Raw genomic sequence first — 115,343 nt, forward strand, 5'->3', positions numbered from 1 at the left:
CGGTCCTCGAACCCGGCATGACGTTTCACTTCATGCCGGGCCTGTGGCTCGACGACTGGGGCCTCGAAATCACCGAAAGCATTCTGATAACCGAAACCGGCGTCGAGACCCTCTGCAACACGCCGCGCAAACTGTTCGTGAAGGAGTAGAGACGATGCGTGCGTCACCGATTACACCGACTGTCGATTACGACGCCGATGGCGTACAACACGGTTTTCTCAGGCTGCCTTATTCGCGCGACGATTCCGCGTGGGGCGCGATCATGATCCCGCTGACGGTGGTCAAGCATGGTGAAGGACCGACCGTGCTGCTCACCGGGGGCAATCATGGCGACGAATACGAAGGCCCGGTCGCGCTCGCGAAGCTGGCGGGCTCGCTGCAGGCCGCCGAGGTGAATGGCCGCGTGATCATCGTGCCGTATATGAACTATCCCGCGTTTCGCGCGGGCACGCGCACCTCGCCGATCGACGCAGGCAATCTGAATCGCAGCTTCCCTGGGCGGCCCGACGGCGGCGTGACCGAAAAGATCGCCGATTATTTCCAGCGGCATCTGCTCGCGCGCGCCGACTATGTGCTCGACATTCACGCGGGCGGGCGCACGCTTGACTTCGTGCCGTTCGCCGCGATTCACGTGCTGCCCGACGGCGAGCAGCAGGCGCGTTGCGAGCGTGCAATGCGCGCGTTCGGCGCACCGTACTCCATGCGCATGCTCGAACTCGACAGCGTGGGCCTCTTCGACAGCGCGGTGGAAGAGGCGGGCAAGGTGTTCGTCTCCACGGAGCTGGGCGGCGGCGGCACCTCGACGGCGGCGAGCGTGGCGATTGCCGATCGCGGCGTGCGCGGCTTTCTCGCCCACGCCGGCGTAATCGAACGCAAGGCGAGCGAGCAAGAGCGCCGGGCCGCGCCGCGCACGACGACGCTGCTCGACATGCCCGACGGCACCTGCTACACGACGAGCGAACATCGCGGGCTGCTGGAGATGTGCCGCGATCTCGGCGAGACCGTGGAGGCGGGCGAGTTGCTCGCGCGCGTGCACGACATCGACCGCACCGGCGCGGCGCCCGTCGAATATCGCGCGCAACGCGGCGGGCTGCTCGCGGCGCGTCATTTCCCCGGCCTCGTGCAGGCGGGCGACACCGTGGCGGTGGTTGCCGACGTGGTCGAACGCAACCTGCCCGTGACGGCATGAGCGCGCCGTGATCAAGCTCGACCGCTACGACCTCGCCATCCTGCGCATTCTGGAGCGCGACGGCCGCATCACGAAGTCGAAGCTCGCCGAAGAAGTCAATCTCTCGATTTCGCCGGCGTGGGAGCGTGTGCGCAAGCTCGAAGAGAGCGGCGTGATACGCGGCTACCACGCCGAGGTGGACTGGGTGGGCGCGCTGCGCGGCAGCCGCATCGTCGTGGAAGTGACGCTCTCGCGGCACACCGCGCACGACATGCGCCGCTTCGAAGCGCGCGTGAGCGCGGCCGAAGAAGTCATGCAGTGCTACGCGACGGGCGGCGGCGTCGACTACGTGCTGCACGTGCTGGCGCGCGATATCGACCATTACCAGCGCTTCATCGACGCGCTGCTGATGGAGGATCTCGGCATCGAACGCTACTTCACCTACATCGTGACGAAGGTGGTGAAGTGCGCGCCGAATCAGGCGCCCGCGTGGGCCGTGGAAAGCGCGTGAATTTTTCGTGCCCGCCGGCATGGCTTTAAGAAAAAACCGCAAGCGCGCGGGACCGAAACAAAAAATTTCTGTGCGCTGCGGGGACCAGAATGGTTTGCATATCGACAACGGATAAGGAGTAGACGAGATGCTGCCCGGACACCCCATCTTGTTCAAATCGCTGTGCTACGTAGACGGCCGCTGGGTGCACAGCGACAGCGCGGCCACCGTGGCCGTGCAGAATCCCGCGGACCAGTCCGTGATCGGCCACGTGCCCATGCTCGATCGCGCGCAGATCACCGGTGCGGTCGACGCCGCGCAGCGTGCGTTCGAATCGTGGCGCTGGGTCGCGCAAACGCAGCGCAGCGCGGCGCTGCTGCGCTGGCACGAGCGCATCGTGCGTCATCAGGAAGATCTCGCCGCGCTGCTGTCGCTCGAACAGGGCAAGCCGCTCGCCGAGTCGCGCGGCGAAATCCGCTATGCGGCGAGCTTCGTCGAATGGTATGCGCATGAGGCGAAGCGTCTTGCGGGCCGCACGATTCCCACGCATATCGACGGCGCGCATCTGGGCACCGTGATGGAGCCGGTCGGGGTGGCGGCGCTCATTACGCCGTGGAATTTCCCCGTGGCGATGATTACCCGTAAGGCCGCCGCGGCGCTCGCGGCGGGCTGCACCGTGGTCGTGAAGCCCGCGCACGAAACACCGTATTCGGCGCTCGCGCTCGCGCAACTCGCGGAGGAAGCAGGCTTTCCCGCAGGCGTCTACAACGTGGTGCTGGGCGAGCCGCAGATGGCGATGGAAACGCTCGTGAGCGACACGCGCGTGCGCGCCGTGAGCTTTACCGGATCGACGCGCGTGGGCGCGCTCGTCACCCAGGCGGCCGCGCGCGCGGGCATCAAGAAGGTCGCGCTGGAACTGGGCGGCAACGCGCCGTTCATCGTGACGGAGGACGCCGATATCGAGCAGTCCGTAAAGATTGCCGTGGGCGCGAAGTTCCAGACTTCAGGGCAGGACTGCTGCGCGGCGAATCGCATTTTCGTGGCGCGGCCGCTTTACGAAGCATTCGTCGAGCGCTACGCGGCAGCCGTGCGCGCGCTCAAGACCGGCCCCGCGTTCGAGCCGGGCGTGGACGTGGGCCCGCTCATGCATCAGGCCGCCTTTGACGGCACGGTGGCGCGCGTGGCCGACGCCCGCGAAAAGGGCGCGCGCATCGTGGCGGGCGGCGAGCCGCACGCGCTGGGCGGCTGGTACTACGCGCCCACCGTCATAGCGGATGCCGCGCCCGGCATGCGCGTGTACGACGAGGAGAACTTCGCGCCGATATCGGCCGTCTGCGCGTTCGACACGCTCGACGAAGTCGTCGCGAAGGCGAACGACACCGAGTACGGCCTCGCGGCCTATGTGTGCGCCACGCGCATGGACACGATCTTCCAGCTCGTGCGCCGGCTCGAGTTCGCGATGGTGTCGGTCAACGGCGTGAAGTTCACGGGCGCACCGATTCCGTTCGGCGGCATGAAGGCCTCGGGCCTTGGCCGCGAGGGCGGCGCGGAAGGTTTCGAGCCCTTCGTGGAAACCAAATATTTTTGTCTTGGCAATCTCGGCCTGCCGCTCGCGGCCATGGCCTGAACCCGAATCAGGAGGACATCATGACCCAATCATTCGACGCGCTCTTCGCGCAGGACCGTGCCCACTTCATGCATCCGTCCACGCATGCCTACGATCACGAGAGCGGCGCACTGCCGGGCAAGATCGTGCGGGGCGGCAAGGGCATCCGCATCGAGGACCATCAGGGCAAGCAGTATATCGACGCGTTTGCGGGGCTTTACTGCGTGAACATCGGCTATGGCCGCACCGAGGTCGCCGACGCCATGTACGAGCAGGCGAAGCAGCTCGCGTACTACCACACGTATGTGGGCCACTCCTCGGATGCGATCATCGAGCTGTCCTCGCGCATCATCGACTGGGCGCCGGCCGGCATGAAGAAGGTCTACTACGGCATGTCCGGGTCGGACGCCAACGAAACGCAGGTCAAGATCGTCTGGTACTACAACAACGTGCTGGGCCGCCCGAACAAGAAGAAGATCATCTCGCGCGAGCGCGGCTACCACGGCTCGGGCATCGTGACGGGCAGCCTCACGGGTCTGCCGAGTTTTCATCAGCACTTCGACCTGCCGATCGACCGCGTGAAGCATACGGTCTGCCCGCACTGGTATCGCAAGGCGCCCGCCGGCATGAACGAAGCACAGTTCGTCGCCTGCTGCGTGGAAGAACTCGAGAAGCTGATCGCGCGCGAAGGCGCGGACACGATCGCGGCCTTCATCGCCGAGCCGGTGATGGGCACGGGCGGCATCATCGAACCGCCGGCGGGCTACTGGCCGGCCATCCAGGCGGTGCTGCGCAAGCACGACATCCTGCTGATCTCCGACGAGGTGGTATGCGGTTTCGGACGGCTGGGCTCGAAGATGGGCGCGCAGCACTTCGGCATCGAGCCGGATCTCATCACGGTCGCGAAGGGCCTCACGAGCGCTTATGCGCCGCTTTCGGGCGTGATCGTCGGCGAGAAGGTCTGGGACGTGATTGCACGCGGGTCGCGGGAGCACGGGCCGATGGGCCATGGCTGGACCTATTCGGGGCACCCGGTGTGCGCGGCGGCGGCGCTCGCCAACCTCGCGATCATCGAGCGCGAAAAGCTCGTCGAGAACGCGGCGCAGGTCGGCTCGTACTTCGGCGCGCAGTTGCGCGAGGCGTTCGGCGCACATCCGCTCGTGGGCGAGGTGCGCAGCGTGGGCATGCTGGCGGCGCTCGAATTCATGGCCGACAAGGACGCGCGCCAGCCGTTCGATCCGGCGCTGAAAATCGGCCCGCAGGTTTCGGCGGCGGCGCTGCAGCGCGGCGTGATCGCGCGCGCCATGCCGCACGGGGACATTCTCGGTTTCGCGCCGCCGCTCGTCATGACGCGCGCCGAAGCCGACGAGATCGTCGCGATCGTGAAGGAAGCCGTGGACGAAGTGGCCGAGCGCAATCTCGCTGGGGCCGCATGACGCACGCAAACGATTGACGGATCAACACCGCGAGCCGCCGTATGCAAGTACGGCGGCTTTTTTGCGTTTTTACGCCGGCGTCGCAAGTGTTGTTTTTAGGCCGCTTGATCTGCCGCTATATGCCACAGAACCGCCACCTGACAAGGCTCAAAGGCCGCCCGTTCTGGTGCGCGTCATTTTGCCGCCACATTGACGCACACGCATGGTGTGACAATGCGTCGAAATCTTAAAAAATGTTAAAGAAGGAGTCGTCCGATGCTGTCACCCGTCGCAGGATCCGCTATCGTCGTGCGCCAAAGCAGTCGTGCTCCTCTCGCGGGAGCGCAGCCCAGCGCGCGTTGCTCGGGGTGCGCCATGCGCCATCTTTGCATGCCGCAAGGTCTGCCGGTCGAAGATCTGCCGAGGCTCGAGGCGTTGATCTGCGGGGCGCGCAAAGTGCGCCGGGGGGAAGCGCTCTACCGCTCGGGCGACCGCTTCGACAGCCTGTTCGCCGTGCGCTCGGGCTCGCTCAAGACGCTTATCGTCAACCGTGACGGCCGCGAGCAGATCACGGGGCTGCGCCTTGCGGGCGACGCGCTGGGACTCGACGGCATCGCCAACGACGTGCACGCGTTCAGCGCGGTCGCGCTCGAAGACAGCTCGATTTGCACGTTGCCCTACGCCGCGCTCAAGGGCCTGTGCCGCGAGAGCAGCACGATGCAGGACCGCCTGCACCGGCTCATGGGTGACCAGTTCAATCAGGAAGCCTCGCAGATGATGGTGCTCGGCTCGCTCACGGCCGAGGAGCGCGTGGCGGCCTTCCTGCTCGACGTGTCGTCGCGCAACTGGCAGCGCGGCTATTCGCAGGCCGAGTTCCGCCTGCGCATGTCGCGCGAGGACATGGGCAGCTACCTCGGCATCACGCTCGAAACCGTGAGCCGGATTCTGTCGCGCTTCCAGAAGCGCGGCCTCATCGACGCGCAGGGCAAGCTGATTCGCATCGTCGATATCGAAGGATTGCAAACGGTTTGAGCGGGCGCCCGGTTCGTTTTTCGCCGATGCCGCGAAAAGCGAACCGACGGACCCGGCAAGCGCGGTGAACGTCGCCGCCGCAATATGCCCGCCGGACACCCGATATCGCGCATCCAGTCCTTCCAGCAAGTTCCGGTCTTCCGCCGGTCAGTCTTTCCTCCTCCGTCTGCGGCGATGTTTGCCGCCAGCGCGTCGAATCATTCCAGTCCGAAACCGAACCAGTCTGCGCAAAGGGACTCGCGCGGAATATCCGCCGCGCGCGGTTTCTCGACCGCGTGCGCTTTCGTCCCGCTGCCGGCTTCCGGCTCGCGAGCCCATTGGCGACGTTTTTCGCGGTGTAAACTACAGCCGCTATCGGGCTCCTGCGGCGCGCTGCCCGGTTCGATCCCGCTCACATACGGATTCCGCAAGTACGAAAGGGGGCGTCATGGCAAAGGACGAAATCGTCTGGGGCATCCTGGGCACGTCGAAGATCAACGACAAGGTCGTCGTGCCCATGCACCGCGCGCCGAAGTGCCGGGTAAAGGGCATTGCGTCGCGATCGCCTGAAAAGGCACGGGAAGCCGCGGCGAAATACGGGCTGGCCCATGCGTACGACAGCTATGAGGCGCTGCTGGCCGACCCGGAAATCGATGCGGTGTACATACCGTTACCCAATCACATTCACATGGAATGGACGATCCGGTCCGTCGAGGCCGGCAAGCATGTGCTGTGCGAAAAGCCGATCGGGCTGGATGCACAACAGGCCGAACGACTGGTTGCCGCGCGCGACAGCAGCGGCCGATATATTCAGGAGGCCTTCATGGTTCGAACGCACCCTCAGTGGCTAAAGGTGCGAACCTTGATCGAAGAGGGCGCCATCGGCGAATTGCGGGCGGTGACGGGCGGCTTCACCTACTACAACGCCGACGCGCGCGATATCCGCAACCAGAGCGAGCTGGGTGGCGGCGGTCTGCTCGACATCGGCTGTTATCCGATCACGATGTCGCGCTTCGTTACCGGGCGCGAGCCCAGGCGGGCAGTCGCCCTGATGGCGCGCGATCCATCGTTCGAGGTGGACCGGCTCGGTTCCGTGATACTGGATTTCGAGGGCATACAGGCGAGCTTTTTTTATTCGACCCAGATTCATGCCTATCAGCGGATGCAATTTCACGGCACGAAAGGAAGGGTGGAAGTCGAGATCCCGTTTAATGCACCGAACGACCGGCCGACGCGGCTCCTCGTGAGCGGGCAGCCGGGCGGGCGTGGCGATGCCGAACATTGGGTCGAGGTTCCAGCGTGCGATCAATATGGCGTGGCGGCGGCCGTGTTTGCGCAAGCCATACTGAACGGAACAGGCCAGGCCATTCCGCTTGAAGACGCGCGCGCGAACATGCGCGTGATCGACGCCGTTTTCCGTTCGGCGGATTCAGGCGCGTGGGAGAACATCGAGCAAGGATGAAGGGCCGCGTTCACCGTGGCGCTCAGCCGGAAAGGCGGCGGGTGGAAGATCGTTCACCGGCATGCTGCCTCCCCGACCGATGCCGCTACGGCGGCATCATTTTCAAACGTTGACGGCGGCAAAAGAAAATGCCCGACGCAAGGTCGGGCATCGCATTGAAGCGTGGCGCCCCTGCCGGGCCGCCGGGCGATTAATGATGCGGTTTCCCCGGCACCTGGTGTCCGCGCAACGAACAACCCTTCGTCTCGATCACGAAGAAGAGCGCAATGGCGCCGACCGCGCACGCGGCCATCATGTAGTAGGCCGGAACGAGCGGGCTGCCGGTCTTGTCGACGAGCCAGTCGCTCACGATCGGCGCGGTGCCGCCGAACAGCGAAGTCGAGACGTTGTACGCGATCGCCATCCCTGCATAGCGCACGTGCGTGGGGAACATGGCCGGAAACATCGCCGAGATGGTCGCGAGTTGCGGCGCATAAAGCAGCCCGAGCACGGCAAAGCCGATCAGCGCGCCCGCCACGCCGTGGCGCATGAGCAGGAACATCGGCACCGCCGCGACGAACAGCCCGACGAGCGAGAACCACCAGAGCGCCTTGCGGCCCACGCGGTCGGAGAGGTGTCCCGCGAACGGCAGCAGGGCCATCATCGAGAGCATGCCGATGAGTGGAATCAGCAGCGACATGTTCTCGCTCACGCCGAGTTCCTTGTGCATGTAGGTCGGCATGTAGGCCAGCAGCACGTAGTTCACGACATTGAGCGCGACCACGAGCGCGCCGAGCAGCACGAGCGGCAAGCGATGCTCGCGCAGCAGCGCGCCGAGCGAAACGGCGGAGCGCTCGTGCTCCGCCATTTTCTTTTCGAGTTCGCGGAACACGGGCGTGTCTTCGATACGCGAGCGCAGATAGCAGCCCACGAGGCCGAGCGGCGCCGCGACGAGAAATGGCAGACGCCAGCCCCACGCATGCATCGCGTCGTCGCCGAGCGCGAGCGACGCCGCGAGCATGAGCAAGGCGCCGAGCGAAAAGCCGGCCAGTGTCGCGAATTCGAGGAAACTGCCGCAGAAGCCGCGCCGCTCATCGGGCGCGTATTCGGCCATGAAGGTGGCCGCGCCGCCATATTCGCCGCCGGTCGAAAAGCCCTGGATCATGCGTAACGCAATGAGCGCGGCGGGCGCGAGCCAGCCCGCCCTGGCGTAGGTCGGCAGAAGGCCCACGAGCAGCGTCGCGCCCGACATCAGCAGCACGGTGAGCGCGAGTACTTTCTTGCGGCCAAGGCGGTCGCCGAGCGGACCCCAGAACAGGCCGCCGAGCGGGCGAATCAGGAAGGATATGGCGAAGGTGCCGAGCGCGAAGAGCGTGGCGCTCGCCGTGCTGCCCGGGAACAGCGCCGCGGAGATATAGGCTAGCCCATAGGCATAGATGCCGTAGTCGAACCACTCGGTCGCGTTGCCGAGCGCCGCGGCTGCAATGGCGCGGCGCGGCAGCGTTTGCGCGCTTCCGGCCGCGGCCGCGGCGGGCTGGTCGTGCTCGGGAGATGGCGTGCCGTCCCACAGGGATCGGCCCGCTGTGTGGGTAGGCCATGATTCGGCGTATCGCATAAGACGTCCTCGTTTCAGGAACCGCGGCCCGAATGGCGCGCTTGAACGATCAAGTTAGTCCGGTCAATTTTCGTTTCCGATGTCATAGGACGATTTCGTATCGGGACTTTCCCTGCCTGCGCATCGCCGGGGCCTGATGGCACGGCCGGCTTCGGCCGGATTTCAGCCGCCCTGACCGGCTTTGACCGGTCAGGCGCCTTCGCTGTGTGCGTGGGGCGGCAATATTTGCCGTTTTCGCTCGGCCAGAAGCACTGTTGCCCTGCACAAAAGTTGACTTCCGGCGCCGCCAGGCCGTTAGGGGCTAACCCGAATGCAAAAAAGTATCGGTCTGCGGTCTGATTTTCAGTGGTGGACGGGTTCCGCCGCGGTTAATTTTCAGTCATGGCGGCGCGTCCTGTGAGTATGCCCTTCGGCGTCGGGCGAGTCGCCCAAAACAAAAAAACCGGTGGAGGAGAGAGATGCAAAGCATAGGGGCCGCCTCGTTGCGCCCGGACGCGCGGAGCGCCGCACATTCCCAGCCTGACCTGGAACTGGTCGCCGTGCCGCGCGACGAGTCGTTCAAGGTCTGGTCGCACGGCTACCCCTATCGGACCGTGCGCTGGCATTTCCATCCCGAGTACGAGATTCACCTCATCACCGCGACCACAGGCAAGTATTTCGTCGGCGATTTCATCGGCAGCTTCGCGCCCGGCAATCTCGTGATGATCGGCCCGAACCTGCCGCACAACTGGGTCAGCAGCGTGCCGCACGGCGAACAGGTCGACGAACGGTGTCTCGTCCTGCAATTCAACGCGGATTTCATCGCGCGCGCGATCGAGGCGTTTCCCGAATTCAGACGCGTCGAGACGCTGCTCGACGCTTCGCGCTGGGGCCTGCTGTTCGCGCCGGAAACGGGGGCGGCCGCCGCGCCCATCCTGCGCGAAATGCTCGGCGCGCAAGGCATGCGGCGCGTCACGCTCTTCATCGCGCTGCTCGATCTGCTCGTGCAGAGCGGCGAGCCCGCGGCGCTCGCGAGCGAGGCGTACCGTGCCGAGCCCGCCCGCTACGCCGGCACGCGCATCAATCACGTGCTCACGTTCATCGGCAAGAATCTCTCGCAGGAATTGCGCGAAACGGAGCTGGCGGAACTGGCGGGGCAGAGCGTGAGCGCGTTTTCGCGCTATTTCCGCCGTCACACGGGCGTGTCGTTCGTGCGCTACGTGAACCAGTTGCGCATCAATCTGGCGTGCCAGCTCCTGATGTCAGGTGAACTGAACATCACGGACATCTGCTACCAGGTGGGCTTCAACAATCTCTCGAATTTCAACCGCCAGTTCCTCTCGCTCAAGGACATGTCGCCGTCGCGCTGGCGCTCGTATCAGCGGCTCAATGCCGCCAGCGCGGCCGGCAAGAGCGAAACCCCGCACGGTGCGCAAGCGCCCGGCTAGCGCCTTCGCTCGTCGCCTGGAACCGGAACGCCGCGCTCGCGCCAGGTATCGCGGAGGACCCACTCACACTTTCAGCAGGCAGCCTCACTTGTCGCAACCGTACGGCAGTAACCGCACCGGCATTCAACCAAGGCAATCAACCAGAATACGGAGACACCCGATGACCAGACTTCACACCCAACTGTTCGGCGCCGCCGCGCTCAGCCTCGCGCTTGCGGGCGTCATGCCGATGACGTCGGCCTATGCCGCGCCGAGCGGCACGGTCGCTTTCCTGATGCCCGACCAGGCATCCACTCGCTACGAACAGCACGACTTTCCGGGCTTCAAGGCCGAAATGGGCAAGCTCTGTCCCGACTGCAAGGTGCTCTACCAGAATGCGAACGCCGACGCCTCGCAGCAGCAGCAGCAGTTCAACTCGGTGATCGCGCAGGGCGCGAAGGTCATCGTGCTCGACCCGGTCGACTCGACGGCGGCGGCCTCGCTCGTGCATATGGCGCAGAGCCAGGGCATCAAGGTCATCGCCTATGACCGGCCCGTGCCCTCCACGCCCGCGACTACTACGTCTCGTTCGACAACGAGGAAATCGGCAGGTCGATTGCGCAGTCGCTCGTGCAGCACCTGAAGGAATCGGGCGTCGCGGCGAGCAAGGGCGGCGTGCTCGAAGTGAACGGCTCGCCCACCGACGCCGCCGCGGGACTCATCAAGAAGGGCATTCACGAAGGATTGCAGGGCAGCGGTTACAAGACGCTCTCCGAATACGACACGCCCGAATGGGCGCCGCCCAAGGCGCAGCAGTGGGTGAGCGGGCAGATCACGCGCTTCGGCACGCAGATCGTGGGCGTCGTGGCCGCCAACGACGGCACGGCGGGCGGCACCGTCGCGGCCTTCAAGGCGGCGGGCGTCAACCCGGTGCCGCCCGTCACGGGCAACGACGCGACGACGGCCGGCCTGCAGCTGATCATCGCGGGCGACCAGTACAACACGATCCTCAAGCCCAGCGAAATCGTGGCGGGCGCGGCGGCGAAGGTGGCCGTGGGCTTCCTCGACGGCCAGCCCGTGAAGGGCGAGACGACGCTCTTCAAGACGCCCACGCAGCTCTTCAAGCCCGCCGTCATCACGCAGAAGAACATCAAGGCCGAGGTCGTGGACAAGAACATCGCGAGTGCGAAGGAATTGTGCACGGGCCGCTATGCCGACGGCTGCAGGAAGCTCGGCATTTCGAACTGACGCGAACCGCGGGAACCGGCAGCAAGGGACCCGGCACGTGCCGGGTCCGTGGAGAAACATAGAGGTACCCATTTCATGACTGACCAATCCACGACACGCGGCGCGCCCGGCGAGCTGGTGCTGAGCCTGCGCGGCATCTCGAAGCACTTCGGCGCGGTCTCGGCGCTCACGGACATCGAGCTCGACGTGCATGCGGGCGAGGTGGTCGCCCTCGTCGGCGACAACGGCGCGGGCAAGTCCACGCTCGTGAAGATACTGGCGGGCGTGCACCAGCCGGGCGCGGGCACGATCACGTTCCGCGGCCGGCCGGTCACGTTGACCGATCCGGGCACGGCGCTCGACCTGGGCATCGCCACGGTGTTCCAGGATCTCGCGCTGTGCGAGAACCTCGACGTCGTCGCGAACATCTTCCTCGGCCGCGAGCTGAGCCCATACCGGCTCGACGAAGTCACGATGGAAGTGAAGGCGTGGACGCTGCTCAACGAGCTATCGGCGCGCATTCCAAGCGTACGCGACGTGGTCGCCTCGCTTTCGGGCGGCCAGCGCCAGACCGTGGCGATCGCGCGCTCGCTGCTGCTCGACCCGAAGCTCATCATGCTCGACGAGCCCACCGCCGCGCTCGGCGTGGCCCAGACCGCGGAAGTGCTGAACCTGATCGAGCGCGTGCGCGATCGCGGCCACGCCGTCATCATGATCAGCCACAACATGGAGGACGTGCGCGCCGTGGCGGACCGCATCGTCGTGCTGCGGCTCGGCCGCAACAACGGCGTCTTCTATCCCGATTCCTCGAACGCGGAGCTCGTGGCCGCGATTACGGGCGCGACCGAAAATGCGGTTTCGCGCCGCGCCGGCCGCCGCCAGGCGCAACAGGACGTGCAATGAAAGGAACGATCATGAGCAAGACCATCCATGGCGCTCCGCAGCCGGATGCCGCACGCGAAGCGCCGCGCGACGCGCCGCCGCCGTCCACGCTGCTCGACCGCGGCGACGTGCGCGTGAAGCACGCGAGCGGAATCGGCGGGAGCGTCTCGGCGTTCGTCGACCGCGTGCGCTCGGGCGACCTGGGTTCGCTGCCGGTCATCGCGGGGCTCGTCATCATCTGGACCGTCTTCACGAGCCTGAATCCGGTGTTTCTTTCGGCCGACAACCTCGTGAACATGCTGTTCGACTGTTCGACGGTCGGCGTCATCTCGCTTGGCATCGTCTGTGTGCTGCTGGTCGGGCAGATCGACCTTTCGGTCGGCTCGATGAGCGGCTTCGCCTCCGCGCTGCTCGGCACGCTGTGGGTCAACGACGGCTGGCCGGTGCTGCTCGCCATCGCCGTCGCAATCGCGGTGGGCGCGGTGATCGGCGCGCTGTACGCGCTGTTGCTCAACTGGATAGGGATGCCAAGTTTCGTCTCGACGCTCGCGGGGCTGCTCGCGATCCTCGGCATGCAGCTCTACGTGCTCGGCTCGACCGGCTCGATCAATCTTCCCTACGGCTCGGCGATGGTGAATTTCGGGCAACTGATGGTCGTTCCACGGCTCGTCTCGCATCTGGTTGCGCTGCTGCCCGGCGTCGTGCTCCTGCTGCTCGGCATGCGCACGCGTGCGCGCCGCCACGCGGCCAGGCTTTCCGCGCCGTCGGTTGCGAGCCTGCTCGCGCGTGCGGCGGCGCTCACCGTGTTCCTCGAAATCGTGGTCGCCTATCTCAACCGCGGCCGGGGCGTGCCGCTCATGTTCGGCCTCTTTCTCGGACTCGCGGTCGTCATGCAGTACGCGCTCACGCGCACGCGCTGGGGCCGCTCGATGAACGCCGTGGGCGGCAACCACGAGGCCGCGCGGCGCGCCGGCATCAAGGTCGGCGCGATCTATACGAGCGCCTTCGTGCTGTGCGCGAGCCTCGCCGCGCTCGGCGGCGTGCTCACGGCGGCGCGGCTCGCTTCCGCGAGCCAGCAGGCCGGCACCGGCGACGTGAATCTCAACGCCATCGCCGCGGCCGTGATCGGCGGCACGAGCCTGTTCGGCGGGCGCGGCAGCGCGTGGTCCGCCGTGCTCGGCATCATCGTGATCCAGTCGATCGCGAGTGGCCTCACGCTCCTGAACCTGTCGTCCTCGCTGCGCTTCATGATCACCGGCGCCGTGCTCGCCATCGCGGTGATCGTCGATTCGCTCGCACGCCAGTCGCGCGTTTCGCATGGCCGCGCCTGAGGCGCGCGCCGCAATCTGACCAAGGAGGAAAGTCATCCATGTCCGAATCCATCAAGGGGAAGGTCGCCGCCATTACGGGTGCGGCCTCCGGCATCGGCTTCGCGTGCGCGCGCGCGCTCATCGGGGAGGGCGCGAAAGTCGTGCTGATCGACCGCGCGCAGGAGCGGCTCGCGCAGTGCTGCGCCGAGCTGGGGCCGAATGCGCTTGCGCTCGCCATGGATTTGCTCGAGCCCGCCGACTACGCGGGCATGCTGCCGAAGATCCTCGATCTGGCGGGCGGCCTCGACATCTTTCATGCCAACGCGGGCGCCTATATCGGCGGCGAGGTGGTGAACGGCAATCCCGACGAGTGGGATCGCATGCTCAATCTGAACATCAACGCGGCGTTTCGCTGCGTGCATGCGGTGCTGCCGCACATGGTCGGGCAGCGGGCGGGCGACATCGTGTTTACGAGCTCGGTGGCGGGCGTCGTGCCGGTGGTGTGGGAGCCTGTCTACACGGCTTCGAAGTTCGCGGTGCAGGCCTTCGTGCATACCGTGCGCCGCCAGGTCGCGAAGCACGGCGTGCGCGTGGGCGCGGTACTGCCCGGCCCCGTCGTCACGGCCCTGCTCGACGATTGGCCCCGGGCGAAGATGGACGAGGCGCTGGCGCAGGGCAGCCTCATGCAGCCCGGGGAAGTGGCCGACGCGGTGGTGTTCATGCTCACGCGGCCGCGCAACGTGACCATTCGCGACCTCGTGATCCTGCCCAGCAGCGTCGATCTCTAGTCTCCGGGCCCGGCGCGCGAGCGACAATCCGCGGCCCCTCCTCACACTCAACGAGCCATGACCTCAAATAACCTCGCAGGCGGCGCACGCCATACCGTCGGCGTCGACGTGGGCACGGGCAGCGCCCGCGCCGGCATCTTCGATTGCGCTGGACGCATGGTGGCGTCGGCGAAACACGACATCGCCGTTTTTCATGAAAGCGGCGCCATCGTCGAGCAGTCGAGCACCGAGATATGGCATGCCGTGTGCCATGCGGTGAAGGACGCGCTGGCGCAGGCGGCGATCCCGCCCGACCAGATCGCGGGCATCGGCTTCGACGCCACCTGTTCTCTCGTCGTGCTGGGCGAGGGCGGGCAGCCGCTACCCGTCGGGCCATCCGAGGCGGCCGCGCGCGACATCATCGTGTGGATGGATCATCGCGCCGTGGAGCAGGCCGAACGCATCAACGCCACGGGCCACGACGTGCTGCGCTTCGTGGGCGGCAAGATTTCGCCGGAGATGGAAACGCCAAAACTCCTGTGGCTGCTGGAAAACCGGCCTGCGGTGTTCGCGGCCGCGTGGCAGTTCTTCGACCTGGCCGACTTCCTCACGTGGCGCGCGACGGGCGATCTGGCGCGCTCCACGTGTACGGTCACCTGCAAGTGGACCTATCTCGCGCACGAGCGCCGCTGGGACGAGAGCTACTTTCGCACCGTGGGCCTCGGCGTGCTCGCCGACGAAGGTTTCGCGCGCATCGGTCAACGAATCGTCGAGCCCGGCACGCCGCTCGGCGACGGCCTGACGCCCGGGGCCGCCGCGCAGCTCGGCCTGCGCCCGGGCACGCCGGTCGCGACGGGCGTGATCGACGCGCATGCGGGCGGCATCGGCACGGTCGGCGCGCAGGGGCGGCCCGAGGCGTGCCTCGCGTATGTGTTCGGCACGTCGTCGTGCACGATGACGACCACGCGCGACCCCGTATTCGTGCCCGGCGTGTGGGGCCCGTATTACTCGGCGATGGTGCCCGAGGCGTGGCTCAACGAAGGCGGGCAGTCGGTGGCGGGCGCGGCGATCGAGCGCTTGCTCGCGATGCATCCGCTCGCGCCGGAGGCCGCGAGCCGGGCCGCGCGCGAAGGCCGGTCGCTGCCGGCGCTGCTCGCCGCGCTGGCCGTGCAGGCCGCGGACGGCTGGTCGGGCGCGGTGCGGCTCGCACACGACGAAGGCCTGCACGTCGTGCCCGAATTCCTCGGCAACCGCGCGCCGTTCGCCGATCCGCACGCGCGCGCCGTGATCGCGGGGCTCGGCATGGAGGCGGGCATGGAAAATCTCGTCGCGCTCTACGTGGCGGGCATCTGCAGCATCGGTTATGGACTGCGCCAGATCGTCGAAGTCCAGGCCGAGGCAGGCGCGCCGATCGAACAGGTGGTGATCAGCGGCGGCGCGGGGCGGCTCGATCTCGTGCGCCAGCTGCTTGCGGACGCAACCGGCAAGCCCGTGCTCGCAACCCAGGCCGAAGAGCCCGTGCTGCTCGGCGCCGCGATGCTGGGCAGCGTGGCGGGCGGGCTCCACGAAAACGCGCGCGCTGCGATGGCCGCCATGTCGCAGATCAGCAAGGTCTACGCGCCGGCCGCAGGCGAGATCGCGGCGCTGCACGAAGCGCGTTACCGCGCCTTCACGCAGCTCCAGGACGTGGCGCGCGCCATTCGCTAATACGCCGGCGGCTCAAGCCGTCTCGCCGCTGCGCTGCGCGAGCGTGGCGGCGGCCTGATTCTGCGCGAGGTATCGCAGCAGCTTCGTCACCATGACGACGACCGTGAGCGCGAGCAGCACGAAAAACACCGCGAGCGGCGTGAGCACATGCACGGAGACGAAGCCCGCCAGCCCCATCATCGCCGAGGAAACGAGCAGCAGCGCGCAACCGAGAATCGCGCTCGTCAAGCCCGCGATGTGCGGAAACAGCGAGTTGCCCTTGGCCATCAGCGTGGGATACATCGTACCCGCGCACAGGCCCATGACGAGCACGGGCGCGGCGAGCGTCCACACGCGCAGGCCGACCGTGAGCGAGAGCACGAGCATCGCGATCGCCGCGCCCGCCATCACGCGCGCGCCCACGCGCAGACGTTGTTCGGGCGTGGGCAGGCGCGGGCCGTGCAGCCGGTTCGAAAGGCCGCCCAGGAAATACATCAGGCCGATGCCGAGCGCCAGGTAGCCGAAGAACGTGGGCGGCTTGTGCAGCGTGTTCTGCACCATGAACGGCCCGATGATGTTGAACACCAGCAGGATGCTGTAGCACAGTCCCTGGGCGAGAAAGCAGCTCTGGAACACGGGGCTCGCGAGCACCTTGCCCGCGTTCGCGAAGAGCGTGCGCGGCTCCAGCCGCACGGGATGCCGCAAGGTCTCGCGAAAGCGCCACAGCAGCGCCCACATCACGAGCGAATAGACGAGCAGGAACACGAGGCACGCTTGCCACCCGAACCACTCCTGCAGATGCGCGCCGATCACGGGCGCGATGATCGGCGCGAGCCCCCATGTGATCGACATATAAGTGAACGCGTGCATGAGCGCGATGCCCGCGAACGAGTCGGTGATGATGGCCTTCGCGAGCAGGTTGGTCGCGGCGATGCCGAAGCCTTGCAGGCAGCGCGCGAGCACGAAGGTTTCCAGGTTCGGCGCGGCGAGCGAGAGCAGGCAGCCGAGCGTGTAGATCACGAGGCCGAAGGCCAGCACGCGCTTGCGGCCGAGCGCGTCCGCGATCGGCCCGAAGATGAGCTGGCCGAGCGCGTACGCGGCCATGTAGCCGGAGACGCTCGACTGGATCGCCTGCGGCGAAGTCGCGAAGTAGCGCGCCATGGCGGGCAGCGCGGGCACGTAGATGTCGATGGCGAGCTGCCCGGCGGAAGAGAACAGGCAGATCAGGAACAACAGGAAGCGCGGCGAGTTCGGCGGACGTGCGGCGGTAGCGAGGCGTTCGTGGGTCATGACGGCGTGAAAAAGGCGGGTGGTAGTGCAGCGGCGCCGAAAATGTTCGCAATTCGAACAACGGGTCGCGGAGCAGACGTCGCCGCGTATTGTGCCCGTAATCGCGCGATCCGGTGCGATGCCCATCGAGCGGGAAGGGGCGGGCCGTCCCGCCACGGTCTGCCGGTCGGGACCTACGCACCGGCCGCCGGTCCCGGATTCCGCGGGCCCGATGTCCGCGGTTCGCGAGGCGCGGCATCGTCATGCCGGGCGCGCTGCTTGCTAAGCCTCGCCGTATCTCGTCCCCGGCTCAACGCGGAGCGCCGACATGCCAGAGAAAAGGCCGAAACCGGCCATACGCCGCCCGACTACGGCGCAGGACTATGAGGTCTTTTGCGGCGAGCAGATCGACGGAGCGGGCCGCTATTACGGATTGCTGCGCATACGCCGCAAGACTGACGGGCGGCTCATCTATCCGTTCGACGGCTGTCCGCGCCCGGGGCCGTGCGCAACTGGCGCGCAGGCGCGGCAGGAAGCGCTCGCGCTCGCGGACGAACTGATCCGCGCCGACATCGCCATGCCCGAAGGGTGACCGGACTGCCTTGCGCGCCGAATTCCAGGCCAGGGAACGCGAGCGCCGAACCCCGGAGCCCTCGCCATTTAACGAGCCGGGCTAACGTGCTGCATGCTGCGTGACTAGGTATGTCGGGAATTTCATTTTTCGAAATGCCTGACTCGTAGAATCAGATCCTCCTCGTCGGCGCGAATACGCGTGATTTTGGAACCTGTTTTTAGCGCCGGCCGCGTACGATGGCGGGATTCCGTTGCGCGAGAAACGAAGATGAGCGAGAAGGGCGATTTGCGTTATTTCGACTATGCCGCGACCACGCCGGCAGACCCGAAGGTGATCGAGGCGATGTCCGGTTGTCTGGGCATGGCGGGCGACTTCGGCAATCCGGCCTCCAGTTCGCACGGCGCGGGCCAGCGCGCGCGGCGGCTCGTGGAGCAGGCGCGCAAGGACGTGGCCGCGCTCATCGGCGCCGACGCGCAGGACATTATCTGGACCTCGGGCGCGACCGAGTCGAACAATCTCGCGCTAAAGGGCTATGCCGATCGCGCGACGCAGAAACGCCACCTCATCACAAGCCAGCTCGAACACAAGGCCGTTCTCGATACGACGGCGAGCCTCGAAGCGCGCGGCATGGCCGTCACGCGGCTCGCGCCCACGGCGCAGGGCGAAATCACGGCGCAAGCCGTCGCGGCCGCGCTGCGTCCCGACACCGGGCTCGTGTCGCTCATGCTGGTCAACAACGAACTCGGCACGCTTACCGACATCGCGTCGATTGCGCACGTGGTCCACGCGGCCGGCGCGCTGCTGCACGTCGACGCGGCGCAGGCGCTCGGCAAGACGCCCATCGACGTGACGGCGTTGGGCATCGATCTCCTCTCGATGTCGGCGCACAAGGTCTATGGCCCGAAGGGCATCGGCGCGCTCTATGTGAGCCGCGAGGCGTTCGAGCGCATCGCGCCCCAGATGCACGGCGGCGGCCACGAGCGCGGTTTGCGCTCGGGCACGCTGGCCACGCACCAGATCGTCGGCATGGGCGTGGCGTGCGAGCTGGCGCGCCACGCGATGCAGGAGGACGGCGAGCGCATCGCACGGCTTGGCGAGCGCCTGCTCGCGGCGGTGCTCGCCGTACCGGGCGTGACGCTCAACGCCGCGCACGCCCGGCGCATTCCGCATACGCTGAGCCTCACGTTCGATCTGCCGGGCTTCTTCCCGTTCCTGCTGACCGGCGACCTTGCCATCTCCTCCACGTCCGCCTGCAACTCGGCGGCGGGCACGCCGTCCCACGTGCTCACGGCAATCGGACTCGGCGAGGAAGCGGCCAGCCGCACCGTGCGGCTGAGCCTCGGGCGCTTCACGACGCAGGATGACGTCGATTTCGCGCTCGATTGCATTCGCCGCGCCGTGGAGCCGTGCCGGCCGGTCGCGGCGGCGCTCTGACGCGCGTCGTCGGCAACGGCGCGATGGCCGTCGATACCCGCTGATCGTTTCACTCGCTCCGGGTGCCGTGATCGGCGCGCGTTGCTGGTGACGGCGGCGACGGGGGGCCGGGAGAAACGGCGAGATTTCTTCAGCCAGCCAGCGGCGCACGGTGCGCGGCCTCTGGCTTCGCCGCGGCAGCCGACGCGATACACGAGCTCCCGGCACCCCTTGTCACCGGGCGTAGCGGCCTTCAATATGGGCGAAAACAGCGGGGCGTACGTCATGTCGTCCGCGTGGTCGCGAAGGTCGGGGTATTGCTCGTCATGGAACTTCTGGTTTTCAAGCTCGTCGTTACGCCGTTGCTGCTGCTGGCCGCTACGCTTGCCGCGCGCCGCTGGGGCGAAGCGGTCGGCGGGTTGCTCGTAGGGCTGCCGCTTACGTCGGGGCCGGTCTCGGTTTTTCTCGCGCTGGAGCACGGACCGGCGTTCGCGGCGCAGGCCACCGCGGGCTCGCTCGTCGCGACCGCCGCGCAGGCGGCCTTCTGCGTGGTCTATTGCCGGCTCGCGCGTCGCGGATGGATCGTGGCGCTCGCCGGCGCCGGCACGACGTTCGCCCTCGCGGCCGGCCTCCTGCAATGGAGCGCGCTGCGGGCCAACGCCCTCTACATCATCGCGATTCTGGCCATCACGCTTGCGCTGAACCGTATTCCCGGCAAGCCCGCGAGAACCGTCAGGCTCGCGGCGCCATGGTGGGATTTGCCCTCGCGCATGGCGCTGATCGCCAGTCTCGTGGTGGGCGTGACGCTGATCGCGCCTTATGTCGGCCCCGAGGCCAGCGGCGTGCTCGCGTCGTTCCCGTTCATGGCGATCATTCTCACGGTGTTCGCTCACCGCATGATCGGCCATGAAGCCGCCCAGCAGTTGATGCGCGGCATGACGACGGGGCTGCTGGGCTTTGCGTCGTTCTTCTTCGTGCTGAGCCTGACGCTGACGCGGTGGAACCTGCTGGCCGCCTATGGCGGCGCGATCGCCTGCGTGTTCACGATCCAGGCGATTTCCCTTTATCGCATGCGCCTGCCGGCACCCCGCCTGCGCGGCAAGACCAAGACCGAAGGGAGCGCGCCGTGAGGCGTGCATGCTGCGCCGCATCGCAGGCCGGCGAGCCATAAAGAGCATGGCGATGCCCCAACGCGTACCATGGCATCGCCTAAACTACAGAACCGGCGTCCGACCCGGACGTGCTATGGACCCAGCATCACTGCGCGATTTTCCGCTCCACCGACGGCGCGGCGCACTGGCGGCGCATCGAAGCGCAGCCGTCGCGCTTCGGCTTCGCGGTCGCGGTGCATCCGCGCGAGCCGGACCCCGCATGGTTCGTGCCGGCCGCGAAGGACCAGTACCGCATTCCGGTGGACGGCCAGTTCGTCGTCACGCGCACACGCGATGGCGGACGCACGTTCGAGCGCTTCTCGCATGGCCTGCCGGCGGCGCCCGCGTACGACATCGTATACCGCCACGGTCTTGCCATCGACGACTCCGGCGGCCGTCTCGCAATGGGGTCGACGACGGGCTCGCTATGGACCTCCAGCGACGGCGGCGAAAGCTGGCGGCTCATTTCGGCGCACTTGCCGCCGGTTTATTGCGTGCGGTTCGGCTGAAGCCGCCTGCGGCCGACCGGGTTGTGCAGGATAACCAGGTATTTTCGCGCGCGATACGCCGGCCACGGGCGCTCGCCGCGCGTGCGTGAAAACGCGGGCTTTCGTGCTCGACAGCCGGCACGAGCGAGGCGCTCTCGCGTCGCGCTGCGTGCGCCGGCGCCGCTTGCCTCGTTTCCGCGCGCAGCCTAACCTGTGGCGGATATCGACAACTCCGGGTTCCGCATGCAAACCTGTCCCGCACGGCTGTCTCCAGGCGACGATCTGCGCGTCGCGGTCGAACGGCTGTTGAACCAGAGCGCGTCGCGCGCGGCGTTCGTCGTTCAGGGCATCGGCAGCTTGAGCGTTGCGCAGTTGCGGTTCGCGGGCGCCGAAGCGCCGGCCGAATTGCGCGGCGACCTCGAAATATTGACGCTGGCCGGCTCGGTGTCGCCTGACGGCGCGCATCTGCATATGTCGGTGGCCGATGCGCGGGGCCGGGTGTTCGGCGGGCATGTCGCGCGTGGCTGCATCGTTCGCACCACGGTCGAGTTGTTGCTCGCGTTGCTGCCGGACCATGGCTTCTCGCGCGAAATCGACCCGGCGACCGGCTATGCGGAGCTGCAAATCCGCCCTGCGCCGCGTTGATCCGCCTGCGCCGTAGTCGGCCCGTCGCTTCACGCCGTCACAAAACTTAAAAGCGCTTTCGCTATCCTTCGGCGTTGTCGTGCCGCCGCATGCTTTGCGCGCGAGCAGGGCATGCTCGGGCCGCTCCTCGAGCCGTTGTTGTGCCTCTTTCTATCTGGACGGAGACTTCGATGACGGTCGAATCCGCGCCGGTGCGCCTGCGTTTGCAGAGCGCGCCGCGCCGACGTTTGAGCCTGCCCGCCATATTCGCGACGATGCGTGCGCCCGCCATGCTGCTGGCCTGTGCGTGCACTGTCTGCGCGCTCGGCGCATGCAGCGCGCGCGACGCCGACTCGCGCGTCGCGCTTACCGCGGACGCCGCGCGCGAACTCGCGCAAGCGCAGCCCGGCAACGCGCAGAGTCCGCCGCCCGCCAGTGCGTTTGCGCTGGCTTCGGACGCGGCCTCGTCGAATCCCCCGGATGGCGCGACCCCCGCAGCCTTGCCCGCGAACGCCGTGCGTTCGCCGGAGAAACCGTCTGCCGACGCCGCCGCACAAGCCGCGCAGAACGAGCCGCTTGCACCACCCGTTATCCACACCGTCGATTGACGTACCCGGCCGCGCGGCCTTCGCCGCCTGCCGCCCGTCATGACGGCGGCGTGCCGTGCGCGCTTTTCTCAACCTGAAGATGGAAAAGAGAACATGACATCGAGAAGCCGCCGTGACTTTCTCCGCACCGCCGCGATGAGCGCCGGTTCGGCCACCGCCCTGACGATGCTGCCGCAGGGTATCCGCAACGCGCTCGCGATTCCCGCGAACAATCGCACGGGGAGCCTCCGCGATGTCGAGCACATCGTGGTCCTCATGCAGGAGAACCGCTCGTTCGATCATTACTTCGGCACGCTGCGCGGCGTGCGCGGCTTCGGCGACACGCGCACGATCACGCTGCCCACCGGCAAGCCGGTCTGGAACCAGCCGCTCGCGGCGGGCGTGGGCGAAGTGCTGCCGTTCCATCCCACGGCGGCCAACCTGGGTCTGCAGTTCCTCGAGGACCTGCCGCACGACTGGCCGACCACGCACGCAGCGTGGAACGGCGGCCGCTACGATCAATGGGTGCCCGCCAAGGGCACGACGACGATGGCGTACCTCACGCGCGACGACATTCCGTTCCACTATCAGCTCGCCGACGCGTTCACGATCTGCGACGCCTACCATTGCTCGACGCTGACCTCGACGGACCCGAACCGCTACTACATGTGGACCGGCTGGGTGGGCAACGACGGCAGCGGCGGCGGCCCCGTGGTCGACAACGCGGAGGCGGGCTACGGCTGGTCCACGTATCCCGAGGTGCTGCAGAGCGCGGGCATCTCGTGGAAGATCTATCAGGACATCGGCGAAGGGCTCGACGCGAAAGGCTCGTGGGGCTGGACGGGCGACAATCCCTACATCGGCAACTATGGCGACAACTCGCTGCTGTACTTCCATCAATACCAGAACGCACAACCGGGCAATCCGCTCTACGACCGCGCGCGCACGGGCACGAACGTGCTCGCGGGCGGCGGCTATTTCGACATGCTCAAGCAGGACGTGCAGAACAACGCGTTGCCACAGGTCTCGTGGATCGTCGCGCCGGAGGCGTACTCGGAGCACCCGAACTGGCCTGCCAACTACGGCGCGTGGTACGTCGATCAGGTGCTGCAGATTCTCACGTCGAACCCGGATCTGTGGAGCAAGACCGTGCTGCTCGTGAACTACGACGAGAACGACGGCTTCTTCGATCACGTGGCGCCCCCGTTTCCGCCCGTTTCGAGCACGAACGGTCTCTCGACCGTGGACATCGCCAACGAGATTTTTCCGGGCAGCAGCAGCTACGCGGCGGGACCGTACGGTCTCGGCCCGCGCGTGCCGATGCTCGTGGTCTCGCCGTGGTCGCGCGGCGGCTGGGTATGCTCGGAAACGTTCGATCACACGTCGGTGATCCGCTTCATCGAGAAACGCTTCGGCTTGCAACACGATCTGCGCGAACCGAACATCACGCCGTGGCGCCGCGCCGTGTGCGGCGATCTCACGTCGGCGTTCGACTTCGCCACGCCGAATGCGGCGCTTCCCGCGCTGCCTTCCACGACGGGCTATACGCCGCCCGACAAGATCCGTCACCCCGACTACGTGCCGTTGCCGCCCGCCCTGGGCAGCGTGCCGAAGCAGGAGTCGGGCGTGCGCCACGCGCGTGCGCTGTCCTATGAGCTTTTCGTGCGCTTCGATGCGAACGCCAGTTCGGGTGAGGCCGCCGCGCGCTTCATCAACTCGGGCCGGGCGGGCGCCGTGTTCCTCGTCTATGCGGCGGGCAACAGCGCTGCGCCGCGCACCTACACGGTCGAAGCCGGCAAGCATCTGCAAGACAAGCTCGCGACCGGCGCCGACGGCGCTTACGACTTCAGCGTGCATGGCCCGAACGGCTTCCTGCGCCGCTTTGCGGGCAAGCAGAGCAGGATGAACTGGTTCGGCGGCAACGGTGCGGCGCGAGCCGAAGTGGTCGAGGGCTACGACGTGGCGAACGGCAACCTGCAGTTGCGCCTGGAAAACACGGGTGGCGCGCGCTGCCAGTTCACGATCGTCAACGCATACGACCCGGACGCGAAGATCGAGCGCACCGTGCGCGGCGGCGACACCGAACCGCTCTATCTCGATCTGCGCAATGCGTACGGCTGGTACGACCTGACGATCACCGTCGATAGCGATCCCGCCTTCGTGCGCCGCATTGCCGGCCACGTCGAAACGGGCCACCCGAGCTACAGCGATCCCGCGCTCGGCGCTTGACGGGGTCGCCCCGGCCTTTATGCGATGACATGAGCCACGGTTCGCGAGTCCCGCGAACCGTGGCTTTTTTCATTTTCGGCGCCGCCATGCGGGGGAATTGCGTTGATGCCGCGGTCGGCCTGCGTGTATCTCGCCCCGAACGCAGCTAATGCCGCAGCTAGTGCATCTAGCGCCAGCGCGGCGGCGGCGGTCCCCAGCCGGGACGCCGGGCATGTCTCGGACCCACGAATCGCGGGGGATGGTGCCACGGAGAAAAACCATGGTGCGTATACACGAGAGGGGGCGGCCATATGGGCGCGGGATGCATGAAGACGACCGGCGGCGGCGGTGCGTAGAACGCCCCCGGAATGCCGATGCCCACGCCCACGTTGACGGCCACGCGGGCCTGCGCGGTTTGCATGACGCAGAGCGCGGCCAGCGTCGAGAGGAAAACAAACTTCAACGCGCAGGATTTCATCGTCGTGCCTCGAGTCGCGTCGCGTGTGCCCGCGTACGTGTGGCGGCTCATTTCGCGTGCGCCTGCTCGGGGCGGAATGCGGCGTCGGCGAGCTGCTTTTGCGAGGCGGGCATGTCCGCGTAAAGCGCCGAGAATGCGTCGAGAAGCGCCTTGCTGCCTTCCGCGTGGGCCTGGGCGATATCGTTCCACGATTGCAGGTTCTCCACCGCGGTTTGCTTCCGGGCGTTGTCGTGCCGCTGCTCGAGCAGGCCGTCGATCGTTTTTGCGTTGTTGCGCATGACGTCGGCCACTTTCGCCCACTGCTCCTCTTCCGCCGGAGTAATCTTCAGTTCGGCGTGCAGTTCTTTCACGCGGTCGTCGACAGTCTCGACGTGATGCTGATGCGCCGATGGCGCCGGAGCGCTGGCCTGCGCCCAGCACGCAGAAGCGCCGATCAGGGCTAGCGCCACCAGGACAGCTTTCATGTCAGTTCTCGCGAAAGGTGCTTGCCGGCGAATTGCCGGCAAGCCGGAATCAACCGTTTCGATCATAGCAAGCGCAGCCGACAATTCAATTTCGGTATCCTGCATGTAAAAGGGAATGGGGCACGATTCCCGAAAGCACGACGCTTCACTCACGTAGACAAAGGCGTGATTCCCCGACGGCGAATCACTTCGGCGATACAGGGAGGCAACGTGGCGATTCGCCTTGTGACTCGATTGGGACTACATAGGGAATCCGCATCCCGCTCCATTCGGAACGTCCGGCTGCCGTGGGGACGACTGGCATGCGCGGCGCTCGCCATGGCGACGCTCGCAGGCTATATGCCGCCGGGGCGCGCCGCCGTTTCCATCATGCGTCCGCCGCGCGAAGCGAGGTCCGACGAGCCGCTCGTCGTGACGATCGTTTATACCGGCGACACGCCTTCTGGCACGTCGGTCGACGTGCCGCGCACCTTGAGTATTACGCTCACCAACGGCGAGCAGTTGCCGAGGTCCGTGCTGCTTGCGCGTGAACCCGGCGCGCCCGAGCACATACGGCTCGCGGCCGGCGAAATGAAGGTCGTGAGCTACCATGCGCCATGGCCCGAGTGGGCGCGCGGCGCCGTGAGAGTCGACGTGCCCGGCGTGGACGTTTCGCCTTCGCTGGTGCTGCTCACACGCAAGCCGCGCTCGGCCACGGCGAGCGCCGGAGCGCCGGAGCCTGCGCCGGCCACGGCACCCGCGGCGCCGGTTGCGGCCGTATCCGCGCCGCTCGCCACGGCGCCGGCCGAAGAAGGCCCGATGGCCGGCAACGAGTCGCTTGCCGCTCAAATGCCGCCCTCGAGCGTGAAGCCGTCGAATTCGCTGGTCCCCGACCTGGGTGCTTTCCTTTTGGGGCGCTTTTCGTTCTACGAACCGACGTACTTCGCGGACGGCTGGGCATCGAACGGCGAAGACCTCGCCAAATTCCAGATCAGCTTCAAGTTCCGCTTCGTGCTGCCCGATGATCCGCGTTCGCGGGGTTTCGTGGACAACCTCTATTTCGCCTACACACAGACATCGTTGTGGGACATCCGCAAGTACTCCGCGCCATTTCGCGACACGAGCTACAAGCCGGCGCTCTTCTACTATCTCGCCGATACCGGATGGAGGACCGGCTGGTTCAGCCGGATGGGCATCGAGACGGGCTATGAGCACGAGTCGAACGGGCGCGACGGCCCCGAGTCGCGCGGCGTCGACATTCTTTACGTGAAGCCGGTCTGGGACTTCGGCGACTTGAACGCCAACCACCTGACCGTCGCGCCGAAGGTCTACTGGTACGAGCACATTGCGGGGGAAAACTCGGATATTGCCGACTATCGCGGCTATGTCGATCTGCTGGTCAAGTATGGCAGCCCGGATGGCTGGCAACTCGCGACTACTTTGAGAAAGGGCACGAAATCGACCTACGGAAGCGTCGATGCGCAATTTACATACCCGCTCGCCAAGCTGTTCGGCAATGCCTGGGGCGGGTATTTGTGGGTGGGCTATTTCAACGGTTATGGCGAAGACATTCTCGACTACAACCAGCACCGCTGGGCCGCGCGTATCGGCTTTAGCATGTCGCGGTGAAGCGGCGATGTTATGAAACGATTCCGCCGATGCGGGTTGACGCATTGGCGCAAGCCTGACGCAGGCTTCGGGCACTGCGTTTGCGCGCCCGGCTTCGGCGCGCAAACGGCGGCCGGGAGCCCGGTTCCCATGCCGTGCTCGCGCGCAATCGGAGGAAACGACCATGAACGACGAACGGGAAGCGCGCATCAGGCGACGCGCGCATCAGCTATGGGAAGACGACGGCGCACCACAGGGCAGGGCGGACGAATACTGGAGCCGCGCCGAAAAACAGATTGCCGCCGAATATGACGCCGAAGGGGAGGCGTCGAATATCGGCAGCGATCAGACCGGCAAGCGCCGGCTCGCCGGCGAGCCGCTGCAGGAAAGCGGCGCCGTGCCACCCAACGAACTGGCGCGCGAGAAGCGGCGCGGCTGAGCACGGAAAGGCGCGGCGTGCCGTCTGCGTTCGGTTGTTCGTGCAACCATGGCGCGCTTTTTTGCCGCCAGGCGGGCGGCGCACAGGGGATTGCGGTTTTGATGCAACGCGGCGCCCGGTGGCGGCGAGCGTCAAGCGAATGTTGTCTGGCGCACATTCGGTTCGAGTTTTTTGTCGTTGGCTAGCCTGGCACACCTTACATTTGAATATTGCTGCGCACGCGCTCGACGCCAGGAGCCCCGGATGAGCAAGAACATCGTGTTGTGTCTCGACGGCACATGGAACGGCCCCAACTCGACGAACCGCACGGGCACCTTGACACCCACGAACGTGCAGAAGTTGTTTGAAAACCTGAAGGGCTCCGGGCCGCTCGGGCCCGACGACAACGAGCGGGAGATCGCGTTTGCCGAAGGCACCGGCGAGGCCCGGCAAGTCGCCAAATACATTCACGGCGTGGGAGACGATTCGAACGTGCTCGCGAGAATGGCCGGCGGCTCCATGGGACTCGGGCTCGTCGCGCGTATCGTGCGCGGATACACGTACCTGTCGCGCCAATATCAGCCGGGCGACCAGATCTATATTGCCGGGTTCAGCCGGGGTGCTTACACGGCGCGGGCGCTAGCCGGTTTCGTGACGCACAAGGGCTTGCTCGACTGGAAGGCCATGCAACTCGAAGCCGGCTCCGAAGCGAGCTATAGCGCGGGACTTTCCGCCTGGCAACAATACAAGGAGACCGTGCATGCGGGCGCGCCCAATCTCCTGCATGCGCTGGCGAACAGCATCACGGCGCTGTATGACCGCGTCGAGCTCGGGCTGCATCCGCCGCCTGCGCTACAGCTCGTCGCCGATATCCGCATCGCCGCCGTGGGAGTATGGGATACGGTGGGCGCGCTGGGCATTCCTTCCCTGCACGCGGAAGACGGCACGCTGGTGCGCCTCGACGAATTCAGGTTCTGCAACAACGACCTGAGCGAGCGGGTGGCGAACGGCTTTCAGGCGCTCGCCGTGGACGAGCAACGCGTGGACTTCACGCCCACGCTCTGGAATGCGCGCGTCGGCGTCGTTCAGGTGCTGTTTCCCGGCGCCCACGCGGACGTGGGCGGCGGCTATGCGCCGGCGGAATCGGGGCTTTCGAACGGCGCATTGATCTGGATGACGAACCGCCTTGCATCGGCTGGCGTGCTGTTCGAGCGCATGCCGCCGTGGCAGCCCAATGCGTGCGACGTAGCGCATCGCCCGTGGGCGGGCTCGATCTACGCGGTCGCGCCGCGGGAATTTCCTCCGGCACTGGGCCTGAGCCAGCGTGTGATACAGCGGCTCGCCGCGCAGACTGTGCCCGTGGAGGGCCTGGAGCCGGAACGTTACCGGCCCGCCAATCTTTTGAACAGCTATCTGAGGCTCGATGGTACGGGGCCGGCGCCCCACGTACAGATCGAACCTTGATCCATCGGCGTCACATGCGCTGGAACACGAAGATTCTGGCCATTGGCGCGCGGCCGCTTTGATCGACGAAATTCGTCACGGCTTCCACGCGCAGATGGTCATTCGGCGCGGGGTGGATCGTGAGCGCGACCTGGCGCACGTTGTTGCGGAATTGCGCCGTTACCTCGCGCATGCCGCTGCCCGGCTGCGAACCCACGTTGCCGCCGATGGCTTGCGCCTGCACTTCCCCCCAGTCGCAGTTGGTGGGCCGGCATTTCGCCCATGCGCGCACGTACATGGTGGCGTCCGCGATACGAATCTGGATTTTGATGATGCCGGCCGTCGCCGGATTGCTGTTCTGCCAGTTTCCGGAGAAGTAAGCCATGTTGCTGCCGATCGTGCCTCGCGCAGGCGCTACCGGGGCAGGCACGGCCGAAGCCGGTATCGATGAACTCACGCTCGGCGCCGGTGCGGTCGTCGTTGCCACGACATCCTTTAACGGTGCCGCACCTGCCTGGGACGGCGCCGCTTCCGGCGCGGATGCAACGAGCGCCGGTGTTGCGGGCGTCGACTTGTGGAAGAGACCCTGCTGGCCGAGAATCGCGATCAGGCCGCCAATGGCGGTAATCGCCGTTGCCGATGCGGTCAGCACGCCTGGCAGCGTGGTCCACCAGCCTTGAGTGCTTTTTTGATCGCTCACGGATCGTCTCTCCACGGTTTGGCTGCCGAATCTACGCTGGCGGATTGCCCTGCATGGGCGCAATTAGCCGTGCACACGGGTAGCGGGCTGCCTGCCCTTAAATTAGATCAAATTTCACGAAATTCCGTCCGGGTTTTACCGCAGCAAAGATGGCGGGAAATGTCTGCTGGCGCACAGACGCCCGCGCGGCCGGATGCGCTCATTCTGCGTGGAATCTGGCTTTCGATTGCACTCGATGTCTGCCGACGGTTGAGGATAACTAACGAATTGATCAGACCGCGCGGCACGTGCATCGATGCGTAATCAGCGTGGCGTTCGCCCGGTACCGTCTTTTTTTTCGACTCGATTTTTCATCCATGGAATCGGCAACTTGTCGAGGAGACTGTCATGATCGCAGGACCGCTGAAACAGGGAGATAGCAGCGACGACGTGAAAACGTTGCAGCAAGCGTTGACGGCGCACGGATTCAGTCCGGGCGTCGTGGACGGGCAGTTCGGGCAGGGCACCGTGGCGGCGGTGATGGCGTTCCAGAAAAGCGAGGGCCTGCTGCCCGACGGCATTGCCGGTCCTCGCACGCTGTGCGCGCTGGACCTCGCGAATTCGGACGCGTCGCCCAGCGCCATACCTGCTGTCACGGTCCAGGTCGTCAGCCAGATGTTTCCGGTCACGCCGATAGGCAATATCAAGGCGAACCTGCCTTCGGTGCTATCGGCGCTGATCCAGTCGAGGATATCCGACAAGCCGATGGTCCTGATGGCGCTCGCGACCGTGCGCGCCGAGGTGGAATGCTTCGAGCCGATCGCCGAGGGACAGTCGCGGTTCAATACGTCGCCCAACGGACATGCCTTTGACCTTTACGACAATCGCAAGGACCTCGGCAATCGCGGCGCGCCGGACGGCGCCAGCTTCAAGGGCAGGGGCTACGTCCAGCTAACCGGCCGCCTCAACTACCAGACCTATGGCCCGAAGCTCGCTACGCCCGTTGATCTGGTGAACGATCCCGACCGGGCTTCCGATCCCGTCGTCGCGGCGGAACTGCTGGCGCTGTTCCTTGCCGACCGGGAACTGGCGATCAAAAAAGCACTGCTGGCGGGCAACATGGCCACGGCGCGTCAACTGGTCAATGGCGGATCCAATGGACTCGACCGGTTCGCAGACGCATATCAGCGCGGTGCGACGCTCATTCCGAACCTGGCGGCCGATTGAAAGGGCGGCAGTTCGGGCAACCACGATGCGATGACTGGCACAGGATGAACGCGCCATGCGCTGCACGGGCGGATGGCGCGTTTGTGCATCAATGATGGGCGAAAAGATCGTTGCGGCCCCCATGCGACACGAGCACGCCATGGCCGGACGCACGCGCAATCGAGCTGTTCGAGGTTCCGCCGCTTTCCGTTCCGTATCCCGAACTGTCGGTGCGTGGCGTGCCTGACGATTGCGGTTCTGCCTGCTGCTGCATCGGCGCCGCCTGGCCGGGTGTTGCAGCGTTCTGGGCAAAGGCGGCGGGGGACAAAACAACACCGAGCGCCAGAACGGCGGTAGCGAATTGACGTTTCATGATACGGCTCCCATCTGGAATTAAATAATCTGGAATCCTTACAAGCTGGAATGCCGCTTGCAAGGCAAACGCCGTGCGATTTCCACAACGTGTTCCCCCAGACTACGCAGCCCACCTTAGCAATCGCTTATGCGCAGGCAATCACATGTGCGCAGCGGGAGGTATGCGGGGTTAAGCATTCGTTAAGCATTCGTTAAGCAAGGGGCGCTTATAGTCGAAGGCTGTTTGGTTCCGCCCGTCAAGCGGCGCAAGGAGTCCCCATGTCCACCCGTTCCCCGAGTTTCATCGAATACGCCGTCAGCAAGGTCCCAGAGGTGACCCTCGGCTTCTGGATCATCAAGATTGCCTGTACCACGCTTGGCGAAACCGGCGGTGACTGGGTGACGATGTCGTTGAACCTGGGCTATCTGGTCGGCTCGCTCATTTTCCTTGCGTGCTTCGTCGTGCTGGTCTCGGCGCAGATCCGCGCGCATCGCTTCTATTCGTGGCTCTACTGGGCGACCATCGTTGCGACGACCACGCTCGGCACGACGCTTGCGGACTTCTGCGACCGCTCGCTCGGCGTCGGTTATCCCGGCGGCGTATCGATCATCCTCCTGCTGCTCGTTGCGAGCCTCGCGATCTGGTATCGCGTGGAGGGCACGGTGTCGGTCGAGAGCGTCGTGAGCGCACGCGTCGAGTGGTTTTACTGGATCACGATCCTGTTTTCGCAAACGCTCGGCACCGCGCTCGGCGACTGGGTGGCAGGCGAGGATCGCGGCGGGTTAGGCGTGGGCTACGAAGTCGGCGCCGCGATTTTCGGCGCTGGCCTTGTCGTCGTGGGCCTGCTCTGGCTGTGGCCCCGCGTGTCGCGCACGGCGCTCTTCTGGTTCGCATTCGTGCTCACGCGGCCGCTCGGCGCGACGCTGGGCGACCTGCTCGACAAGCCCGTCGCGGATGGCGGCCTGCATTTCAGCCGGTTTTACGCGTCCGTGCTGCTGGTGATCTTCATCGTCGGCTGCATCGTCGTGCTGCCGCAACGCGCCGCGCGGCGCGCGACCGCCGCTTGAGCGCCCCCGCGTTCGCCACGGCCGCAGCAGTCGCCATGCTCGTCGCAATCACGGCATCGCGCACGTGAAGCTGGTTGCGTGGTTGAGATTGCCCTTGCCGAGATAGCGCGGGAACGCCGGATAACGGCACAACGGCCGCGTGCGGCCGTTGGTGGCTTGCGCGATGTCGGTCACGAACAGCGTTTCCGGTGCGTTGCCGTTCGTGACCCAGTCGTCGAGCGCGCCGAGCAAATCCACCGACGGAATGAATACGCCGTTGCCGTGCTGGTAGCCAGGCACCATGTAGAGGCGCATGAAACTGTCCACGCGCGCTTCGCCGTAACGGTCGACGAGCGCCTGGTAATACGCGATGGTCTGGTTCGGGCTGATGACTTCGTCGGCGAGTCCCTGCAGCGTAATCAGCTTGCCGCCACGCGCGATGTAGCGCGAGACGTCGGGGTTCATCGCGCCGATCGTCGCCGATAGCGCGAAGAGGCGTTCGCGGTAGCGGCCCGGATGCATCACGTCGAAGTTCGTCGAATCGAAGGTCGGGTCGTGCGTGATGAAGTATCTGAGGTAGGCGTCGCCCTGGGCGTACAGGTAGCCATTGGGCACGAAGGCCAGTTGCGGTAGCCGCTGCGCGGAATGTGCGAGGCCCAGCATGCTCGTGAAGCGCGTGCCTTCGAAGACGTTGTAGCCGAGGTAGCTGTCCGCGTTCCAGGCGAGCGCATAGGGCAGGCGCAGGCCGTCGTCCAGGCTTTCGAGCGTCGCGAGCTGGGGCGGCGTGAGACAGTCGTCGTCGGCGCGCTGCGGCTCATCGGGCGAAGCCCGCGCCGGGCAGCGCAGCGACTCGATGATCTCCGGCTCTTTCGCGCGGCACGATTGAACGTCGCTGATGATGGCGTCGGCGGCGCCGTCGAGCGTATCGCAGACCTGCATGACGCGCTCGTACACCTGTTCCAATAGTCGCGGCGGAAGATATCCCCCGGGCGTGCGATATTCGTGCTGGCCGACCACGACGCCGATTAAGCGGACACCCGAGAAGTTCAGCGCGGGCGAATTGGCGATCACGCCGTCGTAGTCGTCGGGATAGCGCTGGATCGCCGTGTAGCCTTCGCGGCCGCCCGTCGACCCGCCCGCGAAATACATGTGCTCCGGCGGCCGGCCATAGCCGCGCTCGATCAGTGCGAGCGCAACGTCGTGCGCCTTCTTGAGATGCGCATAGCCGAAGTTCGTCACGGCTTCTTCAAGCAGTCCGAAGTTTGCCTCCGACGACGTGCCGTTGTGGCCCGAGTCGTCGCCGAACGTTGCGTAGCCGCGTGCGAGCGGCGCGCGATCGGGCGAAAAAGGCATCGGGCCCGTTCCCGTCACGACGACTCCGCTATAGCCGCCGCCGCCGAATTGCAGCGCGCGGCCGTTCCAGCGGCTCGGCAGATTCACTTCGAAGCGGATGTCCGGGGTTCCGGCGCTTTGCGCGCGAATCACGCCGGTCAGGCGGCAGAAGTCGCCGTTGAGATTGCCGGTCGCCGTCGCGGGGATCATCGCGGCGGTCTGTACGAGCGCCCCGTTGGTCGGCAAGCCGATGCTGGCGGGCGGCAGCACCGCGCCAGCGAGATCGGTGCAATGCAGCGGCAGCGACGGGGCGCGCTGGGCGAACGCATGGACGCAAGCGACGAGACTCAGCGCGGCGAGAACGACCGCCTTGCGAAATTCGGGCGCCGGGCCGCTCCTTCGTTTCATCCGCAACCGGCTCCGTTGACGGCTGCCCGCGCCCTCTGACGGCCCAGCAGGCCGCGCCAGGCTCTGGCGAGCCCGAGTGTTGCGCCGACCGCGACGATGTCGCCGGCCAGCGCCGCCGCGAATGCCGCCGCGCCGTGCAGCGCGCGTGGCGTTGCCGTATCGACGGCCACGGAGATCAGCGTGCCGCCCACGAAGCAGACGAGCCCCGTGCGCCCCACGGTCACGACCGATGGCAGACGCGCGGCGATTCGCGCGATGGTCCCGCGATGGACGAAATACGCCGCCGCCATTGCAATGACGACGAAGTTGACGACACGCGCGAAAGCCAGATGCTGTTTCATTGGGCCAGGCAACGGTTGAGTCAGTACGAACAGTTTGATCGCGGCGAACACCGCCACCGCGGTGAACGCGAACCGCACGAGCCAGCGCGCGGTTTCGGAGGACCCGAAGCCGGGCGGCACCGGATGGAGCCGGCAGAGCATGCCGAATACGAACATCAATTGCCACGCGAACGGGTTGAACTGCCAGTTGGCGACGGTGCTCGTGCCCGAGAGCACGGCGAGCAGCGGCGCAAAGGCCCAGATCGCGAGACTGAAGGCCAGCGCCGCCAATGGCGCGCGGCGGGCGAACGGCACGGCGGCGGGCACGCACAGCGCAAATATGACATACATCGGCAGCACGCTCGACAGATACGGCTGGCGTGCGAGGAACAGAATGCGGAACGTTTCGCGCACCGGATGCGCCGCGAACGGCGCCCAACCGCTCAAGCCGGCGGCGGGCGGGTTCAGGTGGGAGAGCGCGAGCAGCGCGCCCGAGAGCAGCGTAAGCAGGGCGGTCAGGAGATAGGCGCGGTAGATCTCCCAGCCTCGCAGCAGGAAACGTCCTCGCGCTGCGCTTACGCCGCGATGAGCGCGCACGGCCATATAGGCCGCGGCCGACGCATAGCCTCCGAGAAACACGAACACCTCGGCGGAGTCGCATAGCGCGTAAGCGTGCAGCATCACATGCGATAGCACGCTGCCGGGAATGTGATCGAGCACGATCACGATCAGCACCACGCCGCGAAAAAAATCGACTTCGATCGAACGCCCCTGACGAGACTCCATGTCGCCCCCGCAAACATCATCGCGGCGGCAATGCGACGCTCCGTGCCGACCGCTCGATGAAAGACCGGGCAGGCGCTCACGTCCAGTGTCTCGATGCGCGCTGCCCATGCTCATACGAGCCGGTCTCGCAGGTATCGTTCCCCGGCCCCGGCATGCCGGGCACGCCAGAGGCCCGATATGACGAGCGCGCCATCTCGCGGCCATCTGCATGCCAGCGAAAGGGGCTTCGGGCGTCTTGCGCCCAGGCGCGCTCGTTACTTTGCCGCCACGGCGCGCTCCAGTCCGGCGATGTCGATCTTGCGCATTTGCATCATCGCTTCCATCGCACGTTTCGCGGCGTCGCGGTCGGCGCCGGTGACGAACTCGAGCAGACGCTTCGGCGTGATCTGCCAGGAGAAGCCCCAGCGATCCTTGCACCAGCCGCAAGCCGATTCCTCTCCGCCACTGCCGACGATGGCGTTCCAGTAGTGGTCGGTCTCTTCCTGGCTATCGGTTTCCACCATGAAGCTCACTGCCTCGTTGGCCTTGACGTTCGGTCCGCCGTTCATGCCCACGAAACGCCGGCCCAGCACCGTGAAGTCGACCATCAGTTCCGCCCCCTGCCCGATGCCGGGTATGGGGGACACATGTCCCGCAGCGACATGGCTGCCCGGAAACGTCGCGGCGTAAAACTCCGCCGCCTCGCGCGCTCTGCCTTCGTCGAACCACAGAAAAGTCACAAGCTCGGCCATCACGACCTCCTTTGAAGAAACACGCGCCGTTGACCGGCGCACGGCGCCCATTCTGACAAAGCAACGCCAACCGCGGGAGCTTTGTTGTCACGCGGTGTATCGAACGACTTCATAAAGGGGGCGGTTGCCGCGATGCGACACAGCCAGCCGGGCTTCTTCGAAGGCCGAGGGACGGCGTTCTGATGCAGCTTGACGGATTCATGACCAGAGAGCCCTCATCCGGCGGATTTTCGACGTTCGACGCGGCTGTCGGCTAGCGTGTTTCAGCCTGCCGGGCCGCATTGCGCCGTAGCTGCTGCACATAGCCCTCCGGCTCGAAGCGCATTCCGGTAACGGGATCGGGCGAGGGCGGCTGGCCCATCCAGGCGGACCAGCCGAGTTGCTGCGGACCGCCCAGCACGGCAGGCGGCGCGCTCTGCGGTTTGATCTGCAGTTCGAGTTCCCAGTCGTACTCCTCGCTGACGAAGGCGCGCACCCAGTCGATCAGCCGCAACAGGTCTGTTCCCCGTGGCGTGAAGCGGTGATAATCCTCGATGTCCAGCGGGCCGATAACCATGCGAAAACGGTATTGGCGGTCGGGTACCTGTGTGCCGATCACGGCTCCCGAGCCCATGATCGACGATGCCCGATGCTGGCCGAGGACGCAGCAGTTCTCTGGCGCCAGCGTCATCCAGTGCAGGACGTACTCGTCTATCCGGACCGGCACGCCGAAATAATGGGCGAGCGCATTGCCCAGCCCTTCCGGATTGCGCGCCTCGCGTGCGAGTAGCGGCGCCGCCGAAAGGCGCGCGTGCGCGGGCAGCGGCCGCGGCCGGTCGTGCCTGAGCGGGTAACCTGAAAGCGAGGCGACATAGAGCGAAAAGCGGTCATGCCCGGGCCGGTCGAGACTCGCGGCCGACTGCGCCGTCGCCCATGCGCGATACAGCAGCGTCAGCGACCGGTGATGGAAGATATCCAGAAAGTTGCTGAGCGTGGCATCCCGCCGGTGTTCCTCACGCTCGCGGGCGATCTCCGTCACGTGAATCGGCAGCGGCCCGTTCGGGCCCAGCATGCCGAGGCCGAAGAGGCGCATGTGCAGTTTGCCGTCCTTCATGAAGGCATCCGCGATCTCGCGCGGCGCAAACACGAGGCTCGGCCGTTGCCCCATGCGAAATGGCTCGGCATCCGGCAAGGCTGCGGTACCCACCGGATCAACGGCCCGATTCGCGCCGATACGACGCATCACCGGGATGAACCCGTATCGCCACGGTTCGGCCCGCAGATTTTCGAGCAGCGCCGGCGACAATATTCCGTCGAAGAGGACGGTTTTTGGGCTCTCTCGCTCCATCAGTTCACCTCGTCCGTCGCCATCTGTTCAATCGCCCACGCTTGCTGTCGTGCTGCCGATCAACGTACATCCGCATTCGGTGTGGTAACCGTGCAGCGCAACGCGCCGGCCATCGATCGTTACCGTCGGATGGGCTTCGATAATCTTGTTGACGCCGTGGGGACGGCCGTCGGGGTAGCTCTGGGGACAGTCCACGAGGTCGTACAGGCGGGCGATCTGCCTGCCGCCGATGGTATGGGTTTCCGAACCGGTGACCACCTTGCCACCGTGGGACGTCGTGTCGCCGACGACGATCATCTGCAATGCCATGTTTAACTCCGGAGAAAATGGCTCGCTAGTTTGATGTACCGGTGCGCAGATTGCGGGTGCGTTCGATTTCCTCCAGAACGGCTGCCGGAATCTGGTTGATGGCGGAGGCGAACGACTCGCCACTCAACCTGCGACCGACAAGACGGTCATTGACGAGCCAATGCCTGTCGAACCCGATTCCATAAAGATAGGTGTACTGGCAATAAAGAAAGCGGTCGGCCGGTTCGGTCAATCCCCACTGCAGGGCCTGGCCGTACCGTGGCATGAAATCGTCGAGGCGCGCCAGGTAGGGTAGTTCGCCGTCAATTTCTCCGGTCTGGAGAAGCGCCGAAAGAATTTCATCGGGCTCCGTGTGCGCCGTGAGCGCATCGACATCAGCCTGGTCTAGCCGGATCAGGATCGACCTGCAGATGCGCGCGCCCGTCAACGAGTCGTTCTGTACCCGTTGCCAGTCCTTGTGACGTCCACGGTACATCCATCGCTCGATTGGCCCCATGAACATGCTGAGGATCTTCTCTCCCCATACCCTGAAAACTGCATCGGTGCAGCGCGGATCAAAGAATCGAACCATTGCGGTCATGTTGTCCCCGATGTCGGCGAACAGGAACGCCTGCAGATGCGTTGCCAGCGTTTCCATATCGACACGGCTCCATATCAGCGACAGGCAGGGCGTATAAAGATCGAGACGGTCGAGTTCGGTGACCCAGTCCGTCTCCGTATCGCCGATCGATACGAGAAAAAGGGAAGCCGCGCCAAGATTTTCTTCCGGCAAGCCGGCAAAGACCGAGCAGTACTGCGCGCCGGACTTTTTCAGCAATGGCTCGACCTTCGGCGGACACACCGCGGCATCGATGAGCCCAAGCAGGCGGGGCTTGCAGGGGGTATCAAGCAATTGCATTTCTGGCTCCGCAGGCGTCATGACCATCCTGCCTTGCGCTGGCCGTTTCCGACGTCGAGAGGCTCCGAGTCGGGGGCGAGTCCCAGATAGGCTTTCCGTGTATCGTTTCCGGCGAACAGGACGCGCGGAAAGCCGTAGCCACCCGGCGAGTACTCGTGAAAATGCGGCACACGGAACCAGCAGCGGCTGTCATGCACGTAGTCGTCAAACAGGTCGATTGCCGCCTTGGGCAGGCTGGATACGGCTTCGGGCGACGTGTGCGCTCGCAGGAATCGCTCGACGCCTGGCACGGGGGCGGCCACCACGTCATCCTCCACCCGGTATTTCTGCACGACCGACGTCCAGAAAGTGCCGAGCAGCAAGCCGCTCGGCCCCAGGCTGACGCGTGGCGAATCGCTTCCCGGCTGGTCGTGCGTTACCGAAAACGTCGGCGGCACCTTCGCTACATAGCCGTGCGCCACGACCGGAAGATTTTCCCTGCGGCTAACCTTCCAGCGTTCGCACTGGTCCTGATACAGATAGGCCAGAAGCAGTCGCATTTCTTCAGCGCCCTGGCGCAGGTCCGTCTGGTCGTTGGTAGAGACGTCAAGGGCCCCTTCACCGGGACGCGCGGGTTTCGGATTGCGTGTACCCGGATGCGCCAGCGAACCGCACAGTGCCTCGGTGTGCCTGCTGACCGCCTCGTTGAGTTCATTCAGATCAGCCTTGCGCGCACCCATGAACGCCTGGTAGCCGCCTATGGATGACGTGAGCGCGTCGGAGCGCAGCTGCTGAATCTGGTCGTCAAGGTGGCGCAGGGTGGGGTCGCTTTCGACGGCCTTGTTGAGTGCGAGCTTGACCTTGTGCGGCGTCATCCTGTCTTCGTGCGCTGCTTTAAAGAACTCCTGCCCCGTGACGTAGTGATGGGCGTTGCCGATATCCGCGCGCAGCGTGCGCCAGGCGAGTAGCTGGCTCATCCCGGATCGCAGGGCATCTTCCACTGTCTTGATGTCTTCGACCGTCTTGCGCCACGCATTGAAGGCCGCGATCGTTGCGGGATCGAGGGCGAAGTCGGCACTAAGGGGTGACTTCGGGTCACACAGGACGTCTCCCTCATTCAACGGCACGCCGTAGGACGCCGCCTTCAGATACATGTCATGCAGCGGAATCTGGCTGAGCTTGTGGCTGTCGTCACCTGACCTGGCCGTTCGTCCCTTTCCCTGTTCATTGGGTGCGTAGCCGCCGCCGACGTCGGAATGTACGCCTGGGTATGCGACCTCTTCCCGGACACCGGTGCCGTAGTGCTCCCCAACGCGGATCGAATCGAGCGGAAAACTCATGCGTTGCTCGTGTATTGAGAACGCGTGGTAGCAATACCTTACCTCCTTCGGAATATTCAGACGGCCATCGCTGGCAAAGGCAAAGTGCCCATCAAACGTGCCGATATCGACCGCCGCGCGAATCGAATCGGGGGGGCCGACGGACGCAACCGTATCGAACAGCCCGACGAAGTTGACCGCGTAATTCAAGGCATATTTTCCGCTCTGGTAGCCGATTCGGCCGTTGCGCGCCCACTTGTTGACCAGCTTGTTCACGAAGACCCGCGCGCCAGCCGCGCCACGCGAGAAGCCGATCACGTTGATCCAGATCTGGCGAACCGTCTGCGGGTGGCGCCCCTCGTCGACCGCCTGTTTATGGGCGAGACCGAGCCGGTCGATATGGCCGGCCAGATCCAGGACGGCACCGTCGCTTCCCGCGTTGCAGATTCTTCTGGCATCGGCGAGGGAAATGAGGCCCCGTGTCTTGTCGGTGGCAATCGCATGGTAGATGGCGTTCAGCACGCGCGTATAGGCCCATATGCAACGTCCGGAAAAACCGGCCGCCATTGACTTGCCGAACGGCGTGTAGACGGGCTCGCCTATTTCGCCGAACGGTGTACCGACTCCCTGAAGGTAGAACGCGAATATGCCTTCTTCATTTATGTCCAGTGCCGCGTTGTACAGGCGCGCCACGTTGGTATGCGTATTGCTGAGTGAATCCCGGAATGGATTGGGCTTGCCATCGGGACCGGTCCTGGCATCGTTATTGTTCGTCCCGTCGAAGAACAGCGTGATGTGTAGCGTCTGTGGACACGATGCCTTGGGATCACATACAAGCGCCTTGCCTTTCCTGAACGCCATTGCACTTCCCGCGACTCGCCCACCCACCGGCATTGGATCGGCCCATTTGAGATTCATTGTGTATTACCTCCGTCGCGATACAACCGGTTCCATTCCTCGTCGGGCACGCCCTGCGCAATATAGGGATCGTTGTCGGGAGGACGGTTGTTGATATCGTTGCCGCCGTACTTGTTTCCATCCGCCACCATGATGCGAACACGGTCGCCTGGCAGGAACACGGCCCAGACGGCACCCAGGATTTCCCCATAGCGGGCGAGCCTTACATGTTCAGCCTTGTACCATGACGTTTGCGCTGTATTCTTTTCCTTCTTGTAGACCAGCCAGCGCACCGTCAGGCGAAGATCCGGCTGCCAGACTGCCGGAATATTGCTGCAGCAGGTCTCCTTTCCGCCACCGCCTGGCCTGTCGCCGGAGCGGGCGGGCATGACGTTGGGGCCGCCGCCCCCGACGTACTGCCTTCCCTCGCGTCCCGCGATATTGGCCGGTCCCTCGAATCCCCATGTGTGGATATACCAGGGCGTGTAATTCAGCGTTGAAGTGGGGGCGCCGGCCATATCGACCCGCTTCGGCAGATTCGCGTAGTCGATGGGCGAGAGCGCACTTCCGCGAACGTACCGCCGGTCCCATTCCTCGTCAGGCGCTCCTTGCGCAATATACGGATCGTCATCGCCCGGCCGGATAGCTGGATCATTGGCGCCGTGCGCCCCGTCCGGCACCATGATGCGGACCCGGCCATCCGGCAGGAAGACTGCCCACACATCTCCTGCCGGTTTTTCATATTTAGGTATTCTTACGTTTTCCGCCTTGTACCAGGCGTTCGGGTTCAGGCCGTCCTGTTTCCTGTCAACCAGCCAGCGCACCGTCAGTCGAAGATCGGGTTGCCATACGGCGGGAATCCTGATGCAGCAGTACTTGCCGTCGCCGTGCTCCGGATCGCTGGATGAGGCGGCGCGATAGGCCTGCGGGCCGGTTCCTTCAATCGGCTTTTCGTCGTTAGCTCCCACGATATCCGTTGGCCCTTCGATGCCCCACTCGTGGACGTACCAGGGTGCGTAGTTCAATGTGGCCGTTTGAGCGTCGACCATCTGCAGCCTGGCTGGCGGCTTTGCTGGTGCAATCGACGAAGTCCGGTTCGCGTGTTCCTTGCACCCGCTCAAGCCAGCCAGCATTGCAGTGACCAGAATCAGGGCGGCGAGCCTGGTGTGGCGGCAGTAACCGGGGCCAGCAGGGTCAACCTTGGACAGCCACTTGTCACACCGGCCTGGACGAGCCCTGTGCGACCCGGTTCTAGCGGCCACTCGCCCACCCACCGGCATTGGATCGGCCCATTCGAGGTTCATTGCGTATTACCTCCGTCGCGATACAACCGGTTCCATTCCTCGTCGGGCACGCCCTGCGCAATATAGGGATCGTTGTCGGGCGGACGGTTGTTGATATCGTTGCCGCCGTACTTGTTTCCATCCGCCACCATGATGCGAACACGGTCGCCTGGCAGGAACACGGCCCAGACGGCACCCAGGATTTCCCCATAGCGGGCGAGCCTTACATGTTCAGCCTTGTACCAGTAACCAGGAGTCTTGCCGTCCTGCTTTTTGTCGACCAGCCAGCGCACCGTCAGGCGAAGATCCGGCTGCCAGACTGCCGGAATATTGCTGCAGCAGGTCTCCTTTCCGCCACCGCCTGGCCTGTCGCCGGAGCGGGCGGGCATGACGTTGGGGCCGCCGCCCCCGACGTACTGCCTTCCCTCGCGTCCCGCGATATTGGCCGGTCCCTCGAATCCCCATGTATGGATATACCAGGGCGTGTAATTCAGCGTTGAAGTGGGGGCGCCGGCCATATCGACCCGCTTCGGCAGATTCGCGTAGTCGATGGGCGAGAGCGCACTTCCGCGAACGTACCGCCGGTCCCATTCCTCGTCAGGCGCTCCTTGCGCAATATACGGATCGTCATCGCCCGGCCGGATAGCTGGATCATTGGCGCCGTGCGCCCCGTCCGGCACCATGATGCGGACCCGGCCATCCGGCAGGAAGACTGCCCACACATCTCCTGCCGGTTTTTCATATTTAGGTATTCTTACGTTTTCCGCCTTGTACCAGGCGTTCGGGTTCAGGCCATCCTGTTTCCTGTCAACCAGCCAGCGCACCGTCAGTCGAAGATCGGGTTGCCATACGGCGGGAATCCTGATGCAGCAGTACTTGCCGTCGCCGTGCTCCGGGTCGCCGGATGAGGCGGCGCGATAGGCCTGCGGGCCGGTTCCTTCAATCGGCTTTTCGTCGTTAGCTCCCACGATATCCGTTGGTCCCTCGATGCCCCACTCGTGGACGTACCAGGGTGCGTAGTTCAATGTGGCCGTTTGAGCGTCGACCATCTGCAGCCTGGCTGGCGGCTTTGCTGGTGCAATCGACGAAGTCCGGTTCGCGCGTTCCTTGCACCCGCTCAAGCCAGCCAGCATTGCAGTGACCAGAATCAGGGCGGCGAGCCTGGTGTGGCGGCAGTAACCGGGGCCAGCAGGGTCAACCTTGGACAGCCACTTGTCACACCGGCCTGGACGAGCCCTGTGCGACCCGGTTCTAGCGGCCACTCGCCCACCCACCGGCATTGGATCGGCCCATTCGAGATTCATTGCGTATTACCTCCGTCGCGATACAACCGGTTCCATTCCTCGTCGGGCACGCCCTGCGCAATATAGGGATCGTTGTCGGGCGCACGCATATCAGGGTCGTTTTCGCCTTCCTTGCCGTCCGCCACCATGATGCGAACACGGTCGCCCGGAAGAAAGACGGCCCAGAGATCACCCGCAATCCGGTCATATTTCCCATTGGCGGCTTGCTGCTTGCACGCGCACAGACAGGGCAGGGCAGTCGTCAGTAGTCCGATGGCTCGCCGTCCGTAAAGGTTAATTTGCCTTTTCAGCATGAAGTCCGTTTTCCGATTAGCGCAGCACCAAAGCAGAGCCGCTTTTAGCGGCCTTGAGCAGGCATTCGATGCAGACCTGCTTTGGCGAGAGGCTAACCATCTGGTCCTTGGGACCAGGTAGCCCATGAACCGATGCGTGCGCGAGGAACTTGCCGGTCGTGCCGCTGACGATGCCGGCCGAGTCCATGTTCAGGAAACTGCCGTCGACCTCCACGCGGAACTTCTTTGCACGTAGCAGGATGTCTTCGCTTTCCAGCAGGATCTGGTTCTGTGCGCGCGCGACGATAGACTTCGTCAGTGCGTTCAGCACGATGTCGCCGGCAGCCGCCACGAGGTGGATGGGGGACGTCTGCGCAAAGAGCCGGATCGTGTCGCGGACCGTTGCAAACAGGCTGCGCCCACCGGCAATCCCGATATGCCCTTCGGTAGTGATTGCTGCTTGCTGGGCCGCGACGTGAACCGTCGCAGGCGTGGTGATTTCCACGCCCGCCTTGCCATCAATAAGAACGTGTGGCGCTGAGAGCTCCGGAAACGTATTACTGTCGCTACCCGCGCCGCGAATCTGCTCGTTTTGTTCCGCAATTGTCTTCACGATGTCGGACTGGTGACCGTCCGCATCCTGTGCTTCGCTCTTCTGTGCAACCTGCGTTAGCGCGTCGTGGAGACTTTGTGCGATCTGCAGACGCCCAACCGTCTCACACATGTCCTTAGCCGGCCCCGCTGCGCCGTCGCGGGCCTGGGTCGTGAGGTACATGCCGAGATTGGCGCGCAGCACGCCCCACGCATTGGTCGCCAGTTCCCACCCAAGCCCCCGGGCCTGCTGGCGACCTGTGCCGTAGTCGATCCTCGTGCTGTACCCGAGCACGAGGCGCGAACTGGCCTGATCGCTCGCAACCTGTACCTGCAACTGGCCTGGCGTATCGTCGGTCACCACGTAGTTGTGACCGTTGCCCTGAAGGCTATGGCTCACCAGCCCCGTAAGCGCCTGGTTCTTCGGCAGGTCGAACGGCGGCTGGTTGAATTCGTTGACCTTGCTCGCCGATATGTACGGCTTGTCAGGATCGCCCTCGTGATAGTCGATCGTCAGTTCGTCACCAATGCGCGGCACCGCGATGAAGCTGTGCGGGCCGCCGTGCCATGGCAGGCCCGCGCGCACCCAGCAACTCGAATTTTCGTCCCGGCTGCTGCGACGGTCCCAAAGAAACGACACCTTGGTACGCGCATAACCATCGAGCCAGACCGGCTGGTTCGCGGGGCCGACTACCACGGCGGTTTCTGCGTGAGCCTGGGGTTTCTTCCGCAGCCGGTTCTTGAAGAAGGCGCTGGCCGGCTGCAGCACGAAATCGGTCACGCACCGGTACTGCGCCGGTTCGCCTGACGACTGTGTGATCTCGTCGGGATTGCGCACATCGAGCGAGGTCGACACCACGAGATAGTCCGTGTTGACTTCGCGCTGCGGGTGCCCTTCAAGGCGGAACGTCTTGCCCGTGGTCAGGCCGCGCAGGTTGCCCGAGCCACAGGCCCGCAGCCTCCGGCAGCGCAGTGCGTTCACCCGCACGCGCGCGAGATATGCGCCTTCCGTGTCGTAGTCGTTGGGTTCGCCCGACAGACCCATGGCACCCGCGAGCGGCTGCGAATATTCGCCCCAGTGGTACTGCCCGATGTTGTCGAGTGCCGACTTGCTGTACTGCGACTGGTTCACGTCGAACTTTCCGAGCGAGCGCGTGTAGTCGTAGTCGTTGAGCGTCACATCGCCCGCCGTGATCTGCCGCGAGACCGTGAGCCTGTGGATGTGCTCTTCGTCAATGCGCTTGCCGTCGGGGGCGTGATACCGGACCGTGTCGTACGCGTTGTTGTGCTTCTTGTGGGAACCCGGCGAATCGCACAGTACCAGTGTCATGCCATCGAACAGGTAGTAGATCCCCCATTCGCGCCAGATTCTGGTGAGGAAATCGTAGTCACTCTCCCAATACTGGCGTATATAGTCGCGCTGCGGATAGACGTTGTTTTCCAGGCCCACAGCGCCGAGCCGCAGCTTATGGGGCCACGGGTACTGCCCGCCCTTGAGCACCATCCCGGTCACCTCGACGACATTGACGTTCTGGTAAATCCGGCTCTCGCAGTTCTGTGTGGCCAGCCAGAGCCAGGGGCGTACCGTGAGTTCGTAGTACGCGCGGCGGTCGTCGCTGCCCGTACTCGCGACCGAGGTAATCAGGCCTTCGATCGTTCGCACTCCCGCGCCGGCATTCGCGGCTCCGAGGTTGCCCGGCAGCTCCGGCACGAAGGTGCCCTTGCCCTCGAACTCGATCGAAATGGTGATGGACTTGCCGATTAGCTGGTCGGCAACGACGAGCGGTTGCGCATCCGACAGCCTGCATGTCGGGCTGTCCAGCGTGGCCAGTTCGAGCCGGTAGTCAAAGAGGTTGCCCAGCGCCTCGGCGCCACGCACGCGTTGGGGGATGAGCACGGCCTGTCCGGCCCGGGTCGGCAACGCGTCGGACGCCACGCTCAGGGTCCGGGCCTGCAACGGTTTGAACATCTGTCCTCTCCTCGGCAAAGACACGGCTGCGGCCGTGCGAAAACATGGGGCCCGACATGCGCAAGGCCTGCCTACGTCACGCTGCGCGTGCCCGGGCGGGGTGGCCACTGCGCAATCTGTCCGCGCTGCCTCGAACCGAGCACGGTCGCGGTGTACGAATGCATCGAGACGTGCCGGGCCAGGTAGTGCTCCAGCACAAGGCCGAAGACATAGGGGCTCACGCCATCGAAGCCGCTTTCGTCGAACGTGATGCCGCATTCGAGTACCCGCGCGACGGGAGGCTGCCGGTTCGGGATGATGCGGTTGACCGGCGTGAGCGTCGCTGCGGTGAGGCTTTCGACCTGCCTGCGCAGGGCGACGGCGTCATCCGACAGATACAGCCGCAGGAAGCTGCGCAACCCCTCGCCCGGGTTCGGCTCGTCATACCGGTCGTCAAAGACCGAATGGTCGATGTCGAGCTGCATCAGCAACTGCCAGGCCTTCAGGCCTTGCGCGAACGGGGGCCTGGGCCTCGCAGGCGGCCTGATGAGGCCGATACTGGAGACGGGGGCGGACTGGCGCATCTGGAGGTCGCGCACGCCATCGCAGCGCAGCAGCCCCGGCAGGTCGCGGTTGGTCACCCAGGCGTCCACGGAAACGAAATGGATCTCGCCGTCGTCTCCGTTGTCGTACGGTTCTCCGCCGGGGCCGACGAGCGACAGGAACGATTCCGTACTGACATACGTCGCATGCGTGCCGTACCGGCGGGGCTGGGCCGTGGCCAGACGCTGCTCACGGCGCACGGTGAAGTAACGCCCGTGAGCGTCTTCGTTGTGGAGCAGCGCCTGGTGTAGCGGATGGAATTCGAGCACGTCCGAGTCTTCGCTGACCTGTCCGCGCGCCAGGTCCAGCGAGTGCAGCTCGAAGTCGAGTGGTGCCTTGTCGACCGCTACAAGATGGACCTCCGCCATACTTCCGCCAACCGGCACGATTTCGGTGCGCAAGGGAAAGAGGTTGATTACGGGCGCACAGAAAAGCGCGAACATCGACGCGTCGACGCGATCCGGCAGTTCGCCGACAGGACGGTCCAGCAGGATCACGATCTCGGCTTCGTCACCCCTGACCTTGCGCAAACCAGCCTGCAGGCCGGTCAGCGTGAAGAAGTAAAAGCGCTCCGGGCACGCGAAATATTCGTGCACGAGGTTGTGGCCGGGAAATTGTCGCGAAGCGAGCGGCAGTACGCTTTCGTCAGGCCCGATCCCCTCCTGGACCACGGCATTCGACGTCACGACGTGGAATGTGCCGGTGCCCTCGCTGAACCGGCCCGGCTCGCCGGTCACGGTGGCAACGGCCGCTGTGTGAATGAGTTCGTGCAGGTGCGACGCGATCTTCGCGTCGCCCGCGAGATACACGGGTAGCCGGTCGAGGCCCTGGAGGCGCGCAATCGGAACGTCGCCGGTCGTGCGGATGCACAGGCGCAACGCGCCGCGCACGCGCCGGTGGGGTGGGACAAAGCGGTCCATGCCGGGAACGTCCGGCGGAATGCCGCCCAGCTTTCCGGATTCGATGACGAGCGGATACAGCGTCACGTCGTGGCAGACGCGAAACTGGCAGGCCGTTTTCTCGCCGTCGGGAAGCCGCGACGCAGCCAGGGTGCCGCGTGCTATGCGGTGACCGGACACGAGATCGCCCATCTTGCCACCCGGATAGAATCGCGCCACGGCGACGGATGGCGTGGGCGACAGGTAGTTTGGATAGACGCAGGAAAGCAGTGCCTGGGTGAAGCGCGGGAATTCGTCGTCGAAGCGCATCTGCGTGCGCGCGTTCACGGCCGCCGCCGACTGGACAAGCCGCTCGACATAGGGATCGCCGATTTCTCCGGTCTGCATGCCCAGACGTCTTGCGATTTTCGGATGCCCGGCACCGAACTCCGCAGCGAGCGCGCGCAGGTAGCGAAGTTCGCGAGCGTAGAACGCCAGGAGGCGCGGGTCCATACAGGCGCCCTTTTTATGCCCTGGCGCGAGGCGACACCATCGCCTTCACGATGGCAAGCCCCAGACTGCGTCCAGCATGCGCGGACGCAGCATACGCAATGGCTGCAAGCAGCTTGCCGGATCCGCAGCGCAGCGGGCCGGATCATTTTTGCCGTCCTGATAACCTTTCATGAATCCCGATTCCAGCAATGGTCGGCGTCAGGCTATCGGAAGCAGGATGTGACTTCTATAAAATCAGCCCGGAAAATTGTCCGTTCCTGTCGAAACCAGAGAAATCGGACTTGTTCGATTGCAATGCCATCGTTCCTTGATCCCGCTGGTCCATGGCCTTTGCATCGTCGACTGCCGCCCTTGCCGGACAAGTCGCTTGTGGCACGCAAGCCGCGGGAATCTGTCTCGAATCATTAAAGGTCCGGTGCCGATGACCGATAACCGTGTTGTCGGCCGGAACCGGAAAAGGAGCTCGGGGAGTTGAAGACGATGGGGCGGTTTATGGTGGCGTTGTCGATGGTTGGGGCACTGCTCGTCATGGCAGGCTGCAACACGGTGGCGGGCTTTGGGCAGGACATTACTGACTCCGCCCGAGCCGTTCAGCGCATTCTGTGACCTTCGCGGGGGCCGCGACACGGCGAAGAAATAAAACGAAAGGAGGGGGAAGGCCAGGAACGAAGGGGCCACGCTAGCGCTGCCGGGCTGGTTGGCGCAACGCGAGAGCGCGTCGGTCAGCGGGGTGACTGCGTCGGCGGCGAGAGTGGCAGAACTGTCCGGCGGGGCGCCGTCGGCGCGACGATTCCAGACGTCCGCGCGCTTCCGGTATCGACCCGGTATCGACGAGGCATCAGTCGGCGCGGCGAGGCGGCGTGCTGTGTCGCGCGAGGAACCGGTCGAGCTGCGCGGCGAACGCTTTGCTGTCGCGCGCGCTGAAGGGTGCCGGGCCGCCCGTTTCGATGCCCGCATTGCGCAGTTGATCCATCACGTCCCGCATCGTCAGCCGTTCCTGAATATTGTCGCGCGTGAACCAGTTGCCGCGCGGATCGAGCGCGTGCGCGCCCTTTTCGAGTATCGCGGCGGCGAGCGGGATGTCGGCGGTAATCACGAGGTCGCCCTGCGCGGCCAGTTCGACGACGCGCGCATCGGCCGCGTCGAATCCCGCCGGCACCTGAATCGACTTGATGAAGGGGGACGGCGGCGTCCGCAGATATTGGTTTGCAACCAGTGTCACCCGGACTTCGGCCCGCCGCGCGGCCCGGAACAACATCTCCTTGATAACCGCGGGACAGGCGTCAGCGTCGACCAGTACTTGCATGAAGGCATTTCCAGCACGTGAAAGCGCGATCATAACAGCCCGCGCATTGCCTGCTTCGCCGCGTTTTTCTTGCTTTTGCCCGCGTTCCTGCCAACAATGATTTCGCAACGGCACGCGCGAACAATGCCATTGCCCCCGGGCCTGACACTGCGAAGACGGAGCGGATATGAGCGACGCTACCCACGGGTTCGATGCCGCCGGCGAGCGCAAAGACGCGAACGGACTGAGGCTGGGCGCGCTCGTCGCCTTGGTGGTCGGTTCGATGATCGGCGGCGGCATATTCTCGCTGCCGCAGAATATGGCCGCTTCCGCCGGCGTGGGCGCCGTTCTGATCGGCTGGGTCATTACCGCTTTCGGGATGCTGGCTCTCGCGCTGGTATTCCAGACCCTCGCAAACCGCAAACCGGATCTCGATGGCGGCGTCTATGCATACGCCAAGGCGGGATTTGGCAATTACATGGGCTTCGCCTCAGCATGGGGCTACTGGATCTGCGCGTGGCTCGGCAACGTCGGGTATTACGTATTGCTGTTCAGCACGCTTGGATACTTTTTCCCCATATTCGGCGAAGGCAATACCCTGCCCGCGATTGCCTGCGCGTCGGTTTTGCTGTGGAGCGTCCACTTTCTGGTGCTGCGCGGCATAAAAGAGGCAAGCTTCATCAATCAGATCACGACGGTGGCGAAGATCGTCCCACTCGTCCTGTTCATTCTCATCTGCCTGCTTGCGTTCCGGCTGGACGTATTCTCCGCCGATATCTGGGCGCGAACGAATCCTGCCCTGGGTGGCGTGCTGGATCAGGTCCGCAACATGATGCTCGTCACGGTCTGGGTTTTTGTCGGCATCGAGGGTGCGACCGTTTTCTCGGCGCGGGCCGCGGACCGCAAAAGCGTCGGCAAGGCCACGGTGATCGGCTTTTTCACCGTGCTGCTCGTGCTGGTGCTCGTCAATGTGCTCGCGCTCGGCATCTTGACCCAGCGCCAGCTCGCGGGCCTGAAGAACCCTTCGATGGCGGGCGTGCTCCAGCACGTGATCGGGCATTGGGGCGTGGTGCTCGTGAGCATAGGCCTCGCCATTTCGCTGGCCGGCGCGCTGCTGTCGTGGGTCATGCTGTGCGCCGAGATACTTTTTTCGGCCGCGCGGGACCGCACGATGCCAGCTTTCCTGCGCAAGGAAAACGCGAGACAGGTACCGGCGAATGCGTTGTGGCTGACCAACGCCATGGTGCAGACATTTCTGCTCATTACGCTGGTGTCGAAGGGCACCTACCTCTCGCTGATCTATCTCGCCACCTCGATGATTCTCGTGCCTTATTTCTGGTCGGCGTCCTATGCGTTGCTGCTCGCAATTCGTGGCGAGACCTACGAACGTTCGCAAAAGGCGCGCGGCAGGGATTTGCTGATCGCAGCGATTTCCGTTTTCTACGCAGTCTGGTTGCTCTACGCCGGCGGCGTCAAATATCTTCTGCTTTCCTCGCTGCTTTATGCCCCGAGCGCCGTCTTGTTCGCCAAGGCGAGGCGCGAGTCCGGTCAGCAGATATTCACGCATGTCGAGAGGGGCATATTCGCCGTCGTCCTCATCGCTGCTGTCGCGGCGGGTTACGGCCTGTCCCGGGGACTGCTGACGCTTTGACGGAAATCGGCAGACGCTCCAGGGCGGATTGCCGATCTCATCCGCGCCATGCGCATGGACCGCGATTCATCGCGGCCATTCCCTGGTGGCGGGTGGGGCAACACAAGCCGTGCAGGTCACAAGCGACCAAAAAACAGAACCAATATTTTCTGTGAAGCGTTTCAGAAATATGGGAAACGGAAGAGCACTGTTTCAATTTTACGTATTAATCGGACATAAACTCGTGACCAATAATCGGTAGCGTGTCGCCTCTATTGTCCAGGATGCGGCGCAACAGCGCATGACCGTTCACACTACACGCCGATATTCCATGAGCTCCGAAGAATATAACCAAAAGCACAATAGCCGTCCATTCAACCGGTTCGAATCGCGATCACACGGCCGGTACATTCCGGTCGTCACCAAGGCTGCCGTAGCGGCCTGCCTCGCAGGCGCGGGCATGGGCGCGGCGAACGCGCAAAGCAGCGTCACGCTGTATGGCCTCATCGACACATCCATCACTTACGTCAACAATCAGCGTACCGCCAGCCCAGGTGCCGGAAGCAGCAACTGGTCGATGTTGAGCGGCAATCTGAGCGCGTCGCGCTGGGGCCTGCGCGGTCGGGAGGATCTGGGTGGTGGCACGGCCGCGATCTTCGCGCTGGAAAACGGCTTTTCGTCGAATACGGGCGCGCTCTCGCAAAAGGGCGTCGATATGTTCGGACGTCAGGCCTGGGTCGGGTTGCAATCGAATGCCCTGGGTACGCTCACGCTCGGTCGCCAGTACGACATGATCCTGAACTTCGTGACGCCGCTCGGCGCATCGGGTTCGGGCTGGGGGGGCAACCTCGCGATGCATCCGTACGACAACGACGATTCCATCCAGAACATCCGCATCAACAATTCGGTCAAGTATGTAAGCCCTACGTATCGCGGCCTGACCTTCGGCGCCATGTATGGCTTTTCCAACACGCCGGGTGAGTTCGGCAACAATGCCGCATGGAGCGTGGGGCTTGGGTACGCGAACGGCCCGCTCAGTCTGGGGGCCGGCTATCTGAAGATCAATCGCGACTCGAACAGCGCCAATGCCAACGGCGCGGTGCCCACCACGGACGGCTCGGCCACCATCACCGGCGGGAGCGAGCAGATCTGGGCGATTGCGGGGCGCTACGCGTTCGGGCCGCATTCGGTGGGCGTGGCGTGGTCACATTCGGCGACCGACGACGTGACCGGCGTGTTTGCCGGCGGCAGCACGAGTGCGCTCAAGGGGCGTTCGCTCGTGTTCGACAACTTTTCCGTCGACGGCCGCTATTTCGTGACGAGTGCGTTGAGTTTGTCCGCCGAATATACCTACACGATGGCGCGCTTCGACAGCAGCACCGGCCAAACGCGCCCGAAGTGGAACGAGGTCGTGGCCCAGGTCGATTACGCGTTCACGCGCCGCACCGACGCTTACCTCGAAGGCGTTTATCAGAGCGTGAGCGGCGGCAAGGGCAATGCGGTGTTCAATGCATCGGTGTACTCGCTGACGCCGTCGTCGAACAGCAACCAGGTGGTAGTGGCGCTGGGGCTGCGGCATCGGTTTTGAGGGCGGCATTTCCTGTCAATGCCGCGCGTGCGGACTCGGCGAAATGGCGCCGCCAGCCAGTCGTCAGGTTATCGAGGCGCCCGGATGAACCTCGATGACCATTGCGGGCGGTCCACTTCGCTGTCCGCTATGCGAAGGCGGCTTTGACCGTCAGCCCGCACGCCACGCATACCAAAATGATCGCGAACCCCAATTGGACGTGGTGCGCGGTCAGTCGATGCGAGGCCACCCGGCCGCCAATCATCCCGGCCGCGGTGGCGATGCTGAACCACACGGCGACGCCGAGCGGAAACGCCGCGCCGTGCATGGTCGTCGCGAGCACGCCACCGCTGCCGACCAGGGCGATCACCATCAGCGACGTTGCCACGATGCCATGCATCGATACGTCAGTGAGCTTGCGCATCATGGGCACGATGATGAAGCCGCCTCCCACGCCGAGCAGACCGGTCATGAAACCCGTTAGCGAGCCCGTTGCGGCGAGCGCGATGGCGGTAGGCCAGGTCCAGTCGAAGCGGCCGGTTGCCGGATCGATGTGCGCCACACACAGCGACGACGCTGCCTGCGCCATGGCTTTGTGCTTGAGCGTGGTCAGCAGGAGCCTCACGGCAACGAAGAGCATCACGGCGGCAAACAGCACGAGCAGGAGCCGCTGAGGCAGGGCGCGCGCCAGGTGTGCGCCGACCGCGGTGGCCGGTACGCCCGTTGCCGCCATGAAGAGGGCCGCGCGATAGCGGACAAGGCGCTTGCGAAACGCCTCGAGTGCGCCGACTGCCGCGCTGCCCGCCACGGCGACGAGCGCAACGGGCGTCGCCTGCTGCATGGGCCAGCCCATGCCGAAGACGAGGGCGGGGACGGCGAGAATGCCGCCACCCGCGCCCGTGAGTCCGAGAATGGCGCCGACCACGGCGCCGAGAAAAAGCGAAACCAGCATCGATCACCTCGAGGCACGAGAAGCGGGCGCGTATCAGTCGGCCACCTGGGGTTGCACGAACCACTCGTGTCCCTTGAGCATGCCGCGCCAGTAAAACGGCGGCAGGATGCGCTCCTTGAGCAGCCAGGCAAGGCCCGAGGGCTTCCTGCCGTCGATGAGCCAGGCGGGGAAGGTCGGCGCGAGTTTGCCGCCGTAGAGAAACTCGGCCAGCACGATCTTCCCGCGCTCGACCGTGAGCGGGCATGAGCCGTACCCGTCGTAGCCCGCCGCTCCGCGCGTCATGCCGAGGGCGGCGAGCACGTTGTGCGCCACGACCGGCGCCTGCTTGCGCGCCGCCGCGGCGGTTTTTGCGTTCGGCGTGTTGGTCACGTCGCCAAGCCCGAAGACGTTCTCGTGGGCCTTGTGGCGCAAGCTGGTCTGATCGACGTCGATCCAGCCGCCGGCGTCGGCGAGCGGGCTGACGCGGATGAAATCGGGCGCCTTCTGCGGCGGCACGACGTGGAGCATGTCGAAGCCGGTTTCGAACGTCTCCGTGCCGCCGCCGGGAAGGGCGCGCGTGAAGGTCGCCTTTCTGGCTTCGCCGTCGACGGCGCTCAGGTTAAAGCCGAAGTTGAGATTGATGCCGTAAGACTCGACGTACTTCATCAGCGCCGGCACATAGTCGGCGACGCCGAACAGCGCCGCGCCGGCGTTGTAGAACTCGACGTCGATCTGGTCGAGCCGGCCGGTACGACGCCAGTGGTCTGACGAAAGGTACATCGCCTTCTGTGGCGCGCCCGCGCATTTGATCGGCATGGTGGGTTGCGTGAAGACCGCGCGGCCGCCCCTGAGACCCTGCACGAGTTCCCAGGTGTAGGGTGCCAGATCGTAGCGGTAGTTGGACGTCACGCCATTGCGGCCGAGCGTCTGCGGCAATCCTTCGATCGCGTTCCAGTCCAGCTTCAGGCCGGGGCAGACAACGAGCTGGCGGTATTTCACGACCCGGCATCCTTCCAGTATCACGGTGTTTGCGGCGGGCTCGAACGCGGCCACCGCGGCCTTGATCCACCGGACATTGCGCGGGAGGACGCTGCCCATCGGGCGCGCCGTGGTTTCGGGGCGGAATATGCCGGCGCCCACCATCGTCAAGCCGGGCTGGTAGTAATGCACGTCGGCGGGATCGATGATAGCGATGTCCAGATTCGGCGCGCGCGCGAGCAGACTCGAGGCGGTCGCGACGCCAGCCGCTCCTGCGCCGACGATCACGACGTCGTGCTGTTCTTCGGACGACGCGTGCGGCGAGCCGATGCGGCGCGCGAGCCCGCTCAGGTCGACCCCGGCGCGTTTGCCCGCCGCAAGGATGTCCACGAGCGACATCTTCGGCGCGCTCGCCAGCGCCCACAACGTCGCCGATCGCATGCCGCTGCGGCAAAAAGCGAGCAGGGGGCGGGGCAGCGTTTCCAGGTAGTCGCGAAACCGTTCGGCATCCTGATCGCTGACCTTGCCGGATTCGACCGGCAGGTAATGCGCCTCGATACCGTGCTGTTGCGCGGCCTGCTCGATTTCGACGAACGTGGGCTGGTCCGCGCCTTCGCCGTCAGGCCGGTTGCAGATGAGCGCGCGAAAGCCCATCTCGCGCAGCGCGGCCAGATCGGCGGGACGGATTTGCGGGGAAACGGCGAAAGTGTCCGTGAGCTTCTTGAGTTCCATGCTGGCCTCGTGTGTGTTCGTTATTGCCCGGCGCGCCGCTCAAAGGACGTTGACCGGGATCTTGATGTATGAAACGCCGTTGCTTTCCGGCTCGGGCAGGTGGCCCGCGCGCATGTTGACCTGCACCGAAGGCAGGATCAGGACGGGCATGTCGAGCGTGGCGTCGCGCGCGGTGCGCATGGCGACGAACGACGCCTCGTCGATGCCTTCGTGCACATGGACGTTGGATTCGCGCTCCTCGGCCACGGTGCTTTCGAATTTCACGGCACGGCCGCCCGGCTGGTAGTCGTGGCACATGTAGAGCCGCGTCTGCGGCGGCAGACTCAGCACGCGGCGGATCGACTGATACAGCGTCGACGCGTCGCCTCCCGGAAAGTCGCAGCGCGCGGTCCCGTAGTCGGGCATGAACAGCGTGTCGCCGACGAATGCGGCCTGATCGGCGCCGTCGCCGACCACGTAGGTCACGCACGCGGGCGTATGGCCCGGCGTGTGCATCACGCGTACCGCCAGATCGCCGACCTGGAACACTTCGCCGTCGGCGAACAGGCGATCGAATTGCGAGCCGTCGGTGCGAAAGTCCGGCCCGGTGTTGAACAGCTTGCCGAATACGCCCTGAACGCGCGTGACCTGATCGCCGATCGCCACCTTGCCGCCGAGCCTCGCCTTGAGATACGGCGCGGCAGACAGGTGATCCGCATGGACGTGGGTCTCGAGCAGCCAGTCCACACGGGCGCCCAGCGATTCGACGCGTGCGGCGAGGCGGTCCGCGGTAGCGGTATTCGTGCGTCCCGACTTCGGGTCGTAGTCGAGCACGGTGTCGATGAGTGCGCAGCGGCGCGTCCCGGTGTCCAGCAGCAGATAGCTCACGGTCCAGGTGGCGGGATCGAAAAATCCTTCGACGGCAAAGTTGGCGGACATGATGGTCATTCCTCGCGAATGGCAGATTTCTGGTTTTCGTGGGAAATACAAATCAACTATCGTGCCAGGTCCGTCGCGCGCAACGATCCTCATCGTAAGCACTTGATCCGCGATAGGTTTCCTGTAACCGCCGATCGGGTGGATCGCCGCATTGGGCCGGGAGTCGGGCGTTTGGGGTGCCACGGTGGCTGCCAGATGGCAGTCGTGAGGCAGTCGTGGCAGAATTGGCAGCCTGACGCATTGCCTGCGAGATTGAGGACCGACGACCATGACTGCCCGCGACCTGACGACGCCCGACACGCCATTGCCGGACACGGCGCCGGACGTCGCCGCACTGGTGTCGTATCTCGAACACGATCCGCTGCCCGCCATTGTGCTCAATCCGCAATACGAGATCCTGGCGGCCAACCGCGCGTATCAGCGTCAGTTTGGCGTGGAGGGGCAGGCGCATATCGGCCGCCGGTGCTACCAGGTGTCGCACCATTACGACGTGCCCTGCGACCAGGCGGGGGAGCACTGCCCGATGAAGCGCGCTGCCGAGAGTCGCGGCGCGGACCGCGTGCTGCATCTTCATCACACGCCGCGGGGCCCGGAGCATGTGGATGTCGAGTTGCGGCCGATCTTCGACGCCCGCTCGGAGATCATCGCGTATGTCGAACGTTTGGCGACGGTCCGCGGCGCTTCGGCGAAACCCAGCGCCGATGGCCTTGTCGGTCGGGCACCGGCGTTCAACGAAGCGATCTCGGCCCTGCAGCGCGTCGCGCCGTCGATGTTGCCCGTCCTGCTGCTCGGCGAGTCCGGGACCGGCAAGGAGCTGTTCGCCCACGCGCTTCACGAAGCGAGCGACCGGGCACAGCGGCCATTCGTTGTCGTTGACTGTTCCGGCATAACCGAAACGCTCTTCGAAAGCGAACTGTTCGGATTCGAAAAAGGATCGTTCACCGGCGCCAGCAGCCGCAAACACGGGCTCGTCGAAACTGCGCAGGGCGGCACGCTGTTTCTCGACGAAATCGGCGACGTGCCGTTGGCCATCCAGGTCAAGCTGCTGCGTCTCATCGAGTCCGGCACCTTCAGGCGCGTCGGCAGCACCGAAACGCAGCGCGCCGATTTCCGGCTCGTCGCCGCGACCCACAAGCCGCTCGAGCAGATGGTCGCGGCGGGTCAGTTTCGTTCCGACCTCTACTTCCGGATCAGTGCGTTTCCCATTCATTTGCCTGCGGTGCGCGAGCGTAGCGACGATATCCCGCTTCTCGCGGATTCCATCCTCGAGCGCATTGCGGCCGCGAAATACCGCGCGCCGCGCAAGGCGTCGATCTCGCCGGACGCCCTCGCGCTGCTGCGCGCCTGGTCGTGGCCGGGCAATATCCGCGAACTGCGCAACGTGCTCGAGCGCGCGTGCCTGCTGGCCGACGACGGCGTGATCCGGCCTGAACAGTTGCCGGCCGCTCTCAGGCAGCAAGCGGACTCCCGCGTTCATGACGCGTCGGCACCGGGCTACGTCTTGCCGCGCAAGCTCTCCGACACCGAACTCGCGAGGGTCGCGACCGGCTTTCGCGGCAAGCGAAGCGAACTGGCTGCCCGACTGGGAATCAGTGAGCGCACGTTGTACCGGCGGCTCAAGGCGCTCGGCGTCGCTGGCGACGCGTGACCTGCACCGGATCGCCATCGAGGCCGCATGGCTAACGCCGTCATGCCTGCTGCCTGATGTACCTGCGGCGGTAGGCGATCGACCATAGCGTCAGTCCGCCATACGTTGCATATCTGACGACAGTCGAGAGCCGATGGCCGTTTTGGGCGTCCACGCAGGCCGCGATCCCGAGCCGCACCAGGTTTTCGCCGACCAGCCCCACGCCCCAAACGGCGGTCATGAGGCGAATGGATTTCCTGAGTGCCGGGCGGTTTTCCCACATCACGTCGAACTCCCGTTCTCGCCGGGATTGCTCGCGTGCCAGCGTGGACCGCGCGAGATAAAACACCAGCGGTCGTTCCACGCAGAGTGAGAGCAGAAAGAGCGCGCCGATGATCCCGCTCACCAGCGGTTCACGAGCTTCGCCCAACCACTGTCCGGCGCCCGATACGAGCACGAGCGTCGACATGACGATACCTGCGAGAACGATCGCGCTCAGCGCATCGACGTGCCGGAATCTCAGAAAGTCAAGGCCCATCCAGGCGAGCAGCGGAATGGCAGAAACGGCCAGCGCACCTGGCATCCCTAAAGAAGGTAGCGCTATCCAGTATGCCGCCGCCGGCAACGCAACGTTGACGACGAATGCGAACGTATAACGGGCAGAGGGAATCATGGCGCGCGCTCATCGAGCCGTCGAAACCGTGGGGCTCCAGGGCGTGCGGCAAGCGTTCGCGCGTCGCCCTTGACCGTTGCAATGACTGGTTTATACACCAGCAGCGGGTGACTTCGAGCGAGTATCGCTCCTGGCGGACATTCGCGATCGTTCTGGCGTCGCACACCTGGGGCGGTTTCGCGTGCGCGCCGGATCTTTTGCCGGCCGGCCGGACGGCCGGGCCGGCAATGAAAGCGGACAACGCGCAATCGAAAAATCCGACAATCGCGCCGTGAGACGGCATATGGCGAGTTGCAGGGATCCCTTGCATGAGCAGCTCGCTACGTGGCCTATCGCGTATGTCCCGTAGGGAGGCGCCCGCATCGTCTGGGCTTCCGCCCGGCCCGGCGGGGCGAACTGAGCGCCTCGCGACGACCGGCCAGGGTAACCAGTACGGCCAATGCGGCCGCCTGTTCCGATGGTAATGACGCCCCCTCGCGATTCCCTCTGCGATTTTCATCGCGTGGCGATGGGGCACGCGAAACCCGTTCAGGCGTCCTCGTCCGGATTGCCCAGATAGGACTGGCGTGACCACACGTCCACGATGATGGGCGACCCGCCATGCTCGACGGTGAACGCACGAATGCGTGCCTGCGTGTCGGCGTACCAGCCGTCAAAATCCTCGTTGGCCGGGAACCGCAGCGCTTGATCGTCGAGCAGTGCGGCTACGCGTGCGAGAGTCGGCGTGTTGAGCGTCGTGTGAGCCTGTTCTTCGATGCGCGGGCGGATCTCGGCAGGCACCTTCGTGCGCAGCCATTTGACGAACAGATTGACGAGCTTGTGAAGCTGGCTGCGGCTTGCGGGAAAGTCCGGGTGCGCGCGAGCGAGCCAGAACGCATCGAGCGACGAAACCAGTTCGCGATGGAACGTATCGAACGACGCCTGCGACCCGAAGGTTCCGGCCAGGGTGCCATTTCGCTTCTGTTCGCTCAACTGTTTCAGGACGGCGGCGCCCCAGTCATTGAAGATTCGATAGGCGGAGGGCTCCCAGTCGGCGGGCCCGGATTGATTTCCCATGAACGCCGCGGGCGTCGCGCCGCGCGGAGTCGGTTCATTGTTGATGTCGTTGAATGCTTTCCGGCACGTTTCGATGGAGGCTTGATAGTCGCGAATCGTCGCCGAAGCGTCGGAGGTCTGAACCATGGTCCGAAAGTAGGTAATTTCGCTCGATTGTCTGAAACGGAAGTCGACGTTCCGCGCTCGGGATACAGCCGCCGCAAACGTGCTATCGGCAGTTCCATCCGGTTCTTTAGCAATGGACCCACGCCACGGTTCCGTTTCCCGATGGCGCATCGCGGAAAATTGCGTCGATGGGTCATCGAGCGCCCTCGCTGGCCGTATGATAGCCGCCGTGCGTGGACAATACGGGGGAGACGAATGCTGCATCTGGACGGGGAGAGAATTTATTCGGCATCGGATCTCGTGTCGTTTCTCGAGTGCGAACACAGCACGACCCTCGCGTTGACAGACCTGGTCACGCCGCTGCCGCGCAACCCCGAGGACGAGCAACTCGCGCTCGTGCAGGAGCGGGGGCTCGCTCACGAGAAGGCGTGGCTTGCCGAGCTAACCAGCCAGTCCGGGCGCGTCATCGACGTCAATGACCACGCCGGCCGGGACATTCGCTCGCGTGTCGCGGTGACGCTCGACGCCATGCATCAGGGCTTCGACGTTATTTACCAGGCGGCGTTCCTGGACGGCTGTCTGCTCGGCTATGCGGATTTTCTCGTCAAGCGTCCGACGCCCTCATGGCTCGGCGACTACAGTTACGAAGCCGTCGACACGAAGCTCGCGCTCGCCTCGCGCAGCAAATTTCTCGTTCAGCTTGCGTTCTATTCGCACCTGCTCGCCAAGGCGCAGGGTCGCTATCCGGAGCGCATGCGCATCGTCCTCGGCTCGAACAAGGAGGCGGCGTATCGTTGCGCCGACTACCGCTACTACTTCGATATGGCGCTCTCGCGCTTTCTCGCCCGCGTCGCGCTCGATGCCAGCGCGGTCGAAACGTATCCCGATCCGTGCGACAAATGTGCCCAGTGCCATTGGAGCCGGCTCTGCGACGCGCGCCGCGAGAAGGACGATCACCTTTCGCAGGTTGCCGGCATCACGCGCGTGCAGACCCGCAAGCTCGCCGGCGCCGGGGTGCCGACCCTGGCCGCGCTGGCGAAGCTGCCGTGCGGCACGAGCGTGCCGGGTATCGCGGACGGCACGCTCGAGCGCCTGCGCTCGCAGGCGCGGCTGCAAGACCAGTTTCGCGAAGACGGCCAGCGCCGCAAGGTGCTGCTCGCGAAAGATCCGGCGGACATTCGTCCGCGCGGCTTCGAACGTCTGCCGCAGCCCGATGCGGGCGACATGTTCTTCGACATGGAGGGCAATCCGCTCGAAAGCGGCGGCCTCGAGTATCTTTTCGGCGTATGGGAAGTGGACCGGCAGCCGGGCAGTTTCCGCACGTTCTGGGCGCACGACCGGGCGCAGGAGAAGCGGGCTTTCGAGCAGTTCATCGATTACGTGGACGCACGTCTCGATCAGTACCCCGACGCGCACATTTACCACTACGCGCCCTACGAGCCCACGGCGCTGAAGAAATTGATGTCGGTGCACGGCACGCGCGAAGCGTCCGTGGACAACCTGCTGCGCCGAGGCAAGCTCATCGACCTGTATGCGGTCGTGCGGGAGGCGCTTCGCGTGTCCGAGCCCAGCTATTCCATCAAGTACATCGAGCGCTTCTACCGCGGCGCACGCGCGGGCGACGTCACCAATGCGGGCGCGAGCATCGTTTTCTACGAGCGGTGGAAGGCGCTTGCCGGCGAGCCGGGCAAGGAAGGCGAAGCGGCGCGTCTGCTGCAGGATATCGCCGGCTACAACCGCGACGACGTCGAATCGACGTTCCAGTTGCGCGAGTGGCTGGTGAGTCTCAGGCCGGCTGCGATGCCGTGGGCCAATCGTGTCGCGCACGACGCTGCCGGGCCGGGCGCCGCACCAGTCGTGAAACCGGACGTGCTGCGCGCGCAGGCGCTGGTCGATGCGATGCTCGCGCCGTTGCCGGCGAAAGAGGCGCAGTGGACGCCGGAGGACCACTATCGCGCGCTCGTTGCGCACATGGTGTTTTTCCACCAGCGCGAGGCGAGGCCCGACTGGTGGGCCATGTTCAATCGCATGGACATGACGCAGGCGGAACTTGTCGAAGATGCCGAATGCCTCGGCGGGCTGGCGTACGACACGACGCGTCCGCCGCAGGCGCAGGCCAGGTCCACCCGCTACTTTTACACGGTGCCCGCGCAGGACACCAAACTGCGTACCGGCGTTGCGGCGACGAACGCCCGGACCGGCAAGCCGCTGTCCGGACTGCAGGTCGATATGCATGGGTTGAGCGTGTCGTTTACGGTCAAGGGGCAGTTCGATCCATACGAGGTGACGGGCATCGGGCCCGGCAATCCCATCGCGACCGATGCGCAGCGCACGGCGCTCGAACATTTCGCCGGCCACGTGCATCGCTCGGGCTGCGGTTACCGCGCCGTACATGCGCTGCTTCGCCGCGAAACGCCTCGCATCCGGGGTATTGAGCCGGGGACCGCGCTCATCGACGAAGCGGCCGAATTGTTGCCGCAGGCGATCCGCATCGTCGCGGACATGGACGAAACCTGTCTGTTCATCCAGGGGCCGCCCGGAACGGGCAAGACCTGGACGGGTTCGCGCATCATCGTCGAGTTGCTTCGGCAGGGCAAGCGCGTCGGCGTCACGTCGAACAGTCATCACGCCATCAACAATCTCCTGCGGGCGGTGGAGGCGCGCGCCGCGGCCGCGAAGTTCGTCTTTTCGGGCGTCAAGAAGTCCAATGGCGAAGAGACGGAGCTGGCAGGCAGCATGATCGCCGACGTCAACAAGGACGACGAAATATTCAGCGGCGCCCATCAGCTGATTGCCGGCACGTCCTGGCTCTTTGCAAAGGAAGCACTGCGCGAGTCGCTGGATTACCTGTTCGTCGACGAAGCCGGGCAGATGGCGCTCGCGAACCTCGTTGCCGTTGGCATGAGCGCCAGGAACATCGTTCTGCTGGGCGACCAGATGCAGTTGGCGCAGCCTGGCAAGGGGGCGCACCCGGGACGTTCGGGCGACTCGATGCTCGACTACCTGCTCGATGGCGTCGCCTCGATTCCCGCGGACAAGGGCATCTTCCTGAAGACGACCTACCGCATGCATCCGCGCGTTTGCGAATTCATTTCCGATGCCGTGTATGACGGCCGCCTGACCGCCGCGCCGGAAACGGCGTCGCGCGAGGTGACTGTTCCGTTCGAGGGCCGCGAGCCCGCACCGATGAACGGCATTCGCTACGTGCCGGTGCGGCATGACGGCAACGCACAGTCGAGCGAGGAGGAGGTCGCGAAGATTGCCGGCATGGTGGGCGATCTGCTCAGCGGCACGCGCGACGAGGGCGGCCGCACGGTGCCGATGACGCTGGACGACATTCTGGTCGTCGCGCCGTACAACGTGCAGGTCAACCGGCTCAAGCTCGCGTTGCCCGAAGGTGCTCGCGTGGGCACGGTCGACAAGTTCCAGGGACAGGAGGCGCACGTCGTCATCATGTCGATGGCCACGTCCAATGCCGACTACCTGCCGCGCGACATCGAGTTCCTGTTCAGCAAGAACCGGCTGAACGTGGCGATCTCGCGCGCGAAGGCGCTGGCCATTCTGGTCGCGTGCCCGGACCTGCTGACCGTGCCGTGCTCGACGCCTGAGCAGATGGCGCTCGTCAACACGCTTTGCGCCCTCGTGCAATACGCCGGTCGCGCTGCGAACGGGGCGATGCAGGGCGGCGACCGGCTGGTGGCTTGAAGCAGGGGCGACGGCGCCGGGTGTCGAACAGCGGCTCCCCGGCCGCGTTCAATCGTTCTCGCATGCGTCCTGGTCGCCTTCTCCCCACGCTTGCCGACAATAGTCCTCGGCCCACGCGCAAGCGATGCCGACCGCGCGCTCGTAGGTCGGCGCATGAATCCACGCCGTTCGGACCGGTTGCCATGGGAAGTGAAGCTCGCCGTTGTCCTCCACGCGAAATTCACGCTGACTCGCTTGCACCAGCCAGCCAAAGGTGCCTGGCGCTTCCTCGATGCGCGCCCGAATCGTCCGTTCGAGGTGCAGCGCGTCGCTGGCATGATCCTGATTGCCGCCAAGGGCGTTCCTGCGATTCAGCGTTTCGCCGATTTCGCGGAAGTCGCGTTTGAGCACCTCGCGGACCGCTTCGGGCAGACCATCGCGTGTCAGCATCGAATCGATATGGAAGATATGGTCGAGGCGGAGCGAAAGGCGGTCGAATTCGCTATTCAGTGATTGTGGCTGTTCCAGTTTTCATTCCCCGTCTGGTTGTGAAGGCATCGCGCAACGAGCCGCTCGCGCTAGCAGCCTGACGCGCATAACGTTTCCCAAAGCTTCTCCTGCGTCTGGTTTGTCCATTCGACGATGCTGCGCCCGTCCGGGCCGAGCAGGATTTCGACGACGTCGCCGGGCTTGCTGCCGCGAATGCGCCATACGATGAGCGGGGAGGCATGCGGCACGACCTCGGCTTCCCGGGGCGGTTGCCCCTCGAAACGGAATCGCACCCCGTAGCGGGGCGCGCGGTGGTGTGCTGCCTGTCCTCGCCGGCGATAACGCGCGGTCCGCGCGTACGCCACGTCGACGCATTCCAGCGTGCCTGCAATCGTTGTCATTTTGCTTCTTCTGATAAGCGATCCCTGCAGTTTGCGCGACGGACGAGACAATTGCTGTCCTGGTCGCCAGTCGGTTTCCCTTCCGCGTCGCCATGGACGGTCCGGGTGCTGCCGGGACATGAATTGTCCCTCGATCCCCCTTCTTGCGGCGGAAAACGACCGTTGCGCGAGGCGCCGCATTGCGTCCGGCAGGGAGAAAGGAGCACTCATGCAGGAGAAAGATTCTTTGGGGCGAGGCGCAAACGATCGCACGCGCGGCCGCATGGGTTCGCGGCGCCGACGCGCTCCTGATCGCGGCGGGCGCCGGCACGGGCGTCGATTCGGGCCTGCCGGAGAATAGACGCTCTGCATTGCAAACTATTGCACGGGACATAAATTGTCCGAATACGTCTGCAAAATGCACATATCGTCACTGCTATCCAGGAACGCATGACCGTATCGGACTGCCGTAATCGCTCGTTGGCCGACATGACCGTGAGAGAGCTGGCGCACCTTCGCTTGCTCAACGAACGCTTGCTCGAAATCGAACAGTGGATTCGCGAGTGCGCCGCGCGAATCTCCGGAGCATCGATTTTCGTTTTTTCCGGCGTTCAGTTGCGCTATCGGTTCGGGGCAGGGAATCGGGGCGTCGAAAACCGCTTCGACGTGGCGCTCGCAACGCTTGAAGCCGGCGACCGGTTTGGCGGCGCATCGGCGCGGCGTGGCAAGCACAGGTTCGCAGCGCCGCTCTCCGACGTATGCCCCAGCCCGCTGTTCATCGAACTTCATCGGCGTCTGCACGGTGACTGGGGTGCGATGCTGGACGTGGGCCACGTGCATGCAGCTCTCTCGATCTCGCTGCGCCGCGAATTCGATAAGGACCATTAAATGATTCGAATGAGCACGCAATACCTGCGAGACAGGCAATTCAGGATCATCGGCAGCATCGAAACGGATTCGACTGGCAAGCAGGTCGGCCGGGATGCCCGTTTCAATCGCGTCGGCGAATATGATCCGAAGGCCGGCCAAACCCGGGGCAGCCGGTTCCAGATCGTCGGAACGGGAAATCAACTCGCGCCCCTGATCTGGCGAACCGTCAGGTAGTCGAGGGCTTGACGCGGCCGGCGTCTGAATAGAGGTTGAACGCCTCTTTCGCCTCCGCGATGAAATCCTGGCGCAGGTCCTGCGGTTCAAGCACTTCCACATAGGGTCCGTAAGACCGTATCCACCACCGCAGGCGCTCACTAAGCATGACCGTCGCGCTGATGGTGACGAACCCCGCGTCGTCGGTTTCGAACGTCTGGTCGCGCGAGAGCGGCGCTTCGAGAACGCCGTGCGCGGCGTTGGGCGCGAACCGGAGCACGACCTGCGCATTGCCCCTCGGGAAAAAGTCGAACTTCCGTTCCTTGTTCACATACGAGGAAAGCGCGAAGTCGCGGGGATACGTAAAGGGCCGGTCCGTGGCCTGCGCCCGCTCCATTCTGTCGAGCCGATACATGACGGCAGCGGGTTTGCCCGGTACCTGCGCAACGAGGTAGATGAGATCGCCCGCCTCGACGAGCCCGAGCGGCATGACCGTCTGCGCGCTCGCGCGGTAGTCCATTTCCAGCAGTTGCTCGGCAAACAGCGCCTGCGATACCTGCTGAAAGATCGACTCCTTGACGGGCTGGCGAATCCGTTCGAAAGCGCCGTCCACGACGGCAATTTTTCGGTCCCACCTGGCATGGCGGCGGCCTTCGTTACGCTCGCCTTTGGTCAGCCTTTCTTTCGACACGGTGAATAGTCCATCGAGCGCGGTGCTGACCAGTGTCGGGATCTGGCGCGAGGCGAAGCGCCGTAGTACCTGAAGGGCGAGCGCCTCGTCGAAAGTCATGAGGGAACCGGAACTGGCCGCGATGCCGCTCACGCCTTCGTTGCGCTGCCATTCGATTGCGGTACTGAGCCTGCGTTTCGTGACGAGACCCTGGTCGAGCATGAGTTCGAGCCTGCGCTGAACCGTCTTCACATGATTCACCGTAATGCCCCGGCTGCGCAGTCTGGTGGCTATGTCGGGCGTGGTCGCCCACTTTTGCAGGCTTCGCGCGGTGGGCAGGACGGCAAGGATATCGGAGTCGTTTTTGGCCATGAGCGGTTGATGGACAGGGTGCGGGACAAAGGATGTCTCCGCTCGCGGGCTATTTTGGCACGGCAGGGCGCAACGCGGCTACCGCTGCGGAACCGGGTTTCCCGTTCATCGTCACGCGGATTCGGGACACAGATTGTCTCGAAGCGGCGGCAAAATCCTTTCGTCAACTGGAGAGACGCTGCTTATGAAAAGACGCCGGACCACCGCCATCTGCCGCAATGCTGCGAGCATGATCGACCCTGTCGTGAAGTTGTGGCTGCTGCGGCTCCTGGTGCCGCTGGGCGGACAGCGAAACGGCATGCGGCGTGGTTCGTTGCGGGTCGAGCAACTGGCGGACATTTTCTCGCTGCACGCGTTGCAAGGCGACGACCGGGGCGAGTCCGACGAGAATCGCGTCGCCGCGCATTTGCGCCGGCTGTACCGCGAAATGGAAGGCACGACGCCCGAGTTCGCCGGTAACGGCACGTTTGCACGGAACCTGGACCGCCTCGAAGCGCTGGTGGGGTTGACGCGCACCGATCGCAAGATCCTCGAGTTCGTCGTGATGCTCAAGTCGGAGTCCGTGCTGGAAGAAACATCGGATCTGCTCGGTGCGCTGTCGTTCACGCGGGTATTCCACACGCTCTCGGTGGTTCTCGATCTTCCGGCCGACGAAATCCGCCGCCGCCTCGGCCCGCGGAACCTGCTGGCCCGGTCCGGCCTCGTGTCGCTGTCGATGATCGGCAACGGAACGCTGGACCACCGGCTCGATCTGCTTTCGGGTTCGTTCGCCGATCACATGCGGACGTCGGACGCGGACCCGCTTCACCTGCTGCGCGATACGGTTGTGCCGGCTTCGCCGGCCCGGCTTGCGCTGGCCGACTATGAGCACATCGGCGAGTGGCTGGAGGTGCTTCAGCCCTACCTGAGGCGCTCGCTCGAGTCCGGCCGCGCGGGCGTGAACATCTTCGTCTATGGGCCGCCTGGAACGGGCAAGACCGAGCTGGCGAAGACGCTCGCCCAGACGATCGGTTGCGAGCTGTTCGAGGTGGCGAGCCAGGACGACGACGGCGACCCGGTCGACGGCGACGCGCGCCTGCGGGCGTTCCGGGCCGCGCAGAGTTTCTTCGGCGAGCGCCGCGCGCTGCTGCTGTTCGACGAAGTCGAAGACGTGTTCAATGGGGACGACGCCTGGCGCCGCCGGGGGACGGCGCAGGCGCGCAAGGCATGGATCAACCGCATGCTCGAAAGCAACCGCGTGCCGGCACTCTGGGTTTCGAACTCGGTGGATTGTCTCGACAACGCTTTTATTCGCCGCTTCGACATGGTGATCGAATTGCCGGTGCCGCCGAAGCGGCAGCGTTGCAAGATCATCGGGATGACGAGCGGCGACCTGCTGGAGCCCGCCGCTATCGAGCGTCTTGCCGGATCGGAGGTGCTGGCGCCCGCCGTGGTCACGCGGGTCGCTTCGGTGGTGCGGACGATCCGCGACGAACTCGGCGCCGAGCGGGCGGGCGCGGCCATGGAGCGGCTGATCAACGGCACGCTCAAGGCCCAGTCCCAGGAACTTGTCGAGGCGGGCGAGCGCGCGTGCCTGCCGAAGACCTACGACGCCGCGTTCATCCGCGCGGACAGCGATCTCGTTGCGGTCGCGGCCGGACTGGGTGCGCACCGGTCGGGGCGCCTGTGCCTGTACGGGCCGCCCGGCACCGGCAAGACGGCATTTGGGCAATGGCTGGCGCAACGTCTCGACGCACCGCTGATCGTCAAGCGTGCATCGGACCTGCTTTCGAAGTGGCTGGGCGAGAACGAGAAGAACATCGCAAGCGCCTTTCGTGAAGCGGCGAATGAAGAAGCGATCCTGCTGATCGACGAAGTCGACGGCTTCCTGCGCGACCGGCGCGGCGCCGCCCGAAGTTGGGAAGTGACCGCAGTCAATGAAATGCTGACGCAGATGGAGCGCTTTCAAGGCATCTTCATCGCGTCGACGAACCTGATCGTCGACTTCGACCCGGCGGCGCTGCGCCGCTTCGACCTGAAGGTCAAGTTCGACTATCTCGCGCCGGAGCAGGCCTGGTGTCTTCTGGAGAGGCAGCTCGCAGCGCTGGAGCTGCCGCAGGCCGGTCCGGGATTGCGCTCGCGTCTCGATCGGCTCGGCACGCTCACGCCCGGCGATTTCGCGGCGGTCGCCCGGCGCCAGCGGTTTCTGGCGCTCGCGTCGGCTGAAGCGTTTGTCGAGGCGCTCGAAAAAGAATGTGCGATGAAGGAAGTTCGACCGGCCGCGATTGGGTTCGTGTGACGGGCCGCCGCTTCCAGTCGAATTCCCACCATAATGGTGTTTGTCACGAAAACACGGAAAACATGAAAACTACCGCTTACGACGTTCGCCTCGGGGAAATCTATTACCGCTATTTGCTCGAACTGGCGCGCGAACGACCGGGCGCGACGATCCGCTATGGTGAGCTCGTCGAGCGCGCAAAAACCGGGTATCCGAATGACGAACTCGTGCAGAGCGCGATTCCGCTTTCGATCGGCAAGCGCCTGTTGATGATCGAGATGTTTTGCGCAAGGCATGCGTTGCCGAATCTCGCGTGCCTGGCGGTCAATGCAAGCGGACGGCCCGGGCCTGGGTACAAGGGCAACTGGGAGGACGAAAAGCTGCGCGTGGCGAGATTCGACTGGGAAAGCTGCGAGCAGGACTGGGCGATTCACGTGAGCGAATGGCGCGCGGCGGCGCAAAAGCCGTTGAAGCTCGTCAGGAGGTCCCGGCAGGAAGCGGAAAAGGTCTTCATGGCCCATTGGCGCGCCGACGCGGCGAGCGGCAGCCCCCTGTATCCCAATCGCCTCGGCAATGAAATCAAGGAGCAGATCATCAAGGCGATCGAGCGAGGCCACGCGCCGGAGGCGGCCTTCCAGGCAGCCGTCACGGAAGAGATCTAGCCGCGCGCTGCAACGCCGCGTTCCGCCTCAAGTCCGCGGCGCAGGAGCCGTTAATACGGGCCGTGTTCCTTTCTTTTGTGACCAGCCATGTCAACTTGTGCTGCATGCAGCGCGCCGCTCGCGCGCATCAACGGGCGGACGATAAAGGACGCCATCAAAAGTCTTGGACAGCATCCGCAATGGTCTGCCGACGCCATGCGCGTAACGCAGTGGTTCGAGTTCTGCGAAACGTGTGATGCGGAAAATCTGCGTCACGTGTCCGACAAGCTGCCCTACTTGAGCCCGGACGGGGTGATGCGCACGCTGTCCGATCGCGCGGACTCGCCCGTCGTCACGCTCGGCATCTTGCACACGACGATCGATGCGCTGGATAGCGCGATCGAGCAGAACTACCGGGACGACTCGGGAATCGTGGACATGGAGGCCAAGGGCAGGCAGTACCTCGCCTTGTCGCCGCCGACCGTCGAGGCGTCGCTCGCGTTTTCCGCCGACGTCTGCCATTGGGGCCGCGGCGCGCGCGTATTGGGCAATCTCAAGCGCCACTATCCTCGCGGTCTTCTCGGGCAGCGCATCCATCACTGGCTTACCAGCGTGCGCGCGCTCGGGCCGCACGATGCAGTCGCGCTCGGGCTCACGATCAAGGGGCTGAGCGTTTCGTTCGCGTCGAAACACCTCCGCCATCTCGAACCGGACAGGTTCGCCGTGCTCGACGAGGTCTTGAGCCTCGGGCTCGGATACGCGATGAATCCCGCCGGCTATCAGCTGTTCATTGAGCAACTGACCCGTTTGCGCGACGAACTGGTGGCCATGGACGAGCCGCGCCGGACGCTCGCGCAGATCGAAGCCGGCATTTTCCTGTTGGCACGCCAGAAGGTGCGTTCGGATAGCGCGCCCGCAGAAGAAGTCGAATAGGGCCGGGCGGCCGCACTGGAGCCTGCCCGCCGTTGTTCAGATGCGGGTGTTGCGGTTCCATCTTTGAAGATGGCGGCCTGCGGGGTCGGCTTTTCGTTCCTCCTGGTGGGCCGGCCAGGCCCATCCTTTCATATTTCGTACATTCCCGCGCCCCCTCCGATGCCGTGCGAAGGGGGCGGCCGACCCGTTCCCGCCGCGCACCCGAATGCCATCGACGCATTCCGCGTGCAACTATCACGCGTGCCGATGGATGAGATCGCAAATTGCGAGTTTTCCTCGTTGCCGCCCGTTTATACGATATTCACTGTCGGTACATCGTTTGTACCGCATACATCGCAGGCGGATCTGGAGGAGTGATGGACCATAAGCCCCGCACGCAGAAGGAAAAGCTCGAGGTCAAGACGACGACATGCTACATGTGCGCCTGTCGCTGCGGCATTCGCGTGCACGTGCGCGACGGAGAAGTGCGCTATATCGACGGCAATCCCGAGCATCCGCTCAATCAGGGTGTGATCTGCGCAAAAGGCTCGTCGGGCATCATGAAACAGTATTCGCCGGCGCGCCTGACGCAACCGCTGCTGCGCAAGCCCGATGCGGCGCGCGGCAGCGCCCGGTTCGAACCGGTCTCCTGGGAAGTCGCGTTCGACCTGCTCGAAAAGCGCCTCGCCCATTTGCGAGCGACGGACCCCAGGCAGTTCGCGCTGTTCACGGGCCGCGACCAGATGCAGGCATTGACGGGCTTGTTCGCCAAACAGTTCGGCACCCCGAACTATGCGGCGCACGGCGGCTTTTGCTCGGCGAACATGGCGGCGGGCATGATCTATACGATTGGGGGCTCGTTCTGGGAGTTCGGCGGCCCGGACCTCGACCGCGCCAGGCTGTTCTTCATGATCGGCACCGCCGAGGACCATCACTCGAATCCGCTGAAGATCGCGATTTCGAAGTTCAAGCGCGCAGGCGGCCGTTTCATCGCCATCAATCCGATCCGTACCGGCTACGCGGCGATCGCCGACGAATGGGTGCCGATCCGTCCCGGCACGGACGGCGCGCTCTTCATGGCGCTCATGCGCGAACTGATAGCAGGCAATGCGTATGACCGCGAGTTCGTCGAACGCTACACGAATGCGGGCGAGCTGCTCGACATGCGCCCCGACAGCGACACCTATGGATTGTTCGTTCAGGACAGCGCCGCTGAAGCGCGCAATCCGCTCTTTCCGCAGAATCACATGTGGTGGGACGCGGCAGGCCGGCGCGAAGTGCTGCATCACACACCGGGCGTGCGTCCCGCGCTGGAAGGGCGCTATACGCTCGCCGACGGCACGCCAGTCGCGCCTTCGTTCGAACTGCTGCGCGAACAGGTCGCCGCGTGCACGCCGGAGTGGGCGTCGGACATCACCGGCATCCCCGCTGGCACGATCCGCCGGCTCGCGCAGGAAATGGCCGAGGTCGGGCGCGATCACAAGGTCACGCTGCCGATTCAATGGACCGACGCATGGGGCGAAACCCATGCGTCCGTGACCGGGGCGCCCATCGCATTTCACGCCATGCGCGGTCTCGCGGCACATTCGAACGGGTTTCAGTCGATACGCGCGCTCGCGGTTTTGATGTCGCTGCTCGGCACCATCGACCGGCCCGGCGGCTTTCGCCACAAGTCGCCGTATCCGCGCGCCGTGCCGCCCTCGGCAAAACCACCCAACAGCCCCGATGACGTGAAGCCCGGCACGCCGCTCGCGAACGGTCCGCTCGGCTGGCCCGCCGCGCCGGAAGATCTCTTCGTGGACGCCAACGGCGAGCCCGTGCGTATCGACAAGGCGTTTTCGTGGGAGTACCCGCTTGCCGTGCATGGCCTGATGCACAGCGTCATCACGAACGCGTGGCGCGGCGATCCCTACCCTATCGACACGCTGTTGATCTTCATGGCCAACATGGCGTGGAATTCGTCGATGAACACGGTCGAAGTGCGCAAGATGCTCGCGGACAAGCACGAGAACGGCGAGTACAAGATTCCGTTCATCGTCGTGTGCGATGCGTTCCAGTCGGAGATGACCGCTTTCGCCGACCTGATCCTGCCCGATACGACCTACCTCGAACGCCATGACGCGATGTCGATGCTCGACCGGCCGATCTCCGAGTTCGACGGGCCGGTGGATTCCGTGCGCGTGCCCGTCGTGCCGCCAACCGGCGAATGCAAGCCGTTCCAGGAAGTGCTCGTCGAACTGGCCGGCCGCCTGAAACTGCCCGCTTTCACGACGCCGGAAGGCGAGCGCAAATACCGCGACTATCCGGACTTCATCGTCAATCACCAGACGGCGCCCGGCTCGGGCGTGGGCTTCCTGATCGGCTGGCGCGGCAAGGAGGGCGAGAAGGCGCTGGTTGGCGAGCCGAACCCGCGGCAGTGGGAGGAATACGCGAAGCACAATTGCGTCTATCACTACGCGCTGCCCGAATCGTTGCAGTACATGCGCAACTGCAACGGGCCCTACCTGAATTTCGCCGTGGAAAAGGGCTTTCGCAAGTTCAACGAACCGATCGTGATCGCGCTCTATTCGGACGTGATGCAGAAGTTCCGGCTCGCCGCGCAGGGAAAGACGAAGGGCCGCCAGCCGCCCGACCATTTGCGCGCGCGAATCGCGCGGTACTTCGATCCGCTGCCGTTCTGGTATCCGCCGCTCGAGCACGACGCGACCGATCATGCGCGCTTTCCGCTCGCGGCCGTCACGCAGCGGCCCATGGCGATGTACCACTCGTGGGACTCGCAGAACGCCTGGCTGCGGCAGATTCATGGCGAGAACTATCTGTACATGAATCCGCGTACGGCGGCGGCGCAGGGTATCGAGGACGGCGGCTGGATCTACGTCGAATCGCAATGGGGCAAGGTGCGCTGCGTGGCGCGCCATAGCGAAGCGGTCGAGCCAGGCACGGTCTGGACATGGAACGCGATCGGCAAGTCGGCGGGCGCGTGGAATCTGGGACCCGACGCCAACGAATCGCAGCGCGGCTTCCTCCTGAACCACCTGATCGCGGACGAGATTCCCGTCGGTCGGGCAGACCACGCACGCACCTCGAATTCCGATCCGGTGACGGGGCAGGCCGCGTGGTATGACGTGCGGGTGCGCATCTACCCGGCGGAGGCACACGCGGACCACACGCTGCCGCAGTTCGCGCCCATGCCCGCGCTGCCCGGCGTGACCGGCACGGGAGCGGGCGGCCTCATCCATCGCGTCGTGCAGACGTACTTCGCGGGGCGCGGCGAATTCGCCGCGCGTCTCGCGAAGGCCGCGCAACGCAAATGAAACGACGCAAGCGAAACGACGCAAGCGAAACGGAGAGCATGCTATGACACAGATGGCGCTCGTGATCGATCTGAACGTCTGCGTGGGCTGCCATGCGTGCGTGACGAGCTGCAAGGAATGGAACACCTCGGGGGAGGCGGGCAGTCTCGCCGATCTTCGCCCGTATGACGCCGATCCGTCGGGCACGTTCTTCAACCGCGTGCAGACGTTCGAAGCCGGCGAGTTTCCGTTTGCCGACACCATTCATTTCCCGAAGTCCTGCCTGCACTGCGAGGACCCGCCGTGCGTTCCCGTCTGTCCGACCGGGGCAAGCTACAAGCGCAAAGAAGACGGCCTCGTGCTGGTCGACTATGACCGCTGCATCGGCTGCAAGTACTGCGCGTGGGCCTGCCCCTACGGCGCGCGCGAAATCGACGAGGCACGCAGGGAGATGACCAAGTGCACGCTGTGTGCCGATCGCATCGGCAACGAAGCGCTGCCCGAGCGCGATCGCAAGCCCGCGTGTGTGCTGGCGTGTCCGACCTCGGCGCGGCTTTTCGGCGACATTCACGATCCCGGGTCGATCGTGTCGAAGGCGATCCGCGAACGCGGCGGCTACCCGTTGATGCCGGAGTGGGGCACGCGGCCGTCGAATCACTATTTGCCGCGCCAGAAAGTGACGTCCTGCGGCAGCGGCTCGTGCTCGTGCAAGACCTCGGGCGAAGAAGCGCCCGCTACGGTCGAAGCACAGGCGGAGCACGGCGTGCTCAATCTGGCGTCGGCCGCTACGCGTATTTGACTGTCGCGCCTGAATCGAAGTGTGGAGAACGGTATGAACCCGGCATTTTCGGTGGTGTTTCTCACGACGCTGAGCGGCGCGGGCCAGGGGCTGCTGATCGCGCTCGTCGGCGTGGAGCTGGCGTTGCGGCTTGGCCTTGGCGATACGGCTGCGGTCCCCGCCGTGTTCTATGTCGTCGGCGCGGGGCTTTCATGCGCGCTTGGCGCATTGGGGCTCGTCGCGTCGTTCTTCCATCTCGGCCATCCCGAGCGCGCATGGCGGGCCGTTGCGATGTGGCGCACCTCGTGGCTTTCGAGGGAATGCCTTTGTCTCCCCGCTTTTCTTGCCTGCACCTTCGCTTACGGCCTGGCGCACCTGGCCGGCGCCTCGTTTTCTCTCGCGATAGGGGGCGTGGCGGTCGCCGCGAGCCTGCTGCTGTTCGTCTGCACCGCCATGATCTACGCGTGCCTGCGTTTTCTTCAGGAATGGGCGACGCCGCTCACGCTGGTCAATTTCATCTTGCTTGGCTGCGCATCCGGCTTTACGCTCGCGACGGCCTGCGCCGCCAGATTCACACCGGCGATGACGGTGCCGCTCGCCATCTGCGCATGCGGGTTGACGCTCGCAGGCTGCGCGTCACGCACGGCCTCCCTCTTCCGCAATGCACGGCTTCGCCCGAAATCGACTGTGCAAAGCGCGACCGGTATCCGCGCGGCGCATGTCGAGCAGAAGTCGCGCGGGTTCACGGCGGGGGCCTTCAACCTGCGCGAGTTCTTTCACGGCAGGACGCCGCGTGCGCTCGCACGCATCAAGTGGACGTTCCTGCTGGCGGCGTTTCTCGCGCCTTTCTGCCTGGTTGCGATTGGAGGAAGCGTTCGCCCCGTCGGATTGTCGTTCGCGCTGCTTTGCGCGGCGGCAGCAATCCAGTACGCGGGACTGGTGGCGGAACGCTGGTTTTTCTTTGCCGAGGCGCGGCATCCCCAGAATCTCTACTACCAGCGTCCGTAGCGGGAGAGGGCAAGCCGGGGCGCGAACCGTCGTCCTTCATTGGCAGAATGTTTTCGCGGTTTCCGCTGCGGCGCGCCTCAGATCGGGCACGAACGCGAGCAGGTCGTCGAGCGCGACGCGCCCGACCGGCGCCTGGACCGCGATCGCCGCGCATGCGCGGTTGCGGTCGAGCATCACCGGAACGGCGATCGCGATCAATCCCTGCAGATGCTCCTGATTGTTGATCGCGAGCTGGCGGCGGCGCGTCACCGCGAGTTCCTTGCGCAATGCGTCGCGGTCGGTGATCGTTTGCTCCGAATGGGCGCGCAGCGGCAGCCTGCCGATCACGCGCTCGCGGCGCTCCTTGGGCAAAAAGCTCAACAGCAGCTTGCCGCTTGCCGAACAGTGCAGCGGCACGTGAGAGCCCGGCTGGAGATGCATGCGCAGCGGCCATTCGGTCTCCACGCGGTCGACGTAGACCACGTCGTTTCCCGCGAGCATGGTCAGGTTGCACGTCTCGCCGATCTTTTCGACGAGCTGCTCCAGCAGCTCGTGCCGCGCCGCGGCGGGGCCCGCGTGCATCAGCACGTTCACCGCCATCATTCTCACGCGCGCGGAACACTCGTATAGCTTGTCGTGGGCGCCGCGGGTGACGAGCCAGGCGTCCGTGAGCTGGGCGAGTATCCGGTGCACGGTCTGCTTGGGCAGATCGAGCGCATGCACCAGCTCCATCATCGACAACGGACGGCCCGCCAGGGCGAGCGTTTCCAGCACGCGGAATGCGCGTACGGCCGCCGCATTCGACTGGTTCGATGTGGACACGCTTGTCTCCTCTGTCAATTTGCACGCTGCGGCTCGTGGCGCTCGGCGCAAGCCCATGCCAGGCCGACGGCTTGCCGCGCGGCGCAACCTCGCGCGACTGCGTAGCACCATTGTGCATCTCGCAACGCGATTTTCGGGACTAAAGAAAGTCCCGAAAATCGCGTGTTCCGCGTCTGCGTCGCCGTCCGTCACCGAATTCGCGGGAATCGGGACTCGCGCCCGCACGCCGATGAATAGATTGGCGGTACCGCCATTATTTATCGGGAGTGCCGCAAATGAATGTGAGGGACATCCTTGTCGAAGGCGCGGGCGCAAGCGAGGCCGACGTGCACGCGGCGCAGATCTCCGCGCTCGTCGCGCGCTCGCGGGCCGCGCAGCAGGCCTTCGGGTCCGCTGGACAGCAAACGCTCGATACCGCCGCTGCGGCGGCGGCATGGGCGATCATGGAGCCCTCGCGAAACCGCGAGCTTGCCGAGCTGGCGGTGCGCGACACGGGGCTCGGCAACGCCGGCGACAAGTTTCGCAAGAACTATCGGAAGACGCTCGGGCTGCTGCGCGACCTGCACGGCAAGAAGACCTGCGGCGTGATCGCTCGGGACGAGGCGCGCGGCATCGTCGAGATCGCGCGCGCGGTCGGGGTGGTGGCGGCGATCACGCCCTCCACCAATCCGGCCGCGACGCCGGCGAACAAGATCATCAACGCGCTCAAATGCGGCAACGCGATCGTCGTCGCGCCTTCGCCGAAGGGCCATGGCGCGTGCGAAGCGCTGGTCGGGTTCATCCATGCGCAGTTCGAAAAGGCGGGGCTTGACCCGGCGCTCGTGCAGATGCTGCCCGCGCCGGTGGGCAAGGCGGCGACCGCCGCGCTGATGCGCGAGGCCGATCTCGTGGTCGCAACGGGCTCGCAGGCGAACGTGCGGATGGCTTACGCCAGCGGCACGCCGGCCTTCGGCGTCGGCGCGGGCAACGTGGCGTCCATCGTCACGAGCACGGCCAACCTGCGCGAGGCGGCGCACAAGATCGCGGCCTCGAAGACCTTTGATTACGCAACGAGCTGTTCGTCCGAGAACAGTGCCGTGATCGAGTACGCGGTATACGACGCCATGCTGCGCGAGCTGGCCGCCTGCGGCGGCGTGCTGCTCGACGCGCGGCAAAAAGCCCAATTGCAGGCGGCGATGTGGACCGACGGCAAGCTGTCGGCGTGCTGCACCGCGAAATCCGCGACGCAGATCGCGCGCACCGCGGGCCTCGACGAAGTGGCGACGCGCGAGCCCGCCTTCCTGATGGTCGAGGAAACCGGCTTCGGGGCCGGCTATCCGTTTTCGGGCGAGAAGCTCGCGCCTGTGCTGACGGTCTACCGCGCGCGCGATTTCGACGCGGCGGCGGACGCCGTACACAGCCTCTATGCCCACATGGGAGCGGGCCACTCGGTCGGGCTGCACACGGGCGAGCCGCACGAAGCCGTGACGCTTGGCTCGACGCTGCCGGTGGCGCGCGTGATCGTCAATCAGGCGCACTGCTTCGCGACGGGCGGCAACTTCGACAACGGCCTGCCGTTCTCGCTCTCGATGGGATGCGGAACGTGGGGGCGCAATAACTTTTCGGACAATCTCGGGTTTCGCCACTACCTGAACATCACGCGCGTGGCGTACCCGATCGCGGAGCAGGTTCCGGCGCTCGATGCGTTGCTCGGCGACTATTTCCGGAGGTTCGGCCAATGAGCACGCCCGCGACGATCCGCGCGCTGATCGAAGCGCGCGCGGCGCAGTACCCGGACAGGCCCTTCTTGCTGGCCGCGCCCGACGAAGGGGCCGGGGAGGGCGCCGGTTCGGGCAGCGCCGGCGCGACGCTTACTTTCGGCGCGCTGCTGGAGCGTTGCCGCGCGCTCGAGATCCGCTTTCGCGACGCGGGTCTCAAGCCGGGCGACGTCGTGTCGGTTCTGATGGGCAACGGCATCCAGACGGCCACGCTGCTGCTCGGCGCGATGTACAGCGGACTGATCGCCCATCCGCTCAACCTGCTTTGCCAGGCGTCGCAGCTCGCCTACGTCGTCGAGCATTCGGATACGCGGATGATCTTCGCGAGCGCCCAGACCAGCGATGCGCTCGCGACGGCGCTCGCCGCGCTGCGCGCGCGGGGCGTGACGCGCGAAATCGCGCTCGTGCGAACGCAGCCCGACGCCGTCGCGCTGCCGGCCTTGCTCGCGCTCGAAGCGGCGGCGGCCGACGCCCCGGCTGGCTCGACCGCCTCGACCGCCTCGACCCGCGCAGACGCCGGGCACAGGAGCGACCCGGCCCGCTCAGAATGCGACGGCGCCGACATTGCGCTGCTGATGTACACCTCGGGCACGACCGGCGCGCCGAAGGGCGTGCTGCTCAGCCACGAGAACCTGCATGCGAACGCGCGCAACATCAGCCTCGAACACCGCCTCGGCCCCGACGACCGCGTGCTGGCTTCGCTGCCGCTCTATCACATCAACGGCCTCGTCGTGACCTTGCTCGCGCCGCTCTGGCACGCGGGCTCGGTCGTGCTCACGCAGCGCTTCTCGGCCCGGACGTTCTGGCGCGACGCCGCGAGCTACGGCTGCACATGGATCAACGTGGTGCCGACCATCGTCGCCTATTTGCTCAACGGCGACGAGCCGCGCGGGCTCGACCTCTCTGCGCTCAAGTTCTGCCGCAGCGCTTCGGCGGCGCTGCCCGCCGACCACCACCGCGCGTTCGAGGCGCGCTTCGGCATCGGCGTCATCGAGACCATGGGGATGACCGAGACCGCCGCCCCGGTCTTCAGCAATCCCTATGACGTATCGCGCCGCCGCATCGGCAGCATCGGCTTGCCCTCGGGCAGCGAGGCGCGAGTCATCGACCGCGACGGGCGCGAGTGCGGGCCGAACGAGTGCGGTGAGATCGTGCTGCGCGGCAACCAGATCATGCGCGGCTACTACAAGCGCCGCGAGGACACCGCGAAGGCGTTCACCTCCGACGGCTGGCTGCGCACGGGCGATCTCGGCTATCGCGACGACGAAGGCTACTTCTACATCAACGGCCGCTCGAAGGAACTGATCATCAAGGGCGGCGAAAACATCGCGCCGCGCGAGATCGACGAGGCGCTGCTGCGCCACCCCGGCGTGCTCGACGCGGCGGCCGTGGGCGTGCCCGATCCCGCCTACGGGCAGGAGATCGTCGCGTTCGTGGTGCCGCGCGAGGCCCACTGGCCGGGCGCGCCCGACCCGGCCGAGCTGCGCGCGCACTGCCTGCGCGAGCTGGGCCGCTACAAGACCCCGAGGGAGTTCCGCTTCGTGAGCGAGTTGCCGCGCGGCCCCTCGGGCAAGGTCCAGCGTTTGAAGCTCGTGGCGCCCGCCCCTGGCTGACGGCCGCCTGCGCGCTTGCCCCGCGCCCGCGCCGGCCGGGCGCCAAAAAACGAGAGACTCAGGAGACGACGACATGAAACAGCACGCGCAGCGCGTGAAGACGCGCCATATCATTCTCGCGGTCATGTGTCTGATGTATTTCATCTCGTACATCGATCGCGTGAACATCGCAGTCGCGGGTCCGCTGATCCGCCATGAAATGGGCCTGACCACGGTGCAGCTCGGACTCGTGTTTTCCGCGTTCGCTTATCCGTATGCCGTCATGCAGATCGTCGGCGGCTGGCTTTCCGACAAGTACGGCCCCAAGCTCGTACTCACCGTGCTCTCGTTGATCTGGGGGGCCGCGACGCTCGCCACGGGCTTTGCCGGCGGCGTCGCGATGCTGGTGCTGCTGCGCTTCGCGCTGGGCGTGGGCGAGGGCGGCGCGTTTCCCACCGCCACGCGCGCCTTCACCTACTGGATGCCGGTGGGCGAGCGCGGCTTTGCGCAAGGCATCACGCACAGCTTCGCGCGCCTCGGCGGCGCCGTCACGCCGCCGCTCGTGCTCGCGGTGGTGGCCGCGGGCGGCTGGCGCGACGCGTTCATCCTGCTCGGCATCGCGAGCCTGCTGTGGACGCTGCTCTACCTTTTCGTGTTCACGAACTCGCCGGAGCAGAACCGCCGCGTCACGCCTGAAGAGACCGCCGAGATCGGCTATCGACGTGGCGACTGCGAGCGCGCCAAACACGCGGCCACGCCCTGGCGCAAGCTCTTGCGGCGCATGTGGCTCGTCACGTTCGTGGACTTCTGCTATGGCTGGCTGCTGTGGGTCTATCTGACCTGGCTGCCGTCGTATCTGAAGGAGTCGCGCGGCTTCGACCTCAAGCAGCTCGCGCTCTTCACGGCGCTGCCGCTGCTCGCCGGCGTGGTGGGCGACACGCTGGGCGGCGTGGTTTCGGACCGGCTCTTCAAGTGGACCGGCCGGCTGCGCTTCGCCCGCTGCGCGGTGCTCGTGGTGGGCATGGGCGGCTCGCTTGCTTTCCTGCTGCCCATGGTGTCCGTCTCCAACCCGATGGTCGCGGTGCTCTTCCTCTCCGCATCGTTCTTCTTTCTCGAGATCACGAACCCCGTGCTGTGGACGCTCCCGCTCGATATCGCGGGCAAGTACGCGGGCACGGCGGGCGGCATGATGAACACGGGCTTCGGCATTGCGGGCATGGTTTCGCCGGTCGCGTTCGGCTACCTGATCGAGCGCACCGGCAGCTACAGCGTGCCCTTCACGATCTCGGCGGGACTGCTGGCGCTCGGCATCGTCGCGGCGCTCTTCATCGACACGAGCCGCACGGTCGAGGCCGACGAGGAGCGCGAGCGGCTCATGGGCGCACAGGAGGCCGGCGCCTTCGCGTTCCTCGACGCCGTGCCCACGGTGCGGCTGGAGCGCCACACCTTGCGCCGGCCGCTGCGCTGGTGGCGCTGAACCCGGAGGGGCGCGCAGCGGACCGGCGGCGCCCGGACGGCGTGCGCGGCGGCAACGGCTGCCGCGCACGCCGTCCGGGTACGCGTCATGCGCCGGCGTCGAGCTTGCGCAAGCGCCAGATGAGGCTCGACGTGTCGAAACGGCGGCCGCCCAGGCGCTGCACGTCGCCGTAGAACTGGTCGACGAGCGCGGTGACCGGCAGCGCCGCGCCATTGCGCTTCGCTTCGTCGAGGCAGAAGCCGAGATCCTTGCGCATCCAGTCCACCGCGAAGCCGAAGTCGAATTCGTTGGCGATCATCGTCTTGCCGCGGTTATCCATTTGCCAGCTCGCGGCGGCGCCCTTGCCGATCACGTCGAGCACGCGCGTCATGTCGAGCCCCGCGCGCTCGCCGAAGTTGATGGCCTCGGAGAGTCCCTGCACGAGGCCGGCGATGCAGATCTGGTTGACCATCTTGGCGAGCTGGCCCGCGCCCGCCGGGCCGATCAGCGTCACGGCCGCCGCGTAGTGGGCGAGCGTCGGCCTGGCGCGCTCGAAGGCGTCGGCTTCGCCTCCGCACATGATCGTGAGCTTGCCGTTCTGGGCGCCCGCCTGGCCGCCGGAGACGGGGGCGTCGATGAAATGCAGGCCATGCCCGGCGGCGTCCGCCGCGAGTTCGCGCGCCACGTTGGCCGAGGCGGTCGTATGGTCGGCGAACAGCGTGCCGCGCTCCATGCCGGCGAACGCGCCATCGGGGCCGAGCGTGACGCTGCGCAGATCGTCGTCGTTGCCGACGCAGGCGAGCACCAGTTGCGCGCCTTGCGCCGCTTCGCGCGGCGTCGCGGCAGCGCGTCCGCCGTATTCGGCGACCCATTGCGCGGCTTTCTCAGCGGTGCGGTTGTAGACCGTTACGTCGAGCCCGGCCTTCGCGAGATGGCCGGCCATCGGATGGCCCATCACGCCGAGGCCCAGGAACGCGACGCGGCGTACGGGATTCGGGGAGGAAGAGGGTGAGGATTGGCTCACAGTGGCTCCTTGGGGTGGGGTTTGAGGCTGGGGCGGCGTTCATTATCGCAGCTATCGGCGCGTCGCCTGAAAGCGGTCCGCCCGGCGGCCCCACGCGCGCCGGCCCCGGCATTGGACTCAACGATAGTCCGCATCTGGCACTAGCCGCCCCGGTTTTTGACGGCCGATACTCGAACCGGAAAACGATCGACGGCTTTGCACGGGAAAGGAGACAAGGATGCTCAGGTATCTGATCGGAATCGGCCTGCCGTACCTCGGCGTCATCGGCATGCTGCCCTGGGTGGCCATGCAGGACCGCTATGTCCTTGGCATGCCGTTCATCTACCTGTGCGCTGGCCCGGCTACGCGGGCGGGCAGCCGAACGGCCTGTGGCTGATACCGCCCGCGCAACTGGTCGAGGTGTTCGAGCCGTATCACTGCGCGGGGCTGCAACTGCACATTCATACGAACGGCGATGAAGCGACCGAGGTCGTGCTCGACGCGCTCGCGACGCTGCTCGCGCGGCATCCGCGCCCCGATCACCGGCACACGCTGCAGCATTGCCAGATGGCGGATGCGGCGCAATTGCGGCGCATCCGCGCGCCAGGCCTGTGCGTGAACTTCTTCGCGAATCACATCTACTACTGGGGCGACGCGCATTACGGCCAGACCATGGGCCCGGACCGCGCGAACCGCATGGACCCGGCCGGCTCGGCGCAGCGCATGGGCATTCCCTATGCGTTGCATTCGGACGCCCCCATCACGGCGCTGAGCCCGCTCTTCACGGCATGGTGCGCGGTGCGGCGCGAGACGGCGTCGGGCCGCGTGCTCGGCGAAGCCGGGCGGCTCACCGTTGACGAGGCGCTGCATGCGATCACGCTGGGCGTGGCCGCGCGCGACGAGCGGCCGGACCTGCTGCTGATCGAGGCCAGCGGCGTGTCGGACCCGGCGAAGATCGCCCAGGTGGGGTTGCTCAACGGCGCGTTCCGGCTCGTCGCGGTGCTCGTAGTCGCCGATGCGCTCGAACTCGTGCACACGCTCGCCGACCCGCTCGTGGGTGCCGTCGCCCAGCAGCAGATCGACAGCGCGAGCGCGGTGATCGTCACCAAGCTCGATCTGGTCGCGCTGTCCGAGCGCGAGCGGGCCGTTGCGGACGTGCGCGCGCTCGCGCCCACGGACGTCGTCGTGGCAGCCGATCATGGGCGCGTGCCGCTTGCGTTGCTGTTCGACACGAGCGTGCCCCAGCGGTGCGCGCTCGCCGATGCGGCCCGCTGGCAGCGCCGGCCCGCCGGCCCGGCCGCGCGCGAATTCCCCGCGTTCGCGAGCCTGACGCTTGCCGCGCCCGACGTGCTGGACAAGGCGCGCCTGCGCGCATGGCTCAAGGCGCTGCCGCGCACGATCCTGCGCGCGAAGGGCTTCGTGCGCGTCATGGACGCGGAAGGGCGCGCCGGCATGCGCGTGTGCCAGGTCGCGGCGCGCCGGCTGCGCCTGACGCCGGCCACGCACGACGGCCACGAGGCGCAAACCATGGAGCCTGCCGTCGTCTTCATCGGATTCATCGATATGGATACCGAAGCGAAGTTGCGAGACGGACTGCGCGCATGCTGCGTGGCGGCGCGCAACTGAACGCCGCGCTCGCCTTTCGTGTCCGCATGCGGGCACGTCCGGGCGCCATGCTCAGCGCGCCCCGCTCATGGCCATGCGCTGCCGCGAAAGGTGCCGGCGCCCGACCCAGGCGGCCGAAAGCGCGCTCACGAGGCCCGCGAACATCGTATAGAGACAGATGAGCCACGGATCGCCGCCGTTTCGCTGCAAAAGCCAGGTCGCGATGATCGGGCTGATGCCGCTCGCGAAGATGCCGGAGAACTGATAGACGAACGAAATGCCGGAGTAGCGCACGTTCGCGTCGAACAGCTCCGCGAAGAGCGCCGCCTCGGGCCCGTAGACGGAAGCGTAGATGACGCCGAGCGGAACGATCACGGCGATCCACAGGAGCGCCGGCGAGCCGCCGCTGTGCTTCATGAGCCAGAAGCCGAAGAACGACGAGAACCCCGTGAAGAGCGATCCCCAGAAGTAAATGCGCGTTCTGCCGACGCGATCCGAGAGCCGGCCAAAAAACGGGATCGTGAAGATCATCGTGAAGGCGGCGGCCATGACGGCGAGCAGGGCGTCGGTGCGCGAGAGCTTGAGCGTCTGCGTGAGGTAGGCGATCGTGAAGACGGCGAAGACGTTGAAGAACACGCCGTCGATGAAGCGCGCGCCCATGCCCGCGAGCACGTTGCCGGGATAGCGGCCGAGCACCTCGGCGATCGGCACGCGGATCTCGGCGCCCTGCTGCTTCACGCGTTCGAACTCGGGCGTTTCCAGCACGCGCAGGCGGATATACAAGCCGATCGCCACGAGCGCGAAGGAGAGGAAGAACGCAAGGCGCCAGCCCCAGGCGAGAAACTGCTCGTTGCTGAGCGCGGACGAGAGGATCGCGACCACGCCCGAGGCGAGGCAGAGTCCGATCGCGAGGCCGATCTGCGGAATGCTCGCATAAAAGCCGCGCTTGCCCTCGGGCGCGTATTCGAACGACATCAGCACGGCGCCGCCCCATTCGCCGCCGAGGCCGAGGCCTTGCGCGACGCGCAGGATGAGCAGCAGCGCGGGCGCCCACAGGCCGATCTGCGCATAGGTGGGCACCGTGCCGATCAGCACGGTGGCGACGCCCATGATCGAGAGCGTCATGACGAGCATGCTCTTGCGGCCGAGCCGGTCGCCGAAGTGGCCGAACACAATGCCGCCGAGCGGCCGGCTCAGGAAGCCCACGGCGAAGGTGCCGTAGGCGAGCATCGTCGAAACGAGGGGATCGCCGCCCGGGAAATAAAGCTTGTTGAAGACGATGCCGGCGACGACGCCATAGAGAAAGAAGTCGTACCACTCGATGGTCGCGCCGATCAGGCTCGCGACGACCACGCGCCTCATCTGCCGTGCGTCGGTGCGGGGCAATGCGTTCATGGCTGTCTCCTTGGTTGGGCGCGCCTCGCCATGGAACGGCGGGCGCGGCCGCGTGCAATGCACATGTTTTTCGTAAGGTATCCTTCCGGTTGCCGGTTATTGCCGTCCTGCAGGTCCTGCGAAGCTGCGTCCGTCAAGCCTGCTCTGCCATGCACTCCCGTTGCGTGGCGGCATGGGCTGCGTGGTCCTCGAGAATCATGTCGGCGGCTTTCTCGGCGATCATGATGACGGGGGCGTTGGTGTTGCCCGAGACGAGCTCGGGCATGATCGACGCATCGATCACGCGCAGCGCGTCGAGGCCGCGCACCCTCAGCCGGTCGTCAACGACGGCCATCGCGTCGCTGCCCATCTTGCAGGTGCCCGCGGGATGGTAGATGGACTGGCTGAAGCGGCGCGCCGCGTCCAGCAATTCGGCGTCGCTCCGATACTGCTCGCCCGGCACGAACTCGGACACGATGTGCGGCGCGAGCGAAGGCGCGGCGGCGATGCGGCGGCCCACGCGGATGCCGCCTGTCACGACCGGATGGTCGCGCGCATCGGACAGATAGTTCGCGTGAATGGCGGGATACTGGAGCGGATCGGCCGAGCGGATCTCGACGCTGCCGCGGCTGTATGGCCGCAACTGGCAGACCGACGCCGTGAAGGCCGAGAACGGATGCGCGCCCTCGCCGGGCTTGTCGGCGCTCAGCGGCTGCATGTGGAACTGGATGTCCGGACGGTCGACGTCGGGGTTAGAGCGCGTGAAGACCGCCACCTGACTTGCGGCCAGCGTGAGCGGCCCGGTACGCCAGAGCGCGTACTGCAAGCCGATCCACGCCTTGCGCAGCGGATGGTTGACTTCGTCGTTGAGCGTGCGTTCGCGCGTGCGGAACACGAGCCGCACCTGCAGATGGTCCTGCAGGTTCTGACCGACGCCGGGCAGTTCGTGCAGCACCGGTACGCCGGCATTGCGCAAGACAGGCGCGGGACCGATGCCCGAGTGCTGCAGGATCTGCGGTGAGCCGATCGCGCCGCAAGCGAGAATGACCTCCACCCGCGCGCGCGAGCGCTTGCGCACGCCGCCCTGCCGATACTCCACGCCAACCGCGCGGCGTCCTTCGAAAAGGACCCGGCAAACCTGCGCGTCGGTCTGGACGATCAGGTTGCTGCGTTTGCGCGCGGGCTTGAGAAAGCCCTTCGCGGTGCTCCATCGAAAGCCCCTGAACGCTGTCTGCTGAAAGTAGCCGACGCCTTCCTGGACCGCGCCGTTGTAGTCCTGATTCAACGGAATGCCGATGTCCTGCGCGGCCGCGATGAAATGATCGGCAATGGGCCGGCGCAAGCGCAGGTCGGAGACCTTCAGCGGGCCGCCCACGCCGTGCCACGCGTTCGTGCCGCGCTCCTGGTCCTCGGACTTCCGGAAGTAGGGCAGGACGTCGGCGTAACCCCAGCCGCGATTGCCGAGCGCGGCCCACCGGTCATAGTCCTCGCGTTGTCCGCGCACGTAGAGCAGGCCGTTGAGCGAACTCGAGCCGCCGAGCACCTTGCCGCGCGGCCAGTCGATCCGCCGCCCGGCGACGCCTTCGTCCGGCTCGGTGCGATAGCACCAGTCGAGCGCGGGGTCGTGCATGGTCTTGAAGTAGCCGACCGGAACGTGGATCCACGGGTTGTTGTCTTCGCCGCCCGCTTCGAGCAGCATCACGGCGTTGCGCGGATCGGCGCTCAGCCGGTTGGCGAGCACGCAGCCGGCCGATCCGGCGCCGACGATCAGGTAGTCGACTTCGTGTTCCACGAATTCCGTCTCCTCGAAATCCAGGGGCGGCATGGCGTACCGCGCTTTTCGGATCAATGTCGTGGATGGCGGGACCGACCGCAAGCGCGAATGCTGCGCGCAGGTCGAAAGTGAAACGGAAACCGCAGAAACGGACTCAGAAGTCCATGACGACTGGCCGCAAACGATGAGGCCGGCGCCCGCTCACGCGAGCGACAACCCCTGGAGCAGCGGAGCCAGCCTGCTCGCCGTTTGCTTCATGCGCCCCACGGTCTCCAGCAACTCGTCGAGGCTGGCGCGCGCGGTCGGAGCGTGCACGGCGAGCGCGGCGAGCATGCGTTTGCTGCCGGGTTCGCGCACCGGCACCGCGATCGCCACCATGCCCCGCACGAACTCCTCGTTGTCGATGCCGATGCCGCGCTGCGCGAGGCGTTCGAGCTCGGCGGCGAGCGCCTTGGGGGCGGTCAACGTGCGGTGGGTCATCTTCGTGAGCACGAGGCGCTCGAGCAGCGCGTTGCGCTCGAGCGTCGTCATCTGCGAGAGAAAGAGCTTGCCGCTCGCCGTGCAGTGCAGCGGAACATGCATGCCCGGATGCATCTCCATGCGCAAGGGCTCCGTCGTCTCGACGCGCTCGATGTACAGCACGCGGTCGCCGTCGAGCGCCGTGAGATTGCAGGTTTCGCCGAGCGCGTCCACGAGCGCGCGCAGCAGCACGCGGCACGAGCGCGTGAAGGTGTTGTTGGCGAGCGTGGCCAGCGCCAGCTGCGCCGCGCGCGGGCCCAGCGCGATGCTGCGGTCGTGCCCGCGCGAATCGGGCATGTGGATCACGTAGCCGCGCGTTTCGAGCGAATCGATGAGCCTCAGCAGCGTGGCCTTGGGAATATGCAGCCGCACGGACAGTTGCGACAGCGTGTACGGCTGGCCCGCCGAGGCCAGTTGCTCGAGCACCACGAGCGCGCGCAGCACGCGGGCGTCATCGGACGACGAAGCTTCGCGCGGTACGGGGACGGGCTCTCGCATGGGTCTCCTCCGTCATCCCGCTTCTTTTGCCGGCGATCGAGCGGCGTGCGGGAGAAATGGAACAAATTGTTCGAGTTTTCTAGCACATTCGCGGATCGACGCAAAGCTCATGGGATTACGTACCGGATTACCCTGGTCGCGCCGCTGTACCAGTCGATACCGGGCCACTGGATCTACCTGCGCGATTCTGGTCTGCCTAGAATTTTTTCAACTCGGCGCCAAGGCAATGCGAAGCCGCGCATGGGATCGAAGCAAGGCGCCAAAGCGCCAACGCCAATCGAAAGGAGACAGGCATGACGAACACGCAGTCGACGAGAACCGCGCACGCAACGGTCTGTGCAGCCGTCCGCATGAAGCCGGCGGAGCACTGACCATGGGATACAGCACGGTCGATCCGGCCGCCGCCGGCTTTGCCGGAAACGGCGGCGGCTCCACGAAGTACGACCCCACCTACGATCCGCTCGTCTCTCCGGGGCCGGGGCTGGGCAAGGACTATGCGCCGACCTACTGGGTGGCGACCGCGGGCAGCCCGCCTCCCGACGACGGTCCGGTCGCGAAAGACCTCGACGTCGATGTCGCGATCATCGGCGCGGGCTACACGGGGCTCGCCACGGCGCTATGCCTTGCGCGGGAGCACGGCATCAAGGCCGTGGTGCTCGAGGCGAACCGCACGAGCTGGGGCTGCAGCAGCCGCAACGGCGGGCAGGGGCAGAACGCCTCGGGACGCCTTACGCGCTCGCAGTGGATCGAGCGCTGGGGCAAGGACATCGCCTTGAAGATGCACGACGAGATCCAGCAGGGCTTCGATCACTTCAAGGAACTCGTCGCCGAGATCGACTGCGATCCGCAGCCGGGCGGCCATTTCCTCATCGCGCACCGGCCGCGCATCATGGCGAAGCTCGCCGCCGAGGCGAAGGTCTGGAAAGAGGTGTTCGGCTACCCGTCGGAGCTCCTGAGCGCGCAGACCTTCCGCCGCGACTTCGTCGACGACCATGAGGCCGCCGGCGCGCTGCACGAACCCGAGGGGATCGGCGTGCACGCGCTGAAACTCGCGTTCGGCTATCTGCGCCTCGCGCGCGCGGCCGGCGCGAAGGTGTACACGAGCAGCCCGGTGATGGCGTGGGAGACGATCGACGGCGTTCATCACCTGCGCACGCCGCGCGGCGTCGTGAAGGCGCGCGCGGTCGGCATCGCGACCGGCGCGTACACGGCGCAGACGCTGCATCCCGCGCTGCGCAGCAAGGTCATGCCGATCCTCTCCAACTCGATGGTCACCCGCCCGCTCACCGATGCCGAGATCGCCGCCTGCAACTTCCGTACGACCCAGGTGCTCACGGACACGCGCACGCTGCGCTTTTACTATCGCTTCCTGCCCGATCGCCGGCTGCAAATCGGCAGCCGCAGCGCGATCACGGGCGAGGACGCGCCGAATCCGCGCCATCTCGATCTGCTCAAGGAGGGCATGGCGCGCAAGTTTCCGGCGCTGCGCGGCGTGCAGATCGACTACTCGTGGTGGGGCTGGGTGGACGTGAGCCACGACATGATGCCGCGCGTGTGCCAGCCCGATCCGCGGCAATCGGTGTACTACGCGCTCGGATACGGTGGCAATGGCGTATCGTACTCGCAGCAGGCGGGGCGGCGGCTCGCCGAGCGCATCGCCGGCAAGGGCGCGCACCAGACGCTGCCGATCTTCACCACGCCGCTGCCCGGCCACCCGTTTGCGCCGTTCAGGCGCATCGGTCAGCGCATGCTTTATCTGCAGTACTTCAGGCGCGACGAGAAGGCCTGACAATGGACCGTGCCGCCGGACCATGGTGTTGCCGGTCCGGCCGGCATGGACGTCCGCCGCAAATCCGTTCGCATGACGAAGCGAATAAACGCGAGTGGCAGCCGTCCGGGAGAGGAGCGTGCGCGCGGCGCACCGGCTCGCCCGTCACGAACGGCGCGCACCCGTACAACCCGGCCAGGGAATCTGGAGGAGGTGACATGCAACCCTCGATGGACAAAAGTGATCTGAAATGCGGGCTCAAGCAGCGGCACATGACGATGATCGCGCTAGGCGGCGTGATCGGGGCCGGGCTTTTCGTCGGCAGCGGCGTCGTGATCCGGCAGACCGGGCCCGCCGCGGTGCTGTCGTTTCTCATCACCGGCGGACTCGTCGTGCTGGTGATGCGCATGCTGGGCGAAATGGCGTGCGCGAGGCCCGCCGTCGGTTCGTTCTACGAATATGCGCGCCTCGCGTTCGCAAGCTGGCGCGGACCGGGCAAGCTCGCGGGCTTCCTCACCGGCTGGATGTACTGGTATTTCTGGGTGATCGTCGTCGCCGTCGAAGCGGTGGCCGGTGCGAAGCTCGTGCAGTTCTGGCTCCCGGATGCGCCCGCCTGGCTGATCAGTCTCGTCCTGCTCGTGCTCCTGAGCGCGACGAATCTCATTTCGGTGGGCAGCTACGGCGAGTTCGAGTTCTGGTTCTCGTCGATCAAGGTGGCGGCGATCGTCGTGTTCCTGTTTCTCGGCGGACTCTACGTGCTCGGGCTGTGGCCGTCGCCGCTGCATACGACCGCCGTATTGCCGACGCTGCTCGGCCATGGCGGCCTGATGCCGAAGGGTATCGGGCCGGTGCTGAGCGGCGCCGTCGCGGCGACGGGATTCTATTTCGGCGCGGAGATCGTCACGATCGCGGCGGCCGAGACGCGCGAGCCCGCCAAGGCTGTCGCGAAGGCCACGAATTCCGTGATTACCCGCGTGCTCGTGTTCTACGTAGGCTCCGTGCTGCTCGTGGTCGCGCTCGTGCCCTGGAACTCGCCGCGGATGGCCACGCCCTATGTGAGCGCGCTCGAAGCGATGGGCTTGCCTGCCGCCGCGAACGTCATGAACGCGATCGTCCTGACCGCCGTGCTTTCGGCGCTGAACTCCGGGCTCTACGCGGCATCGCGCATGCTGTTCGCGCTGACCCGCCACGGCGACGCGCCGCAGGCGCTCGCGAAGGTGAGCCGCCGCGGCGTGCCGGTGCGGGCGATCCTGCCTGGCACCGTGTTCGGCTATGTGTCGGTCGTGATGTCGTACGTCTCGCCGGATACGGTGTTCGCGTTCCTCGTCAACTCCTACGGCACGGTGGCGATTTTCGTCTACCTGCTGATCGCCCTCTCGCAACTGCGCCTGCGCAAGCGCCTCGATCCGGCTTCGGTCGGCGAACTGCGCGTGAAGATGTGGTGCTTCCCGTATCTCACCTGGGTCGCGATTGGCGGCATGGTGAGCATTCTGGTGGCGATGGCCTTCATTCCCGAGCAGCGCAAGCCGCTCTGGCTCGGCGTTGCGAGCCTCGCGGCGCTGCTCGTCGCCTATGCATGGTTTCATCGCCGCCGCGCCCGCGATGAGGAGCCGGGCTTCGTGACCTGGCCGCCCGCCGCCGCGACTGACGCCGGGCCGGGCCGCTTGCACGGCGGCCTTGGCGAATGAAGCCGGATGAGCGACGGCCCGATCGACGCGATGCGAAACGCAGACAGCATGATGGAGGCGCCCGTGTGCAGCCATGAGAACCTTGAGGAGCGCGCGACGACGGCCGAGCGCGCGATGGCGGGGCCGGACCGCCTGGTGTCGGTGCGCGAGTGCTTCGGCCTCGATTCGAACCTCATGGCGCCGGCGTTCGGCGAACGCGACGCCCACGTGCCGGATCTCGACGAGGCGTACCGCTTCAACCCCGAGGTGACGCTCGCGATTCTCGCGGGCTTCACGCGCAACCGGCGGGTGATGGTGCAGGGGCTGCACGGCACGGGCAAGTCCACGCATGTCGAACAGGTCGCGGCGCGCCTGAACTGGCCTTGCGTGCGCGTGAATCTCGACGGCCACATCAGCCGGCTCGATCTCGTCGGCAAGGACGCCATCGTGGTGCGCGACGGACGCCAGGTGACCGAGTTTCAGGAGGGCATCGTGCCGTGGGCGCTGCAGCGTCCCGTCGCGCTGATCTTCGACGAATACGACGCGGGCCGTCCTGACGTCATGTTCGTGATCCAGCGCATTCTCGAGCGCGACGGCAGCTTCACGCTGCTCGACCAGAACCGCGTGATCCGCCCGCACCCGTCCTTCCGCCTCTTCGCGACCACCAACACGATCGGGCTCGGCAATCTCAACGGCCTCTATCACGGCACGCAGATGCTCAACCACGCGCAGATGGACCGCTGGAACGTCGTCGCGACCCTCAACTACCTGCCGCGCGACGAGGAGGCCGGCATCGTCCTCGCCCGCGTGCCGGAGATGGCCGACGCAGCGGGCCGGGAACTCGTCGATTCGATGATCGCCGTGGCGGCGCTCACGCGCAAAGGATTCGCGAGCGGCGATCTTTCCACGCTGATGTCGCCGCGCACCGTCATCAACTGGGCCGAGAATTGCCAGATCTTCCGCACGCCGGCGCTGGCGTTCCGGCTGACGTTCCTGAACAAGTGCGACGAGGCCGAGCGGCCGATCGTCGCCGAGTATTACCAGCGCTGTTTCGGCGTCGAGCTGGACGCCGCGCAGCCCGGCGGCGGCGACGCACCGGGGCCGCGCACGTGACGCCCACGCGCGAAGCGGTGCGCGCCGCGTTGCGGCGCGAGGCGCTGTGCGCGGCCGCCGTGCGCGCGCTCACGGGCGACGCCGCGCTGCATTACCGCGCCGGCCGTCTGTACCGGCAGCTCCGGCCGCTGCCGTTTTACGCGCCGCATCTGCGCACCGACGCCTGCGAGGACGACTTCGCGTCGTTGCGCGGCGCCGCCGACGCCGCCGCCCAGCGGATCCTTCATTCCGATGCGGCGCTGCACCGGCGACTGTGTCCCGGGCGGCCCGTGGAGCGCATGCTGTTCGAACTCTTCGAGCAGGTGCGCTGCGAGGCGTGCCTGCCGCCCGGCATGCCGGGGCTCGCGCAGAACCTGCGGCATCGATTCGAGGCGTGGTCGCGCGCCTGTTGCCGGACCGGCGTCAACGAAGACCACCTCGGCATCCTGCTCTACACGGTCGCGCAGATCGTATGGTCGCGCGTGACCGGCTGGCCGGTGCCGGAGGAGGCCGCGGATCTGATCGAGGCGACGCGCGCGGGCATCGTGCCGGCGATCGGCGCGCAGCTCGCCGGCCTGCGCGCCAGCCGCGCGGACCAGCGCGCGTATGCGGCACACGCGCGCGAACTGGCGCGCCGCATCGCCTCGATGCTCGACGACGCGCGCGCCGCACGCGCTCATGACGACGCGCACGAAGCCCGCGAGCCCGACGATGCGTTGACGTCGTTCTCGCTCTGGGTCGACTTCGACGAGGCCGGCGCCGACCTGCCCGCGCTGGCGCCGACCGGCGAAAGCCGCGTGCTGGCCGAGGCGGCCGAGGGCTATCGCGCCTATACGACGCAGTACGACCGCGAGATCCGGCCCGCAACGCTCGTGCGCGAGGCGCTGCTGCGCGCGTACCGGGAGCGGCTCGACGAGCGCGTCGCCGCGCACGGCATCAACGTGGCGCGGCTCGCGCGCGTGCTGCAGGCGGCGCTCGCGGTGCCGCGGGCCGATGACTGGCGCTTCGGCGAGGAGGACGGCTACATCGACGGCAGACGCCTTGCGCAGGTTGTCAGCTCGCCCGCCGAGCGCCGCGTTTTCAGGCGCGAGCGGCTGGAGCCGCGCGGCGATTGCGTGGTCGGCTTCCTGATCGATTGCTCGGGGTCGATGAAGGCGCACGTCGAGCCGATCGCCGCGATGGTCGACCTGTTCGCGCGCGCGTGCGAGCAGGCCGGGCTCGCGTGCGAGGTGCTCGGCTTCACGACGCTCGCCTGGAACGGCGGCCGCGCGCGCGCCGACTGGCTCGCGAGCGGGCGCTCGCCGCATCCCGGGCGTCTGAACGAAACCTGCCACATGGTGTTCAAGAGCGCCGACGATAGCTGGCGGCGCGCTCGCCCGGCCATTGCCGCGCTCCTGAAGACCGATCTGTTTCGCGAAGGCGTGGATGGCGAGGCCATCGAATGGGCGTGCGCGCGGCTCGCGAGCCGCGCCGAGGCGCGACGCATCCTCGTCGTGATCTCGGACGGCAGCCCGATGGACGCGGCGAGCGCCCAGGCGAACGACGCCTTCTATCTCGACAACCACCTGAAGGAAGTGGTGGCGCGCCACGAAGCCATGCGCGACGTCGACGTGATCGGGCTCGGCGTCGGGCTCGATCTCGGTCCGTATTACCGGCACTGCGTCGCGCTCGACTTCGACGAGCCGCTCGACATGAGGACGCTCGCAGGACTCGCGCGGTGGATCGGCACGCGCCGTTAGCGCGAGGCGGCGCGCGCCGCCATCGCGCGCGAGGGCGCGAGCCGCGCCGCTTCGCCGTCAGCGAAACAGCGCCCTCAGCGAACAGAGCACGAGCGCGGCACCGATCGCCATCAGCACGCCGAACGCGAACCGGCGCGTCGCCATGCAGGAGAGCGGCGGCGGGTAGTGCCGCGCCGCGAGCGTCGCGAGCATGACGACCGGCGCGGCGAGCGCCGCCTCGATCCAGATCGCCGGGCCGAGCTGCCCTTGCCAGACGCTGAACAACACGCGTGTGGCCGACGTCACCGTGAAGATGAGGATCAGCGCGCAGCGAATCTCGATCAGCGTGAGCGGCTGACGATAGAACTGGAAGATGAGCGGCGGCCCGGACACGCCGAACATGCCGCTCAACAGGCCGCCGCACACGCCGCTCACGAAAAAGCTGCGGTCGCCCGAGCGCTGCGCGAGCGGCGCGGGGCGCAACGCGGCGCTCAGTCCACCGTAGAGCACGACGGCGCCGAGCAGCAGTTGCAGCATGCCGGAGGCCGAAGCGCTCAGGTACTCCAGCAGCAGCACGCCCGCGACGACCGAGGGCAGCACGCCGAGCGTCGCGGCGCCCACCGCGCGCCAGTCGATATGGTGGAGCTTGCCGGGCAGCGCGGTGGCGCTGTTCGCGAACGTGACGAGGCTCAGGAGGGTTGCGATGCTGGCGATGGGCGCGAGGCCGAAGCCGCTCGTTGCGCCCATGACGATCATGCCGAGGCCGAAGCCGGTGACCGTCTGAAAATAACTGGCGGCGCCGATCAGGGCGATCAGCACCAGGACCTTCTCGTACGTCATGCCGCGTGGGGTTCCTTCGAGTGGGTGACGACGCGCTGGCGGGCCGTCTGTGCCTGGACCGCCGTCGCGGCGATCACGTAATAGATGTCCTCGGGGCTGCAGCCGCGCGAGAGGTCGTTGGCGGGCCGGGCGAGCCCCTGCAGCAGCGGGCCGATGGCTTTCGCGCCGCCCAGGCGTTCGGCGAGCTTGTAGCCGATGTTGCCCGCGTCGAGATTCGGGAACACCAGCACGTTCGCGTGCCCGCCGCACTGCGAATGCGCGATCTTGCGCTCGGCGATCTCCGCCACCAGCGCTGCGTCGAGCTGCACATCGCCGTCGACGCACAGGCCGGGTCGCTGCGCGTGCACGCGCCGGGTCGCCTCGATCACCTTGTCCACGCTCGCATGGTGGGCGCTGCCGCTCGTCGAGAACGACAGCATCGCGACGCGCGGCTCTTCCATCAGGAGGCTGCGCGCGCTGTCGGCGGCGGCCATGGCGATCTCGGCAAGCTGCGCCGCGTCCGGGTCGACGACGAGCGCGCAATCGGAAAAGATCAGGCCGCCCTTGTAGTGATGAAACGGCTCGCATAGCATCATCAGGAAAAAGCTCGACACGAGCCTGAATGACGGCTCGACGCCGATCAACTGGATGGCCGTGCGCACGACCTCGGCAGTCGTGTGAACGGCGCCCGCCACCGAACCGTCCGCGTGGCCGAGACGCACCATCAGGTTGGCGAAGGCGAGCGGCTTCGCGGCCTCGTCCCGCGCGAGCGCGGGCGTCATGCCCTTGCTTTGGCGCAGCGTGACGAGCTCGCTGGCGAAAGCCGTGCGCCATTCGCTGGTTTGCGAGTCGATCAGCGTGATTCCGGCGAGATCGACCGACGCGCGCGCGGCGGCCGCCCGCGTCGCGGCCGGCTCGCCGACGAGCAGGATGTGCGCGATCCCCTCCCGGCTCGCGCGTGCCGCGGCGGCAAGCACGCGTGCGTCTTCAGCTTCGCAAAGCACGATGCGCATGGGCGAGAGGCGCGCGCCTTCGACGATACGGTTCAGGGCTTTCATGGTGTGATGGGCTCGGAATGCCGCCTGGCGTCTCCAGACGAAAACCGGCCGCAAGCGGGGGCGCCGCGTGCGGCCGACGAAGCGCGCGCGCCGTATGGCCCCACCGTGTGGCCGTATCGTGCGCGCGCGGCTGCGGCTGGGCCGTCCGTCAGACGTAGTCCCTGTACTTGTCGAGCAGGCGCACGGGCCTGGAGAGCGCGTCGCGGCGGAACGGATCGCCGAGCTCGCGCGTGCACATGATCTCGACGATGGTCGTCTTGCCGTGGTTCATCTGCAGGTCGATCGCGCGCTTGAGCGCCGGGCCCACGTCCTCCAGCCTGTCGACGACGATGCCTTCGGCGCCCATCGCCTTCGCGATGCCGGCAAAGCTCGGGCTTTCCAGCTCGCCCGCCACGAAGCGGCGATCGTAGAAGTCCACCTGGTTCTTCTTCTCCGCGCCCCACTGGCGGTTGTGGAACACGACCGCCGTCACCGGAATGTTGTGGCGCACGCAGGTGAGCGTCTCCATGAGGCTCATGCCCCAGGCGCCGTCGCCCGCATACGAGACCGCCGGGCGGTGGGGCGCCGCGACCTTCGCGCCGATGATGGTCGGAAATGCGTAGCCGCAGTTGCCCCAGCTCATCGCGGCGAACAGGCTGCGCGGCTTGTTGAATCGCAGGTAGCTGTTCGCGACGGAGTTGATGTTGCCGATGTCGGTCGACACCATCACGTCCTCGGGCATGGCCTTTTCGAGTTCGCGCAGCACCTGGCGCGGATGCAGGTACTCGCCGCCGCCCGGCGTGCGCTCGCGCTTCTGCTCTTCGATCATGTCGAGGCTGTAGGCGTCGCGCTCGTGCGTCCACGCGTCGAGCTCCTTTTCCCATCCGGCCTTTTCGGTGGCGATCTGGTCGGCGCGCTCGGCGCGTGTGGCATCGCATGCCAGCGTGCGGTTCGCGAGGCGCTCCGTCAGCGCTTTCGCGCTCGCCTTCGCGTCCCCGCAGATGCCCACCGAGATTTTCTTCACGAGGCCGAGCATCTTGTGGTCGGCGTCGATCTGGATGATCTTCGCGTCTTTTGGCCAGTAGTCCATACCATGTTGCGGCAGCGTGCCGAACGGACCGAGGCGCGAGCCCAGCGCGATCACGACGTCCGCGCGCGAGATCAGCTTCATCGCGGCTTTCGAGCCCTGGTAGCCGAGCGGGCCGCACCACAGCGGGTGGTTCGCCGGAAACGAGTCGTTGTGCAGGTAGCTGTTCACGACGGGGGCGCCAAGGCGTTCGGCGAGCGCCTTGCACTCATCGACGGCGTCGCCCATCACGACGCCGCCGCCGGAGAGGATGACCGGGAACTTCGCGCCGGCGATCAGTTCCGCCGCTTCGTTCAGGCTCTCGTCGCCGCCGGGGCCGCGGTCGAGGCGGTGCGGCTGCGGAATCTCGACCTTGATCTTGCCGTAGAAGTAATCGCGCGGAATGTTCAACTGGGTCGGTCCCATTTCGGACATCGCACGGTCGAAGCAGCGCGCGGTGAACTCGGCCATGCGCGCCGGGTTCGTCACGTGGCCCTGGTACTTGGTGAATTCCTGGAACATCGGCAACTGGTTGGCTTCCTGGAAGCCGCCGAGCCCGATGCCCATCGTGCCCGCTTCGGGCGTGACGATCACGACCGGGCTATGGGCCCAGTAGGCGGCCGCGATGGCCGTCACGCAGTTGCTGATGCCCGGGCCGTTCTGGCCGATCACGACGCCGTGGCGGCCGGACACGCGGGAATAGCCGTCCGCCATGTGTGCCGCGCCCTGTTCGTGGACCACGGGAATGAGGCGAATGCCGGCGGGCGCGAAGATGTCCATAGCGTCCATGAACGCGGAGCCCATGATGCCGAACATGTCGGTCACGCCGTTGGCCGCGAGGGTTTCGACGAAGGCTTCGGACGGGGTCATGTCCTGCGGACCGCTGGACGTTGCTCGCTGGGTTGGGGTCTTTTCGCTCATCAACTGTCTCCGGGTTATCGTTTGACGGAATGCCGTGTCTCGAATGCTATTCGGCGCCCCATGCGGGTCAAGGAATTCCGTCCTTGATGGGGGAATCTGAAATGGAATGGAACGTTTCGTTTCAAAACGAACAGCGCGCGGATGCGTAGTTTCAGGCGGGCTGCTTCGGGCGCTCCTTGCGGAACGCTCGCTTCACGGCGATCAGGCCGTCGCGGAACTCGAACAGATCGCAGCCTTCGGCTTCGATGCGCCAGCCATCGGCATGCGTGCCGGTGAACACCCATTCGGACACGCCGCGGTCGCCCGCGACGTAGTGGCGCCCCTCGCCCCAGTGAGCGTCGGCGAAGGTGCGAAAGACGGCTTCGAATGCGGCGCGCACCGCCTCGCGTCCGACGTGGCGGGCGCCGTAGATCTCGGGGCCGCCTGCCGCGTCGAACACGCAGTCTTCGGTCATGAACGCCATCAGCGCATTGGCGTCGTGGCGGTTGAAGGCATCGGAAAAGGCGGCGAGCGTATCGGCCGTGACGGCGGGTGGGGCGCTGAGCGTGTCTGCCATACGTGTCTCCATGGGAAAAACCCGGGCCGTGCGGCGCGCGCAAGTCGCGCGCGGCGCGGTATGTCGACACGTTAGGGGGGGGCCGTCGAGGGCGGTAGCACCAGTGCGGAGCTTTCGCCTGGGCCAGCGCCCAACTGGCCGTGCGGCGACGCGCCCGCCAGGGCGGCCTGGCGGGCCCGGGAAGGCTAGGAGGGCTGCTGCTGTCGAACGACCTGCGCGAGCGCGCGCACGCCGGGCTCGATCTTTTCGAGCTTGATTGCGGAAAAGCCCATGCGGAACCAGCGGCCGTGTCCGGCCTCGTCGGCAAAGAACACGCCGCCGGGCTCGATCAGAATGCCGGCCTCGCGCGCGTCATCGGCGAGGCGCGCGGAATCGAGCCACGGCGGGCCTTCCACCCAGCACGACGCGCCGCCCCCCACAGGCACGTAACGCACCTCCGGCAGATGGGCGTCGAGCGCCGCCATCAGGGCTTGCGCCCGCTCCTTGTAGGCATGCGCGAGCCTGCGCAGGAGCGCATCGTGATGACCGAGCGCGAGGAACGTCGCGAACGCGCGCTGGACGTAGGCGACCGGATGCCGGACCATGAGCCGGCGCAGCGCGCGCAATTCGCGCACGAGCTCTTGCGGCCCGACGACGTAACCGAGACGCAGCCCGGGCGCAAAGGTCTTCGACAGACTGCCGACGTAGATCACGCGATCTGCCGTGTCGAGGCTCTTCAAGGCGGGATGCGGCGTGCCGGAGAACGTGTTCTCGCTCTCGTAGTCGTCTTCGATGATGACGAAGTCGTGCCGCTGCGCCAGTTCGAGCAGCGCGCGGCGGCGCGAGATCGGCATGGTGGCCGTGGTCGGGCATTGGTGGCTCGGCGTGACGAACACGTAATCGCAGCGCGCAAGGGAGTCGCGAAGCCGTACCGGATCGATACCTTCGCCGTCGATCGGCAGTTCGAGCAGTTGCGCATTGCGGTTCACGAAGATGTTGCGTGCGTCGGGATAGCCCGGATTCTCGATGCCGACCGTCGTGTGTTTTCCGCAGAGCAGATCGGCGACCAGATACAGCGCCTGCTGGCACCCGTTCGTGACGATGATCTCCTCGGGCATCGCGAACACGCCGCGGCGCGGCAGCACGCGCGTGCGGATCTGCTGGATCAGCGATTCGTCGTCGCGCTCGATCAGATCGGGTGCCCAGTTGCGGATCTCCATGATCGAGAGCGCCTTCATGCAGCACTCGCGCCAGTCGTTGGTGGGAAAGAGCGATTGATCGAACTGCCCGTAGATAAAAGGAAATGCGTAGTTCTGCCAATTGGCGGGTTTGACGATGTTGCGCTGCGCCGAGGGCGGACGCACGATGCGCTTTTTCCACATGGGGGGCGCCGGCATTTCGCCGCCGCGGGCCCCGGCAACGTCGGGCTGCCGCGCCGTCACGCCGTGCAGGCCCTCGAGCATGGCGGAGTTGACGAAGTGGCCGCTGCGCTCGCGCGACACCAGATAGCCTTCCTCGACGAGCATTTGATAGGCGAGCACGACGGTATTGCGGGCGACGCCGAGCTGGTCGGCGAGTTCCCGGCTCGATGGCAGGGCGGCGTCAGGGAGCAACTGCCCGTCGAGGATCGCCGCGACCAGCATTTCGCGAATCTTGTGCTGCAGGCTTGTCTTCGACTCCGGTGACCGTCGGAACTGCTGGACCCATAGGGCAGCCGGGGTGCGGGTCGGCATGCTTGCTCCTGCGACAGATGAGGTTGATGAGGGAAATTTCCAGGATCGGATCGGTTGCCGGCCATTCTATAAAGACAATATTCAGGTTGGGCCGCCCGAGTCGACCAGGTAAATTTCGGAGCGACTTTCCCCGCGGGATGCGCGCCCGGCTTTCGCGGCCGCAGACACGGACCGGCGTCACACCTTTGCTGCGGCGCAGCGCGAGCCGGTGTGCGCCAGCGTGCGCGTCACCCAGGCACGCCGATCTCGCGTCTGTCGGGCTGGCCCCATCAGATCTCCTCGCCTGGTACTACCCGTTGCTTTATTGATTGAGAATGCTTGATCAAACGGGCGAGATCGCAAGCGCGACAAGCGAGAAGCCGGAGCCGGTCCTCGTCACCGCGGACCGGACTTCATATCGGAAGCAGTTCCCTGGCGTGCTCACTGAATTTTCAACTCGAGGAGACGGCGGTGCGAGCCCTACCCAGACCATTCAAGACGATCAAGCGTCCTGTCGAGTCGCCGAAAGAGCCGGACGTCAAAATCCGCCGCGCCCGCGCGGGGTGGAGTTCGTACTGGTTGACCACCGCCGTGCTGGTGATCGCGGTCGTACTGTGGCAGGCGGTATCGATGGCGGGGATCTTCCCTGCGTTCGCGCTGCCCTCGCCGGTGGCGGTGTGGCAGGCCTTCGTCGAAATCGCGCACAACGGCTACGGAGGACAGGCGCTGGCCGGCGACATCCTCATCAGCTGCTTTCGCATCGTCATCGGTTTCGTGGGGGCGATCGCGATCGGCGTTCCGGTAGGACTGCTGATGTCACGAAACAAGGTCGTGTTCGACATCGTCGACCCCTTCCTCCAGTTCATCCGTCCGGTTCCGCCGCTCGCCTACATTCCGCTTCTGGTGGTGTGGTTCGGCATTGGCGAATTGCCCAAAGCCATCCTGATTCTCGTCGGCACCATTCCGGTCATCATCATCGGCACCATGTCGGGCGTGAAAAGCACGCCGGCGTTGCGCATCTCCGTTGCGCGCACACTCGGCGCGAGCAACGCGCAAATTTTCCGCAGGGTGGTGCTGCCTTCGGCCATGCCGGAGATATTCACGGCGATGCGCGTGGGGATCGGCGTCGCGTGGACCTGTCTGGTCGCGGCCGAACTGATCGCTGCGAGCAGCGGCCTCGGCTGGCTCGTGCAGTTCGCAGGACAGGCCCTGCAGGTCGCCATCGTGATCGTCGGCATCGTAATCATCGGGCTGATCGGATATGCAATGGAACTGGTGATACGCAAGATCGAGAACTGGGTCGTTCCCTGGCGCGAACACAACTGATCGGGTTATCCGAGGAGACGAAAATGAAAAAGACGCAATGGGTCCATGCCGCGGCGGCTGCGTTGCTTGCCACAGGCTCTCTGCTGCCGGGAGCGGGGCACGCGCAGAGCAAGCCCGAGGTCATCATCGGCTACGAAGACAACGGCGCCGATCCGTACATGGTGTCGATGGCCGAGCACATGTTCGAACAGCAGATGAACGCCGACGTGCAGTACAAGCTCTTCAGTTCGGGCCCGGCGGCGATGAGCGCGTTGGCTTCGAACAGTCTTACGTTCATGTGCGGCATCGGCATTCCACCGCTTGTCACCGCCATCGCGCAGGGTTTGCCGATGACCATCGTGTACAACCAGGAGCGCTACACGGATGCGGCCGGCATCGTGGTCAAGCCCGACAGCGGAATCCATGACGTCGCGGCACTGCAAGGCAAGAAGATCGCGATCGTGGCCGGCTCGCAGGCCTCCTTCGAGCTCGCGACCTTTCTCGCGGCCGCGCACGTGCCGTATTCGTCGGTGACCCAGATCAACATGGCCCCGCCGCAGATGCGCACATCCTGGGTAACCGGCGCGATCGACGCGGCTATCGTCTGGGATCCGGTATTCAGCGCGCTGCGCGCGAGCGGCGGCAAGGCGATCAAGACCGACGGGGACCTGCCGCGAGAGGCATCGAGCTACAACGTGTGCATTGCCAACGCGGACTGGGCGAAGGCGCATCCCGATCTGGTACGCGGTTTCGTCGCCGCCCTCGACCAGGGCTATCAGTTGACGTTGAAGCAGCGGGACAAGGCGCTGGCCGACATGGCTCGCCAAACGGGCGTCACCGTGCCCGTCGCCCAAAGCGAACTCGCCGGCTACGAGCTTTTCTCCGGCGCGGACCAGACCACGCCGAAAGTCATGGGCATGGACGCGGGCGCGAAAACCTCCGCGACCTACCTGACGTTGGTGAATACTGCGAAGGTGCTCAATACGATAGGCCGCATTCCGTCGGTGCCGGCGAGTTTCGAATCCAACGTCGCGCCGCAGTATTCCAGATCCTTTGCCCATTGACCGGCTGACCGCCGCGCAGGAGACGAACTTGAATATCGTCATCGATTCCCTGTACAAGACATTCGGCGCCACCGCCGCGCTGGAAAATATCAATCTGCAGTTCCAGGGCAGCGAATTCGTCACCGTGCTCGGCGCCTCCGGCTGCGGCAAGACGACCTTGCTGCACCTGCTGGCCGGCCTGACGTCGCCCACGCGGGGCAACATCTACATCGACGGCGAAATCAGGAATCAGCCCGGGGCCGACCGTGTCGTCGTATTCCAGCAGGCCGGGTTGTTTCCGTGGCTCAGCGTGGAAGAAAACATCGAGTTCGGGCTGTCGCTGCACGCGGTTCCCAAGGCGGAGCGGCGGCGCGCATCGGCCGAAATCCTGCGCATCATCGATCTCGAGGCTTTCGCCCGGCACAAGCCCTATGAACTGTCGGGCGGCATGCAGCAGCGCGTGGCGATTGCCCGCGCGCTCGTCATGAAGCCGAAGGTATTGCTGATGGACGAGCCGTTCGGCGCACTGGATGCGCAGACTCGCAGCGCGATGCAAACGTTCTTGACGGCGCTGTGGGAACAGCTCCAGTGCACGATCGTGTTCATCACGCACGACATCGACGAAGCGATCTTTCTCGGCACGCGCCTCGTCGTGCTTTCGGCACGGCCGGGACGGGTCGCACTCGACGTACCGATCGAACTGCAGCGGCCCCGCACGCCGGAAGTCGCGTTCGAACCGCACTTTCTGGAATTGAAGAAGTGCGCAATGGGCATACTCGCGCATTGACCGGAGTGCGAAGAAAGCGCGATTCGAGCGTTCGGCAACGAGATGTGCGCGCGGGTTCACCCCCTGTTTGCTCACCAGGCCAGTTGTCCAGCGTAGATAGAAGCCGCGGGCAACCGGTGGCGAAGCGCTTGCCCGGCGCAAGATTTCCGCACGTCGAAATTCGGATTGACCGGTGCAGAATGCTGCCGGCCAGCCGCGACTCAAAAGCCTCCTGTTTCCAGAAGGCTTTTATCCGTGCAGCTACAGTGGATTGCCCCGCTGGACGGCACGCGGGCTAGTGCCCATGCGCCTGCCGCAATCCGACATCCTTTTCGAGTCGCCGATCAAGGGGCTCGACGTGGAACCCCGCCGAAACCACAAAAAGGACGCCAGCGAAGGGCCAGACGTAGGTTGCCAGGGACAGGCAAAGCCAGCATGCATCCTGTGTCGGGTACGCGTGGAGCGCCCAGAAAAAGCAGGCAGCTGGCAACATCAGCAGGCACAGAGCCGACCGTTTCAGAAAAACGGCGAACCTTGCATTCTTGAGCGTCTCAGCTTGCATGCCGGTCTCCATAGGGAATGGCACTGGCGTATAGAGTCTCACGGCTGCTGCTCCACGAAACTTGGTAAAAACCCCCGACGCATGCCCGGCGCGCGTCCATGTGGCGAGCAGCGTAGCAACAAGGACATCGAGACTGGCATATTGCCGGTTTGCCGCCCGCAGACACGGAAGCCGTAGAAAAATCCGGCTAGTTCAGCGCGCGCATTGGACCATGATCGGGATTCCTTTGTTTATCGGGGAGCGTCTGTCGAGACCGTTCTAGCCTGGCAGGCGAACCGGGAGGCGAGTGTGGCGACACTATCGGAGCCTGCATCCATCGGATTAAACAGGGCGTGCGCGTTTTTTTCGATGCTTGATTAGCACGACGGAATGTTTGTTGTCATCTTTACGTGCGCCCCTCGACACATGGCGCGTTCGCGCATTCGTCGGGCGTTATCGGTCATTTTTTCGTGCTAGCATTTTCGCTCGGCGTCACGCTTGCACACCCTCCGCGCCTGCGGACGACGCTCGTCCAGAACGGAGTCATCGATGGTCCAGACACACGTTAGCGGCTCCGCATCCCCAAGCCAGGTATCGATCGACGACATCGTGCATGTGCTGTCGCATCGCGCTACCGCAACCACGCGCGGACGCGAATGGACCGGCGTGACCGTCGACATGTATGCTGCGCTACCGGACGTGTCGGAGCGTTATCCAGCGCTCGACCATCATCTGATCTGTTTCTGCCCTTACGGCAGCGCCCGGCTCGTCCAGGGGCGCGATGGAAAGATTCATGAAAGCCTCGTTTCGGCCGGCGTTTCGATGCTCATGCCCGCCGGTCACGATTCGCTCTGGGAAGGGGATGCCTCGGCGACGGCGCGCCTGCGTATTCCCACCGCGCTCGTCGAATCGGCAGCCGAACAGATCGGGGCGCGCAGCTCGTCGCAGGTCGAAATCCGCAATGTGTTCGAAACGCGTGATACGGTCATTGCGTACATCGCGCGTATCCTCATGGCCGAACTCGAACGTCAGCCGCATCCCGCGCAGTTGTTGATTGTCGATCAGGTATCGAATGCGCTCGCGGCGCATCTGCTCCGCAATTTCAACGCGTTCGAGCCGGTCGTGTCGCGGGAATTGACGGCACTGAGCCAGGTCGAACTGGCCCGCGTGACCGAATATGTCGAGGCGAATCTGGACCGCCCGATCGGACTCGCGGAACTCGCCCGCATCGTGAACGTGAGCCGCTTTCATTTCACCCGTCTGTTCAAGCGCTGCACAGGCATGACGGCAATCAGCTTCGTCGAGCAATGCCGGATTCGCCGGGCACAGTCGCTGATTCTGGAGACCGACTGGCCGCTTTCGCAGATCGCACTGGCGGCAGGATTCGCGGATCAAAGTCATTTCACGAGGCGCTTTCACCGTCACGTGGGTTGCACGCCCGCCGCTTTTGCTCGCGAGCATGGCCGGCGTCGCGCGATGAAAGTCGCGCACGCCTGACCATGAAATGCTTTACCTCTTATTCGTCGTGTTCGCGATTCGCGATCCCGGCGAGCCTCAGATCGGATTGCGAATTGCCCGCCGGTAGAACCATTGGCTGATCGGGCGATCGATCGACAGCGGCCCGGGGCCCAGCGCCATGATTCCGACGGCGAGCGAGGCCCAATAGAGATGAAAATTGGCCCAGCCGTCGGGAAACACCAACTGGATCGTGCCGGTCATGAGCAGCAGCGCCAGTGCGGCGAAGCGCGTCGCCAGTCCGAGAATGAGCAGAACGGGAAGCGCGATTTCCGCTGTGGCGACGATCAATGCAACGGTGTCCGGCGCGGGGAAGCCATACGCGGCGCCGAACACATGGAGCTTGAACTGATTCTCGAAGAGAAACAGCGTGGCGGGCGAAATGCTCAGGAATCCGTCCCAACGGGTGTGGCCGGAACGCAGGAACGGCAGAGCCAGGGCGACGCGCAGCAGCGGAGGCGCGACAAGCCCGGCAATGCTCTGGATCTGCTGGAGGATTGCGCGAATCAGGAACTCGAACGGGCGCCTGGCCCGGGGCAGGGACTGGCTCATGCATACCTCGTCATGGCATCGGGGCTGTTTCTTCGCTTGCGCTCCAGCCGACGATCGCATCGATAGCCGATAGATCGCACAAGGCGCGGGCGAGGTCGAAACCGGGTTCTTCGTCGATGGCGCGCGCGGTCGCGTCGATGACCGACGCACCGGCCTGGAGGCCGAGCATCCAGGCCGCGGCGCCGGCGCTGACCGCGCGGACCTCGACTTCGGCGGCGGGGCGCATGATGAGGGCATGTTCGCCGCCGCGCCCGATGTCGACCGCGGCGGGCATACCGCCGTCGATGTTCATCGACCATATCTCGACAATCGGCCAGGCGGACCGCACGATGCGCAGCGAAGGATGCAGCGTGAAACGGACCAGCAGAAGACGCGCGGGATCGATCGGGCCCAACCGGGCCGGATCGAACGGAGTGGCTTCGGCGGCGTGATAGGCCTCGCCCCATGCGCGCTCCAGTCGGGCGACATCGGGCAGATAAGGCACGCTCAGCGCTGGCTCGAACGTCGCGACAAAGTCGGGGAATGTCGCGCCGTATGCCAGCATGACCGGCGTCGAGGGCGGCTCGAAGACCACGTACGCGCGGGCCATCGCCGTGAAGAATTCGTCGCCGACGAGGCGGCATACGACGGGGAACGCGGCCCTCAGCGACTCGATCAGTCCCACGACGACGTTGTTCCGGTAAACGCCGAAGCGCTTCGTGCCGGGCAACGCATCGGGACCGACCAGGCCATCGGGGACCGGCAGCGCGGGGTCCAGCAGCGCCGCGGCGAAAATTCTTTGACGTTCGGACAGGGACGGCGTGTCCTGCGCCGCGCAGCGGCCTGCGTTTCGCGCTTGTCCGAAGCGCGGTCGGTTTGACGATCCCGCTGGCGTGGGCGCCGGTAGCTGGCGTCGCATGATGCTCAGTGCCGGAGAGGGCGCTGGACGACGTTCGTCCAGAACCGGCGCAGGCTGTCGACACCGCTCGCGGTAGAACTCCAGAGCGTCGCGTCGCTCACGCACAGCGTGCCCGCGAACGCGTCTTCGCGCGACTGCAGCAGCGCGTCGAACGTCGCGCGCTCGCGCGTGAACGGATGCGGCGGCGCGTCGAGATCGATCCGCTGCCGCGCGAGCACGTCGAGTCGCGCCGCCGCTTCGCCGTGGCGATCGAGTTGCGGCAGATGCGCGTGCAGATTGAAGTGAGGGACGTTCTCCAGCAGCTTCAGCCGGTCGAGCGCCGTTTCGGCTTCGATGGGCGCGGGCGCGCCGTTCTCCGCGCAAGCCGGCCGGAGTCCGAAGCGATTTTCCACGGGTACGCCGAGGCCCGCGAGTAACGAGCGCGCGAAGCCGCCGAAGCCTTGCCGGGGTGGAAGCGTCTTGTCGCCGTGATGTTCGAATTCCTCGATCTGGCGCTGCAAGGCTTCGTCGCCGCTCAGATCGCCGACTTCGCCGATGTCGTGATGCGGACAAACGAAGGCCAGATGGTCCGTGTTCGCGAGGAATGCGCGGACCGCTTCGATCTCGTTGTCCGTCGCCTTCTGGGCCGTGCGACAGGAGTCGAAGCTGATGACGATCAGCGTGTCGATGCCGTCGAGCGCACGCGTATCGAGCGGTTTCGGCGTTCCGTCGTCGGCGACGCGCTCGACCTCGATCACGCGCTGGCCCGTCAACGCGGACGCCAGATCGACAAAGGCCGTGAAGTTGTGCTTCATGATGTGGTCGAGGAAACCCGCGATGCCCTGGTCGAACGCATGCGGGTCCGCGAACTCGTGGAAGCGGGGGAAGCCCATTCTGCGGCTCTCGAAGAGCGCCGGAAACCGGTCTTCGATCACGTGCAGCGGCGCACCGGACTCGCCCGGCCGGCTCCACGCGTAATAAACCAGCACTTGTCGCGCAATCATGATATCCGTGCCTCTCGTCTGTGCTGTCGGGTCATTGCGGCATGGCCGCGGCGTGCGGCCCGTGGGGCACGCGTTCGACGCTCGCGGCCTGCGCGGCGGTCTGCATGATGCGGTCGGCACGCGCGGCTTCGGCGGCGAGCGCCGGCCAGTCTGGGACGTTGGCGTCCCATTCGATCAAGACGGGAACCGGGCCCGTTTTGCGGACGACATGTGCGAAGAGATTCCAGACAATATCGTCGACGTGGCGGTCGTGCGTGTCGATCAGCAGCGGGCGGCCCTGCTCGTCGGCTTCACGCGCGTGGCCGGCCAGATGAATCTCCTGTACGGCATCGAGCGGGTATGCGGCCAGCCAGGCAAGCGGGTCCCATTGCTGGTTCGTCGACGCGACGTAGACGTTGTTGACGTCGAGCAGGAGGCCGCATCCGGTCCGCTGCACGACGGCGGCGATGAAGTCTGTCTCCGAAAACGTGCTCTCCTTGAAGGCGACGTACGTCGAAGGGTTTTCGAGCAGGATTTGCCGGCCAAGCAACGTCTGCACCTGGTCGATGTGGGCGGCGACCCGAACGAGGCTGTGCCTTGTATACGGCAACGGCAGCAGGTCGTTGAGAAAGCCGCAGTCGTGGCTGGACCACGCGAGATGTTCCGAGAACAGGGCTGGGGAGTAGCGCGCCATGAGCGTTTTGAGCCGTCGAATATGGTCCAGATCGAGCGGACGGTCCGCGCCAATGGACAGGCCGACGCCATGAACCGACAGTCCGTACGACTCGCGCAGGGCGGACAGATAGCGGTGCGGCGGGCCACCCGCGCCCATGTAGTTTTCAGCATGAACCTCGAAGAAGCCGATATCGGGCTGCGTTTCGAGTATCGTTCGGCAGTGTCCGGCCTTGAGGCCGACCCCGGCACGCGAGGGCAGGCGAGTCTGGGCAGGAAAGGACGATGACGACGCGGACATGAGCAACCTCGGTCTCGATCGTGGCGGGCCGGGGTGCCGGGGACGGGGGCCCGGCCCGGATGGGAGCCTAGACCTTCGGTGAAAGGCTTCCTGCGCCCTTCGGTGTGGAAATGCTCGTGCAGGTGCCCTTCGGCACGAGCCTGAACGAGTTGCCCTGGTAGTCCACGGTGCTCGTGCCGGCGCACGTCGTGCCCGCGCCCGCGTAGCAATCGTTTTGTCCCTTCAGTGCCGTGCCGAAGCACGGTTCGACCTTGCCCGACTTGACGAGCGCGGTGTGCTCGGCCTGAATCTTCTTCTGCGCTTCGGTGAATTCCTGGGCGCTCGCAGGCGTCGACGCAACAGCGGCGAGCGCAGTTGCGAGCGCACCTGCAACCAGGGGGGTCATCTTGTGGTCGGCCATACACTTCTCCGGGTTGAGAGAGCCGCGATCTTCGGGAGACCGCGATTGAAACGATCGCCCTGACGCGAGCGAGGATAGATGCGTTTCGGCCTGCATCGGTGTGCACGCGATGACTCGTCATCGCGCAACAAGAATACGGAATCGGCGGGGGCCGGAATTGCACGGTCTTGCGCGATCTGGTACGCGATTGCGATGTGCGTTCGAGCTGGCCATGATGGATTCGGATTTGCCTCGCGGAGCCTGCCCCGAAAGAAGCGAGACGCCCAAGCCGGTTTCAGCGCGAGCGCGAAACGAGGAAAAGCACGACTGCGGCGGCGCTCATGGTCCAGTAGTCGGTGGGCGCGAACCAGATCCAGTGGATATGCCATGGCACATACGCCGGCGTAAAACGCGCGAGACCGTAAGCCGGATTGAGCACAAACCAGAGAAAATCCTCGGTCAGCCAGAACAGGATGATGCAGGCGACGATGCGCGCCTCGGTGCGCCACGACCATTGCCAGTTGAAGAGCGGCGGCAGGTGGAAAAATAGCGCCATGAAGGGGAAGACCCAGGCGTGATAGCCGGTCATCGGGCGACCGCCCCAGAAGATATCGAGCAGCCAGTGCTTTTCGATTCGCCATGTCGGCAGATTGGCCGCCCAGCCCGCGTTGCCCTCGATCTGGATTTCGACGTTGGCGAAAAAGAAGCCGAGCAGCAGGACCCACGCAATCAGCGCTGCCAGGCGCAGGTCCGGGTTGACGCTCGCGCGGCTCACGCGGACGTCCCGGTGCCGGCATCGATGGCGCCTGCACCGCCCGTCGGGCGGCCGGAAAGCGAGTCGAGCACGCGGTCCAGCACGAGGCGGCCCGCCATTGGCCGCCCGAGCGGGGCGATGCGCCGGCGCATGCCGGCCAGGCGAGCCGGCTCGTCCAGCAGCATGTGTATCCGGTAGCGCAGCGCGTCGACATCGACGGCCTTGAGCGCCACGCCCTGTTCGAGCAGGTAGTCGGCGTTGCGCTCCTCCTGCCCCGGTATCGGCGACGTGACGATCATGGGCAATTGCATTGCGAGGCACTCGGACGTAGTGAGGCCACCCGGCTTGGTGATGGCGAGATCCGCGCATGCCATCAGACGTTCGACCCGATGCGTAAAGCCTTGTGGGAACAGGCGCCCGGGATGCTGTGCCGCCAGCGCGCGGAGCGCCGCGAGCATCGCCTCGTTGCGGCCGGCCAGGACGACGAGCTGGAAACCGGCATTCATCTCCAGCAGCCGCGCCGCCAGCGTTTCGAGACCTGCGAGGCCGGCGCCGCCCGACATCATCAGGAACGTCAACCGTTTCGCATCGAGGCCGAAGTCCGCGGCACACGACACGCGATCGAGTGGCTGGCCGAACGCGGGCATGACCGGGATGCCGCTCACGGTCACCGACGAGGCGGGCACGCCGCGCATGCCCATCCGCCAAGCGATTTCGTCGCTGGCGGCGAAGTAGCCGCTCATGCCGGGCACGATCCACATGCTGTGGAGATCGAAGTCGGTGACCTGCACCCAGACGGGGGTCCGAACGCGACCATGGCGAATTTCGCGCGACAAAAGCTCCGCAGGCAGAAAGTGCGTGCAGATAATGGCATCCGGCTGATGCCGCGCAATTTCGGCCAGCAGCGCCCGGCAGTTTAGCCGCTCGACGGCTCGCCGGACTTTTTGCGGCAGCGAGGCCGGATCGGCCTCGTCGGTCTTGCGGTAGAGGTACCCCCACAACGCGGGCTGGCTGGTCACGACCTCGATATAAAGATCCGCATAGAGCTTGCGGAAGGTGGCCGGCACGTAATCCATGACGTCGAGATGCGAAGCCTCGATGCCGGCGGGATGCGTCTGCGCGAAGGCAAGCAGCGCCTCGGCGGCTCGGGTATGACCGGCGCCTGCGCTGACGCTCAGGAGCAGGATTTTCGTTTCTCGCCTGACCATGTCGTCGTGCCGGTTCAGTCGGCCTTGCGTTGTGCGGTGCATCGTGCCGTCGCTGCGTGAGCGTCGGGCCCGGATCCAACCCCCAAGCTTACGCGCGAGTAAAAGCGTCCGCATGGAGAACGAGCATTGGCCAATCATTCCTGGCACCGGGATCTCCAGGAATCTATAGGACTGCTCGCCGGTCTTCGTGGGGGCGGGCGGCTTCGCCGCGGCCATGCGGGTTGCCCGATCGCAGGCAGGTCTGCACATCACCAGGATGGGCGTATTTGCACTGCAATGTCGCATTGCCGGCACCGTGATGGTGAGTTTTAAGCGGAAGCTCAAGAAATTAATCAGCCGACCGATAGCATGTTCAGGAGTCTTTCCCGTCTTCGCGCCCAAGGTCAAACCCGACGTTCCCGCAAGGAAAGAAGTGAATCGTCTGGGGCATGGCGCCCGGTGCGCAAGCTTCGCGCTCGAACAGCAATACATATGAAACGCAACCTGTTTTTCCGGTTACTCGCGCGTCTTCGCGTCGGCCGCAAGCTGCTGCTGATCTATTTGCTGGATTTGAGCGCAGTGCTGTATATCAGCGGCATCCTGATCCACGAGAAGTACATCGCGATCGACTTCTCCGACAAGGAGCTGGTCGGCAACGCCTATGTCGCGGCCGTGCATGACGCGCTCATCGACTTTGCGCTCGCGGGGGCCGGGCGGCCGCGCACGGCGGCGCAATTGCACCGCACGGCGAACGGGCTCGCCGACGCGGAGAGCCGCTATGGCGCCAACATGCAAAGCGCCGAACTCAATGCGCGCGTGCTGCGTGCGCTCGCGGCCACGGCGGCGCCCCATGCCGGCGACGCGACGGTGGACGGCGGTCTGGAGGCGACGCGCGCGCTGGTGACGCGGGTCGGCAACCAGTCGAACCTGATTCTGGACCCGGACCTCGACAGCTACTACTCGATGTCGCTGTCGATCCTGCGTTATCCGGAACTGCTCGGCGACGTCAACCGGATCGGCCGCCACCTGCACGACGCCGGTTCGAATCGCCGCTCCGTGCCGATGAGCCATGACGAGATGCGGACCCGCTACCTCGTGCTCGAAGGGCAGCTCGATGCCGTATTGCAGGGTTTGCGTTCCGACTATGCGGAGGCTGCGGCGGCGAACGGCACGTTGAACGGCTCGATGGGTCCCGCGATCGGGCATATGCTCGCCGCCGTCGATGCATATCGCCACGTGGCCGGCACCGCGGTGGACGCCGGCGTGGATGCCGGTACGCTTGCCGTGCTCGACGCCGCGCAGCAGCGCGTGGTCATGAGCGTGAGCGACGCATGGAGCGTGACCGGCAATCAGCTCGAAGGACTGCTGCACGAGCGCGTGCGCGGGCTTTTCGAACGGATGTGGCTGCACCTCGGCACCGCGCTGTTTCTGCTGTGCGCGATCCTGAGCATGGTGTACTTCGTCGCGCAGCAGATTTCGCGGCCGCTGCGCCAGCTCGCGCGGGTGATGGACACGGTGCGCCGCACGGGGGACCACTCGCTGCGCGCGAGCTGGCACAGCCAGGACGAGATCGGCCAGCTCGTGCGCGGCTTCAACGACATGCTCGCGCAACTCGACCGCGAGCGCGACGTGCAGAAGGAACTCGCCGCGACCGCCCGCGCCTCGGCCGCGCAGTATGCGCTCGTGGAGGCGACGCCGGTGCCGATGGTCGTCACGGCGATCCCGGGTCACGAGGTGCTGCACGCGAACGAGCCCGCGCTTTACTGGCTCAATGGCTGCACGGTCGACCCGTGGGGCTTCGGGCTCGACTCGGAGGTGCGCGCGCGTTTCTTCCAGCAGCTCTCCGACCGCGATGCCGTCGACGAGTTCGAGGTTCACTGGAAGGCCGCCAGCGAGCCCACCTGGGCCATGTTGTCGGCGCGACGCCTCGACTTCCAGGGGCGCGACGCGGTGCTGACCGCGTTCACGCCGATCAACCAGATCAAGCTGATGGAGCAGCGCCTCGAATTGTGGGGCAAGGTGTTCGAGGCGTCGTCCGAAGCGATCCTGATCCTCGACGCGCAACGACGGCTCGTGACCGCCAACGCGTCGTTTTATCGTGCAACGGGATACCGCGCCGACGACGTGGCGGGGCGCGAACCCGCGTTCCTCTTCGGCGCGCAGGAGCACGACGACATCCTTCCGGCCGTCATGGATTCCGTCAATCGCCTGAGCACGTGGCACGGCGAGGCGCACGTGCGGCGCCGCGCGGGCAGCGACTATCCTGCGTGGCTGATGGTGAGCGCCGTGCGCGACCGCCGTGCGAACCTGTCGCACTACATCTGCACGCTGATCGACATCACGGACCGCAAGAAGAGCGAGGCGCGCATCCAGTTCCTCGCGGAGCACGACGTGCTGACGGAATTGCCGAACCGCGAGCTGTTCGTGAAGCGTCTCGGCGTCGTGCTCGGCAACGCGCGCCGCGCGGGACAGCGCGTTGCGGTGCTGTTCATCGATCTTGACCGCTTCAAGGACATCAACGATTCGCTGGGCCATCACGTCGGCGACAACCTGCTGCGCTCGGTCTCGCGGCGCCTGCTGCAGGCCGTGCGCAGCAACGACACGGTAAGCCGTCTCGGCGGCGACGAGTTCACGGTGATCCTGAACGGCGTCAGCAACGCGGCCGACGTCATGCGCACGATCGAGGATCGTCTGCTGCCGCTCGTGCGTCAGCCGCACGAGGTCGGCGGTGTGACGCTGCAGGTCTCGTGCAGTGTCGGCGTGGCGCTCTTTCCCGACGATGGTTCGGATATCGAAACGCTGATGCAGAATGCCGATGCGGCGATGTACCAGGCAAAGGAAGCGGGGCGCAATCTCGTCAGGTTCTTTGCGCCCGACATGGCCGAGCGCACGCGCTACCGGTTGACGCTCGAAGCGTGCCTTCGCGCCGCGATCGAGAAGCATGAATTCCGGCTCGAATACCAGCCATGCGTCGATGCGCACACGGGCGAACTCGTTTCCGTCGAAGGGCTGCTGCGCTGGAACAGCCCGCAGATCGGGACGGTGTCGCCCGCGCAGTTCATTCCGGTTGCCGAAGATACGGGGCTCATCATTCCGATCGGGGCGTGGGTGATCGACGAAGCCTGCCGGCAGATCGCCGCGTGGGACGCGCAGGGGCTGCCGCTACGTCGCGTTTCGATCAACCTGTCGGCGATCCAGTTGCGCGATCCCGACCTGATCGGCACGCTCACGGACAGTCTCGCGCTCCATCGCGTCGAGGCCGGGCGACTCGAACTCGAAATCACCGAAACCGTGCTGATGGACAGTGCGGAGAATCACCTCGCGACGATAAGCGCAATCCGCGCGCTGGGGGTCAAGCTGTCGCTCGACGATTTCGGCACCGGCTATTCGAGCCTCAGCTATCTGAACCGCTTTCCGCTCGACCGGCTCAAGATCGATCGCGCGTTCGTACTCGACATGCTCGATGCCCCGGCGGACCTCGCCATCATTCGGGCGATCATCGATCTCGGTCGCGAACTGGGCCTGCGCGTGGTCGCCGAGGGGGTCGAGAGCGAACACCAGGCTCGCATTCTGCGCACGATCGGCTGCGACGAATTGCAGGGTTTTCTGTTTTCGAAGGCGCTGTCGCCCACCGATCTCTGGTTGTGGACCAATGCGCGCAAGGTAGCGTAGACGGTGGCTAGCCTGGAGCGGGACGTCTCGCGTGGTCGCCGGCGAATTTCAGCCAGATGATTGTCTTTCTGCGATCTGGCCCGCGTTATCGGGCCTCATGCGCCTTGCGCATTGCTGATGCGCAGAGACACTTCTTGCTTTCGACCTCTCCCGCCGCCCCGAACCTCGGCGCGGCGCTCCCGGGCCACCGGTAAATCAAGACGATTCCTCGTCGGGCGGTTGGCCGGCTTCGCTTGATCGATATCAGTCGTTGGATCTTGCGTCGTCGCCCTGCGGCGGTACCGTGACGCCTGCCTCGGCTGCCGCGGTCGTTTTGCGCTGGCCCGCACGCAGTTCGATGTGCGCGAGCCATACGCCGGGCAGCATGGGTAGCCAGAAGGTGAGGCCGCGCAACAGAAGCGTTGCCGCGAGTGCCGCTTCGATCGGTGCGCCGAGCAGCCGCAGCATGCCTACCGAAGCCGCTTCGAACGTGCCGAGCCCGACCGGCACCGGCCCGATGGTCGCCACCATCGAGGCGACCGCGAAGCTTGCGAATGCCACCCAGAACGGCGTGCGTGCGCCCACAGCGCCCAGCGCGAGCCACAGCGTGCCCGCATCGAGAAGAAAGATCGCGAGTTGCGGGGCGACCGTGCGCACGAGCAGGCGGCGGTTGAGCAAGAGCTCGGGCTGGATGTCGCTGAACGATTCGATCAGGCGTGACAGATGCAGCCATTTGCCGAGCAAGGCGACATGCGGGTCGTGGTTCCACTTGTGCAGCGCGATGAGCAAGGCGGGGACGAGCAGGAGCGCCAGCAGGAAAACGGCGATGCCGACGAAAAGCGCGGTGCCTGCGGCATGGTGCAGCCAGAGCAGCGCGGCGCTTCCGAACACGACGATCAGGAAGGCGATGTCGCGCGAAACCAGGCTGGTCAGCAATGCGGTCAGGGCGACCGGGCGCGGGACGCCGTGGCGCAGCAGCCCGCGAATCGCCATGAGGCTTCCGCCGAGGCCGGCGCTCGGCAGCGCCTGGTCGGTAAACACCTTGACGATGCCAAGACGCACGAGCACGCGCATCGGCAATGCGTAGCCGGAATCCCGCAGCGGCTGGCGCCAGACGAGCGCTGCGCTCACATAGGTTGCGGCCTGGGCAGCCAGCGCGATCAGCAGCCACCCCGGACGCGCCGCGCGCGCGAGCGCCAGGCTGCGTTCGAGCGAACTGGCGCGTACGACGACGAGCACAAGCACGAGCAGGCAGAGGAGGCCGACTGCCCAGGCCGCCTGCCCGCGCCTGCGCGCGTCTCCCGTTAGCGCACGCCGGAAGG

At 65.6% G+C, this 115,343-nt stretch carries 95 protein-coding genes and 4 pseudogenes (1 of these 99 running past the window's edge); 52 read left to right on the top strand and 47 right to left on the bottom strand.

Features of this window, described 5'->3' with window-relative positions; translation table 11 throughout:
* The 6 genes and pseudogenes from BLU17_RS32370 to BLU17_RS13790 form a co-directional block, all read left to right on the top strand.
* Window positions 1-149: pseudogene (locus tag BLU17_RS32370) on the top strand (ectoine hydrolase DoeA); the annotation flags it as partial.
* Window positions 150-154: 5 nt separating this feature from the next.
* Window positions 155-1,189, top strand: coding sequence for a N(2)-acetyl-L-2,4-diaminobutanoate deacetylase DoeB (gene doeB / locus BLU17_RS13770; protein WP_091997332.1), 1,035 nt, complete (start codon window positions 155-157; stop codon window positions 1,187-1,189).
* A 7-nt stretch (window positions 1,190-1,196) separates the two neighbouring features.
* On the top strand, window positions 1,197-1,679 hold the full coding sequence (locus tag BLU17_RS13775) for an Lrp/AsnC family transcriptional regulator (RefSeq protein ID WP_091997334.1): 483 nt from the start codon (window positions 1,197-1,199) through the stop codon (window positions 1,677-1,679).
* 127 nt (window positions 1,680-1,806) lie between these two features.
* A complete protein-coding gene (locus tag BLU17_RS13780; RefSeq protein WP_091997336.1) occupies window positions 1,807-3,285 on the top strand; it encodes an NAD-dependent succinate-semialdehyde dehydrogenase in 1,479 nt (492 codons plus the stop codon).
* A gap of 20 nt (window positions 3,286-3,305) precedes the next feature.
* Window positions 3,306-4,700: an aspartate aminotransferase family protein gene (locus BLU17_RS13785; protein ID WP_091997340.1), complete on the top strand. Its 1,395-nt coding sequence runs from the start codon at window positions 3,306-3,308 to the stop codon at window positions 4,698-4,700.
* A gap of 255 nt (window positions 4,701-4,955) precedes the next feature.
* Window positions 4,956-5,711, top strand: a complete 756-nt coding sequence (locus BLU17_RS13790) for a helix-turn-helix domain-containing protein (RefSeq protein ID WP_091997342.1) — start codon at window positions 4,956-4,958, stop codon at window positions 5,709-5,711.
* 197 nt (window positions 5,712-5,908) lie between these two features.
* Here BLU17_RS13790 and BLU17_RS33505 read toward each other — a convergent pair whose 3' ends face one another.
* On the bottom strand, window positions 5,909-6,106 hold the full coding sequence (locus BLU17_RS33505; protein ID WP_218137011.1) for a hypothetical protein: 198 nt from the start codon (window positions 6,104-6,106) through the stop codon (window positions 5,909-5,911).
* Between the two features lie 32 nt (window positions 6,107-6,138).
* Here BLU17_RS33505 and BLU17_RS13795 point away from each other — a divergent pair, with 32 nt between their 5' ends.
* Window positions 6,139-7,152 carry a Gfo/Idh/MocA family protein gene (locus BLU17_RS13795; RefSeq protein WP_091997344.1) on the top strand — a complete coding sequence of 338 codons (1,014 nt, stop codon included), beginning with the start codon at window positions 6,139-6,141 and terminating at the stop codon, window positions 7,150-7,152.
* Between the two features lie 190 nt (window positions 7,153-7,342).
* Here BLU17_RS13795 and BLU17_RS13800 read toward each other — a convergent pair whose 3' ends face one another.
* Window positions 7,343-8,746, bottom strand: a complete 1,404-nt coding sequence (locus BLU17_RS13800) for an MFS transporter (RefSeq protein WP_091997346.1) — start codon at window positions 8,744-8,746, stop codon at window positions 7,343-7,345.
* Between the two features lie 458 nt (window positions 8,747-9,204).
* Between BLU17_RS13800 and BLU17_RS13805 the strand changes: the two genes are divergently transcribed.
* The 6 genes and pseudogenes from BLU17_RS13805 (at window position 9,205) to BLU17_RS13830 (ending at window position 16,045) form a co-directional block, all read left to right on the top strand.
* Window positions 9,205-10,173: an AraC family transcriptional regulator gene (locus BLU17_RS13805; RefSeq protein ID WP_091997348.1), complete on the top strand. Its 969-nt coding sequence runs from the start codon at window positions 9,205-9,207 to the stop codon at window positions 10,171-10,173.
* Between the two features lie 274 nt (window positions 10,174-10,447).
* Window positions 10,448-11,400, top strand: a pseudogene (locus tag BLU17_RS13810) (ABC transporter substrate-binding protein).
* Between the two features lie 75 nt (window positions 11,401-11,475).
* Complete coding sequence (locus BLU17_RS13815) at window positions 11,476-12,282, top strand: ATP-binding cassette domain-containing protein (protein WP_091997350.1); 807 nt, start codon at window positions 11,476-11,478, stop codon at window positions 12,280-12,282.
* A gap of 11 nt (window positions 12,283-12,293) precedes the next feature.
* Window positions 12,294-13,592 (top strand): sugar ABC transporter permease, encoded by a 1,299-nt coding sequence (locus BLU17_RS13820; protein WP_091997352.1) that lies wholly within the window; start codon window positions 12,294-12,296, stop codon window positions 13,590-13,592.
* Window positions 13,593-13,630: 38 nt separating this feature from the next.
* A complete protein-coding gene (locus BLU17_RS13825) occupies window positions 13,631-14,359 on the top strand; it encodes an SDR family oxidoreductase (RefSeq protein WP_091997354.1) in 729 nt (242 codons plus the stop codon).
* Window positions 14,360-14,416: 57 nt separating this feature from the next.
* Window positions 14,417-16,045: an FGGY-family carbohydrate kinase gene (locus tag BLU17_RS13830; protein WP_091997356.1), complete on the top strand. Its 1,629-nt coding sequence runs from the start codon at window positions 14,417-14,419 to the stop codon at window positions 16,043-16,045.
* A gap of 12 nt (window positions 16,046-16,057) precedes the next feature.
* Here the strand turns inward: BLU17_RS13830 and BLU17_RS13835 are convergent, their stop codons facing one another.
* Window positions 16,058-17,314 carry a multidrug effflux MFS transporter gene (locus tag BLU17_RS13835; protein WP_091997359.1) on the bottom strand — a complete coding sequence of 419 codons (1,257 nt, stop codon included), beginning with the start codon at window positions 17,312-17,314 and terminating at the stop codon, window positions 16,058-16,060.
* Window positions 17,315-17,621: 307 nt separating this feature from the next.
* Between BLU17_RS13835 and BLU17_RS13840 the strand changes: the two genes are divergently transcribed.
* From BLU17_RS13840 to BLU17_RS13870, 7 genes and pseudogenes are all read left to right on the top strand, one after another.
* A complete protein-coding gene (locus tag BLU17_RS13840) occupies window positions 17,622-17,885 on the top strand; it encodes a DUF6723 family protein (protein ID WP_091997361.1) in 264 nt (87 codons plus the stop codon).
* Between the two features lie 249 nt (window positions 17,886-18,134).
* Window positions 18,135-19,295, top strand: a pseudogene (locus BLU17_RS13845) (cysteine desulfurase family protein); the annotation flags it as partial.
* A gap of 311 nt (window positions 19,296-19,606) precedes the next feature.
* Entirely contained in the window at window positions 19,607-20,410 is an 804-nt protein-coding gene (locus tag BLU17_RS13850) for a hypothetical protein (RefSeq protein ID WP_091997366.1), read from the top strand.
* 95 nt (window positions 20,411-20,505) lie between these two features.
* Window positions 20,506-20,940 (top strand): annotated as a pseudogene (locus BLU17_RS13855) (WD40/YVTN/BNR-like repeat-containing protein); the annotation flags it as partial.
* A 222-nt stretch (window positions 20,941-21,162) separates the two neighbouring features.
* Window positions 21,163-21,564: a PPC domain-containing DNA-binding protein gene (locus BLU17_RS13860; protein WP_091997616.1), complete on the top strand. Its 402-nt coding sequence runs from the start codon at window positions 21,163-21,165 to the stop codon at window positions 21,562-21,564.
* 170 nt (window positions 21,565-21,734) lie between these two features.
* Window positions 21,735-22,151 carry a hypothetical protein gene (locus BLU17_RS13865; protein WP_091997369.1) on the top strand — a complete coding sequence of 139 codons (417 nt, stop codon included), beginning with the start codon at window positions 21,735-21,737 and terminating at the stop codon, window positions 22,149-22,151.
* Window positions 22,152-22,244: 93 nt separating this feature from the next.
* The gene (locus BLU17_RS13870; RefSeq protein ID WP_091997371.1) at window positions 22,245-24,359 is read left to right on the top strand and encodes a phosphocholine-specific phospholipase C; all 2,115 of its coding nucleotides are present in this window, start codon (window positions 22,245-22,247) and stop codon (window positions 24,357-24,359) included.
* Window positions 24,360-24,525: 166 nt separating this feature from the next.
* Here BLU17_RS13870 and BLU17_RS13875 read toward each other — a convergent pair whose 3' ends face one another.
* Both BLU17_RS13875 and BLU17_RS13880 read right to left on the bottom strand, forming a co-directional pair.
* A complete protein-coding gene (locus BLU17_RS13875; protein WP_091997373.1) occupies window positions 24,526-24,867 on the bottom strand; it encodes a hypothetical protein in 342 nt (113 codons plus the stop codon).
* On the bottom strand, window positions 24,864-25,385 hold the full coding sequence (locus BLU17_RS13880) for a Spy/CpxP family protein refolding chaperone (RefSeq protein WP_091997375.1): 522 nt from the start codon (window positions 25,383-25,385) through the stop codon (window positions 24,864-24,866). Before BLU17_RS13880 ends, BLU17_RS13875 begins: the two co-directional genes overlap by 4 nt.
* Window positions 25,386-25,598: 213 nt before the next feature.
* Between BLU17_RS13880 and BLU17_RS13885 the strand changes: the two genes are divergently transcribed.
* The 3 genes from BLU17_RS13885 (at window position 25,599) to BLU17_RS13895 (ending at window position 28,749) form a co-directional block, all read left to right on the top strand.
* Window positions 25,599-26,888, top strand: coding sequence for a phospholipase A (locus tag BLU17_RS13885; RefSeq protein ID WP_176929086.1), 1,290 nt, complete (start codon window positions 25,599-25,601; stop codon window positions 26,886-26,888).
* A 163-nt stretch (window positions 26,889-27,051) separates the two neighbouring features.
* Window positions 27,052-27,306, top strand: a complete 255-nt coding sequence (locus BLU17_RS13890; protein WP_091997379.1) for a DUF2934 domain-containing protein — start codon at window positions 27,052-27,054, stop codon at window positions 27,304-27,306.
* Between the two features lie 243 nt (window positions 27,307-27,549).
* Window positions 27,550-28,749, top strand: coding sequence for a DUF2235 domain-containing protein (locus BLU17_RS13895; RefSeq protein ID WP_091997381.1), 1,200 nt, complete (start codon window positions 27,550-27,552; stop codon window positions 28,747-28,749).
* 10 nt (window positions 28,750-28,759) lie between these two features.
* Here BLU17_RS13895 and BLU17_RS13900 read toward each other — a convergent pair whose 3' ends face one another.
* Window positions 28,760-29,428 carry a hypothetical protein gene (locus tag BLU17_RS13900; RefSeq protein ID WP_091997383.1) on the bottom strand — a complete coding sequence of 223 codons (669 nt, stop codon included), beginning with the start codon at window positions 29,426-29,428 and terminating at the stop codon, window positions 28,760-28,762.
* Window positions 29,429-29,815: 387 nt separating this feature from the next.
* Between BLU17_RS13900 and BLU17_RS13905 the strand changes: the two genes are divergently transcribed.
* On the top strand, window positions 29,816-30,634 hold the full coding sequence (locus BLU17_RS13905) for a peptidoglycan-binding protein (protein WP_091997385.1): 819 nt from the start codon (window positions 29,816-29,818) through the stop codon (window positions 30,632-30,634).
* 88 nt (window positions 30,635-30,722) lie between these two features.
* Here BLU17_RS13905 and BLU17_RS32375 read toward each other — a convergent pair whose 3' ends face one another.
* Complete coding sequence (locus BLU17_RS32375; protein ID WP_143189249.1) at window positions 30,723-30,986, bottom strand: hypothetical protein; 264 nt, start codon at window positions 30,984-30,986, stop codon at window positions 30,723-30,725.
* 260 nt (window positions 30,987-31,246) lie between these two features.
* On the opposite strand from BLU17_RS32375, the gene BLU17_RS13910 reads away from it, so the two are divergent.
* Window positions 31,247-32,035 carry a COG4705 family protein gene (locus BLU17_RS13910; RefSeq protein WP_091997386.1) on the top strand — a complete coding sequence of 263 codons (789 nt, stop codon included), beginning with the start codon at window positions 31,247-31,249 and terminating at the stop codon, window positions 32,033-32,035.
* A gap of 48 nt (window positions 32,036-32,083) precedes the next feature.
* Here the strand turns inward: BLU17_RS13910 and BLU17_RS13915 are convergent, their stop codons facing one another.
* From BLU17_RS13915 to BLU17_RS13975, 14 genes are all read right to left on the bottom strand, one after another.
* On the bottom strand, window positions 32,084-33,754 hold the full coding sequence (locus BLU17_RS13915) for a tannase/feruloyl esterase family alpha/beta hydrolase (protein WP_091997388.1): 1,671 nt from the start codon (window positions 33,752-33,754) through the stop codon (window positions 32,084-32,086).
* Window positions 33,751-34,860: an OpgC domain-containing protein gene (opgC, locus tag BLU17_RS13920; RefSeq protein WP_091997390.1), complete on the bottom strand. Its 1,110-nt coding sequence runs from the start codon at window positions 34,858-34,860 to the stop codon at window positions 33,751-33,753. The genes BLU17_RS13915 and opgC overlap by 4 nt, the downstream gene beginning before the upstream one ends.
* A gap of 254 nt (window positions 34,861-35,114) precedes the next feature.
* On the bottom strand, window positions 35,115-35,591 hold the full coding sequence (locus BLU17_RS13925; RefSeq protein WP_091997392.1) for a VOC family protein: 477 nt from the start codon (window positions 35,589-35,591) through the stop codon (window positions 35,115-35,117).
* A 253-nt stretch (window positions 35,592-35,844) separates the two neighbouring features.
* On the bottom strand, window positions 35,845-36,918 hold the full coding sequence (gene tssG, locus BLU17_RS13930) for a type VI secretion system baseplate subunit TssG (RefSeq protein WP_091997394.1): 1,074 nt from the start codon (window positions 36,916-36,918) through the stop codon (window positions 35,845-35,847).
* Between the two features lie 27 nt (window positions 36,919-36,945).
* Window positions 36,946-37,227 (bottom strand): PAAR domain-containing protein, encoded by a 282-nt coding sequence (locus tag BLU17_RS13935; protein WP_091997397.1) that lies wholly within the window; start codon window positions 37,225-37,227, stop codon window positions 36,946-36,948.
* Window positions 37,228-37,252: 25 nt separating this feature from the next.
* Window positions 37,253-38,125, bottom strand: coding sequence for a DUF4123 domain-containing protein (locus tag BLU17_RS13940; protein ID WP_091997617.1), 873 nt, complete (start codon window positions 38,123-38,125; stop codon window positions 37,253-37,255).
* Window positions 38,126-38,142: 17 nt separating this feature from the next.
* A complete protein-coding gene (locus BLU17_RS13945) occupies window positions 38,143-40,341 on the bottom strand; it encodes a T6SS phospholipase effector Tle1-like catalytic domain-containing protein (RefSeq protein WP_091997399.1) in 2,199 nt (732 codons plus the stop codon).
* Window positions 40,338-41,624, bottom strand: a complete 1,287-nt coding sequence (locus tag BLU17_RS33790) for a DUF3304 domain-containing protein (protein ID WP_245746850.1) — start codon at window positions 41,622-41,624, stop codon at window positions 40,338-40,340. The genes BLU17_RS13945 and BLU17_RS33790 overlap by 4 nt, the downstream gene beginning before the upstream one ends.
* Entirely contained in the window at window positions 41,621-42,907 is a 1,287-nt protein-coding gene (locus tag BLU17_RS33795) for a DUF3304 domain-containing protein (protein ID WP_245746851.1), read from the bottom strand. The genes BLU17_RS33790 and BLU17_RS33795 overlap by 4 nt, the downstream gene beginning before the upstream one ends.
* Window positions 42,904-43,200 carry a hypothetical protein gene (locus BLU17_RS13960; RefSeq protein ID WP_342713825.1) on the bottom strand — a complete coding sequence of 99 codons (297 nt, stop codon included), beginning with the start codon at window positions 43,198-43,200 and terminating at the stop codon, window positions 42,904-42,906. Before BLU17_RS13960 ends, BLU17_RS33795 begins: the two co-directional genes overlap by 4 nt.
* Before the next feature lie 16 nt (window positions 43,201-43,216).
* The gene (locus tag BLU17_RS13965) at window positions 43,217-45,706 is read right to left on the bottom strand and encodes a type VI secretion system Vgr family protein (RefSeq protein WP_245746852.1); all 2,490 of its coding nucleotides are present in this window, start codon (window positions 45,704-45,706) and stop codon (window positions 43,217-43,219) included.
* A 104-nt stretch (window positions 45,707-45,810) separates the two neighbouring features.
* Window positions 45,811-47,712, bottom strand: coding sequence for a type VI secretion system baseplate subunit TssF (gene tssF, locus BLU17_RS13970; protein ID WP_091997403.1), 1,902 nt, complete (start codon window positions 47,710-47,712; stop codon window positions 45,811-45,813).
* A 45-nt stretch (window positions 47,713-47,757) separates the two neighbouring features.
* Entirely contained in the window at window positions 47,758-47,883 is a 126-nt protein-coding gene (locus BLU17_RS34250; protein WP_281247823.1) for a hypothetical protein, read from the bottom strand.
* 667 nt (window positions 47,884-48,550) lie between these two features.
* Window positions 48,551-49,018, bottom strand: a complete 468-nt coding sequence (locus BLU17_RS13975; protein ID WP_091997405.1) for a YaiI/YqxD family protein — start codon at window positions 49,016-49,018, stop codon at window positions 48,551-48,553.
* 166 nt (window positions 49,019-49,184) lie between these two features.
* On the opposite strand from BLU17_RS13975, the gene arcD reads away from it, so the two are divergent.
* Together arcD and BLU17_RS13985 are read left to right on the top strand one after the other, a co-directional pair.
* Complete coding sequence (gene arcD / locus BLU17_RS13980; protein ID WP_091997407.1) at window positions 49,185-50,648, top strand: arginine-ornithine antiporter; 1,464 nt, start codon at window positions 49,185-49,187, stop codon at window positions 50,646-50,648.
* A gap of 310 nt (window positions 50,649-50,958) precedes the next feature.
* The gene (locus BLU17_RS13985) at window positions 50,959-52,215 is read left to right on the top strand and encodes a porin (RefSeq protein ID WP_091997409.1); all 1,257 of its coding nucleotides are present in this window, start codon (window positions 50,959-50,961) and stop codon (window positions 52,213-52,215) included.
* Window positions 52,216-52,342: 127 nt separating this feature from the next.
* Here the strand turns inward: BLU17_RS13985 and BLU17_RS13990 are convergent, their stop codons facing one another.
* Genes BLU17_RS13990 through BLU17_RS14000 form a run of 3 tightly spaced genes read right to left on the bottom strand, consistent with a single transcriptional unit; the run spans window position 52,343 to window position 55,753 of the window.
* Window positions 52,343-53,146 (bottom strand): sulfite exporter TauE/SafE family protein, encoded by an 804-nt coding sequence (locus BLU17_RS13990; protein ID WP_091997411.1) that lies wholly within the window; start codon window positions 53,144-53,146, stop codon window positions 52,343-52,345.
* Window positions 53,147-53,179: 33 nt separating this feature from the next.
* On the bottom strand, window positions 53,180-54,835 hold the full coding sequence (locus tag BLU17_RS13995) for a bifunctional protein tyrosine phosphatase family protein/NAD(P)/FAD-dependent oxidoreductase (RefSeq protein ID WP_091997413.1): 1,656 nt from the start codon (window positions 54,833-54,835) through the stop codon (window positions 53,180-53,182).
* A gap of 39 nt (window positions 54,836-54,874) precedes the next feature.
* Entirely contained in the window at window positions 54,875-55,753 is an 879-nt protein-coding gene (locus BLU17_RS14000) for an MBL fold metallo-hydrolase (protein WP_425434090.1), read from the bottom strand.
* Between the two features lie 268 nt (window positions 55,754-56,021).
* Here BLU17_RS14000 and BLU17_RS14005 point away from each other — a divergent pair, with 268 nt between their 5' ends.
* Window positions 56,022-57,401 (top strand): sigma-54 interaction domain-containing protein, encoded by a 1,380-nt coding sequence (locus BLU17_RS14005; protein WP_091997416.1) that lies wholly within the window; start codon window positions 56,022-56,024, stop codon window positions 57,399-57,401.
* A gap of 40 nt (window positions 57,402-57,441) precedes the next feature.
* Here the strand turns inward: BLU17_RS14005 and BLU17_RS14010 are convergent, their stop codons facing one another.
* Both BLU17_RS14010 and BLU17_RS14015 read right to left on the bottom strand, forming a co-directional pair.
* Window positions 57,442-58,053 carry a VC0807 family protein gene (locus BLU17_RS14010; RefSeq protein WP_091997417.1) on the bottom strand — a complete coding sequence of 204 codons (612 nt, stop codon included), beginning with the start codon at window positions 58,051-58,053 and terminating at the stop codon, window positions 57,442-57,444.
* Between the two features lie 528 nt (window positions 58,054-58,581).
* Window positions 58,582-59,385 (bottom strand): hypothetical protein, encoded by an 804-nt coding sequence (locus BLU17_RS14015; protein ID WP_143189250.1) that lies wholly within the window; start codon window positions 59,383-59,385, stop codon window positions 58,582-58,584.
* A gap of 84 nt (window positions 59,386-59,469) precedes the next feature.
* Between BLU17_RS14015 and BLU17_RS14020 the strand changes: the two genes are divergently transcribed.
* Window positions 59,470-62,919: a TM0106 family RecB-like putative nuclease gene (locus BLU17_RS14020; RefSeq protein ID WP_091997419.1), complete on the top strand. Its 3,450-nt coding sequence runs from the start codon at window positions 59,470-59,472 to the stop codon at window positions 62,917-62,919.
* A 153-nt stretch (window positions 62,920-63,072) separates the two neighbouring features.
* Entirely contained in the window at window positions 63,073-63,411 is a 339-nt protein-coding gene (locus tag BLU17_RS32380; protein WP_143189251.1) for a hypothetical protein, read from the top strand.
* 65 nt (window positions 63,412-63,476) lie between these two features.
* Here the strand turns inward: BLU17_RS32380 and BLU17_RS14030 are convergent, their stop codons facing one another.
* Window positions 63,477-63,908, bottom strand: coding sequence for a hypothetical protein (locus BLU17_RS14030; RefSeq protein ID WP_143189252.1), 432 nt, complete (start codon window positions 63,906-63,908; stop codon window positions 63,477-63,479).
* Between the two features lie 309 nt (window positions 63,909-64,217).
* Between BLU17_RS14030 and BLU17_RS14035 the strand changes: the two genes are divergently transcribed.
* Together BLU17_RS14035 and BLU17_RS14040 are read left to right on the top strand one after the other, a co-directional pair.
* A complete protein-coding gene (locus tag BLU17_RS14035) occupies window positions 64,218-64,655 on the top strand; it encodes a hypothetical protein (RefSeq protein WP_091997422.1) in 438 nt (145 codons plus the stop codon).
* Window positions 64,656-64,871, top strand: a complete 216-nt coding sequence (locus BLU17_RS14040; protein WP_245746853.1) for a hypothetical protein — start codon at window positions 64,656-64,658, stop codon at window positions 64,869-64,871.
* Here BLU17_RS14040 and BLU17_RS14045 read toward each other — a convergent pair.
* On the bottom strand, window positions 64,864-65,892 hold the full coding sequence (locus BLU17_RS14045; RefSeq protein ID WP_091997423.1) for a helix-turn-helix transcriptional regulator: 1,029 nt from the start codon (window positions 65,890-65,892) through the stop codon (window positions 64,864-64,866). The two genes, BLU17_RS14040 and BLU17_RS14045, sit on opposite strands and share 8 nt — an antisense overlap.
* A 184-nt stretch (window positions 65,893-66,076) precedes the next feature.
* On the opposite strand from BLU17_RS14045, the gene BLU17_RS14050 reads away from it, so the two are divergent.
* The 6 genes from BLU17_RS14050 (at window position 66,077) to BLU17_RS14075 (ending at window position 74,781) form a co-directional block, all read left to right on the top strand.
* Window positions 66,077-68,170, top strand: a complete 2,094-nt coding sequence (locus tag BLU17_RS14050) for an AAA family ATPase (protein ID WP_091997424.1) — start codon at window positions 66,077-66,079, stop codon at window positions 68,168-68,170.
* Window positions 68,171-68,232: 62 nt separating this feature from the next.
* Entirely contained in the window at window positions 68,233-68,811 is a 579-nt protein-coding gene (locus BLU17_RS14055) for a hypothetical protein (protein WP_091997425.1), read from the top strand.
* 255 nt (window positions 68,812-69,066) lie between these two features.
* A complete protein-coding gene (locus BLU17_RS14060; protein WP_143189253.1) occupies window positions 69,067-69,723 on the top strand; it encodes a hypothetical protein in 657 nt (218 codons plus the stop codon).
* A 356-nt stretch (window positions 69,724-70,079) separates the two neighbouring features.
* On the top strand, window positions 70,080-73,016 hold the full coding sequence (locus tag BLU17_RS14065; protein ID WP_091997427.1) for a molybdopterin oxidoreductase family protein: 2,937 nt from the start codon (window positions 70,080-70,082) through the stop codon (window positions 73,014-73,016).
* Window positions 73,017-73,059: 43 nt separating this feature from the next.
* Window positions 73,060-73,794, top strand: coding sequence for a 4Fe-4S dicluster domain-containing protein (locus BLU17_RS14070; RefSeq protein ID WP_091997428.1), 735 nt, complete (start codon window positions 73,060-73,062; stop codon window positions 73,792-73,794).
* Between the two features lie 33 nt (window positions 73,795-73,827).
* Window positions 73,828-74,781, top strand: coding sequence for a dimethyl sulfoxide reductase anchor subunit family protein (locus BLU17_RS14075; protein WP_091997429.1), 954 nt, complete (start codon window positions 73,828-73,830; stop codon window positions 74,779-74,781).
* A gap of 36 nt (window positions 74,782-74,817) precedes the next feature.
* Here BLU17_RS14075 and BLU17_RS14080 read toward each other — a convergent pair whose 3' ends face one another.
* Window positions 74,818-75,582: an IclR family transcriptional regulator gene (locus tag BLU17_RS14080; protein WP_245746854.1), complete on the bottom strand. Its 765-nt coding sequence runs from the start codon at window positions 75,580-75,582 to the stop codon at window positions 74,818-74,820.
* 275 nt (window positions 75,583-75,857) lie between these two features.
* Between BLU17_RS14080 and sauS the strand changes: the two genes are divergently transcribed.
* The 3 genes from sauS to BLU17_RS14095 all read left to right on the top strand — a co-directional run bounded on the left by sauS (window position 75,858) and on the right by BLU17_RS14095 (window position 80,408).
* Entirely contained in the window at window positions 75,858-77,303 is a 1,446-nt protein-coding gene (sauS, locus tag BLU17_RS14085) for an acylating sulfoacetaldehyde dehydrogenase (RefSeq protein WP_091997431.1), read from the top strand.
* A complete protein-coding gene (locus BLU17_RS14090; protein ID WP_091997432.1) occupies window positions 77,300-78,952 on the top strand; it encodes an AMP-binding protein in 1,653 nt (550 codons plus the stop codon). Before sauS ends, BLU17_RS14090 begins: the two co-directional genes overlap by 4 nt.
* A 73-nt stretch (window positions 78,953-79,025) precedes the next feature.
* On the top strand, window positions 79,026-80,408 hold the full coding sequence (locus BLU17_RS14095; RefSeq protein ID WP_091997433.1) for an MFS transporter: 1,383 nt from the start codon (window positions 79,026-79,028) through the stop codon (window positions 80,406-80,408).
* Window positions 80,409-80,493: 85 nt separating this feature from the next.
* Here BLU17_RS14095 and BLU17_RS14100 read toward each other — a convergent pair whose 3' ends face one another.
* Complete coding sequence (locus tag BLU17_RS14100) at window positions 80,494-81,411, bottom strand: NAD(P)-dependent oxidoreductase (RefSeq protein WP_091997434.1); 918 nt, start codon at window positions 81,409-81,411, stop codon at window positions 80,494-80,496.
* A gap of 217 nt (window positions 81,412-81,628) precedes the next feature.
* On the opposite strand from BLU17_RS14100, the gene BLU17_RS33145 reads away from it, so the two are divergent.
* Together BLU17_RS33145 and BLU17_RS33800 are read left to right on the top strand one after the other, a co-directional pair.
* Window positions 81,629-81,787, top strand: coding sequence for a hypothetical protein (locus tag BLU17_RS33145; protein WP_176929089.1), 159 nt, complete (start codon window positions 81,629-81,631; stop codon window positions 81,785-81,787).
* Window positions 81,739-83,016 carry an amidohydrolase family protein gene (locus BLU17_RS33800; protein WP_245746855.1) on the top strand — a complete coding sequence of 426 codons (1,278 nt, stop codon included), beginning with the start codon at window positions 81,739-81,741 and terminating at the stop codon, window positions 83,014-83,016. The genes BLU17_RS33145 and BLU17_RS33800 overlap by 49 nt, the downstream gene beginning before the upstream one ends.
* A gap of 51 nt (window positions 83,017-83,067) precedes the next feature.
* Here the strand turns inward: BLU17_RS33800 and BLU17_RS14110 are convergent, their stop codons facing one another.
* The 3 genes from BLU17_RS14110 to BLU17_RS14120 all read right to left on the bottom strand — a co-directional run bounded on the left by BLU17_RS14110 (window position 83,068) and on the right by BLU17_RS14120 (window position 87,160).
* Complete coding sequence (locus BLU17_RS14110; RefSeq protein WP_176929090.1) at window positions 83,068-84,390, bottom strand: MFS transporter; 1,323 nt, start codon at window positions 84,388-84,390, stop codon at window positions 83,068-83,070.
* Between the two features lie 133 nt (window positions 84,391-84,523).
* The gene (locus tag BLU17_RS14115; protein ID WP_091997625.1) at window positions 84,524-86,161 is read right to left on the bottom strand and encodes a GMC family oxidoreductase; all 1,638 of its coding nucleotides are present in this window, start codon (window positions 86,159-86,161) and stop codon (window positions 84,524-84,526) included.
* Between the two features lie 183 nt (window positions 86,162-86,344).
* On the bottom strand, window positions 86,345-87,160 hold the full coding sequence (locus BLU17_RS14120; protein ID WP_091997435.1) for an IclR family transcriptional regulator: 816 nt from the start codon (window positions 87,158-87,160) through the stop codon (window positions 86,345-86,347).
* Window positions 87,161-87,533: 373 nt separating this feature from the next.
* Between BLU17_RS14120 and BLU17_RS14125 the strand changes: the two genes are divergently transcribed.
* From BLU17_RS14125 to BLU17_RS14140, 4 genes are all read left to right on the top strand, one after another.
* Window positions 87,534-88,949, top strand: coding sequence for an NAD(P)/FAD-dependent oxidoreductase (locus tag BLU17_RS14125; RefSeq protein WP_091997436.1), 1,416 nt, complete (start codon window positions 87,534-87,536; stop codon window positions 88,947-88,949).
* A 197-nt stretch (window positions 88,950-89,146) separates the two neighbouring features.
* On the top strand, window positions 89,147-90,616 hold the full coding sequence (locus tag BLU17_RS14130; RefSeq protein ID WP_091997437.1) for an amino acid permease: 1,470 nt from the start codon (window positions 89,147-89,149) through the stop codon (window positions 90,614-90,616).
* A gap of 114 nt (window positions 90,617-90,730) precedes the next feature.
* Window positions 90,731-91,708, top strand: coding sequence for an AAA family ATPase (locus BLU17_RS14135; protein WP_091997627.1), 978 nt, complete (start codon window positions 90,731-90,733; stop codon window positions 91,706-91,708).
* Complete coding sequence (locus BLU17_RS14140; RefSeq protein WP_091997438.1) at window positions 91,705-93,426, top strand: cobaltochelatase CobT-related protein; 1,722 nt, start codon at window positions 91,705-91,707, stop codon at window positions 93,424-93,426. Before BLU17_RS14135 ends, BLU17_RS14140 begins: the two co-directional genes overlap by 4 nt.
* Window positions 93,427-93,483: 57 nt before the next feature.
* Here the strand turns inward: BLU17_RS14140 and BLU17_RS14145 are convergent, their stop codons facing one another.
* From BLU17_RS14145 to pdxR, 5 genes are all read right to left on the bottom strand, one after another.
* Window positions 93,484-94,245, bottom strand: coding sequence for a sulfite exporter TauE/SafE family protein (locus BLU17_RS14145; RefSeq protein WP_091997439.1), 762 nt, complete (start codon window positions 94,243-94,245; stop codon window positions 93,484-93,486).
* Window positions 94,242-95,282, bottom strand: a complete 1,041-nt coding sequence (gene pta, locus BLU17_RS14150; RefSeq protein ID WP_091997440.1) for a phosphate acetyltransferase — start codon at window positions 95,280-95,282, stop codon at window positions 94,242-94,244. Before pta ends, BLU17_RS14145 begins: the two co-directional genes overlap by 4 nt.
* 148 nt (window positions 95,283-95,430) lie before the next feature.
* Window positions 95,431-97,248, bottom strand: coding sequence for a sulfoacetaldehyde acetyltransferase (gene xsc / locus BLU17_RS14155; RefSeq protein ID WP_091997441.1), 1,818 nt, complete (start codon window positions 97,246-97,248; stop codon window positions 95,431-95,433).
* A 151-nt stretch (window positions 97,249-97,399) separates the two neighbouring features.
* Window positions 97,400-97,804: a nuclear transport factor 2 family protein gene (locus BLU17_RS14160; RefSeq protein ID WP_091997442.1), complete on the bottom strand. Its 405-nt coding sequence runs from the start codon at window positions 97,802-97,804 to the stop codon at window positions 97,400-97,402.
* Between the two features lie 185 nt (window positions 97,805-97,989).
* The gene (gene pdxR, locus BLU17_RS14165) at window positions 97,990-99,516 is read right to left on the bottom strand and encodes a MocR-like pyridoxine biosynthesis transcription factor PdxR (protein WP_091997443.1); all 1,527 of its coding nucleotides are present in this window, start codon (window positions 99,514-99,516) and stop codon (window positions 97,990-97,992) included.
* A 318-nt stretch (window positions 99,517-99,834) separates the two neighbouring features.
* Here pdxR and BLU17_RS14170 point away from each other — a divergent pair, with 318 nt between their 5' ends.
* From BLU17_RS14170 to BLU17_RS14180, 3 genes are read left to right on the top strand one after another with little or no spacing between them, the layout of a single operon-like run.
* Complete coding sequence (locus BLU17_RS14170; protein WP_245746857.1) at window positions 99,835-100,821, top strand: ABC transporter permease; 987 nt, start codon at window positions 99,835-99,837, stop codon at window positions 100,819-100,821.
* A 23-nt stretch (window positions 100,822-100,844) separates the two neighbouring features.
* Complete coding sequence (locus BLU17_RS14175) at window positions 100,845-101,864, top strand: taurine ABC transporter substrate-binding protein (RefSeq protein WP_091997445.1); 1,020 nt, start codon at window positions 100,845-100,847, stop codon at window positions 101,862-101,864.
* A gap of 28 nt (window positions 101,865-101,892) precedes the next feature.
* Window positions 101,893-102,630, top strand: coding sequence for an ABC transporter ATP-binding protein (locus BLU17_RS14180; RefSeq protein ID WP_091997628.1), 738 nt, complete (start codon window positions 101,893-101,895; stop codon window positions 102,628-102,630).
* A gap of 274 nt (window positions 102,631-102,904) precedes the next feature.
* Here BLU17_RS14180 and BLU17_RS14185 read toward each other — a convergent pair whose 3' ends face one another.
* A complete protein-coding gene (locus tag BLU17_RS14185) occupies window positions 102,905-103,171 on the bottom strand; it encodes a hypothetical protein (RefSeq protein WP_091997446.1) in 267 nt (88 codons plus the stop codon).
* Window positions 103,172-103,699: 528 nt separating this feature from the next.
* Here BLU17_RS14185 and BLU17_RS14190 point away from each other — a divergent pair.
* Window positions 103,700-104,647, top strand: a complete 948-nt coding sequence (locus BLU17_RS14190; protein ID WP_091997447.1) for a helix-turn-helix domain-containing protein — start codon at window positions 103,700-103,702, stop codon at window positions 104,645-104,647.
* Between the two features lie 57 nt (window positions 104,648-104,704).
* On the opposite strand, the gene BLU17_RS14195 is transcribed toward BLU17_RS14190, so the two are convergent.
* The 7 genes from BLU17_RS14195 to BLU17_RS14225 form a co-directional block, all read right to left on the bottom strand.
* Entirely contained in the window at window positions 104,705-105,217 is a 513-nt protein-coding gene (locus BLU17_RS14195) for a DoxX family protein (protein WP_091997449.1), read from the bottom strand.
* 10 nt (window positions 105,218-105,227) lie between these two features.
* Window positions 105,228-106,220, bottom strand: coding sequence for an HvfC/BufC N-terminal domain-containing protein (locus BLU17_RS14200; protein ID WP_245746858.1), 993 nt, complete (start codon window positions 106,218-106,220; stop codon window positions 105,228-105,230).
* Window positions 106,121-107,098, bottom strand: a complete 978-nt coding sequence (locus tag BLU17_RS14205; protein WP_091997453.1) for a hypothetical protein — start codon at window positions 107,096-107,098, stop codon at window positions 106,121-106,123. The genes BLU17_RS14200 and BLU17_RS14205 overlap by 100 nt, the downstream gene beginning before the upstream one ends.
* Window positions 107,099-107,129: 31 nt before the next feature.
* A complete protein-coding gene (bufB, locus tag BLU17_RS14210; protein WP_091997455.1) occupies window positions 107,130-108,050 on the bottom strand; it encodes an MNIO family bufferin maturase in 921 nt (306 codons plus the stop codon).
* A gap of 67 nt (window positions 108,051-108,117) precedes the next feature.
* Window positions 108,118-108,450: a BufA1 family periplasmic bufferin-type metallophore gene (locus tag BLU17_RS14215; RefSeq protein ID WP_091997457.1), complete on the bottom strand. Its 333-nt coding sequence runs from the start codon at window positions 108,448-108,450 to the stop codon at window positions 108,118-108,120.
* A gap of 274 nt (window positions 108,451-108,724) precedes the next feature.
* Window positions 108,725-109,204, bottom strand: a complete 480-nt coding sequence (locus tag BLU17_RS14220) for a hypothetical protein (RefSeq protein WP_091997458.1) — start codon at window positions 109,202-109,204, stop codon at window positions 108,725-108,727.
* A complete protein-coding gene (locus tag BLU17_RS14225; RefSeq protein ID WP_091997630.1) occupies window positions 109,201-110,391 on the bottom strand; it encodes an MGDG synthase family glycosyltransferase in 1,191 nt (396 codons plus the stop codon). Before BLU17_RS14225 ends, BLU17_RS14220 begins: the two co-directional genes overlap by 4 nt.
* Window positions 110,392-110,862: 471 nt before the next feature.
* Here BLU17_RS14225 and BLU17_RS14230 point away from each other — a divergent pair, with 471 nt between their 5' ends.
* Complete coding sequence (locus BLU17_RS14230) at window positions 110,863-114,042, top strand: bifunctional diguanylate cyclase/phosphodiesterase (RefSeq protein ID WP_091997459.1); 3,180 nt, start codon at window positions 110,863-110,865, stop codon at window positions 114,040-114,042.
* A 243-nt stretch (window positions 114,043-114,285) separates the two neighbouring features.
* On the opposite strand, the gene BLU17_RS14235 is transcribed toward BLU17_RS14230, so the two are convergent.
* A protein-coding gene (locus BLU17_RS14235; protein ID WP_091997460.1) for a lysylphosphatidylglycerol synthase transmembrane domain-containing protein crosses the window boundary here: on the bottom strand, window positions 114,286-115,343 show its 3' portion. The gene runs 94 nt beyond the window's last position; the window shows 1,058 of its 1,152 coding nt (coding positions 95-1,152); the start codon falls outside the window, past its right edge — the gene reads right to left on this strand; its stop codon occupies window positions 114,286-114,288.

The sequence above is a fragment of the Paraburkholderia lycopersici genome, from assembly GCF_900096975.1.
Classification (GTDB): Bacteria; Pseudomonadota; Gammaproteobacteria; order Burkholderiales; family Burkholderiaceae; genus Paraburkholderia; species Paraburkholderia lycopersici.

Coding starts and splice junctions, on each gene's coding strand:
- BLU17_RS14010 (WP_091997417.1), bottom strand. CDS start 58,053: ATGATTCCCTCTGCCCGTTATACGTTCGCATTCGTCGTCAACGTTGCG.
- pta (WP_091997440.1), bottom strand. CDS start 95,282: ATGAAAGCCCTGAACCGTATCGTCGAAGGCGCGCGCCTCTCGCCCATG.
- BLU17_RS14230 (WP_091997459.1), top strand. CDS start 110,863: ATGAAACGCAACCTGTTTTTCCGGTTACTCGCGCGTCTTCGCGTCGGC.
- BLU17_RS13910 (WP_091997386.1), top strand. CDS start 31,247: ATGTCCACCCGTTCCCCGAGTTTCATCGAATACGCCGTCAGCAAGGTC.
- BLU17_RS13975 (WP_091997405.1), bottom strand. CDS start 49,018: ATGCAAGTACTGGTCGACGCTGACGCCTGTCCCGCGGTTATCAAGGAG.
- BLU17_RS14225 (WP_091997630.1), bottom strand. CDS start 110,391: ATGGTCAGGCGAGAAACGAAAATCCTGCTCCTGAGCGTCAGCGCAGGC.
- BLU17_RS13835 (WP_091997359.1), bottom strand. CDS start 17,314: ATGACCCACGAACGCCTCGCTACCGCCGCACGTCCGCCGAACTCGCCG.
- BLU17_RS13990 (WP_091997411.1), bottom strand. CDS start 53,146: ATGCTGGTTTCGCTTTTTCTCGGCGCCGTGGTCGGCGCCATTCTCGGA.
- BLU17_RS13790 (WP_091997342.1), top strand. CDS start 4,956: ATGCTGTCACCCGTCGCAGGATCCGCTATCGTCGTGCGCCAAAGCAGT.
- BLU17_RS14215 (WP_091997457.1), bottom strand. CDS start 108,450: ATGGCCGACCACAAGATGACCCCCCTGGTTGCAGGTGCGCTCGCAACT.
- BLU17_RS32375 (WP_143189249.1), bottom strand. CDS start 30,986: ATGAAACGTCAATTCGCTACCGCCGTTCTGGCGCTCGGTGTTGTTTTG.
- pdxR (WP_091997443.1), bottom strand. CDS start 99,516: ATGCCGACCCGCACCCCGGCTGCCCTATGGGTCCAGCAGTTCCGACGG.
- BLU17_RS14045 (WP_091997423.1), bottom strand. CDS start 65,892: ATGGCCAAAAACGACTCCGATATCCTTGCCGTCCTGCCCACCGCGCGA.
- BLU17_RS14000 (WP_425434090.1), bottom strand. CDS start 55,753: ATGTCCGCCAACTTTGCCGTCGAAGGATTTTTCGATCCCGCCACCTGG.
- BLU17_RS32380 (WP_143189251.1), top strand. CDS start 63,073: ATGAATCCACGCCGTTCGGACCGGTTGCCATGGGAAGTGAAGCTCGCC.
- BLU17_RS13885 (WP_176929086.1), top strand. CDS start 25,599: ATGGCGACGCTCGCAGGCTATATGCCGCCGGGGCGCGCCGCCGTTTCC.
- BLU17_RS14135 (WP_091997627.1), top strand. CDS start 90,731: ATGGCGGGGCCGGACCGCCTGGTGTCGGTGCGCGAGTGCTTCGGCCTC.
- BLU17_RS13830 (WP_091997356.1), top strand. CDS start 14,417: ATGACCTCAAATAACCTCGCAGGCGGCGCACGCCATACCGTCGGCGTC.
- BLU17_RS33145 (WP_176929089.1), top strand. CDS start 81,629: ATGCTCAGGTATCTGATCGGAATCGGCCTGCCGTACCTCGGCGTCATC.
- BLU17_RS13865 (WP_091997369.1), top strand. CDS start 21,735: ATGACGGTCGAATCCGCGCCGGTGCGCCTGCGTTTGCAGAGCGCGCCG.
- BLU17_RS13795 (WP_091997344.1), top strand. CDS start 6,139: ATGGCAAAGGACGAAATCGTCTGGGGCATCCTGGGCACGTCGAAGATC.
- BLU17_RS14160 (WP_091997442.1), bottom strand. CDS start 97,804: ATGGCAGACACGCTCAGCGCCCCACCCGCCGTCACGGCCGATACGCTC.
- BLU17_RS13815 (WP_091997350.1), top strand. CDS start 11,476: ATGACTGACCAATCCACGACACGCGGCGCGCCCGGCGAGCTGGTGCTG.
- arcD (WP_091997407.1), top strand. CDS start 49,185: ATGAGCGACGCTACCCACGGGTTCGATGCCGCCGGCGAGCGCAAAGAC.
- doeB (WP_091997332.1), top strand. CDS start 155: ATGCGTGCGTCACCGATTACACCGACTGTCGATTACGACGCCGATGGC.
- BLU17_RS14055 (WP_091997425.1), top strand. CDS start 68,233: ATGAAAACTACCGCTTACGACGTTCGCCTCGGGGAAATCTATTACCGC.
- BLU17_RS13850 (WP_091997366.1), top strand. CDS start 19,607: ATGGAACTTCTGGTTTTCAAGCTCGTCGTTACGCCGTTGCTGCTGCTG.
- BLU17_RS13805 (WP_091997348.1), top strand. CDS start 9,205: ATGCAAAGCATAGGGGCCGCCTCGTTGCGCCCGGACGCGCGGAGCGCC.
- BLU17_RS14145 (WP_091997439.1), bottom strand. CDS start 94,245: ATGACGTACGAGAAGGTCCTGGTGCTGATCGCCCTGATCGGCGCCGCC.
- BLU17_RS13820 (WP_091997352.1), top strand. CDS start 12,294: ATGAGCAAGACCATCCATGGCGCTCCGCAGCCGGATGCCGCACGCGAA.
- BLU17_RS33790 (WP_245746850.1), bottom strand. CDS start 41,624: ATGAACCTCGAATGGGCCGATCCAATGCCGGTGGGTGGGCGAGTGGCC.
- BLU17_RS14095 (WP_091997433.1), top strand. CDS start 79,026: ATGAAACAGCACGCGCAGCGCGTGAAGACGCGCCATATCATTCTCGCG.
- BLU17_RS14185 (WP_091997446.1), bottom strand. CDS start 103,171: ATGCAAGCTGAGACGCTCAAGAATGCAAGGTTCGCCGTTTTTCTGAAA.
- BLU17_RS13995 (WP_091997413.1), bottom strand. CDS start 54,835: ATGGAACTCAAGAAGCTCACGGACACTTTCGCCGTTTCCCCGCAAATC.
- BLU17_RS14015 (WP_143189250.1), bottom strand. CDS start 59,385: ATGCGCCATCGGGAAACGGAACCGTGGCGTGGGTCCATTGCTAAAGAA.
- BLU17_RS13985 (WP_091997409.1), top strand. CDS start 50,959: ATGAGCTCCGAAGAATATAACCAAAAGCACAATAGCCGTCCATTCAAC.
- BLU17_RS13895 (WP_091997381.1), top strand. CDS start 27,550: ATGAGCAAGAACATCGTGTTGTGTCTCGACGGCACATGGAACGGCCCC.
- BLU17_RS14070 (WP_091997428.1), top strand. CDS start 73,060: ATGACACAGATGGCGCTCGTGATCGATCTGAACGTCTGCGTGGGCTGC.
- BLU17_RS14030 (WP_143189252.1), bottom strand. CDS start 63,908: ATGTCCCGGCAGCACCCGGACCGTCCATGGCGACGCGGAAGGGAAACC.
- BLU17_RS14205 (WP_091997453.1), bottom strand. CDS start 107,098: ATGATTGCGCGACAAGTGCTGGTTTATTACGCGTGGAGCCGGCCGGGC.
- BLU17_RS33795 (WP_245746851.1), bottom strand. CDS start 42,907: ATGAATCTCGAATGGGCCGATCCAATGCCGGTGGGTGGGCGAGTGGCC.
- BLU17_RS14075 (WP_091997429.1), top strand. CDS start 73,828: ATGAACCCGGCATTTTCGGTGGTGTTTCTCACGACGCTGAGCGGCGCG.
- BLU17_RS13780 (WP_091997336.1), top strand. CDS start 1,807: ATGCTGCCCGGACACCCCATCTTGTTCAAATCGCTGTGCTACGTAGAC.
- BLU17_RS13940 (WP_091997617.1), bottom strand. CDS start 38,125: ATGCAATTGCTTGATACCCCCTGCAAGCCCCGCCTGCTTGGGCTCATC.
- opgC (WP_091997390.1), bottom strand. CDS start 34,860: ATGGAGTCTCGTCAGGGGCGTTCGATCGAAGTCGATTTTTTTCGCGGC.
- BLU17_RS14065 (WP_091997427.1), top strand. CDS start 70,080: ATGGACCATAAGCCCCGCACGCAGAAGGAAAAGCTCGAGGTCAAGACG.
- BLU17_RS13935 (WP_091997397.1), bottom strand. CDS start 37,227: ATGGCATTGCAGATGATCGTCGTCGGCGACACGACGTCCCACGGTGGC.
- BLU17_RS13785 (WP_091997340.1), top strand. CDS start 3,306: ATGACCCAATCATTCGACGCGCTCTTCGCGCAGGACCGTGCCCACTTC.
- BLU17_RS14020 (WP_091997419.1), top strand. CDS start 59,470: ATGCTGCATCTGGACGGGGAGAGAATTTATTCGGCATCGGATCTCGTG.
- BLU17_RS13915 (WP_091997388.1), bottom strand. CDS start 33,754: ATGAAACGAAGGAGCGGCCCGGCGCCCGAATTTCGCAAGGCGGTCGTT.
- BLU17_RS14090 (WP_091997432.1), top strand. CDS start 77,300: ATGAGCACGCCCGCGACGATCCGCGCGCTGATCGAAGCGCGCGCGGCG.
- BLU17_RS14110 (WP_176929090.1), bottom strand. CDS start 84,390: ATGAACGCATTGCCCCGCACCGACGCACGGCAGATGAGGCGCGTGGTC.
- BLU17_RS13840 (WP_091997361.1), top strand. CDS start 17,622: ATGCCAGAGAAAAGGCCGAAACCGGCCATACGCCGCCCGACTACGGCG.
- BLU17_RS13890 (WP_091997379.1), top strand. CDS start 27,052: ATGAACGACGAACGGGAAGCGCGCATCAGGCGACGCGCGCATCAGCTA.
- BLU17_RS13800 (WP_091997346.1), bottom strand. CDS start 8,746: ATGCGATACGCCGAATCATGGCCTACCCACACAGCGGGCCGATCCCTG.
- BLU17_RS13860 (WP_091997616.1), top strand. CDS start 21,163: ATGCAAACCTGTCCCGCACGGCTGTCTCCAGGCGACGATCTGCGCGTC.
- xsc (WP_091997441.1), bottom strand. CDS start 97,248: ATGAGCGAAAAGACCCCAACCCAGCGAGCAACGTCCAGCGGTCCGCAG.
- tssF (WP_091997403.1), bottom strand. CDS start 47,712: ATGGACCCGCGCCTCCTGGCGTTCTACGCTCGCGAACTTCGCTACCTG.
- BLU17_RS13925 (WP_091997392.1), bottom strand. CDS start 35,591: ATGGCCGAGCTTGTGACTTTTCTGTGGTTCGACGAAGGCAGAGCGCGC.
- BLU17_RS13880 (WP_091997375.1), bottom strand. CDS start 25,385: ATGCAGGATACCGAAATTGAATTGTCGGCTGCGCTTGCTATGATCGAA.
- BLU17_RS13825 (WP_091997354.1), top strand. CDS start 13,631: ATGTCCGAATCCATCAAGGGGAAGGTCGCCGCCATTACGGGTGCGGCC.
- BLU17_RS14130 (WP_091997437.1), top strand. CDS start 89,147: ATGCAACCCTCGATGGACAAAAGTGATCTGAAATGCGGGCTCAAGCAG.
- BLU17_RS14050 (WP_091997424.1), top strand. CDS start 66,077: ATGAAAAGACGCCGGACCACCGCCATCTGCCGCAATGCTGCGAGCATG.
- BLU17_RS13905 (WP_091997385.1), top strand. CDS start 29,816: ATGATCGCAGGACCGCTGAAACAGGGAGATAGCAGCGACGACGTGAAA.
- BLU17_RS14195 (WP_091997449.1), bottom strand. CDS start 105,217: ATGAGCCAGTCCCTGCCCCGGGCCAGGCGCCCGTTCGAGTTCCTGATT.
- BLU17_RS14175 (WP_091997445.1), top strand. CDS start 100,845: ATGAAAAAGACGCAATGGGTCCATGCCGCGGCGGCTGCGTTGCTTGCC.
- BLU17_RS14190 (WP_091997447.1), top strand. CDS start 103,700: ATGGTCCAGACACACGTTAGCGGCTCCGCATCCCCAAGCCAGGTATCG.
- BLU17_RS14120 (WP_091997435.1), bottom strand. CDS start 87,160: ATGCGAGAGCCCGTCCCCGTACCGCGCGAAGCTTCGTCGTCCGATGAC.
- BLU17_RS14005 (WP_091997416.1), top strand. CDS start 56,022: ATGACTGCCCGCGACCTGACGACGCCCGACACGCCATTGCCGGACACG.
- tssG (WP_091997394.1), bottom strand. CDS start 36,918: ATGGAGCGAGAGAGCCCAAAAACCGTCCTCTTCGACGGAATATTGTCG.
- BLU17_RS13875 (WP_091997373.1), bottom strand. CDS start 24,867: ATGAGCCGCCACACGTACGCGGGCACACGCGACGCGACTCGAGGCACG.
- BLU17_RS14040 (WP_245746853.1), top strand. CDS start 64,656: ATGATTCGAATGAGCACGCAATACCTGCGAGACAGGCAATTCAGGATC.
- sauS (WP_091997431.1), top strand. CDS start 75,858: ATGAATGTGAGGGACATCCTTGTCGAAGGCGCGGGCGCAAGCGAGGCC.
- bufB (WP_091997455.1), bottom strand. CDS start 108,050: ATGTCCGCGTCGTCATCGTCCTTTCCTGCCCAGACTCGCCTGCCCTCG.
- BLU17_RS14035 (WP_091997422.1), top strand. CDS start 64,218: ATGACCGTATCGGACTGCCGTAATCGCTCGTTGGCCGACATGACCGTG.
- BLU17_RS13870 (WP_091997371.1), top strand. CDS start 22,245: ATGACATCGAGAAGCCGCCGTGACTTTCTCCGCACCGCCGCGATGAGC.
- BLU17_RS13945 (WP_091997399.1), bottom strand. CDS start 40,341: ATGAATCTCAAATGGGCCGATCCAATGCCGGTGGGTGGGCGAGTCGCG.
- BLU17_RS14125 (WP_091997436.1), top strand. CDS start 87,534: ATGGGATACAGCACGGTCGATCCGGCCGCCGCCGGCTTTGCCGGAAAC.
- BLU17_RS13960 (WP_342713825.1), bottom strand. CDS start 43,200: ATGCTGAAAAGGCAAATTAACCTTTACGGACGGCGAGCCATCGGACTA.
- BLU17_RS34250 (WP_281247823.1), bottom strand. CDS start 47,883: ATGAAAGGTTATCAGGACGGCAAAAATGATCCGGCCCGCTGCGCTGCG.